Annotated in this window: 101 protein-coding genes, 5 tRNA genes and 1 pseudogene (1 of these 107 only partly in view); 63 read left to right on the top strand and 44 right to left on the bottom strand. The window is 72.4% G+C overall.

Translation table 11 applies throughout. The features are described 5' to 3' along the window. The first annotated feature begins 137 nt into the window (after nt 1–137). From ACFYZ4_RS27420 to ACFYZ4_RS27485, 14 genes and pseudogenes are all read left to right on the top strand, one after another. The gene (locus ACFYZ4_RS27420) at nt 138–305 is read left to right on the top strand and encodes a hypothetical protein (protein WP_351302428.1); all 168 of its coding nucleotides are present in this window, start codon (nt 138–140) and stop codon (nt 303–305) included. Between the two features lie 36 nt (nt 306–341). Continuing rightward, the gene (nadD, locus tag ACFYZ4_RS27425) at nt 342–959 is read left to right on the top strand and encodes a nicotinate-nucleotide adenylyltransferase (protein WP_351302431.1); all 618 of its coding nucleotides are present in this window, start codon (nt 342–344) and stop codon (nt 957–959) included. Nucleotides 960–983: 24 nt separating this feature from the next. Beyond that, nucleotides 984–2,675 carry an LCP family protein gene (locus tag ACFYZ4_RS27430; RefSeq protein WP_351302434.1) on the top strand — a complete coding sequence of 564 codons (1,692 nt, stop codon included), beginning with the start codon at nt 984–986 and terminating at the stop codon, nt 2,673–2,675. A gap of 141 nt (nt 2,676–2,816) precedes the next feature. Next, nucleotides 2,817–3,263, top strand: a complete 447-nt coding sequence (rsfS, locus tag ACFYZ4_RS27435) for a ribosome silencing factor (RefSeq protein WP_267718558.1) — start codon at nt 2,817–2,819, stop codon at nt 3,261–3,263. Continuing rightward, nucleotides 3,260–3,916: a histidine phosphatase family protein gene (locus ACFYZ4_RS27440; protein WP_351295593.1), complete on the top strand. Its 657-nt coding sequence runs from the start codon at nt 3,260–3,262 to the stop codon at nt 3,914–3,916. The genes rsfS and ACFYZ4_RS27440 overlap by 4 nt, the downstream gene beginning before the upstream one ends. A 133-nt stretch (nt 3,917–4,049) precedes the next feature. Further along, nucleotides 4,050–4,122: transfer RNA gene (locus ACFYZ4_RS27445), tRNA-Ala, on the top strand. A 143-nt stretch (nt 4,123–4,265) separates the two neighbouring features. Then, entirely contained in the window at nt 4,266–4,499 is a 234-nt protein-coding gene (locus ACFYZ4_RS27450) for a hypothetical protein (RefSeq protein ID WP_008738908.1), read from the top strand. A gap of 131 nt (nt 4,500–4,630) precedes the next feature. Continuing rightward, nucleotides 4,631–4,703 (top strand) — tRNA-Ala (locus ACFYZ4_RS27455). A gap of 245 nt (nt 4,704–4,948) precedes the next feature. Next, nucleotides 4,949–7,819 (top strand): leucine--tRNA ligase, encoded by a 2,871-nt coding sequence (gene leuS / locus ACFYZ4_RS27460; protein ID WP_351295587.1) that lies wholly within the window; start codon nt 4,949–4,951, stop codon nt 7,817–7,819. A 161-nt stretch (nt 7,820–7,980) separates the two neighbouring features. Continuing rightward, a complete protein-coding gene (locus ACFYZ4_RS27465; protein ID WP_351295584.1) occupies nt 7,981–8,712 on the top strand; it encodes a hypothetical protein in 732 nt (243 codons plus the stop codon). Between the two features lie 162 nt (nt 8,713–8,874). After that, nucleotides 8,875–9,720 carry a DegV family protein gene (locus ACFYZ4_RS27470; protein ID WP_351594282.1) on the top strand — a complete coding sequence of 282 codons (846 nt, stop codon included), beginning with the start codon at nt 8,875–8,877 and terminating at the stop codon, nt 9,718–9,720. 98 nt (nt 9,721–9,818) lie between these two features. Further along, nucleotides 9,819–10,892: a helix-hairpin-helix domain-containing protein gene (locus ACFYZ4_RS27475; RefSeq protein WP_390785092.1), complete on the top strand. Its 1,074-nt coding sequence runs from the start codon at nt 9,819–9,821 to the stop codon at nt 10,890–10,892. Then, nucleotides 10,889–13,276: pseudogene (locus tag ACFYZ4_RS27480) on the top strand (ComEC/Rec2 family competence protein); the annotation flags it as partial. The gene ACFYZ4_RS27475 and the pseudogene ACFYZ4_RS27480, both read left to right, overlap by 4 nt. Nucleotides 13,277–13,412: 136 nt before the next feature. Continuing rightward, nucleotides 13,413–14,294, top strand: coding sequence for a YceI family protein (locus tag ACFYZ4_RS27485; protein WP_390785093.1), 882 nt, complete (start codon nt 13,413–13,415; stop codon nt 14,292–14,294). 14 nt (nt 14,295–14,308) lie between these two features. Here the strand turns inward: ACFYZ4_RS27485 and ACFYZ4_RS27490 are convergent, their stop codons facing one another. Beyond that, nucleotides 14,309–14,551, bottom strand: a complete 243-nt coding sequence (locus tag ACFYZ4_RS27490) for a hypothetical protein (protein WP_351594288.1) — start codon at nt 14,549–14,551, stop codon at nt 14,309–14,311. A gap of 76 nt (nt 14,552–14,627) precedes the next feature. On the opposite strand from ACFYZ4_RS27490, the gene holA reads away from it, so the two are divergent. Together holA and ACFYZ4_RS27500 are read left to right on the top strand one after the other, a co-directional pair. After that, nucleotides 14,628–15,620: a DNA polymerase III subunit delta gene (gene holA, locus ACFYZ4_RS27495; RefSeq protein ID WP_351295572.1), complete on the top strand. Its 993-nt coding sequence runs from the start codon at nt 14,628–14,630 to the stop codon at nt 15,618–15,620. A 168-nt stretch (nt 15,621–15,788) separates the two neighbouring features. Continuing rightward, nucleotides 15,789–16,580 carry an N-acyl homoserine lactonase family protein gene (locus ACFYZ4_RS27500; protein WP_390785094.1) on the top strand — a complete coding sequence of 264 codons (792 nt, stop codon included), beginning with the start codon at nt 15,789–15,791 and terminating at the stop codon, nt 16,578–16,580. A gap of 29 nt (nt 16,581–16,609) precedes the next feature. Here the strand turns inward: ACFYZ4_RS27500 and ACFYZ4_RS27505 are convergent, their stop codons facing one another. Beyond that, nucleotides 16,610–17,989: an MFS transporter gene (locus ACFYZ4_RS27505; RefSeq protein ID WP_390785095.1), complete on the bottom strand. Its 1,380-nt coding sequence runs from the start codon at nt 17,987–17,989 to the stop codon at nt 16,610–16,612. Nucleotides 17,990–18,081: 92 nt separating this feature from the next. Between ACFYZ4_RS27505 and ACFYZ4_RS27510 the strand changes: the two genes are divergently transcribed. Further along, complete coding sequence (locus tag ACFYZ4_RS27510) at nt 18,082–18,645, top strand: TetR/AcrR family transcriptional regulator (RefSeq protein WP_390785096.1); 564 nt, start codon at nt 18,082–18,084, stop codon at nt 18,643–18,645. 189 nt (nt 18,646–18,834) lie between these two features. Here the strand turns inward: ACFYZ4_RS27510 and rpsT are convergent, their stop codons facing one another. Next, on the bottom strand, nt 18,835–19,101 hold the full coding sequence (gene rpsT, locus ACFYZ4_RS27515; protein ID WP_351295561.1) for a 30S ribosomal protein S20: 267 nt from the start codon (nt 19,099–19,101) through the stop codon (nt 18,835–18,837). A gap of 198 nt (nt 19,102–19,299) precedes the next feature. Between rpsT and lepA the strand changes: the two genes are divergently transcribed. The 4 genes from lepA (at nt 19,300) to ACFYZ4_RS27535 (ending at nt 25,445) form a co-directional block, all read left to right on the top strand. Next, entirely contained in the window at nt 19,300–21,165 is a 1,866-nt protein-coding gene (gene lepA, locus ACFYZ4_RS27520; RefSeq protein ID WP_351295558.1) for a translation elongation factor 4, read from the top strand. A 234-nt stretch (nt 21,166–21,399) separates the two neighbouring features. Further along, complete coding sequence (locus ACFYZ4_RS27525; RefSeq protein ID WP_351295555.1) at nt 21,400–23,289, top strand: AMP-binding protein; 1,890 nt, start codon at nt 21,400–21,402, stop codon at nt 23,287–23,289. Between the two features lie 268 nt (nt 23,290–23,557). Next, a complete protein-coding gene (hemW, locus tag ACFYZ4_RS27530) occupies nt 23,558–24,790 on the top strand; it encodes a radical SAM family heme chaperone HemW (protein ID WP_351295553.1) in 1,233 nt (410 codons plus the stop codon). A 100-nt stretch (nt 24,791–24,890) separates the two neighbouring features. Continuing rightward, nucleotides 24,891–25,445, top strand: a complete 555-nt coding sequence (locus ACFYZ4_RS27535; RefSeq protein ID WP_390785097.1) for a Uma2 family endonuclease — start codon at nt 24,891–24,893, stop codon at nt 25,443–25,445. A gap of 1 nt (nt 25,446) precedes the next feature. Here the strand turns inward: ACFYZ4_RS27535 and ACFYZ4_RS27540 are convergent, their stop codons facing one another. Continuing rightward, on the bottom strand, nt 25,447–26,250 hold the full coding sequence (locus ACFYZ4_RS27540) for a DUF3097 domain-containing protein (protein ID WP_390785098.1): 804 nt from the start codon (nt 26,248–26,250) through the stop codon (nt 25,447–25,449). Between the two features lie 28 nt (nt 26,251–26,278). Further along, nucleotides 26,279–27,004 (bottom strand): MBL fold metallo-hydrolase, encoded by a 726-nt coding sequence (locus ACFYZ4_RS27545; protein ID WP_351295544.1) that lies wholly within the window; start codon nt 27,002–27,004, stop codon nt 26,279–26,281. 146 nt (nt 27,005–27,150) lie between these two features. Here ACFYZ4_RS27545 and hrcA point away from each other — a divergent pair, with 146 nt between their 5' ends. The 12 genes from hrcA to ACFYZ4_RS27605 all read left to right on the top strand — a co-directional run bounded on the left by hrcA (nt 27,151) and on the right by ACFYZ4_RS27605 (nt 37,643). Beyond that, nucleotides 27,151–28,167 (top strand): heat-inducible transcriptional repressor HrcA, encoded by a 1,017-nt coding sequence (gene hrcA, locus ACFYZ4_RS27550; protein WP_351295541.1) that lies wholly within the window; start codon nt 27,151–27,153, stop codon nt 28,165–28,167. Further along, nucleotides 28,168–29,304: a molecular chaperone DnaJ gene (gene dnaJ / locus ACFYZ4_RS27555; protein ID WP_390785099.1), complete on the top strand. Its 1,137-nt coding sequence runs from the start codon at nt 28,168–28,170 to the stop codon at nt 29,302–29,304. It begins immediately after the preceding gene. A gap of 156 nt (nt 29,305–29,460) precedes the next feature. After that, entirely contained in the window at nt 29,461–30,552 is a 1,092-nt protein-coding gene (locus tag ACFYZ4_RS27560) for a nitronate monooxygenase (protein WP_384345594.1), read from the top strand. Further along, nucleotides 30,549–31,292, top strand: a complete 744-nt coding sequence (locus ACFYZ4_RS27565) for a 16S rRNA (uracil(1498)-N(3))-methyltransferase (RefSeq protein WP_351295535.1) — start codon at nt 30,549–30,551, stop codon at nt 31,290–31,292. The genes ACFYZ4_RS27560 and ACFYZ4_RS27565 overlap by 4 nt, the downstream gene beginning before the upstream one ends. A gap of 130 nt (nt 31,293–31,422) precedes the next feature. Continuing rightward, the gene (locus ACFYZ4_RS27570; protein ID WP_351295533.1) at nt 31,423–31,782 is read left to right on the top strand and encodes a histidine triad nucleotide-binding protein; all 360 of its coding nucleotides are present in this window, start codon (nt 31,423–31,425) and stop codon (nt 31,780–31,782) included. Nucleotides 31,783–31,785: 3 nt separating this feature from the next. Continuing rightward, entirely contained in the window at nt 31,786–32,691 is a 906-nt protein-coding gene (locus ACFYZ4_RS27575; RefSeq protein ID WP_390785100.1) for a ribonuclease Z, read from the top strand. Between the two features lie 94 nt (nt 32,692–32,785). Further along, the gene (locus ACFYZ4_RS27580; RefSeq protein ID WP_390785101.1) at nt 32,786–33,880 is read left to right on the top strand and encodes a carbohydrate kinase family protein; all 1,095 of its coding nucleotides are present in this window, start codon (nt 32,786–32,788) and stop codon (nt 33,878–33,880) included. 156 nt (nt 33,881–34,036) lie between these two features. Continuing rightward, complete coding sequence (locus ACFYZ4_RS27585; protein WP_351295525.1) at nt 34,037–35,080, top strand: PhoH family protein; 1,044 nt, start codon at nt 34,037–34,039, stop codon at nt 35,078–35,080. A gap of 13 nt (nt 35,081–35,093) precedes the next feature. Then, nucleotides 35,094–35,591, top strand: a complete 498-nt coding sequence (gene ybeY / locus ACFYZ4_RS27590) for an rRNA maturation RNase YbeY (protein WP_351295522.1) — start codon at nt 35,094–35,096, stop codon at nt 35,589–35,591. Further along, nucleotides 35,588–36,892: a hemolysin family protein gene (locus ACFYZ4_RS27595; RefSeq protein ID WP_351295519.1), complete on the top strand. Its 1,305-nt coding sequence runs from the start codon at nt 35,588–35,590 to the stop codon at nt 36,890–36,892. The genes ybeY and ACFYZ4_RS27595 overlap by 4 nt, the downstream gene beginning before the upstream one ends. Next, on the top strand, nt 36,889–37,242 hold the full coding sequence (locus ACFYZ4_RS27600; RefSeq protein WP_030710957.1) for an MmcQ/YjbR family DNA-binding protein: 354 nt from the start codon (nt 36,889–36,891) through the stop codon (nt 37,240–37,242). Before ACFYZ4_RS27595 ends, ACFYZ4_RS27600 begins: the two co-directional genes overlap by 4 nt. Nucleotides 37,243–37,286: 44 nt before the next feature. Further along, complete coding sequence (locus tag ACFYZ4_RS27605) at nt 37,287–37,643, top strand: cytidine deaminase (RefSeq protein WP_390785102.1); 357 nt, start codon at nt 37,287–37,289, stop codon at nt 37,641–37,643. Nucleotides 37,644–38,164: 521 nt separating this feature from the next. Here the strand turns inward: ACFYZ4_RS27605 and ACFYZ4_RS27610 are convergent. Continuing rightward, a complete protein-coding gene (locus ACFYZ4_RS27610; protein WP_351301693.1) occupies nt 38,165–39,478 on the bottom strand; it encodes an MFS transporter in 1,314 nt (437 codons plus the stop codon). A 71-nt stretch (nt 39,479–39,549) separates the two neighbouring features. Here ACFYZ4_RS27610 and ACFYZ4_RS27615 point away from each other — a divergent pair, with 71 nt between their 5' ends. From ACFYZ4_RS27615 to era, 3 genes are all read left to right on the top strand, one after another. Next, nucleotides 39,550–40,611 carry a GlxA family transcriptional regulator gene (locus tag ACFYZ4_RS27615; protein WP_390785103.1) on the top strand — a complete coding sequence of 354 codons (1,062 nt, stop codon included), beginning with the start codon at nt 39,550–39,552 and terminating at the stop codon, nt 40,609–40,611. A 117-nt stretch (nt 40,612–40,728) separates the two neighbouring features. Then, the gene (locus ACFYZ4_RS27620) at nt 40,729–42,021 is read left to right on the top strand and encodes a beta-xylosidase (RefSeq protein ID WP_390785104.1); all 1,293 of its coding nucleotides are present in this window, start codon (nt 40,729–40,731) and stop codon (nt 42,019–42,021) included. A 986-nt stretch (nt 42,022–43,007) separates the two neighbouring features. Continuing rightward, complete coding sequence (era, locus tag ACFYZ4_RS27625) at nt 43,008–43,958, top strand: GTPase Era (RefSeq protein WP_351301727.1); 951 nt, start codon at nt 43,008–43,010, stop codon at nt 43,956–43,958. A gap of 97 nt (nt 43,959–44,055) precedes the next feature. Here the strand turns inward: era and ACFYZ4_RS27630 are convergent, their stop codons facing one another. From ACFYZ4_RS27630 to ACFYZ4_RS27645, 4 genes are all read right to left on the bottom strand, one after another. Beyond that, nucleotides 44,056–44,733: an SAM-dependent methyltransferase gene (locus ACFYZ4_RS27630; protein WP_390785105.1), complete on the bottom strand. Its 678-nt coding sequence runs from the start codon at nt 44,731–44,733 to the stop codon at nt 44,056–44,058. A gap of 92 nt (nt 44,734–44,825) precedes the next feature. Next, nucleotides 44,826–45,647: a GNAT family N-acetyltransferase gene (locus tag ACFYZ4_RS27635; RefSeq protein ID WP_390785106.1), complete on the bottom strand. Its 822-nt coding sequence runs from the start codon at nt 45,645–45,647 to the stop codon at nt 44,826–44,828. Between the two features lie 27 nt (nt 45,648–45,674). Then, nucleotides 45,675–45,944, bottom strand: coding sequence for a protealysin inhibitor emfourin (locus ACFYZ4_RS27640; protein WP_390785107.1), 270 nt, complete (start codon nt 45,942–45,944; stop codon nt 45,675–45,677). A gap of 9 nt (nt 45,945–45,953) precedes the next feature. Further along, entirely contained in the window at nt 45,954–47,027 is a 1,074-nt protein-coding gene (locus ACFYZ4_RS27645; protein ID WP_390785108.1) for a M4 family metallopeptidase, read from the bottom strand. Between the two features lie 366 nt (nt 47,028–47,393). Between ACFYZ4_RS27645 and leuA the strand changes: the two genes are divergently transcribed. After that, entirely contained in the window at nt 47,394–49,157 is a 1,764-nt protein-coding gene (gene leuA / locus ACFYZ4_RS27650; RefSeq protein WP_390785109.1) for a 2-isopropylmalate synthase, read from the top strand. 83 nt (nt 49,158–49,240) lie between these two features. On the opposite strand, the gene ACFYZ4_RS27655 is transcribed toward leuA, so the two are convergent. After that, entirely contained in the window at nt 49,241–49,999 is a 759-nt protein-coding gene (locus tag ACFYZ4_RS27655) for an SDR family NAD(P)-dependent oxidoreductase (RefSeq protein WP_351597678.1), read from the bottom strand. A gap of 215 nt (nt 50,000–50,214) precedes the next feature. Between ACFYZ4_RS27655 and ACFYZ4_RS27660 the strand changes: the two genes are divergently transcribed. Further along, nucleotides 50,215–50,910, top strand: coding sequence for a TerB family tellurite resistance protein (locus ACFYZ4_RS27660; protein ID WP_390785110.1), 696 nt, complete (start codon nt 50,215–50,217; stop codon nt 50,908–50,910). On the opposite strand, the gene ACFYZ4_RS27665 is transcribed toward ACFYZ4_RS27660, so the two are convergent. Beyond that, nucleotides 50,907–51,764, bottom strand: coding sequence for an alpha/beta fold hydrolase (locus ACFYZ4_RS27665; protein ID WP_390785111.1), 858 nt, complete (start codon nt 51,762–51,764; stop codon nt 50,907–50,909). The genes ACFYZ4_RS27660 and ACFYZ4_RS27665 overlap by 4 nt on opposite strands. A gap of 55 nt (nt 51,765–51,819) precedes the next feature. Between ACFYZ4_RS27665 and ACFYZ4_RS27670 the strand changes: the two genes are divergently transcribed. The 5 genes from ACFYZ4_RS27670 (at nt 51,820) to ACFYZ4_RS27690 (ending at nt 56,830) form a co-directional block, all read left to right on the top strand. Further along, nucleotides 51,820–52,401, top strand: a complete 582-nt coding sequence (locus ACFYZ4_RS27670; protein ID WP_390785112.1) for a TetR/AcrR family transcriptional regulator — start codon at nt 51,820–51,822, stop codon at nt 52,399–52,401. A 568-nt stretch (nt 52,402–52,969) separates the two neighbouring features. Continuing rightward, nucleotides 52,970–54,571, top strand: a complete 1,602-nt coding sequence (locus ACFYZ4_RS27675; RefSeq protein ID WP_390785113.1) for a nucleobase:cation symporter-2 family protein — start codon at nt 52,970–52,972, stop codon at nt 54,569–54,571. Nucleotides 54,572–54,668: 97 nt separating this feature from the next. After that, complete coding sequence (recO, locus tag ACFYZ4_RS27680; protein ID WP_351304091.1) at nt 54,669–55,415, top strand: DNA repair protein RecO; 747 nt, start codon at nt 54,669–54,671, stop codon at nt 55,413–55,415. An 11-nt stretch (nt 55,416–55,426) separates the two neighbouring features. Continuing rightward, nucleotides 55,427–56,245 carry an isoprenyl transferase gene (locus ACFYZ4_RS27685; protein ID WP_351304094.1) on the top strand — a complete coding sequence of 273 codons (819 nt, stop codon included), beginning with the start codon at nt 55,427–55,429 and terminating at the stop codon, nt 56,243–56,245. Between the two features lie 48 nt (nt 56,246–56,293). Then, complete coding sequence (locus ACFYZ4_RS27690; protein ID WP_351304097.1) at nt 56,294–56,830, top strand: YcxB family protein; 537 nt, start codon at nt 56,294–56,296, stop codon at nt 56,828–56,830. A gap of 7 nt (nt 56,831–56,837) precedes the next feature. Here the strand turns inward: ACFYZ4_RS27690 and ACFYZ4_RS27695 are convergent, their stop codons facing one another. From ACFYZ4_RS27695 to ACFYZ4_RS27710, 4 genes are read right to left on the bottom strand one after another with little or no spacing between them, the layout of a single operon-like run. Continuing rightward, nucleotides 56,838–57,272, bottom strand: coding sequence for a transcriptional repressor (locus ACFYZ4_RS27695; protein WP_351304100.1), 435 nt, complete (start codon nt 57,270–57,272; stop codon nt 56,838–56,840). 51 nt (nt 57,273–57,323) lie between these two features. Beyond that, nucleotides 57,324–58,187 (bottom strand): metal ABC transporter permease, encoded by an 864-nt coding sequence (locus ACFYZ4_RS27700; protein WP_351304102.1) that lies wholly within the window; start codon nt 58,185–58,187, stop codon nt 57,324–57,326. Then, the gene (locus tag ACFYZ4_RS27705; RefSeq protein ID WP_390785114.1) at nt 58,187–58,978 is read right to left on the bottom strand and encodes a metal ABC transporter ATP-binding protein; all 792 of its coding nucleotides are present in this window, start codon (nt 58,976–58,978) and stop codon (nt 58,187–58,189) included. The genes ACFYZ4_RS27700 and ACFYZ4_RS27705 overlap by 1 nt, the downstream gene beginning before the upstream one ends. 26 nt (nt 58,979–59,004) lie before the next feature. Then, nucleotides 59,005–60,015, bottom strand: a complete 1,011-nt coding sequence (locus ACFYZ4_RS27710; RefSeq protein ID WP_390785115.1) for a metal ABC transporter substrate-binding protein — start codon at nt 60,013–60,015, stop codon at nt 59,005–59,007. A gap of 155 nt (nt 60,016–60,170) precedes the next feature. Between ACFYZ4_RS27710 and ACFYZ4_RS27715 the strand changes: the two genes are divergently transcribed. Next, a complete protein-coding gene (locus ACFYZ4_RS27715) occupies nt 60,171–61,553 on the top strand; it encodes a glycine--tRNA ligase (RefSeq protein WP_351304111.1) in 1,383 nt (460 codons plus the stop codon). An 89-nt stretch (nt 61,554–61,642) separates the two neighbouring features. On the opposite strand, the gene ACFYZ4_RS27720 is transcribed toward ACFYZ4_RS27715, so the two are convergent. The 4 genes from ACFYZ4_RS27720 to ACFYZ4_RS27735 all read right to left on the bottom strand — a co-directional run bounded on the left by ACFYZ4_RS27720 (nt 61,643) and on the right by ACFYZ4_RS27735 (nt 64,594). Next, a complete protein-coding gene (locus tag ACFYZ4_RS27720; protein WP_390785116.1) occupies nt 61,643–62,365 on the bottom strand; it encodes a VC0807 family protein in 723 nt (240 codons plus the stop codon). Nucleotides 62,366–62,506: 141 nt separating this feature from the next. After that, nucleotides 62,507–63,100, bottom strand: a complete 594-nt coding sequence (locus ACFYZ4_RS27725) for a TetR family transcriptional regulator (RefSeq protein ID WP_351300340.1) — start codon at nt 63,098–63,100, stop codon at nt 62,507–62,509. Nucleotides 63,101–63,121: 21 nt separating this feature from the next. Next, nucleotides 63,122–64,183, bottom strand: a complete 1,062-nt coding sequence (locus ACFYZ4_RS27730; RefSeq protein WP_390785117.1) for an aldo/keto reductase — start codon at nt 64,181–64,183, stop codon at nt 63,122–63,124. Between the two features lie 54 nt (nt 64,184–64,237). Then, on the bottom strand, nt 64,238–64,594 hold the full coding sequence (locus ACFYZ4_RS27735) for a DoxX family protein (protein WP_384350919.1): 357 nt from the start codon (nt 64,592–64,594) through the stop codon (nt 64,238–64,240). 79 nt (nt 64,595–64,673) lie between these two features. Between ACFYZ4_RS27735 and ACFYZ4_RS27740 the strand changes: the two genes are divergently transcribed. Next, entirely contained in the window at nt 64,674–65,129 is a 456-nt protein-coding gene (locus ACFYZ4_RS27740; protein ID WP_390785118.1) for a MarR family winged helix-turn-helix transcriptional regulator, read from the top strand. A gap of 72 nt (nt 65,130–65,201) precedes the next feature. On the opposite strand, the gene ACFYZ4_RS27745 is transcribed toward ACFYZ4_RS27740, so the two are convergent. Next, on the bottom strand, nt 65,202–66,650 hold the full coding sequence (locus ACFYZ4_RS27745) for an MFS transporter (RefSeq protein WP_351300351.1): 1,449 nt from the start codon (nt 66,648–66,650) through the stop codon (nt 65,202–65,204). A 34-nt stretch (nt 66,651–66,684) separates the two neighbouring features. Here ACFYZ4_RS27745 and dusB point away from each other — a divergent pair, with 34 nt between their 5' ends. The 3 genes from dusB (at nt 66,685) to ACFYZ4_RS27760 (ending at nt 72,304) form a co-directional block, all read left to right on the top strand. Beyond that, a complete protein-coding gene (gene dusB / locus ACFYZ4_RS27750; RefSeq protein ID WP_390785119.1) occupies nt 66,685–67,845 on the top strand; it encodes a tRNA dihydrouridine synthase DusB in 1,161 nt (386 codons plus the stop codon). 364 nt (nt 67,846–68,209) lie between these two features. Continuing rightward, complete coding sequence (gene ppdK, locus ACFYZ4_RS27755) at nt 68,210–70,918, top strand: pyruvate, phosphate dikinase (RefSeq protein ID WP_351300357.1); 2,709 nt, start codon at nt 68,210–68,212, stop codon at nt 70,916–70,918. A gap of 387 nt (nt 70,919–71,305) precedes the next feature. Continuing rightward, complete coding sequence (locus ACFYZ4_RS27760; protein WP_301371298.1) at nt 71,306–72,304, top strand: helix-turn-helix transcriptional regulator; 999 nt, start codon at nt 71,306–71,308, stop codon at nt 72,302–72,304. A gap of 176 nt (nt 72,305–72,480) precedes the next feature. On the opposite strand, the gene ACFYZ4_RS27765 is transcribed toward ACFYZ4_RS27760, so the two are convergent. After that, nucleotides 72,481–73,641 carry an alkaline phosphatase PhoX gene (locus ACFYZ4_RS27765; protein WP_351300360.1) on the bottom strand — a complete coding sequence of 387 codons (1,161 nt, stop codon included), beginning with the start codon at nt 73,639–73,641 and terminating at the stop codon, nt 72,481–72,483. A gap of 288 nt (nt 73,642–73,929) precedes the next feature. Between ACFYZ4_RS27765 and ACFYZ4_RS27770 the strand changes: the two genes are divergently transcribed. Continuing rightward, entirely contained in the window at nt 73,930–74,361 is a 432-nt protein-coding gene (locus ACFYZ4_RS27770) for a VOC family protein (protein WP_390785120.1), read from the top strand. 15 nt (nt 74,362–74,376) lie between these two features. Here ACFYZ4_RS27770 and nirD read toward each other — a convergent pair whose 3' ends face one another. The 3 genes from nirD to ACFYZ4_RS27785 are packed head-to-tail and all read right to left on the bottom strand — an operon-like array spanning nt 74,377 to nt 78,528. Then, on the bottom strand, nt 74,377–74,709 hold the full coding sequence (nirD, locus tag ACFYZ4_RS27775; protein ID WP_030711012.1) for a nitrite reductase small subunit NirD: 333 nt from the start codon (nt 74,707–74,709) through the stop codon (nt 74,377–74,379). Continuing rightward, nucleotides 74,706–77,231, bottom strand: a complete 2,526-nt coding sequence (nirB, locus tag ACFYZ4_RS27780; protein ID WP_390785121.1) for a nitrite reductase large subunit NirB — start codon at nt 77,229–77,231, stop codon at nt 74,706–74,708. Before nirB ends, nirD begins: the two co-directional genes overlap by 4 nt. Before the next feature lies 1 nt (nt 77,232). Continuing rightward, the gene (locus tag ACFYZ4_RS27785) at nt 77,233–78,528 is read right to left on the bottom strand and encodes an NAD(P)/FAD-dependent oxidoreductase (RefSeq protein WP_390785122.1); all 1,296 of its coding nucleotides are present in this window, start codon (nt 78,526–78,528) and stop codon (nt 77,233–77,235) included. 157 nt (nt 78,529–78,685) lie between these two features. Between ACFYZ4_RS27785 and ACFYZ4_RS27790 the strand changes: the two genes are divergently transcribed. From ACFYZ4_RS27790 to ACFYZ4_RS27800, 3 genes are all read left to right on the top strand, one after another. After that, entirely contained in the window at nt 78,686–79,981 is a 1,296-nt protein-coding gene (locus tag ACFYZ4_RS27790) for a ferric reductase-like transmembrane domain-containing protein (RefSeq protein WP_390785123.1), read from the top strand. An 81-nt stretch (nt 79,982–80,062) separates the two neighbouring features. Next, nucleotides 80,063–80,344, top strand: a complete 282-nt coding sequence (locus ACFYZ4_RS27795) for a hypothetical protein (protein ID WP_390785124.1) — start codon at nt 80,063–80,065, stop codon at nt 80,342–80,344. A 36-nt stretch (nt 80,345–80,380) separates the two neighbouring features. Beyond that, nucleotides 80,381–81,157, top strand: coding sequence for a sulfite exporter TauE/SafE family protein (locus ACFYZ4_RS27800; protein ID WP_384350940.1), 777 nt, complete (start codon nt 80,381–80,383; stop codon nt 81,155–81,157). Between the two features lie 15 nt (nt 81,158–81,172). Here ACFYZ4_RS27800 and ACFYZ4_RS27805 read toward each other — a convergent pair whose 3' ends face one another. From ACFYZ4_RS27805 to ACFYZ4_RS27815, 3 genes are all read right to left on the bottom strand, one after another. Beyond that, nucleotides 81,173–81,889 (bottom strand): class F sortase, encoded by a 717-nt coding sequence (locus ACFYZ4_RS27805; RefSeq protein ID WP_390785125.1) that lies wholly within the window; start codon nt 81,887–81,889, stop codon nt 81,173–81,175. A 129-nt stretch (nt 81,890–82,018) separates the two neighbouring features. After that, nucleotides 82,019–82,561, bottom strand: coding sequence for a hypothetical protein (locus ACFYZ4_RS27810; RefSeq protein WP_351298798.1), 543 nt, complete (start codon nt 82,559–82,561; stop codon nt 82,019–82,021). Continuing rightward, entirely contained in the window at nt 82,534–83,304 is a 771-nt protein-coding gene (locus ACFYZ4_RS27815) for a hypothetical protein (RefSeq protein WP_390785126.1), read from the bottom strand. The genes ACFYZ4_RS27810 and ACFYZ4_RS27815 overlap by 28 nt, the downstream gene beginning before the upstream one ends. Before the next feature lie 165 nt (nt 83,305–83,469). Here ACFYZ4_RS27815 and ACFYZ4_RS27820 point away from each other — a divergent pair, with 165 nt between their 5' ends. Next, nucleotides 83,470–83,949: a gamma-glutamylcyclotransferase family protein gene (locus tag ACFYZ4_RS27820; protein ID WP_351298795.1), complete on the top strand. Its 480-nt coding sequence runs from the start codon at nt 83,470–83,472 to the stop codon at nt 83,947–83,949. A gap of 6 nt (nt 83,950–83,955) precedes the next feature. On the opposite strand, the gene dnaG is transcribed toward ACFYZ4_RS27820, so the two are convergent. The 4 genes from dnaG to ACFYZ4_RS27840 all read right to left on the bottom strand — a co-directional run bounded on the left by dnaG (nt 83,956) and on the right by ACFYZ4_RS27840 (nt 89,537). After that, entirely contained in the window at nt 83,956–85,854 is a 1,899-nt protein-coding gene (gene dnaG / locus ACFYZ4_RS27825; protein ID WP_351298792.1) for a DNA primase, read from the bottom strand. Between the two features lie 34 nt (nt 85,855–85,888). After that, a complete protein-coding gene (locus ACFYZ4_RS27830) occupies nt 85,889–87,163 on the bottom strand; it encodes an FAD-dependent oxidoreductase (RefSeq protein WP_351298789.1) in 1,275 nt (424 codons plus the stop codon). A 93-nt stretch (nt 87,164–87,256) separates the two neighbouring features. Continuing rightward, a complete protein-coding gene (locus ACFYZ4_RS27835) occupies nt 87,257–88,582 on the bottom strand; it encodes a deoxyguanosinetriphosphate triphosphohydrolase (protein WP_351298787.1) in 1,326 nt (441 codons plus the stop codon). A gap of 37 nt (nt 88,583–88,619) precedes the next feature. Then, nucleotides 88,620–89,537, bottom strand: a complete 918-nt coding sequence (locus tag ACFYZ4_RS27840; protein WP_390785127.1) for a sirohydrochlorin chelatase — start codon at nt 89,535–89,537, stop codon at nt 88,620–88,622. A 115-nt stretch (nt 89,538–89,652) separates the two neighbouring features. Here ACFYZ4_RS27840 and ACFYZ4_RS27845 point away from each other — a divergent pair, with 115 nt between their 5' ends. The 3 genes from ACFYZ4_RS27845 to ACFYZ4_RS27855 all read left to right on the top strand — a co-directional run bounded on the left by ACFYZ4_RS27845 (nt 89,653) and on the right by ACFYZ4_RS27855 (nt 93,418). Further along, the gene (locus ACFYZ4_RS27845) at nt 89,653–90,360 is read left to right on the top strand and encodes an ElyC/SanA/YdcF family protein (RefSeq protein ID WP_351298783.1); all 708 of its coding nucleotides are present in this window, start codon (nt 89,653–89,655) and stop codon (nt 90,358–90,360) included. Nucleotides 90,361–90,437: 77 nt separating this feature from the next. After that, complete coding sequence (locus ACFYZ4_RS27850; protein WP_351298781.1) at nt 90,438–91,208, top strand: glucose 1-dehydrogenase; 771 nt, start codon at nt 90,438–90,440, stop codon at nt 91,206–91,208. A gap of 134 nt (nt 91,209–91,342) precedes the next feature. After that, entirely contained in the window at nt 91,343–93,418 is a 2,076-nt protein-coding gene (locus ACFYZ4_RS27855) for a molybdopterin oxidoreductase family protein (protein WP_384352009.1), read from the top strand. On the opposite strand, the gene ACFYZ4_RS27860 is transcribed toward ACFYZ4_RS27855, so the two are convergent. Both ACFYZ4_RS27860 and ACFYZ4_RS27865 read right to left on the bottom strand, forming a co-directional pair. Beyond that, complete coding sequence (locus ACFYZ4_RS27860; protein ID WP_390785128.1) at nt 93,415–94,374, bottom strand: nucleotidyl transferase AbiEii/AbiGii toxin family protein; 960 nt, start codon at nt 94,372–94,374, stop codon at nt 93,415–93,417. The genes ACFYZ4_RS27855 and ACFYZ4_RS27860 overlap by 4 nt on opposite strands. After that, nucleotides 94,371–94,958 carry a hypothetical protein gene (locus ACFYZ4_RS27865; protein ID WP_351298773.1) on the bottom strand — a complete coding sequence of 196 codons (588 nt, stop codon included), beginning with the start codon at nt 94,956–94,958 and terminating at the stop codon, nt 94,371–94,373. The genes ACFYZ4_RS27860 and ACFYZ4_RS27865 overlap by 4 nt, the downstream gene beginning before the upstream one ends. Nucleotides 94,959–95,116: 158 nt before the next feature. On the opposite strand from ACFYZ4_RS27865, the gene ACFYZ4_RS27870 reads away from it, so the two are divergent. After that, nucleotides 95,117–96,184 carry an RNA polymerase sigma factor gene (locus ACFYZ4_RS27870; RefSeq protein WP_384352018.1) on the top strand — a complete coding sequence of 356 codons (1,068 nt, stop codon included), beginning with the start codon at nt 95,117–95,119 and terminating at the stop codon, nt 96,182–96,184. A 90-nt stretch (nt 96,185–96,274) separates the two neighbouring features. Here ACFYZ4_RS27870 and ACFYZ4_RS27875 read toward each other — a convergent pair whose 3' ends face one another. From ACFYZ4_RS27875 to ACFYZ4_RS27895, 5 genes are all read right to left on the bottom strand, one after another. Beyond that, nucleotides 96,275–96,790, bottom strand: coding sequence for a GNAT family N-acetyltransferase (locus tag ACFYZ4_RS27875; protein WP_351298767.1), 516 nt, complete (start codon nt 96,788–96,790; stop codon nt 96,275–96,277). A 78-nt stretch (nt 96,791–96,868) separates the two neighbouring features. Next, entirely contained in the window at nt 96,869–98,791 is a 1,923-nt protein-coding gene (locus tag ACFYZ4_RS27880) for an ABC transporter ATP-binding protein (protein WP_351298764.1), read from the bottom strand. Further along, the gene (locus ACFYZ4_RS27885) at nt 98,788–100,521 is read right to left on the bottom strand and encodes an ABC transporter ATP-binding protein (protein ID WP_351298761.1); all 1,734 of its coding nucleotides are present in this window, start codon (nt 100,519–100,521) and stop codon (nt 98,788–98,790) included. The genes ACFYZ4_RS27880 and ACFYZ4_RS27885 overlap by 4 nt, the downstream gene beginning before the upstream one ends. 165 nt (nt 100,522–100,686) lie before the next feature. Beyond that, complete coding sequence (locus ACFYZ4_RS27890) at nt 100,687–102,144, bottom strand: FGGY family carbohydrate kinase (RefSeq protein WP_351298758.1); 1,458 nt, start codon at nt 102,142–102,144, stop codon at nt 100,687–100,689. A gap of 98 nt (nt 102,145–102,242) precedes the next feature. Beyond that, on the bottom strand, nt 102,243–102,542 hold the full coding sequence (locus tag ACFYZ4_RS27895) for a YtxH domain-containing protein (protein WP_351596772.1): 300 nt from the start codon (nt 102,540–102,542) through the stop codon (nt 102,243–102,245). A gap of 145 nt (nt 102,543–102,687) precedes the next feature. On the opposite strand from ACFYZ4_RS27895, the gene ACFYZ4_RS27900 reads away from it, so the two are divergent. The 3 genes from ACFYZ4_RS27900 (at nt 102,688) to ACFYZ4_RS27910 (ending at nt 103,102) form a co-directional block, all read left to right on the top strand. Continuing rightward, nucleotides 102,688–102,760 (top strand) — tRNA-Asn (locus ACFYZ4_RS27900). Between the two features lie 5 nt (nt 102,761–102,765). After that, nucleotides 102,766–102,838: transfer RNA gene (locus tag ACFYZ4_RS27905), tRNA-Asn, on the top strand. 190 nt (nt 102,839–103,028) lie between these two features. Continuing rightward, nucleotides 103,029–103,102 (top strand) — tRNA-Ile (locus ACFYZ4_RS27910). A 64-nt stretch (nt 103,103–103,166) separates the two neighbouring features. On the opposite strand, the gene ACFYZ4_RS27915 is transcribed toward ACFYZ4_RS27910, so the two are convergent. Continuing rightward, nucleotides 103,167–104,324, bottom strand: coding sequence for a glutamate--cysteine ligase (locus ACFYZ4_RS27915; protein WP_351298752.1), 1,158 nt, complete (start codon nt 104,322–104,324; stop codon nt 103,167–103,169). Between the two features lie 215 nt (nt 104,325–104,539). Between ACFYZ4_RS27915 and ACFYZ4_RS27920 the strand changes: the two genes are divergently transcribed. Together ACFYZ4_RS27920 and ACFYZ4_RS27925 are read left to right on the top strand one after the other, a co-directional pair. Next, nucleotides 104,540–105,802 (top strand): MFS transporter, encoded by a 1,263-nt coding sequence (locus ACFYZ4_RS27920; protein ID WP_390785129.1) that lies wholly within the window; start codon nt 104,540–104,542, stop codon nt 105,800–105,802. Between the two features lie 487 nt (nt 105,803–106,289). Then, nucleotides 106,290–107,360 carry an esterase-like activity of phytase family protein gene (locus ACFYZ4_RS27925; RefSeq protein WP_390785130.1) on the top strand — a complete coding sequence of 357 codons (1,071 nt, stop codon included), beginning with the start codon at nt 106,290–106,292 and terminating at the stop codon, nt 107,358–107,360. On the opposite strand, the gene ACFYZ4_RS27930 is transcribed toward ACFYZ4_RS27925, so the two are convergent. Both ACFYZ4_RS27930 and ACFYZ4_RS27935 read right to left on the bottom strand, forming a co-directional pair. Beyond that, on the bottom strand, nt 107,357–108,703 hold the full coding sequence (locus ACFYZ4_RS27930; protein WP_390785131.1) for a carboxyl transferase domain-containing protein: 1,347 nt from the start codon (nt 108,701–108,703) through the stop codon (nt 107,357–107,359). The two genes, ACFYZ4_RS27925 and ACFYZ4_RS27930, sit on opposite strands and share 4 nt — an antisense overlap. 69 nt (nt 108,704–108,772) lie before the next feature. Then, nucleotides 108,773–109,531 (bottom strand): LysE family transporter, encoded by a 759-nt coding sequence (locus ACFYZ4_RS27935; protein ID WP_390785132.1) that lies wholly within the window; start codon nt 109,529–109,531, stop codon nt 108,773–108,775. A 69-nt stretch (nt 109,532–109,600) separates the two neighbouring features. On the opposite strand from ACFYZ4_RS27935, the gene ACFYZ4_RS27940 reads away from it, so the two are divergent. Beyond that, the gene (locus ACFYZ4_RS27940; protein ID WP_351294733.1) at nt 109,601–110,035 is read left to right on the top strand and encodes an Lrp/AsnC family transcriptional regulator; all 435 of its coding nucleotides are present in this window, start codon (nt 109,601–109,603) and stop codon (nt 110,033–110,035) included. A 16-nt stretch (nt 110,036–110,051) separates the two neighbouring features. Here the strand turns inward: ACFYZ4_RS27940 and ACFYZ4_RS27945 are convergent, their stop codons facing one another. After that, nucleotides 110,052–110,741: a hypothetical protein gene (locus tag ACFYZ4_RS27945; RefSeq protein ID WP_390785133.1), complete on the bottom strand. Its 690-nt coding sequence runs from the start codon at nt 110,739–110,741 to the stop codon at nt 110,052–110,054. A 123-nt stretch (nt 110,742–110,864) separates the two neighbouring features. Then, nucleotides 110,865–112,459 carry the 3' portion of a GAF domain-containing protein gene (locus ACFYZ4_RS27950; RefSeq protein WP_390785134.1) on the bottom strand. The gene runs 7 nt beyond the window's last position, so only the last 1,595 of its 1,602 coding nucleotides appear in the window; its start codon lies beyond the right edge, outside the window; its stop codon occupies nt 110,865–110,867.

Consider the following 112,459-nt stretch of genomic DNA (forward strand, 5'->3'; position numbering starts at 1 on the left):
GCCCTCCCCTGGATGGACCTGCTCGGCCGTGCGTCTATCCTCTCCAACGCCTGAGTCGGCGTGAGCGTGCCCCAGGCCCCCGCATACGATGTGAGCGAAGTCTCCGCCCGCTCCCCGACTCGATAGGTACCTGCCTGATGAGCCTCGCCTCCACCGCCCACAACCTGGTCGTCCTCGCCTCGGAGGGGGCCGAACAGCACGGCGGCAACCACGACAGCCTGAACCCGTACCTGACCGGCGGCGGTGCCTTCGTCGTCCTGTTGCTCATGCTCTGGGTCACCACGCGCCTGAACCGCGACCGCTAGACCGACCGGCCCGCCGGGCCAGTAGGCTCTGCGCTCATGGGAGAGCAGGAGAGGCCTACCGGTCCGGTCAAGCGCCGGCTCGGCGTGATGGGCGGGACATTCGACCCGATCCACCACGGACACCTGGTGGCCGCCAGCGAGGTGGCCGCCCTTTTCCACCTCGACGAGGTGATGTTCGTGCCGACCGGTGAGCCGTGGCAGAAGTCGCAGCGGGCCGTGTCGCCCGCCGAGGACCGCTACCTGATGACGGTCATCGCCACGGCATCGAACCCCCAGTTCTCGGTGAGCCGCATCGACATCGACCGCGGCGGGCCGACGTACACGATCGACACCCTGCGGGACCTCAAGGCGCTGAACGACGACGCCGACCTGTTCTTCATCACGGGTGCCGACGCGCTCGCACAGATCCTGACCTGGCGGAACGCCGACGAGCTCTTCTCGCTCTCCCATTTCATCGGCGTCACCCGCCCGGGCCACGTGCTCACCGACGACGGGCTGCCCGAGGGCGGCGTCTCCCTCGTCGAGGTGCCCGCGCTGGCGATCTCGTCCACGGACTGCCGTGCGAGGGTGGCCCAGGGGGATCCCGTCTGGTACCTGGTGCCCGATGGTGTCGTGCGTTACATCGACAAGCGTGAGCTGTACCGGGGAGCCTGAGCTTCCGGAGAGAGGGGCCCCGCGGTGAACGACCGACAGGATCCGTACGACCCGTATGCCGCCCAGGAGCAGCAGCTCGTCGGCTACGACGCGTACGGGCGGCCGGTGTACGGCCAGGTGCCCGCCCAGCCCGTCCAGCCCGCGCCGCAGCAGTACGAGCAGCAGCAGTACGGCTACGACTACCAGGACTACGGCCAGCAGCCGCAGCAGCAGTACTACGCGCAGCAGCCGGCCGCCCAGGAGTACGGGCAGCAGGAGTACGTGCAGGCGCCCGGCTACGGGTACGACACGCAGCAGACCCAGCAGTGGATCCCGCAGCAGGCGGCCCCGCAGCCGGCCGCTCCGGAGCAGAGCGCCCCGCAGCCGGCCGCCCCCGAGGCGCCGGCCCCGGCCGAGCGCCGGTCCGCCCAGGTCCCCGAGCCGCGCCGGCCCGACGGCGAGCCCGAGGCGGGCCGGGACTACCGCACCGAGATGTTCGCCTTCATCGACCAGCCGGACGAGGACTCCGAGGACGTCATCGACTGGCTCAAGTTCACCGAGAGCCGGACCGAGCGCCGCGAGGAGGCCCGCCGCCGCGGCCGCAACCGGGTGGTGGCGCTGATCGTCGTCCTCGCCGTGTTCGTCGTCTGCGGTCTCGGCTACCTCTGGTACGCGGGCAAGCTGCCCTTCCTCGACGGCCCCGGCAAGGACAAGACCGGTGCGACCGCCGCCGGGCCGCAGAAGCGCGACATGATCGTCGTCCACCTGCACAACACCAAGAAGGGCGGCACCTCCTCGGCGCTGCTCGTCGACAACGTCACCACCAAGCAGGGCGCCACCGTCCTGCTGCCCAACACCCTCGCCCTCACCGGCCAGGACGGTTCCGCGACGGGCCTCGGCAAGACGGTCGAGGACGGCGGCATCGGCACCCGGGAGGCCCTCGACTCGGTGCTCGGCACCCACATCGGCGGCACCTGGCGGCTGGACACCCCCTTCCTGGAGAACCTGGTCGAGCTGGTCGGCGGCATCGAGGTCGACACCGACACCGCGGTCCCGGCCGACGACGCGGCCAAGACCCCGGCCGTGGCCCAGGGCCAGAAGCAGAGCCTCAGCGGCGCCATGGCCGTCGCGTACGCCACCCACCGCGGCCAGGGCGAACCGGAGGTCAAGCAGCTGGAGCGCGTGGGCAAGGTGCTCCAGGCGGTCCTGCGCAAGGTCCCGAGCGACCCGAAGGCGGCGGCCGTGACGGTCGAGAGCATCGGTCAGATCCTCGACCCGGCGCTGAACGCGCAGACCCTCGGCGCCCTGCTGGCCCGGCTCGGCGAGCACGCCAAGGTCGGCGCGTACCGCACCGACACCCTGGCCGTGAAGCCGGACGGCACGCTCACGGACGAGGCCAACAAGAAGGTCGTCAAGGAGGTGCTCGGCGGATCCGCCACCGAGGCGCAGCCCGGCGCCACCCCGCGCGTCGGCCTCAAAGACGCCACCGGCGACGAGAAGGCGCAGATCGCGGCGAAGGCGGCGCTGACGAACGGCGGCTACACCTTCGTGGACGGCGGCAAGGCCGACAAGACCGCGGCCGCCTCGCAGATCACGTACCAGGACGACGGACAGCGGGACCGGGCGATCGAGGTCGCCAAGACGCTGGGGCTGCCCGAGACGGTCGTGAAGAAGGCCGAGAACGCCGTGAACGCGGAGGTCGTGGTGATCCTGGGCAAGGACTACAAGGCGTCCTGAGGGGTCCTGAGAGTGTCCCGGACCGGGCTCCGGCCCGGTCCGGGGAGGCGCTTTCGCCCGCGCGGGCCGTTCCGCGCGGGCGGTGTCGGCGGTACATGAGACCCTTGTAAGGATCTGCCCGCCAACCCGAAAGCATGGCCAGTGACCGCCACGGACCGCTCCATCGAGCTCATCACCGCCGCCGCCCAGGCCGCGGCCGACCGGCTCGCGCACGACATCATCGCGTACGACGTCAGCGACGTGCTGTCGATCACCGACGCCTTCCTGCTCGCCTCGGCGCCCAACGACCGCCAGGTCAAGTCGATCGTCGACGAGATCGAGGAGCGCCTGCTCAAGGAGCTCGGCGCCAAGCCGGTGCGCCGCGAGGGCGACCGCGACGCCCGCTGGATCCTGCTCGACTACGTCGACATCGTCGTCCACGTCCAGCACAGCGAGGAGCGGGTCTTCTACGCGCTGGAGCGCCTGTGGAAGGACTGCCCCGAGATCGAGCTCCCCGAGGACGCCAAGCTCACCCTCGGCAAGGCCGAGGAGCACGCCAAGCTGCGCGAGGCGGCGGGCGACGACGAACTGGACGGTGATCTGTTCTGAGCGCGAGCACCTCGGGCAAGTCCGGACGCAAGATCGTCCTCTGGCGGCACGGCCAGACCGCGTGGAACCTGGAGCGGCGCTTCCAGGGCTCCACGGACATCGAGCTGACCGAGGCGGGTGTGGCGCAGGCGCGCCGCTCCGCGCGGCTGCTCGCCTCGCTGAAGCCGGCCGCCATCGTGGCGTCCGACCTGCAGCGCGCCTCCGCCACGGCGGCCGAACTGGCCTCCGTCACGGGGCTGCCCGTGGAACACGACGCCGCGCTGCGCGAGACGTACGCCGGTGAGTGGCAGGGCCTCACGCACGACGAGATCATCGAGAAGTACGGCGAGCAGTACGCGGCGTGGAAGCGCGGCGAACCGGTCCGCCGCGGCGGCGGTGAGCTGGAGACCGAGGTCGCCGACCGCGCCGCACCGGTGGTGCTGGCGCACGCCGACCGGCTGCCGCAGGGCGGCACCCTCGTCGTGGTCAGCCACGGCGGCACCATCCGTACGACGATCGGGCGCCTCCTGGGCCTGAACGCGTACGACTGGGAGGGCCTGGGCGGGCTCTCCAACTGCTGCTGGTCCGTCCTCGGCGAGGGCGCGCGCGGCTGGCGGCTGTTGGAGCACAACGCCGGCACCCTGCCGGAACCGGTGCTCGGCGACGACGACTGAGCTGCTTCCTGCCGCTCGTTGCCGCTCCCCGCGGGGGCTGCCACCCGGATTTCACTTTCCGGCTGGTCACAGGCTAGAGTTCTTCTTGTTCGCAGCGCGGAACACCGGAGACGGGGGGAGCGCGGCGGAGAACGGGGCTATAGCTCAGTTGGTAGAGCGCCTGCATGGCATGCAGGAGGTCAGGAGTTCAATTCTCCTTAGCTCCACAATCAGGATCCCGTCCCCAACAGGGGGCGGGATCCTTGTTTTTGTACCCTTTGCGTTTGCTGACCTGGCCCACACCGGCATGGCAGAATCGGACCGCCGGAGGGGGAGACGACGGCCCGACGCGGGAGGGAGTCGCTGACGGATGGGTGCACACCGGCGCCGGTGCGACTGGTGCAACAACGGCACGCCGATCGTGCGGGACATGGACCCGGTCAACCCCGACTACCAGTACTGGTGCGAGGAATGCGCGCGGGCGCTGATCATAAAAGGCGACCCGATCGAGACGTACCGTGAGCTGGAAGGGGAGCCGATCTACGGCCGGCTGCTCGACGAGCACTGCACGCTCAAGCGCTTCTATCAGTTCGCGAGAGCGTGACAAGTTGGATTAAATCGGACATGGCCCGGAGTCGGTGGAAATCGATTTTTGGACCAGGGCCATGACCGTGTAATGTTTGGGACGTCGCCAAGGGGAACCGGCAAGGGGAACCGAAGCGGCAAGCGGAACAAGGGGCTATAGCTCAGTTGGTAGAGCGCCTGCATGGCATGCAGGAGGTCAGGAGTTCAATTCTCCTTAGCTCCACAGTGAAGAAGCGGGTCACCCGGATCGGGTGGCCCGCTTCTCGTTGTGTGGTCGTCCGAGCGGGCGCCACGGGTGCTGCGGTACCCTGACGCCATGCGTGCCGTACGCCTTCTGCTTACCGAGCCGCGCTGATCAGCGCCGACCTCCGAGAGGTCGGCATCGGCGCGGCGTCCCCTCCTGTGCGAGGGGTTTTTTCGTTTGGGCAGGCAGAGACGGCGAAGACGATCGATGGAGCTTCAGAAATCATGAGCGAGACGAACACCCCGGCCCCCGAGGCGGCCGAGGCGCACCGCTACACGGCTGCCATGGCCGCCGACATCGAGGCACGCTGGCAGGACGTATGGGACGCGCAGGGCACCTACGAGGCCCCGAACCCGACCGGTGACCTGGCAGGGGATCCCGCGGTGGTCGCGCGGCCCAAGAAGTTCATCATGGACATGTTCCCGTACCCGTCCGGTGCGGGCCTGCACGTCGGTCACCCGCTCGGCTACATCGCCACCGACGTCTTCGCCCGCCACCAGCGGATGACCGGCCACAACGTCCTGCACACCCTGGGCTTCGACGCCTTCGGCCTGCCGGCCGAGCAGTACGCCGTGCAGACCGGCACGCACCCGCGGGTCTCGACCGAGGCGAACATCGAGAACATGAAGGTCCAGCTGCGCCGGCTGGGCCTGGGTCACGACAAGCGCCGGTCCTTCGCGACGATCGACCCGGACTACTACAAGTGGACCCAGTGGATCTTCCTGCAGATCTACAACTCCTGGTACGACGCCGACGCGGGCAAGGCCCGGCCGATCACCGAGCTGGTCGCCGCCTTCGAGAACGGCTCCCGTGAGGTTCCCGGGGGCCGTGCCTGGGCCGGGCTGACCGCGGGCGAGCGGGCCGACGTACTGAACGGGTACCGGCTGGCGTACTCCTCGGACGCGCCGGTGAACTGGTGCCCCGGGCTGGGCACCGTACTGGCCAACGAGGAGGTCACCGCGGACGGCCGGTCCGAGCGCGGCAACTTCCCCGTCTTCAAGTCCCGGCTGAGCCAGTGGAACATGCGGATCACCGCCTACGCCGACCGGCTGATCGACGACCTGGACGCGCTGGACTGGCCCGAGGCCATCAAGCTGCAGCAGCGCAACTGGATCGGCCGCAGCGAGGGCGCGCGCGTCGACTTCGCGCTGGGCGACGAGGCCATCACCGTCTTCACCACCCGCCCGGACACCCTGTTCGGCGCCACCTACATGGTGCTGGCGCCCGAGCACCCGCTGGTCGAGAAGTTCGTCCCGGCCGCCTGGCCCGAGGGCACGCACCAGGTGTGGACCGGCGGACACGCGACCCCGGCCGAGGCCGTCGCCTCGTACCGCAAGCAGGCCGCGGCCAAGTCGGACGTCGAGCGGCAGGCCGAGGCCAAGGACAAGACCGGTGTCTTCACCGGCGAGTACGCGGTCAACCCGGTCAGCGGCCAGAAGGTCCCGGTCTTCATCGCCGACTACGTGCTGATGGGCTACGGCACCGGCGCGATCATGGCGGTCCCGGCGCACGACGCCCGCGACTTCGAGTTCGCGCGCGCCTTCGAGCTGCCCGTCCGCTGCGTGGTCGAGCCGACCGACGGGCGCGACATCGACCCGGCCGAATGGGACGACGCCTTCGTCGCGTACGACGCGAAGCTGGTCAACTCGACGGGCGAGGGCATCTCGCTGGACGGCCTGGGCGTCGTCGAGGCCAAGGCCGCCATCACCGACTGGCTGACCGAGCGCGGCATCGGCGAGGGCACCGTCAACTTCCGCCTGCGCGACTGGCTGTTCAGCCGGCAGCGCTACTGGGGCGAGCCCTTCCCGATCGTCTACGACGAGGACGGCGTCGCGCACCCGCTGCCCGAGTCGATGCTGCCGCTGGAGCTGCCGGAGGTCGAGGACTACTCGCCGCGCACCTTCGAGCCGGACGACGCGACCTCGAAGCCGGAGACCCCGCTGTCGCGCAACGGGGAGTGGGTCAATGTCGAGCTGGACCTGGGCGACGGCCGCGGCGTGCGCTCCTTCCGCCGCGAGACCAACACCATGCCCAACTGGGCCGGTTCCTGCTGGTACGAGCTGCGCTACCTGGACCCGAACAACGCGTCGGCCCTGGTGGACCCCGAGATCGAGCAGTACTGGATGGGCCCGCGCGAGGGCGCGCCGCACGGCGGTGTCGACCTGTACGTCGGCGGCGCCGAGCACGCGGTGCTGCACCTGCTGTACGCGCGCTTCTGGTCCAAGGTGCTGTTCGACCTGGGTCACGTCTCCTCGGCGGAGCCGTTCCACAAGCTGTTCAACCAGGGCATGATCCAGGCGTACGCCTACACCGACGAGCGCGGTGTGTACGTCCCGGCGGCCGAGGTCGAGGAGCGCGACGGGGGCTGGTTCTACGAGGGCAAGCAGGTCAAGCGCGAGCACGGCAAGATGGGCAAGTCCCTGAAGAACGCCGTCACGCCCGACGAGATCTGCGAGGAGTACGGCGCGGACACCCTGCGCCTGTACGAGATGGCGATGGGCCCCCTGGACGTCTCGCGTCCGTGGGACACCCGTGCCGTGGTCGGCCAGTACCGCCTGCTGCAGCGCCTGTGGCGCAACATCGTCGACGAGGAGACCGGCCAGGTCACCGTCGTGGACGGGGAGCCGGGCGAGGACACCCTGCGCGCGCTGCACAAGGCGATCGACGGGGCCGGCGCGGACCTGACGGGGCTGCGCTTCAACACCGCCATCGCGAAGATCACCGAGCTGAACAACGCCCTGACGAAGGCGGGCCGGCCGCTGGAGCGCTCGGTCGCCGAGCGGCTGGTGCTGCTGATCGCCCCGCTGGCCCCGCACATCGCCGAGGAGCTGTGGAGCCGCCTGGGCCACGCCGAATCGGTGGTCCACCAGGACTTCCCGATCGCGGACCCGGCGTACGTCGTGGACGAGAGCGTGACGTGCGTGGTGCAGGTCAAGGGCAAGGTCAAGGCGCGGCTGGAGGTGTCGCCGACGATCTCGGACGCGGAGCTGGAGCAGCTGGCCGTGACCGATGAGGGTGTCGTGGCGGCGCTGGGCGGTGCCGAGATCCGCAAGGTGATCGTGCGCGCGCCGAAGCTGGTGAACATCGTCATCTGACGTCATCTGACGTCATCTGGCCTTGGTCGGATGAGGGACCCCCTACATGGGGGAGATCCCGTACGGGCAGGTTGGGGGTTCGAATGGAACCCCCAGCCTGCCTGTGGCGTTTACGGTTGAGGGGACGGCAGAAAACCGCGGGGACTGGGGAAGGGACACTCATGGAGGCAGCGTTGATCATCTTCGCGCTGATGGTGCTTTTCACCTTCCTTGGGCTGGGCGTGTACGCGACCGTCAAGGTGGTGCAGGCGACCAAGCGCGGAGTGGACCGGACGATCACCCAGGCCCGGCGGACGGTGGAGGACACCACCCTGCGGGCCAAGAGCTTCGGCCAGGTCGGGGTCCCGGGTGCGCTGGCGCAGCTGCGGCTGGACCTGCGGACGTCGATGCGCTCCACGCAGCAGGCACTGCACGAGGGGGTCCGGCTGGACGCCTCGCTGCGGGAGTCGATCGCCCTGTTCGAGCAGCTCAGCGCGCACGGGCACGAGCTGGACGGCGAGCTGAAGCGGCTGGAGCAGGATCCGGACCGCAAGCGGATCGCGGAGCGGCTGCCCGAGCTGCGGGAGCGGACGGCCAAGATCACGCAGGCCTCGGACTCGCTGCGCTGGGCCGCGCGGGACCGTGCCAGCCGCTTCGCGGAGGACGACCTGTCCGCCTTGTCGGCCCAGATCGAGATGGAGTCCGGCGCGCTGCGGGACTGGTCGCCGGAGTCGGTGGACCACCTGGCGGCGGCGGCTGCGGAGTGGGACGCGGCGCAGCAGACGCAGCAGGCGCAGCAGACACAGCGGCGTGAGCAGCCGCGTGAGCAGTCGCGGAAGGCGGCGCTGAACCCGGCCGCGCCGGCGCCCGAGTACCCCTGGCAGAAGACGCGCCGCCCGGAGAGCACGACCTGATCCCCTGCGGCCTCGCCTGAGGGTCCCCCGGACGGAGTCCGGGGGATTGGAGGCGCGGGTCGGGGGCGGAGCCCCGGTATCGGGGAGCCAGGCAGGGCCGATGCAGGTCCCCGCGAGGGGCCAGGCTGCCGTCATGCCCCCACTGGCGGTAACCTCCGCCTCATGTCCCGCCATGTCGCCATCGTCACCGATTCCACGGCCTACCTGCCCCAACCGGCGATGGCGCGGCACGGAATCACCTCCGTCCCGCTGACCGTGGTGCTCGGCGGCGAGGCGCTCGAGGAGGGCACCGAGATCTCGGCGCGCAGCCTGGCCGTGGCCTTGCAGAAGCGCCGCTCGGTGACCACCTCGCGCCCCAGCCCGGAGGAGTTCGTCCGCGCTTACCGGGCGGCGGCTGACGCCGGGGCGACCGGCATCGTCAGCCTGCACCTGTCCGCCGAGCTCTCCGGCACCTACGACGCCGCCGTGCTCGCCGCGAAGACCGCACCCGTGCCGGTGCGCGTCGTGGACACCGGCATGATCGCGATGGCGCTGGGCTTCTGCGCGCTGGCCGCTGCGGAGGTGGCCGAGGGCGGCGGTTCCGTGGACGAGGCCGTGGCGGCCGCCGAGAAGCGGGCGGCGGACATGACCGCGTACTTCTACGTCGACACCCTCGACTACCTGCGCCGCGGTGGCCGGATCGGGGCCGCGCAGGCCCTCCTCGGCTCGGCCCTGGCGGTCAAGCCCCTGCTGACGCTGGAGGGCGGGCGGATCGAGCCGCTGGAGAAGGTGCGTACGGCCTCCAAGGCCATCGCCCGCCTGGAGGAGCTGGCCGTCGAGCGCGCCGGGTCCGCGGCCGTCGACGTGGCGGTGCACCACCTGGCGGCTCCGGAGCGGGCGGAGAAGCTCGCCGAGCGGCTGCGCGAGCGCATCCCCGGACTGGTCGAGCTGCACGTCAGCGAGGTCGGTGCGGTGATCGGCGCGCACACCGGGCCGGGGCTGCTGGCGGCGGTCGTGTCCCCTCGCTGATCACCGGAACGAGTGGCCCGGTTGTCCACAACGGGCTTGTCGTCCACCGGAATTGAAGGCTCCGAACGGGGGTCGGGGCGGGCCCCTACCGTCGTGGCATGACTCTTCGAACGCGTACTTCGCATCCGTCGGGCGGCGCCACCAGTGGTCCGGGCCGCCCCCGTCCCTCCGACGGCCGTTCCGCGGACGGCCGTCTCTCCGACGGCCGCTTCTCTGACGGCCGGTTCTCCGACGGCCGGTTCGCGGGCAGTCGGCTCCGGCACCGCCGCGGCCGCCGCGGGCATCCGGTGCACCGGGTTCCCCCTCCCGAGCCGGGCGCGGTACGCCGACGGGCCGAAGCCCTGCTCGGCGGCAGCGGTCCGCCGCAGGCGTCGCCGTCGGCTGCCGAGGCGGACCCCGGGACCGCTCCCGGGACCCCGCCTGACGAGGGGGCCGGGCTCGGGGCGGCCGGGCTGAACTCCGGGGTCGCGCGGAGGCTGGCCGTGCGGGAGCGGCTGCCGGTGTGGCTGCAGGCCCGGTGCGGGGTGGAGCCGCGCACGGTGGCCGCCGTCGCGGTGGTGCTGGTCGCCGCCGTCGGCTTCGCCGGGCAGCAGTACTGGTCGGCCAGGCCGCGGGCGGTGACCGTCCCGGCAGTGGTCGCCCCGGGGGTGGTCCCGGCGGCGGCCACGGCGGCCCCGGCGGCCCCGGGGCCGACTGCCGCGCCGGCCGGGGGCGGTGGCGCCGGTGACGGCGCGCGGATCGTCGTGGACGTCAGCGGCAAGGTCAGGGATCCTGGGGTGCGCCGACTGCCCGCCGGTTCCCGGGTGGAGGACGCGCTGGCCGCCGCCGGGGGAGTGCGCCCCGGCACCGACACCACCGGGCTGAACCGGGCGCGGGTGCTGGTGGACGGCGAGCAGGTGCTGGTGGGCGCCCCGGCGCAGCCGCCGCCGGGCGGGACCGTCGCCGGCGCCGGTCCGGGTCCGGGTCCGGGTCCGGCGCCGGGGCCGCTCAGTCTGGGCTCGGCCACGGTCGCGCAGCTGGACGGTCTGCCGGGGGTCGGGCCGGTGCTGGCCCAGCACATCGTCGACTTCCGCACCGCCCGCGGCGGGTTCCGGTCCGTGGAGGAGCTGCGTCAGGTCGACGGCATCGGTGAGCGGCGCTTCGCCGACCTGCGCACGCGGGTGCGGCCGTGAACCGCCCCGAGGAGACGGGCCCGGTGGATCTGCGCCTCGCGGTGCCTGCCGTGGCCGCCTGGGCGGCGGCCGCCCTCGCCCTGGACGCGCCCGCGGGCCGGACCGCCCTCGGGGTGGGGCTGGGGGTGGTCGGAGCGGGCCTGCTGGTCCTGGCCGGGTACCGGCGCCCCGGATCGCTGTGGAGGGTCGCGCCGGCCTTGGCCGCCGCCCTGCTCTGCGCGGCCGCCGGGGCCGGGGTCGCGGGGCTCCAGCGGGCCGAGGCGCGGGCCGGACCGGTGGCAGGGCTCGCGCGGGAGCACGCCCGCGTCCTCGCCGAGCTCACCGTCGGCTCCGACCCGAGGAGCGCCCGCGGCGGGAACGGGCCGCCGGTGGTGGTGCTGGACGCGGTGGTGACCCGGGTGACCGGGCCCGACGGGACGGGCACCCGGGTCGAGACACCGGTACGGGTGCTGGCCGGGCATGCGGGGTGGGCCCGGCTGCAGCCGTCCACCCGGGTGGTGGTGGTCGCCCGGCTGGCTCCGGCGCGGGACGGGGAGCGGGCCGTGGCGCTGCTCCGGCCCGCCGCCGACACCCCGCCCCGGGTGACCGGCGGCCCGGACACCGCGCAGCGGATCGCGGGGCGGCTGCGGGCCGGGCTGCGCGAGGCCACCGAGGGGCTCGCGCCGGATGCCGGGGCCCTGCTGCCCGGGTTGGTCGTCGGGGACACGTCCCGGGTGCCGCCCGACCTGTACGAGGCCTTCCGGGCCACCGACCTGCTGCACCTGCTGGCCGTCTCCGGGTCCAACCTGACCGTGGTGCTGTTCCTGCTGATCGGGCCCCCGGCCCGCGCGCAGCAGGCCGAGCGGCGCGGGCTGGCGCCCCGTCTCGGGCTCTCGCTGCGGGTGACTGCCCTGTGCGGGGCGGCCCTGACGCTGGCGTTCGTGGTGGTGTGCCGGCCGGAGCCCAGCGTGCTGCGGGCCGCCGCCTGCGGGGCGGTCACCCTGCTGGCCATCGCCACCGGGCGGCGCAGGTCCCTGATCCCGGCCCTGGGCGCGGCCGTGCTGCTGCTGGTGCTCTACGACCCGTGGCTGGCCCGCAGCTACGGCTTCCTGCTCTCCGTGCTGGCCACGGGGGCGCTGCTCACCCTCGCTCCCCGGTGGAGCGAAGCCCTGCGGCGGCGCGGGACGGGGCCGCGGCTCGCCGAGGCGCTCGGGGCCGCTGCGGCCGCCCAGGCGGTGTGCGCGCCGGTGGTGGCCGTGCTCGCGGCCCGGGTCAGCCTGGTGGCGGTGCCGTGCAACCTGCTGGCCGAGCTCGCGGCGGGTCCGGCGACGGTCCTCGGCTTCGCCTCACTGGCCGCGGCCCCGCTGTGGATGCCCGCCGCGCAGGTGCTCGCCTGGTGCGCGGGGGTGCCGGCCGGGTGGATCGCGGCCGTGGCGCGGGCCGGGGCCCGGGTGCCGGGGGCGGAGCTGCCCTGGCCGGGCGGGCTCACCGGCGGCCTGCTGCTGGCCGCGGCCGTGGTGGCCACCGTGGCCGTCGTGACCGTGGTGGGACGGAGAGGGCGGCGGTGGTGGCGGTGGCTCTGCCCCGCGCTGGCGGTGCTGCTGCTCCTCGCCGTGCTGCGGCCGCCGCAGCTCACCCGTACGCTCACCGGCTGGCCGCCGCCCGACTGGAGCTACGTCCAGTGCGCCGTGGGGCAGGGGGACGCCGCCGTCCTCGCGGTCGGCCCGGGCGAGGCCCTGGTGGTGGACGCCGGACCGGAACCCGGCCCGGTGGACCGCTGCCTGCGCGCGCTGGGCGTGCACCGGGTGCCGATGCTGCTGCTGACGCACTTCCACGCCGACCACGTCGGAGGGCTGGCCGGGGTGCTGAAGGGCCGGTCCGTGGGTGTGATTGAGGCCACCACACTGGAAGAGCCCCCGGCGCAGGCCGAGTTCGTCCGCCGGACCGCGGCTGCCGCCGGTGTGCCCGTCGTACGGGCGGTCCAGGGGGAGCGGCGCCGGGCCGGCCCGCTGGAGTGGCAGGTGCTCTGGCCGCCCGCGGCCGGACCGCCGCCCGACGGGCCCAACGACGCCAGCGTCGCCCTGCTGGTGCGCGGCGCGGGTCTGACCCTGCTCCTGCTCGGCGACCTCGAACCGCCCGCACAGCAGGCACTCCTGAGGGAACATCCGCAGCTCGGTCCGGTGGACGTCCTCAAGGTCGCCCACCACGGCTCCGCGCACCAGGACCCCGAACTGACCGCCCGGGTCCGGCCGAGGCTCGCGATTGTTCCTGTCGGCACAAAAAACGGCTACGGGCACCCCGCGCCGGGTACGCTCGCACGCCTGCGGGCGGTGGGGGCGACGGTGCTGCGCACCGACACCGATGGCTCGATCGCCGTCAGCGGAAGCGGTGTTCGGATGCGTGCGTTTCCGGCCGGCCGGCGCCGGATCCGGCGTGGTCATACCGGGCGCGACCGCTCTGTTTGCCCACAACCCGACAGCATGATCGAATGCGTCTTCGCCAGAACGGTCCAAGTCCACACAGCACGGGGGTGCATCAGTCATGTTCGGTCGCCGACGGGGGATGGAGTCGGCCGGAAGTCCCAGCCCACAGACATCCGCGACACTCACACTGCCGCCGACGGCGGGTCTGCTCAGCTGCCGGGTCCTCGACACGGTCCACCAGCCGGTCCGGCAGGCCATGTTCGAGGTGACGGACCCGATCGGGCGCCGGATCGTCAGCGGGGAGACCGACCCGTACGGCGGTTTCACGGCGGCCGTTCCGGAGGGGGAGTACCGGCTGTCCGTCACCGCCGAGGGGTACGCGCCGTTCCACGGGGCGACGCTCGTGGGGGATCCGGCGCAGCCGGGCACCGGGGAGATCATCCTCGACGCGGTGGAGCCGCCGCTGCTGCCGCAGCCCGGTCACTGGGAGCTCGATCCGACGCACTCGTCGATCGCCTTCACCGCCCGGCACATCGGGATGGCCCGGATCCGCGGCCGGTTCAACACGCTCGCCGGAGCGGTACGGATAGCCGAGCGCATGGAGGACTCGTCCATGCACGTGATCATCGATGCGGCGAGCATCGACACCGGGTTGCGGCTGCGGGACGACCACCTGCGGTCGGGGGACTTCCTGGACGCGGTCCGGCACCCCACGGTGGAGTTCTACAGCGAGCGGTTCATCCACCGCAGCGGCAGCCGCTGGACCGTGGCCGGCGCCCTGACCCTGCACGGGGTCAGCCGGTCCGTGACCCTGGACACCCGGTACCTGGGTCTCGGCACGGGTCTGGAGGGCGAGCCGAGGGCCGCCTGCCGGGCCACCACCGAACTGCACCGCGAGGACTTCGCCCTGAACTGGCAGTCGGTGCTGGCGCAGGGGATCGCGGCGATCGGTCCGAGCGTGGACGTGACGCTGGACGTCCAGATCGTCCACAAGGCCTGATCCCGGACGCTCCCCTACGGGGCTTCCAGCCAGCCTTCGTACTCGGCGGCGAGTTCGTCCAGCGTGGTGGCGTCGAGCCGTTCCTGCGGATCCTCGAGGACCACCAGCCACTGGGCGTCCTCGGCGTCGTCCTCGCCGGCCAGCGCGTCGCGGACCAACTGCGGTTCCTCCGGGAGGCCGAAGCGGTCGACGGCCTCCTGCGCCACCTCCTCGGCGGCGTCGCGGTCGGGCAGGACGAGTACATGTCGCACGTTCACGCGACCATTCTCAAGGATCCGGTGAGAGGGGCCGCGGGGCGGGGGACTGTCAGTGCGGCGTGGGATGCTGGAGGCGATGGCCACCAGGAAGAACCCCACCGACGATCCGCTTGCCCCGCTCACCCTCGCGGTGGGGCAGGAGGAGCTGCTGCTCGACCGTGCCGTACGGGAGGTGGTGGCGGCCGCCCGTGCCGCCGACGCCGACACGGACGTCCGCGACCTCGCGTCCGAGCAGCTCCAGCCCGGCACGCTGGCCGAGCTGACGAGCCCCTCGCTCTTCTCCGAGCGCAAGGTGCTGGTCGTACGCAATGCGCAGGACCTGGCCGCGGACTCCGCCAAGGAGGTGAAGGCCTACCTCGACGCACCCTACGAGGAGATCATCCTGGTCCTCCTCCACGCGGGCGGGGCCAAGGGCAAGGGTCTGCTCGACGCGGCGCGGAAGGCCGGCGCGCGGGAGATCGCCTGCCCGAAGATGACGAAGGCCGCGGACCGGCTCTCCTTCGTACGGGGCGAATTCCGCGCGCTGGGCCGGGCGGCGACCCCGGAGGCCTGCACGAACCTGGTCGACGCGATCGGCAGCGACCTGCGGGAGCTGGCGAGCGCCGCGGCGCAGCTGTGCGCGGACGTCGAGGGCACCATCGACGAAGCCGTGGTCGGCCGCTACTACACGGGCCGGGCCGAGGCCTCCAGCTTCACGGTTGCCGACAAGGCGGTCGAGGGGCGTGCGGCCGAGGCCCTGGAGGCCCTGCGCTGGTCCCTGTCCACCGGGGTGGCGCCGGTCCTCATCACCAGCGCCCTGGCCCAGGCGGTCCGCGCCATCGGCAAGCTGGCCTCCGCCCCGCGCGGGGCCCGCCCCGGCGACCTCGCCCGGGACCTGGGCATGCCGCCGTGGAAGATCGACCGGGTCCGCCAGCAGATGCGGGGCTGGTCGGCGGACGGCGTCGCGGACGCGCTGCGCGCCGTGGCCGCCGCCGACGCGGGGGTCAAGGGCGGCGGCGACGACCCCGAGTACGCCCTGGAGAAGGCGGTCGTGGCAGTGGCGCGCGCGGCCCGCCCACAACGTCGCTAGGCCGTCTCCCTCCTCGGATCAGGTCGGGCGGGCCCGCGGATGCGGTCGGCCGGTCGTCGACGCGTGGGTCTGCCGGCTCAGGGTTAGCCTGGACACGGGGAATTCGCCGGCCAGGCCGCCTTCACCACCGGACGGCAAGGGCGTCCCGGTGGGCGAGAGGGAGGTTCCGTGGCCGGCAGAGTGCGCGTGACGACGGTGGACGCCGGGCCCTTCACCATGCCGATGAGCGGCATCCAGTACGGGGCCACCGGCATGATCACCGTGCCCTCGACCGTGGCCGTCATCGAGCACGCCACCCACGGGCTGATCCTCTTCGACACCGGGATCAACCACCGCGTGGCCGACCCCGAGGCCGCCGAGGCCCACTGGGGTCCGGGGCTGCGGGCGGAGTACGGGGTCGAGGGGTTCACCCGGGCCCACGCCGTCGACGCGCAACTGGAGCGGCTCGGCTACCGGCTCGACGAGGTCAGGTACGTCCTCTACTCCCACCTGCACCTCGACCACGCCGGAGGGATGACCTACTTCCCGCACGCCGTGCACGTGGCCCAGCACGAGGAGCTGCGCCACGCCTGGTGGCCGGACCGCTGGACCGCGCGGGGCTACGCCTTCAACGACTACGCGGGCAGCCGCGACTACGAGTTCCTCGAACTCCGGGGCGACACCGACCTGTTCCAGGACGGCACGCTCACCCTCCTGCACACCGCCGGCCACACCCCCGGCCACCAGGGCGTCGTCCTGGACCTCGGCCACCACGGACGGATCGGCCTGATGGGCGACGCCGCGCACCTGCAGCAGGGACTGGACCGGAACGCACCCATGCCCAGCGACTGGAACATCGAGGAGAAGCTGCTCACCTACGGGCGACTTCGCGCGCTGTCCCGGGCCGGCATCCCCGTGTTCCTCTCCCACGACCCCGACCACTTCGCCGACCTGCCGCACGACGGCGAGTTCTGGGACTAGCCCCTCGGAAAGTGCTCGACGGGCCGGGCTCAGTGGGCCATGGCGCGGGCCGCCGTCGGTGCGGGGCGGCCGTCCGGGAGGAGGGCGGCGGCGGCCAGGGCGAGGGCCAGGGCCGGGAACGGCAGCACGGTGAAACCGCCCGAGGCCAGGGCCGCGACGCCGATGGACGCGCCGAGCTCGTGCGAGGTGCCGACGAGGCCGGAGGCGAGCCCGGAGTGCTCCGGGGCCACCTCGGAGAGGGCCGCCGTCGTCGCGCACACGAACGCCGCGCCGAGACCGAACGCCAGCAGCGCGAAGCCGGGGACGAGGCCCGTCCACAGGCCGAAGTGCGGGGCGAGGGCGGCGCCGGCCGCGGCCAGGGCGAAGGCCGCGCCGCCGACCGGGCGCCAGCCGAACCGGACCACCGCCCGGCCGCCCGTGTGCGCGCCCGCGGTGACGGCCACCGCGACCGGGAGGAAGGCCAGCCCGGTGACCAGGGGGCCGCGCCCGAGCGTGTGCTGGATGTGCAGGGAGCTCAGGTAGAACCCCGAGACCAGCAGCCCCGCCGCCCCCAGCATCACCGCGCTTCCGCCCAGCAGGGCGCGCCGGCCCGGCAGGGCGGTCGGCAGGAGGGGATGCCGGGTCCGGCGCTGCGCCAGGACCAGCAGGATCCCCGCCGTCGCCGCCCCGGCGAGCCAGGGCCAGGAGCCCTCGGTCAGCCCGTGGACCAGGCAGGCCGAAGCCGCCGCCAGCAGCACGGCTCCCGGCACGTCCACGGGGGCCCGGCGGGCCGGCCGGCCGCCGGGTGCGCGCAGCGGGCGGCCGAGCAGCAGCGGGACGGCGACGAGGGCGAGCATCCCGGCGGGCAGGTTGACGTAGAAGATCCAACGCCAGCCGGGCCCATCGGCGAGGACGCCGCCGAGCAGCACCCCCACGGCCGCGCCCGCGCCGCCGACCGCCGCCCAGACGCCGAGGGCGCGGTGCCGCGCCGGGCCCAGGAACACCGCCATGACCAGTGACATCGCGGCCGGTGAGAGCAGCGCCGCGCCGATTCCCTGCGCCGAGCGCGCCGCGATCAGCGTGCCGCCGTCGCCCGCGAGGCCGGACGCCGCCGAGGCCGCGGTGAAGAGGGCCAGTCCGGTCAGGAACATCCGCCGCGCCCCGAACCGGTCGGCCAGCCGTCCGCCGACCAGCAGCAGGGCGCCGAAGAGCAGGGTGTACACGGTGACGACCCGGGTGAGGCCGGTGCCGGAGAGCGCCAGGTCCGCGCCGACGGCGGGCAGCGCCACGTTCACCACGGTGACGTCCGCGATGAGCATGAACTGGGCCAGGCAGAGGAGGGCCAGCAGGCGCCACCGGTGCGGATGCGGAGGCGAGTCCGGAGGCGCAGGTGCAGGTGCGTGGGCGTGGGAGTGGGCGTGAGAGGGCATGGCGAGGCCGCTCCTAAAGTTAACAGGGCTGTTAGGGATTGAGTATGCGGGCCCGCCCATGGAATGTGAACAGCAGTGTTAAGTTTGGGTCCATGGCAGCAACCGACGCCCCCACCCCCCGGCCCCGCCGCGCCGACGCGGAGCGCAACACCGCCGCGATCGTTGACGCCGGCCTGGACTGCTTCCTCGCCGACCCGCAGGCGAGCATGGCCGCCATCGCCCGCGCCGCCGGGGTCAGCCGGGTCACCCTCTACTCCCACTTCCCCACCCGCGAGGCGCTCCTCGACGCGGCCTTCGCCCGGGCCTCCGACGAGGCCGCCGTCGCACTCGCGGACGGGGTCGACCTCGCCTCGCTCGTTCGCACCTCCTGGCGGCTGCTCGACCGGCACTCCGCCGTCTTCGCCGCCGCCTCCGCCGCGTTCCCGCCCGAGGAGCTCCGCGAGCGCCACGACCGGATCCTGGCCCCCGTCCGCCGTCTGGTCGTGGCCGGTCAGGAGGCAGGTGACGTGCGTACGGACCTGTCCGCCGACTGGCTGGTCACCGTCGTCTACAGCCTGGTCCACGCGGCCGCCGCCGAGGTGCAGGCCGGCCGGATGGACCCGGCCGACGCCCCCGAGGTCCTGACCTCGACCGTCCTCGCCGCCGTCCGCGGGTAAGCCGCCGTCCGCGGGTAACACGAAGGCCCCGGCCGCCACCCTGGGGAAGGGTGGAGGCCGGGGCCTTCGGTCACTGCGTTGGTGCGCCGCACCCGCGTGGCGAACGCAGGCCGCGTGCGGCGCGGTGTGCCGGTGAAGGAGCGGAAGAGAGGGCCCGCTGGGTCCTTACCGGCGATTCACATCGAGAGCTCAGCCCTGGAGGGAGCCAACCTTGATGGCCAGCGCCGACTTCTTGTTGGCGGCGGCGTTCTTGTGGATGACACCCTTCGAGACAGCCTTGTCGAGCGCACGCGCGGCGGCGCGAGAAGCCACGGTGGCCTTCTCGACGTCACCGGCGACGACGGCCTCGCGGGCCTTGCGGATCGCGGTCTTGAGCGACGACTTGACGGCCTTGTTGCGCAGGCGCGCCTTCTCGTTGGTCTTGTTCCGCTTGATCTGGGACTTGATGTTCGCCACGAAAGAGCCTTTTCAGGTTCAGAGTTTTGTTCTTCGGATTGTGCCTCGACAGCTGAGAGGGCATACGAGACACAGCTGCCCAGGCTACCAGCCACGCTCCGGGCAGCCCAAACCGAGCGCACTTCCCCATCCATGGGAGCATGGGAGGACTCAGACTTCGTTCCGAGTTCCGACTGCGACCGAGAATCAGGACACTGCGTGCCCGCGATCCCCAGCCACGTGCCCGAGCCGAGCCGTACCGACTCGGCTCTGATCCGCAATTTCTGCATCATCGCGCACATCGACCACGGCAAGTCGACGCTTGCCGACCGGATGCTCCAGATCACCGGTGTGGTCGACCAGCGGCAGATGCGCGCCCAGTACCTCGACCGCATGGACATCGAGCGTGAACGCGGCATCACGATCAAGTCCCAGGCGGTCCGACTGCCCTGGGCGCCCACCACGGGCGAGGGCCAGGGCAACACCCACATCCTCAACATGATCGACACCCCCGGGCACGTCGACTTCACCTACGAGGTCTCGCGCTCCCTCGCCGCGTGCGAGGGCACCGTCCTCCTGGTGGACGCCGCCCAGGGCATCGAGGCCCAGACCCTCGCCAACCTGTACCTGGCGATGGAGAACGACCTCGCGATCGTCCCCGTCCTGAACAAGATCGACCTGCCGGCGGCCCAGCCGGAGAAGTTCGCCGAGGAGCTCGCGAACCTGATCGGCTGCCAGCCGGAGGACGTGCTGCGCGTCTCGGCGAAGACCGGTTTCGGCGTCGAGGCTCTGCTCGACAAGGTCGTCGCCACCGTCCCGGCCCCGGTCGGCGTCAAGGACGCCCCGGCCCGCGCGATGATCTTCGACTCGGTCTACGACTCGTACCGCGGTGTCGTCACCTACGTCCGTGTCGTCGACGGGCAGCTGAACAAGCGCGAGCGCATCCGGATGATGTCCACCGGAGCCACCCACGAGCTGCTGGAGATCGGTGTCTCCTCCCCGGAGATGACCCCCTCCGACGGCATCGGCGTCGGCGAGGTGGGCTACATCATCACCGGCGTGAAGGACGTCCGTCAGTCCAAGGTCGGTGACACCATCACCAGCCTGCACAACGGCGCGACCGTGGCCCTCGGCGGCTACAAGGACCCGCGGCCGATGGTCTTCTCCGGCCTGTACCCGCTCGACGGCTCGGACTACCCGGACCTGCGCGAGGCCCTCGACAAGCTGCAGCTCAACGACGCCGCGCTCGTCTACGAGCCGGAGACCTCGGCGGCGCTCGGCTTCGGCTTCCGCGTCGGCTTCCTGGGCCTGCTCCACCTGGACGTGGTCCGCGAGCGCCTGGAGCGCGAGTTCGGCCTCGACCTGATCGCCACCGCGCCCAACGTGGTCTACCGGGTGGTCCTGGAGGACGGCAAGGAAGTCACCGTCACCAACCCGAGCGAGTTCCCCGAGGGCAAGATCTCGGACGTGTTCGAGCCGGTCGTGCGCGCCACCGTGCTCGCGCCCACCGAGTTCATCGGCGCGATCATGGAGCTGTGCCAGCAGCGCCGCGGCACCCTCCTCGGCATGGACTACCTCTCCGAGGACCGCGTCGAGATCCGCTACACCCTCCCGCTCGCGGAGATCGTCTTCGACTTCTTCGACCAGCTGAAGTCCAAGACGCGCGGCTACGCCTCCCTCGACTACGAACCCACGGGCGAGCAGTCCGGCAGCCTGGTCAAGGTCGACATCCTGCTGCACGGCGACAAGGTCGACGCCTTCTCCGCCGTCACGCACAAGGACGCCGCCTACGCCTATGGCGTGCGCCTGGTCGCCAAGCTGCGCGAGCTCATCCCGCGGCAGGCCTTCGAGGTGCCGATCCAGGCCGCGATCGGCTCCCGCGTCATCGCCCGCGAGACCATCCGCGCCATCCGCAAGGACGTCCTCGCCAAGTGCTACGGCGGTGACATCTCCCGTAAGCGGAAGCTGCTGGAGAAGCAGAAGGAAGGCAAGAAGCGGATGAAGATGGTCGGCTCCGTGGAGGTCCCGCAGGAGGCCTTCATCGCCGTCCTGTCCAGCGACGAGTCCAGCGGCAAGAAGAAGTAGCGACGCCGCCGCCACCCGACGGAACCAGGCCCCCACGCTCCGGCGCGGGGGCCTGTTTCGTTATGAACCGGCCGCTCGCGGGCTCTTACGCAGGCGCCGGACGGGCTTTAGTCTGATCACTGCTCGATGGTTACTCGCCAGTCACTAGCTGGTACGTCTCAAACCCGCCCGTCCCCAGCGCCCCCAAGCGCCCCACGCCCACGCACTGCCGCGTGGATCGGTCCGGAGGATGTCGTGAGCGACACACAGACCTATCTCGAGAACCGCCCGCCCACCGTGGCGGTGCTCTTCCTTGAGCGCGTCGCAGCGACGCCGAACGCGGAGGCCTACCGGTTCCCGGTGCCCGCAGCCGACGGCCAGGGCGCCGACGACTGGAAGTCGCTCAGCTGGGGCCAGGCGGCCGAGAGGGTCTTCGCCATCGCCGCCGGGCTGATCGCCCTCGGCCTGCAGACCGAGGAGCGCGTCGCGCTCGCCTCCAACACCCGGGTCGAGTGGATCCTCTCCGACCTCGGCGTGATGTGCGCGGGCGGCGCGGTCACCACCGTCTACCCCAGCACCAACGCGGACGAGTCGGCCTTCATCCTCGCGGACTCCGAGAGCCGGGTGCTCATCGCCGAGGACGCCAAGCAGCTGGCGAAGGCGCGCGAGCGGCGCGCCGACCTGCCGAAGCTGGAGCACGTCGTGGTCCTCGACGCCGCGGACGCGGTCGCCGCCGACGGAGACCCCGAGGGCTGGGTGCTCTCGCTCGCCGAACTGGAGGCGCGCGGCAAGGAGTACCTCGCCAAGCACCCCGAGGCGGTCAAGGAGCGGGTCTCGGCCATCACCTCCGACCAGCTCGCCACGCTCATCTACACCTCCGGCACCACCGGCCGCCCCAAGGGCGTGCGGCTGCCGCACGACAACTGGTCGTACATGGCCAAGGCCATGGTCGCCACCGGCCTGATCGGCCGCGAGGACGTCCAGTACCTGTGGCTGCCGCTGGCGCACGTCTTCGGCAAGGTGCTGACCTCGGGCCAGATCGAGGCCGGGCACGTGACCGCCGTCGACGGCCGGATCGACAAGATCATCGAGAACCTGCCGATCGTGCAGCCCACCTACATGGCCGCCGTCCCGCGCATCTTCGAGAAGGTCTACAACGGCGTGGCCGCCAAGGCCCGTGCCGCCGGCGGCGCCAAGTACAAGATCTTCCAGTGGTCGGTCGGCGTCGCCCGCGAGTACGCCAAGGTCACGCAGGACAACTTCCGCCGCACCGGACAGGCGAGCGCCCCCTTCGGCCTCGCCACCAAGCACAAGATCGCCGACGCGCTCGTCTACTCCAAGCTCCGCGAGGCCTTCGGCGGCAACCTGCGCGCCGCCGTCTCCGGCGCCTCCGCGCTGGCGCCCGAGATCGGCTACTTCTTCTCCGGCGCGGGCATCCACATCCTGGAGGGCTACGGCCTGACGGAGTCCAGCGCGGCCTCCTTCGTCAACCCAGGCGAGGCCTACCGCACCGGCACCGTCGGCAAGCCGCTCCCCGGCACCGAGGTGCGCATCGCCGACGACGGCGAGGTCCTGCTGCGCGGCCCCGGCATCATGCAGGGCTACCACCAGCAGCCGGACAAGACCGCCGAGGTCCTGGAGTCCGACGGCTGGCTGCACACGGGAGACATCGGCGAGCTGTCGGCCGACGGCTACCTGCGCATCACCGACCGCAAGAAGGACCTGATCAAGACCTCGGGCGGCAAGTACGTCGCCCCGGCGGAGATCGAGGGCCAGTTCAAGGCGATCTGCCCGTACGTGTCGACCATCGTCGTGCACGGCGCCGACCGGAACTTCTGCTCGGCCCTGATCGCCCTCGACGAGCCGTCGATCCTCACCTGGGCGGCCGACAACGGGCTTGAGGGCAAGACGTACGGACAGGTCCTGGCCGCGCCGGAGACCAACCGCCTGATCGAGACGTACGTACAGACCCTGAACGAGGGCCTCCAGCGCTGGCAGACGGTCAAGAAGTTCCGGCTGCTGCCGCGTGACCTCGACGTCGAGCACGGGGACCTGACGCCCAGCCTGAAGCTGAAGCGGCCGGTGGTCGAGCGTGAGTTCAAGCACCTGATCGAGGAGATGTACGAGGGGTCGCGCGAGGCGTAGCGCCTGCCGCGGGCTTGGCTTGGCGGGGCGGCTGGGCCGCCCCGCGGACCCCTCCGCCCCTCCTGGGCGGGCCCGGGGTGGGGGCTGCCGCGCCGTACCCGCCTGCGGGTCCGCTCCCGGGGCTCCGCCCCGAACCCCGCGCCTCAAACGCCGGCGGGGCTGGAGTGGTGCGGGTCCGCTTCCGGACACGCCCGCGCCTCGAACGCCGGCGCGGCTGGGGTGGTGCCGGGCGGGGCTGACCATGAGCGGCGTGCGGGATGATGGGGGTATGCCTTCCGCACTGCCCGACGGTGAACCCATGCCCGAAGACGGCTCGCTGCCGTCGCATGCCCTGGTGGGCGCGGGGGAGCGGCCGCTCGGGTTCTACCTGCACGTCCCGTACTGCGCCACGCGCTGCGGGTACTGCGACTTCAACACCTACACGGCCACCGAGCTGCGGGGCACCGGAGGCGTGCTCGCCTCCCGGGAGAACTACGCCGACACCCTGATCGACGAGGTCCGCCTCGCGCGGAAGGTGCTCGGGGACGACCCGAGGGCCGTACGCACCGTGTTCGTGGGCGGCGGCACGCCCACACTGCTGCCGGCCGGGGACCTCGTACGGATGCTCGCGGCGATCCGCGAGGAATTCGGCCTGGCCGAGGACGCGGAGATCACCACCGAGGCCAACCCGGAGTCCGTGAACCCGGAGTACCTGGCCGAGCTGCGCGCCGGGGGCTTCAACCGGATCTCCTTCGGCATGCAGAGCGCGAAGCAGCACGTCCTGAAGGTCCTGGACCGCACCCACACCCCGGGCCGCCCGGAGGCCTGCGTCGCCGAGGCGCGGGCCGCGGGCTTCGAGCACGTCAACCTCGACCTGATCTACGGGACGCCCGGGGAGTCGGACGAGGACTGGCGGGCTTCGCTGGACGCGGCGCTCGGGGCGGGCCCGGACCACATCAGCGCCTACGCGCTGATCGTCGAGGAGGGCACGCAGCTGGCGCGCCGGATCCGCCGGGGCGAGGTCCCGATGACGGACGACGACGTGCACGCCGACCGCTACCTGATCGCGGACGAGGTCATGGCCGGGGCCGGGTACTCCTGGTACGAGGTGTCCAACTGGGCCACCTCGGAGGCCGGGCGCTGCCTGCACAACGAGCTGTACTGGCGCGGCGCCGACTGGTGGGGCGCCGGGCCGGGCGCGCACTCGCACGTCGGCGGGGTCCGCTGGTGGAACGTGAAGCACCCGGGAGCGTACGCCGCCGCGCTGGCCGAGGGCCGGTCTCCGGGCGCGGGGCGCGAGCTCCTCTCCGAGGAGGACCGGCGCGTCGAGCGGATCCTGCTGGAGCTGCGCCTCGTGGACGGGGTCCCGCTGTCCCTGCTCGCCCCGGCCGGCCTCGCCGCCTCCCGCAAGGCCCTCGCGGACGGTCTGCTGGACCCCGCGCCGTACGAGGCCGGGCGGGCCGTCCTGACCCTGCGCGGCCGGCTGCTGGCCGACGCGGTGGTCCGGGACCTGGTCGACTGATCACTCGCCGGAGTGAATCGCTGCGAATGAGGGCAGGCGCGGCCTAGCCTGTTCGTAGCCTTCTGTCGCATACCCGGCGGCAGAAGTGGAGGGCACGGAGATGACCGCTGTGGACGATCGCCGGATGACCGAGTACTTCGAGAGCTTCGAGGCTCCCGAGGGGGTCAAGGTTGAGCTCCTCAGGGGGGAAATCGTGATGATGGCGGGGCCCGACGTGGTCCACAACCTGTTCGTCCTGTTCGTCCAGCGGCAGATCCCCGTGGGGCGCTTGTACCCGCTCCAGACGCAGGACGTGGACATTCCGGCGGAGTCGTCCGAGCCGCAGCCGGACCTCGTGGTCCTGCCCAGCGAGGCAGCGCCCGAGTCGGGCCGGTTGGTGCCCGCTCAGGCTCTGGCGATGGTGGTCGAGGTCGTCTCCAAGACCAGCAAGCTGCGCGACTATGTGACGAAGCGCTCCATCTACGCGGCGGGCGGCATCCCCACCTATTTGATCATCGACCCCTTCCAGGCCAAGTGCGTGGTGCTCACCGAACCCTTCGGCGCCGGAGAAGAAGCCGACTACCGGACCGAGCGGACCAGCAAGTTCGGTGAACCGGTCCCGCTCGACGTCCTCGGTGTCACGCTCGACACCACGGAGTTCGGCACCCTGCCGTAGCTCAAACCGGTGCCGTGACGAAGTCGATCAGCTCCTCCACGCGGCCCAGCAGCGTCGGCTCCAGGTCCTTGTAGGACGTCACCCGGGACAGGACGTGCTGCCAGGCGGCGCCCGTGTTCTCCGGCCAGCCCAGGGCCCGGCAGATGCCCGTCTTCCAGTCCTGGCCGCGCGGGACCACCGGCCACGCGGGAATGCCCAGCGCCGACGGCTTCACGGCCTGCCACACGTCCACGTACGGGTGGCCCACGATCAGGACGTCCGGCGAGGTCACCGAGGCCGCGATGCGGGACTCCTTCGAGCCGGGCACCAGATGGTCCACCAGGACGCCCAGGCGGGCGTCCGGGCCCGGGGCGAAGTCGGCGACGATGGCCTGCAGGTCGTCGATGCCCTCCAGGTACTCCACCACCACGCCCTCGATGCGCAGGTCGTCGCCCCAGACCTTCTCGACCAGTTCCGCGTCGTGGCGGCCCTCGACGTAGATGCGGCCGGCCCGCGCCACCCGGGCCCGGGCGCCCGGAACCGCGAGCGAGCCCGAGGCCGTACGGGCCGGCGCCGACGGGCCCCGGGGCGGGCGGACCAGGGTGACGACCGCGCCCTCCAGCAGGAAGCCCCGCGGTTCCATCGGGAACACCCGACGCTTGCCGAAGCGGTCCTCCAGGGTCACCGTGCCCGCCTCGCAGGCCACCACCGCGCCGCAGAAGTCCGTACCCGCCACCTCGACCACCAGATCGGGCTCGGCCGCCACCTCGGGCACCGCCCGGGGGCGCTTCCACTGCGGGGTCAGGTCGGGGGAGTACTCGCGCATCCGGCCGACAGTAGGAGAGCGGCCCGCGTCATGTCTCCGACACGCCGAAACGGATTGCCAGTGTGGCGCGTTGCGCACGGACGAAGTCCGCCGAGACCACCGCTCCGTGACCCGGCACGTACAGCGCGTCGTCGCCGCCGAGCGCCAGCAGCCGGTCCAGGGCGGCGGGCCACTGCCGGGGCGTCGCGTCCGGACCCGCCAAGGGCTCGCCCGACTCCTCGACCAGGTCCCCGCAGAACACCGTCTCGCGCTCGCCCGGCACGAAGACGGCCAGGTCGTGCCGGGTGTGCCCGGGCCCCACATTGGCCAGCAGCACCTGCAGCCCGCCCAGTTCCAGCGTCCACTCGCCCGACACCAGGTGCTTCGGCACCACCAGCAGGTCCACCGCCTCGGCCGCCTCCGGCTCCGCCAGGCCGTGCCGCACCGCGTCGCCGCGCAGCTCCTCACGGCCCGTCGACAGCAGCGCGTCCAGCCCGACCGCACCGAACACCTCGGCCCCGGAGAAGGCGGCCCCGCCCAGGACGTGATCGAAATGGCCGTGCGTGAATGCGATATGGGTCACGTGCCGACCCGTCAGCCGCTCCGCCTCCGCGCGCACCTGTGCGCCCTCCCGGAGACAGGAACCGGGGTCGATCAGGAGGACCGACTCGTTGCCCACCACCAGTCCCACGGTGCAGTCCCACACCGGCAGCCGCCGCCGGCCGGCCCGCCCGGTCAGCCGTTCCCAGCCTTCCTCTTCCCAACGCACGTCCATGCCGCGACGCTACCCTGGCGGGCCTCCCTTGCCAGGGTCTTACTACCCGGCCGTACACTGAGCGGGGGATCTCTGGCACTCGAACGGACAGAGTGCCAACGAACACGGCAGAACACGGCAACGGACCACAGCTGGAGGTGTGCGCGATGCTCAGCGAACGCAGACTCGAAGTGCTGCGCGCCATCGTCCAGGACTACGTCGGGACGGAGGAGCCGGTCGGCTCCAAGGCGCTCACCGAGCGGCACCGGCTCGGCGTCTCGCCCGCGACCGTGCGCAACGACATGGCCGTGCTGGAGGACGAGGGCTACATCGCCCAGCCCCACACCAGCGCCGGCCGGATCCCCACCGACAAGGGCTACCGGCTCTTCGTCGACAAGCTGGCGGGGGTCAAACCGCTGTCGACGCCCGAGCGCCGGGCCATCCAGAACTTCCTCGACGGCGCCGTCGACCTCGACGACGTCGTCGGCCGCACGGTGCGGCTGCTCGCGCAGCTCACCCGGCAGGTCGCGGTCGTGCAGTACCCGAGCCTGACCCGGTCGACCGTCCGGCACGTGGAGCTGCTCTCGCTCGCTCCCGCGCGCCTGATGCTCGTACTGATCACGGACACCGGACGGGTCGAGCAGCGGCTCATCGACTGCCCGAGCCCCTTCGGCGAGGCCTCGCTCGCCGACCTGCGGGCCCGGCTCAACAGCCGGGTCGTCGGACGGCGCTTCACCGATGTGCCCCCGCTCGTCCAGGACCTCCCCGAATCCTTCGAGGCCGAGGACCGCGGCACGGTCTCCACCGTGCTCACGACACTCCTCGAAACCCTGGTCGAGGAAGCCGAGGAACGGCTGATGATCGGCGGCACCGCCAATCTCACCCGCTTCGGACACGATTTTCCCCTGACGATCAGGCCGGTGCTCGAGGCGCTGGAGGAGCAGGTCGTGCTCCTCAAGCTGCTCGGCGAGGCCAACGAGTCGGGAATGGCCGTACGGATCGGGCATGAGAATGCCTACGAGGGACTGAACTCCACGTCCGTCGTCTCCGTCGGTTACGGTTCGGGCGGCGAAGCAGTCGCCAAACTCGGCGTGGTCGGACCGACCCGCATGGACTACCCCGGAACGATGGGAGCGGTACGCGCAGTGGCACGTTACGTCGGACAGATCCTGGCGGAGTCGTAAGTGGCCACGGACTACTACGCCGTTCTCGGCGTGCGCCGCGACGCATCGCAGGACGAGATCAAGAAGGCCTTCCGGCGGCTCGCGCGCGAGCTGCACCCGGACGTGAACCCCGATCCCAAGACGCAAGAGCGTTTCAAGGAGATCAACGCCGCCTACGAGGTCCTCTCGGACCCGCAGAAGAAGCAGGTCTACGACCTCGGCGGCGACCCGCTGTCCTCCTCGGGCGGCGGCGGAGCGAGCGGCTTCGGGGCCGGCGGCTTCGGCAACTTCTCCGACATCATGGACGCCTTCTTCGGGCAGAGTCAGCAGCGCGGCCCGCGCTCGCGGACCCGGCGCGGCCAGGACGCCATGATCCGGCTGGACCTGGAGCTGGACGAGGCGGCCTTCGGGACGACCAAGGACATCCAGGTCGACACGGCCGTCGTCTGCACCACCTGCTCCGGCGAGGGCGCCGCACCCGGCACCTCCGCGCAGACGTGTGACATGTGCCGCGGCCGCGGTGAGGTCTCGCAGGTCACCCGGTCCTTCCTGGGCCAGGTCATGACCTCGCGCCCCTGCCCGCAGTGCCAGGGCTTCGGCACCGTGGTCCCGACCCCGTGCCCCGAGTGCGCGGGCGACGGACGGGTCCGCTCCCGCCGCAGCCTCACGGTCAAGATCCCGGCCGGTGTCGAGAACGGCACCCGGATCCAGCTCGCGGGCGAGGGCGAGGTCGGCCCCGGCGGCGGCCCCGCCGGCGACCTGTACGTGGAGATCCACGAGCTGGCGCACCCGACCTTCCAGCGGCGCGGGGACGACCTGCACTGCACGGTGACGCTCCCGATGACGGCGGCCGCACTGGGCACGAAATGCCCGCTGGAGACGCTGGACGGCCTGGAGGAGATCGACATCCGGCCCGGCACCGGCTCCGGGCAGGCGATCCCGCTGCACGGGCGGGGCGTCACCCACCTGCGCGGCGGCGGGCGCGGCGACCTGATCGTCCACGTCGAGGTCACCACCCCGGGCAAGCTGGACGCCCAGCAGGAGGAACTGCTGCGCCAGCTGGCGAAGCTGCGCGGCGAGGAGCGGCCGATGGGCCAGTTCGCGCCAGGTCAGCAGGGGCTGTTCAGCCGCCTGAAGGACGCGTTCAACGGTCGCTGAGCGGCCGGCGGACACCGCCGAGAGCCCGGCCAGGGGATTCCCTGCCGGGCTCTTCGCATGGGCCCGGCGGCGGCCCCTGACCGGGGCCGGAAGCGGACTATGCCAGGCGAATGCCATGATTCGGCCCCATGAGCGGGACATGGCACGATGCAGTCCATGTCCTCCGCACCGTACGGTCTCTCTCCTTACCCGATCGTGCAGGCTCCCATGGCGGGCGGCGTCTCCTGTCCGCCGCTCGCCGCCGCCGTGTGCGAGGCGGGCGGGCTGGGCTTCCTGGCGGGCGGCTACAAGACCGCCGACGGGATGTACCAGGAGATCAAGCAGGTGCGCGCCCTGACCCGGCGCCGTTTCGGCGTCAGCCTCTTCATGCCGCAGACCGGGTACGTGGATCCGGCCGCCGTGGAGGCGTACCGCGGGCAGCTGGCCGGTGAGGCGAGCTGGTACGGGATCTCGCTCGCCGAGGAGGACCTCATCGGCACGAGCGACGACGGCTACGACGCCAAGCTGGCCATCCTCCTCGAAGACCCGGTCCCGGTCGTCTCGTTCGTCTTCGGCTGTCCCTCCTCCGCGGCCCTCGCCGCCCTGCGCAAGGCCGGTACGTACACGGTCGTCACGGCGACCTCCGTCGAGGAGGCCCGTACGGCCCAGCAGGCGGGCGCCGACGCCGTGTGCGTCCAGGGCGTCGAGGCGGGCGGCCACCAGGGCACGCACCGCGACGACCCGCAGGCCGACGGCACGGCGGCCGTGGGGCTGCTCGCGCTGGTGGCCCAGGTCCGGGAGGCCGTGGCCCTGCCGATCATCGCGGCGGGCGGCCTCATGCGGGGCTCGCAGATCGCGGCGCTGCTCGCGGCGGGCGCCGAGGCGGCGCAGCTCGGGACGGCCTTCCTGGCCTGCCCGGAGTCGGGGGCGGACCCCGTGCACAAGAAGGCGCTGACCGACCCGCTGTTCGTCCGGACCGAGCTGACCCGGGCGTTCTCCGGGCGGCCGGCGCGGGGGCTGGTGAACCGCTTCATGCGCGAGCACGGCCCGTACGCCCCGGCCGCCTACCCCCAGGTCCACCACCTGACCTCGGGGCTGCGCAAGGCGGCCGCCGCGGCCGGGGACGCGCAGGGCATGGCCCTGTGGGCGGGCCAGGGGCACCGGCTGGCGCGGGCGCTGCCGGCGGCGGAACTGGTGGAGGTGCTGGCGGCCGAACTGGCCGAGGCACAGAGCACGTTGAAGGCAATGCAGATGAGGAGTGCGTCATGACCGCCCCGGTGTTCGTGGTCGAAGAGGTCCCCGCGGGACCGGAGTTCGTCCTGGACGGCCCGGAGGGCCGGCACGCGGTGTCCGTGAAACGGCTGAACCCGGGCGAGGCACTGGTCCTGACCGACGGCCGGGGCGGCTGGGCGGAAGCGGTCGTGAAGGCGGCGGAGGGCAAGGACCGGCTGGTCGTGGCCGTGTCCTCGGCCGGACTGGAACCGGAACCGGCCGTCCGCATCACCGTGGTCCAGGCCCTGCCCAAGGGCGACCGCGGCGAGCTGGCCGTCGAGACCATGACCGAGACCGGCGTCGACGCGATCGTGCCCTGGCAGGCCTCGCGCTGCATCACGCAGTGGCGCGGGGACCGGGGGGCCAAGTCCCTGGCCAAGTGGCGCGCCACCGCCCGCGAGGCGGGCAAGCAGTCCCGCCGGGTCCGCTTCCCGGAGGTGGCCGAGGCCATGTCCACCAAGCAGGTGGCGGCGCTGCTCGCCGAGGCCGACCTGGGCATGGTCCTGCACGAGGACCGCGACACCCCCTCCGACGCCCTGGCCACGGCCGCGCTGCCCTCCTCGGGTTCCGTCGTCCTGGTCGTCGGCCCGGAGGGCGGGGTCTCCCCGGAGGAACTGGCGGCGTTCGCCGGGGCGGGGGCCCACCCCTACCGGCTGGGCCGCTCCGTCCTGCGGACCTCCACGGCCGGCACCGCGGCCACGGCGGTCCTGCTGGCCCGCACCGGCCGCTGGGCCTGACGGGCCGCTGGGTTTGACGGACAACTGGGTTTGACGGACCACTGGGTTTGACGGACCGAAATGCCCGCCCGCGGCGGGCGCCCGGCTGGATACGATGCCCGGACCGATCACCATCACGGGAGGCTTGGCAATGGCCGGGGAACCGCAGGCGGACTGCCTGTTCTGCAAGATCGTCGAGGGGCACATCCCCGCGACCGTGGTCCGCGAGACCGAGACCACGGTCGCCTTCCGGGACATCAACCCGCAGGCGCCCACGCACGTGCTCGTCATCCCCAAGGTGCACTACCCGGACGCGGCCTCCCTCGCCGCCGCCGAGCCGGCCGTCGCCGCCGACATACTGCGCGAGGCCGGCCAGGTCGCCCTCGACGAGAAGATCGTCGACCACGGCTACCGCGTGGTCTTCAACACCGGCTCCGGCGCCGGGCAGACCGTCTTCCACGCGCACGCGCACGTCATCGGCGGCCGCGGCCTCCAGTGGCCCCCCGGATAGCACGTGTCCGTACGAGAATTCGTCGTGCTGGGCACCGCCAGCCAGGTGCCCACCCGGCACCGCAACCACAACGGATACCTGCTGCGCTGGGACGGCGAGGGCATCCTCTTCGACCCGGGCGAGGGCACGCAGCGGCAGATGCTGCGGGCCGGGGTCGCCGCGCACGACATCAACCGGATCTGTATCACCCACTTCCACGGTGACCACAGCCTCGGCCTGGCCGGCGTGATCCAGCGGATCAACCTCGACCAGGTCCCGCACCCCGTCACCGCCCACTACCCGGCCTCCGGGCAGAAGTTCTTCGACCGGCTGCGGTACGCCACGGCCTACCGCGAGACCGTCCCGCTGCGCGAGGAACCGGTGGCCGCGGACGGGACGCTGGCGCAGGGGCCCCCGTACGTCCTGGAGGCCCGGCGGCTCTCGCACCCGGTGGAGTCCTTCGGCTATCGGATCACCGAACCCGACGGGCGCCGCATGGTGCCGGAGCTGCTCGCGCGGCACGGCATCAAGGGGCCGGACGTCGGCCGGATCCAGCGCGACGGGCGGCTCGGCGAGGTCACCCTGGACGAGGTCAGCGAGCACAGGCCCGGACAGCGGTTCGCCTTCGTCATGGACACCCGGCTCTGCCCCGGCGTGGACGCGCTCGCCGAGGGCTGCGACATGCTGGTGATCGAGTCGACTTTCCTCGACGAGGACGAACGGCTGGCCACCGACCACGGGCACCTCACCGCGGGCCAGGCAGCGCGGGTCGCACGGGACGCGGGCGTACGGCACCTCGTGCTGACGCACTTCTCCCAGCGGTACACGGACCCGTCCGAATTCGAACGGCAGGCGCGGGCCGCGGGCTTCGACGGCGAGCTGACGGTGGCGGAGGACCTGGTGCGCGTGCCGCTCCCCAAGCGGAGCTGAACGGGCGGGTGATCTGCGCCACACTGGGGTTTGGCCCTGCCCCGGGCGGGCAGGGCTGGCAGCTTTCCGCCGGAAACTCATCGGGGAGTACACCGTGACCAGTAGGGACTTCGACAGCCGCGCAGCCGCAGTGGACCCGCTCGGTCCGGTGCGCGATCCGCAGGAACCGGGCTGCGACGTCTTCCTGACCGGGACGGTCTTCCTCGACATCATCTTCACCGGCCTCGACTCGGCACCGGTCCGCGGTACGGAGTCCTGGGCGCGCGGCATGGGCTCCAGCCCCGGCGGCGTCGCCAACATGGCCACCGCCCTGGCCCGGCTGGGCCTGCGCACCTCGCTGGCCGCGGCCTTCGGGGACGACCACTACGGCGAGTACTGCTGGGACGCCCTGGAGCAGGGCGAGGGCATCGACCTGTCCATGTCGCGCACGATCCCCGGCTGGCACAGCCCCGTCACCGTCTCGATGGCCTACGAGGGCGAGCGGACGATGGTCTCGCACGGCCACGAGGCCCCGCCGCCCGCCGACGCCGGCCCCTTCCCGCACTGCCCGCCGCGGGCCCGCGCGGCCGTGGCCGCGCTCGGCGCCGGCCGGGGCGAGGAATGGATCGGCGAGGCCGCCCGGCACGGCTCGCGGATCTTCGCCGACGTGGGATGGGACGAGAGCGGGCGGTGGGACCTGGGGGCCCTGGCCGACCTGGAGCACTGCGAGGCCTTCCTGCCGAACGCGGGCGAGGCCATGCGGTACACCCGCACCGACTGCCCGCGCGCCGCCGCCAGGGCGCTCGCGGAGAAGGTGCCGATCGCCGTGGTCACGATGGGTGCGGAGGGCTCGTACGCGGTGGACGGGCGCACCGGCGAGACGGCGCAGGTCCCCGGGATCACGGTGGACGAGCTGGACCCGACGGGTGCGGGGGACGTGTACGTGGCGGGCTTCGTCACCGGCACCCTGGCGGGCTGGCCCCTCGCCGACCGCCTCGCCTTCGCCGGGCTGACCGCGGCCCTGTCCGTCCAGGAGTTCGGCGGCTCCCTGTCGGCCCCCGGCTGGCCGGAGGTGGCCCACTGGTGGCGGAGCGCCCCGCACGCGCTGCGCGGCCGCTACGGCTTCCTCGACGACCTGATCCCGCCCGGCTCCGGCCCGGCGGCCCGGCGCAGAGCCGTGCCCACGATCGGCTTCCGGCACTCCGCGTGACCGGACGGCCGCAGGGCCGTGGGGCCCCGGGGGCGCGCGGAGACGGCGTAAAACCCCTCGGGGAAGCAGCGGCGGCGACGTACGCTTGGTAGTCCGGAGGTCGTCGATCGGCGCGGCCCCTCAGCGGGAGGTATGTGCAGGCCACAGTGCCGGCCCATGACTCAGACACCCACAGCCCACATTCCGGTGCCGGGGCAGGCGCGAGCCCACTTCACCGTCCCGGCCAGGCACCCGATGGTGACGGTGCTCGGATCCGGTGACGCCCTGTTGCGCGTGATCGAGAAGGCCTTCCCGAAGGCCGACATCCATGTTCGGGGCAACCAGGTCAGCGCGATCGGCGAAGCGGCGGAAGTCGCTCTGATCCAGCGCCTGTTCGACGAGATGATGCTGGTGCTCCGCACCGGGCAGCCGATGACGGAGGACGCAGTGGAACGCTCGATCGCCATGCTCAAGGCGAGCGGCAACGGCAACGGGAACGGGCCCGAGGAAACGCCCGCCGAGGTGCTCACCCAGAACATCCTCTCCAGCCGCGGCCGCACCATCCGACCCAAGACCCTCAACCAGAAGCGGTACGTCGACGCGATCGACAAGAACACGATCGTCTTCGGCATCGGCCCCGCCGGTACCGGCAAGACCTACCTGGCCATGGCCAAGGCGGTCCAGGCCCTGCAGTCCAAGCAGGTCAGCCGGATCATCCTGACCCGGCCCGCCGTCGAGGCGGGGGAGCGGCTCGGCTTCCTGCCGGGCACCCTCTTCGACAAGATCGACCCGTACCTGCGCCCGCTCTACGACGCGCTGCACGACATGCTCGACCCCGACTCGATCCCGCGGCTCATGGCCGCCGGGACCATCGAGGTCGCGCCCCTGGCGTACATGCGCGGACGCACGCTCAACGACGCCTTCGTCGTCCTCGACGAGGCGCAGAACACCACCGCCGAGCAGATGAAGATGTTCCTGACCCGGCTCGGCTTCGACTCGAAGATCGTCGTCACCGGCGACATCACGCAGATCGACCTGCCGGGCGGCGCCAAGAGCGGTCTGCGCGAGGTCCAGAAGATCCTGGACGGGGTGCCGGACATCCACTTCGCGCGGCTCACGTCCGAGGATGTCGTCCGCCACAAGCTGGTCGGCCGTATCGTCGACGCGTACGAGAAGTACGACGACGGCCAGCAGGCCGCGAACGGCCACCAGCGGAAGTAGAACCCAGCGCACCATGTCGATCGACGTCAACAACGAGTCCGGAACCGAGGTCGACGAGCAGGCGATCCTCGACATCGCCCGCTACGCGCTCACCCGGATGCGGATCCACCCGCTCTCCGAGCTCTCCGTCATCGTCATCGACGAGGACGCGATGGAGCAGCTCCACATCCAGTGGATGGACCTGCCCGGCCCGACCGACGTCATGTCCTTCCCGATGGACGAGCTCCGTCCGCCGGCGAAGGACGACGAGGAGCCCCCGCAGGGGCTCCTCGGCGACATCGTGCTCTGCCCCGAGGTCGCGAAGAAGCAGGGTGAGGAAGCCCCGACGCAGCACTCCATGGACGAGGAGCTCCAGCTCCTGACCGTCCACGGAGTGCTGCACCTGCTCGGCTACGACCACGAGGAACCGGACGAGAAGGCCGAGATGTTCGGCCTGCAGGCGGCCATCGTCGACGGCTGGCGCGGTGAGCGCGGCATGACCGGTCCGTCCCCGGCGCCCACCGTCTCGTGAACGCCGCACAGCTGATCACCGGCGCGGTACTGCTGGTGGTGGTGGCCTGGTTCGCGGCGTGCGCCGAGTCCGGGATCGCCCGCATTTCGATCTTCCGCGCCGAGCAGGCCGTACGGGAGGGCCGGCGCGGCAGCGAGAAGCTCGCCCAGGTCGCCGGCGACCCCACCCGCTACCTCAACGTGGCGCTGCTGGTCCGCGTCACCTGCGAGATGGCGGCCGGGGTGCTCGTCACCTACGTCTGCCTCGACGAGTTCGGCGAGAACTGGACCGCGCTGCTCGTGGCCATCGCCGTGATGGTGCTCGTCTCCTTCGTCGCCGTCGGCGTATCCCCGCGCACCATCGGCCGCCAGCACCCGCTGAACACCTCGACGGCGGCCGCGTACGTCCTCGTCCCCCTCGCCCGGGTGATGGGGCCGATCCCGCAGCTGCTGATCCTCATCGGCAACGCGCTCACGCCCGGAAAGGGCTTCCGCAAGGGGCCGTTCGCCTCCGAGGCGGAGCTGCGCGCGATGGTGGACCTCGCGGAGCGGGAATCGCTGATCGAGGACGACGAGCGCCGGATGGTGCACCAGGTCTTCGAGCTCGGCGACACCCTGGTGCGCGAGGTGATGGTGCCCCGCACCGACCTGGTCTGCATCGAGCGGTACAAGACGGTCCGTCAGGCGACCACGCTGGCGCTGCGGTCCGGCTTCTCGCGCATCCCGGTGACCGGGGAGAACGAGGACGACATCGTCGGGATCGTCTACCTGAAGGACCTGGTCCGCAAGACCCACATCAGCCGCGAGGCGGAGTCCGACCTGGTCTCCACGGCGATGCGGGCGGCCGTCTTCGTGCCCGACACCAAGAACGCGGGCGACCTGCTGCGCGAGATGCAGCAGGTGCGCAACCACGTCGCCGTCGTCATCGACGAGTACGGCGGCACGGCCGGCATCGTCACCATCGAGGACATCCTCGAGGAGATCGTCGGCGAGATCACGGACGAGTACGACCGGGAGCTCCCGCCGGTCGAGAACCTGGGCGAGGACCGCTACCGGGTCACGGCGCGCCTCGACATCACCGACCTCGGTGAGCTGTTCAAGGTCGAGGCCTTCGACGACGAGGACGTGGAGACGGTCGGCGGCCTGCTGGCCAAGGCCCTGGGCCGGGTGCCGATCGCGGGCGCCTCGGCGGTGGTGGAACTGCCCGACGGGCGTCCGCTGCGGATGACGGCCGAGTCCCCGGCGGGGCGGCGGAACAAGATCGTGACGGTGCTGGTGGAACCGGTGGGCGCGGCGGAGACCGCGGGGGAGGAGGGGGAATGACCCCGGCGGAGCTGCGGGAATTCTGTCTGGGCTTCAACGCGTCGGTGGAGGAGTTCCCCTTCACCCCGGAGACCTCGGTGTTCAAGGTGCTGGGCAAGGTGTTCGCGCTGTCCGCGCTGGACGCGGAGCCGCTGAAGGTCAACCTCAAGTGCGAACCGGAGCTGGCGGTGCGGCTGCGCGAGGAGCACGAGGCGATCGTGCCGGGCTATCACATGAACAAGCGGCACTGGAACACGGTGACCGTCGGCGGGATCCCCGACGCGATGCTGCGCGAGCTCGTCGAGGACTCGTACGACCTGGTGGTCGCCGGGCTGCCGCGGGCGGAGCGGCTGAGGCTCGACAGGCCGTGAGCCCGGCCGTGTGCCGGGCCGGGGCGCTCCCTATGCTTTCGACCATGACCGACAGCACCGGGATCGACCCCGAGGACAGCAAGATCATCACGCTGGCGCGCAGCGCCCGGGCCCGCAACGGGGTGCCCGAGGGGGCGGCGGTGCGCGACGAGACGGGCCGCACGTACGTCGCCGGGACGGTGGAGCTCGACTCCCTGAAGCTGAGCGCGCTGCAGACCGCGGTCGCGATGGCCGTGGCGAGCGGGGCGCGCTCTCTGGAGGCCGCGGCCGTCGTCAGCGCGGCCGACGCCCCCGCCGAGGCCGACCGCGCGGCCGTACGGGACCTGGGCGGCCCGGACACCCCGGTGCTGCTGGCCGACCCGGACGGCAGCCTGAAGTCGACGACGCCCGCCGGCCCCTAGCCTCCCGGCGGGGTAGCAGCCCATCTCTGCGCGCCCGCGCCTTGCCGGTCCACCGGGGCCGGACATTTCCAGCTTCGCCCGGGCCAATCCAGCCCGGCCCGGACCGGCCCAATCCAACCTCGCCGGGCAAGATCCAGCCTGGCCCGGGCAATTTCAGCCCCTCCGGCGTTTGAGGAGCGGGGTCTGGGGCGGAGCCCCTGGGGGCACCTCCCAGCGGTAGCTGGGGGAGAAACCCGGCTCCGCCGGGCACCGGGCTCCGCCCGGACCCGCGCCTCAAACGCCGGCGGGGCTGAAATTGCCCGGGCGAGCCTCAAGCGTCGGCGAGGCTGGATGTGCCCGGGCGAGCCTGAAGGCGCCGGCGGGGGTGGGTTTGGCACCGGCGAGGCCGAAGGTGGCGGCCAAGCCGGATCGTGCCGGCGGCGAGGCCGGACTTGGCCCAGGGCGGGCCCGAAGGCGGCAGCCAAGCCGGATCGTGCCGACGGCGAGGGAGGGTTTGGCTGCGGCGGGCCCGGAGGTGGCGGTCAAGCCAGATCGTGAATTGGCGCGGGTCCGCCGGGAGGCTGCCGGCGGCGGATGATCATCGCCATCAGCGCAGCCACCGCGCACAGCGCGCCCGACGCGTACCAGACGACGTCGTACGAGCCGAAGGCGTCACGGGCCAGGCCGCCCAGGAAGGCCACCACCGCCGCGCCCACCTGGTGCGAGGCCAGGACCCAGCCGAAGACGATCGCGCTGTCCTCCCCGTAGTGCTCACGGCAGAGCGCGATGGTCGGCGGGACGGTCGCGACCCAGTCCAGCCCGTAGAAGACGATGAAGAAGACCATCGGCGGGTGCACGGACGGCGCCAGCAGCATCGGCAGGAACAGCAGCGAGATCCCGCGCAGCGCGTAGTACACCGCCAGCAGGCGGCGCGCCTCGAAGCGGTCGGTGAACCAGCCGGAGGCGATGGTGCCGACGACGTCGAACACCCCGATCACCGCGAGCAGTCCCGCGGCCGCCGTCACCGGCATGCCGTGGTCGTGGGCCGCCGGGACGAAGTGGGTCTTGACCAGCCCGTTGGTCGAGGCCCCACAGATCGCGAAGGTCCCCGCCAGCAGCCAGAAGGGGCCGGTCCGGGCCGCCTTGAACAGCACCGTCACCGTCCGCCGCGCCGCGCCCGTCACCGGGGCGGGCTTGTCCGCGTAGGTGCCGCCGTACGGCGCGAGGCCCACGTCCGCCGGGTGGTCGCGCAGCAGCAGCCACACGAACGGGACGACGGCCAGGGCCGCCAGCGACACCGTCACCGCCGCCGGACGCCAGCCGTGGTGCTCCACCAGCCACGACAGCAGCGGCAGGAAGATCAGCTGGCCGGAGGCCCCGGCCGCGGTCAGGATGCCGGTGACCAGCCCGCGCCGGGCGGTGAACCAGCGGTTGGTCACCGTCGCCGCGAAGGCCAGCGCCATGGAGCCGCTGCCCAGGCCCACCAGCACTCCCCAGAACAGCACCAGCTGCCAGGACGCCGTCATCCACACGGTGGCCGCGGTGCCGCCGGATATGACCAGCAGGGCCAGAGCCACCACCCTGCGGATGCCGAAGCGGTCCATCAGCGCCGCGGCGAAGGGGGCGGTGAGCCCGTACAGCGCGAGGTTCACCGAGACGGCGAAGCCGATCGTGCCGCGCGACCAGTCGAACTCCTCGTGCAGCGGCTCGATGAGCAGTCCGGGCAGCGAGGCGAAGGCCGCCGCGCCGATGATCGTCACGAAGGCGACGGCCGCGACGAACCAGGCGCGGTGGACGCGTCCCGGGGCGGCCGGAGGTGTGGTCGTGGGGGCGGGGATGGGGGCTGTCTGCGTCACCCGGACAGCTTCCGGCTGGGAGGGCCCCCTACGACAGTGGCCTGACCGACACCCTTCGATATGATCGGGCCATGGCCCCTCACCGTGTCGTCGTCCTCGCGCTCACCGGGCTGCTGCCCTTCGAGCTGGGCATCCCGCACCGGATCTTCGGCCGCGCCAAGGACTCCGCCGGCGAGCCGCTGTACGAGATCCTCACCTGCGCCCTGGCCGCCGGGCCGGTGCGCACCGACGCCGATTTCGCGGTCCAGGTCGAGCACGGCCCCGAGCTGCTGGCCACGGCCGACACCGTGGTGGTGCCCGCCTCGTACGAGCTGGGGCCGGTGTACGAGGAGGGCCGGCTGAGCGGTGAGCTCGCCGCGGCGCTCGCGCACATCCGGCCCGGGACGCGGCTCGTCTCCATCTGCACGGGCGGGTACGTGCTGGCCGCCGCCGGTTTCCTGGACGGCCGCCCGGCCACCACCCACTGGTTCCACGCCGAGCACTTCCAGCGGCTCTTCCCGGCCGTGCGGGTGGACGCCGGCGTGCTCTACACCGACGACGGGGACGTGCTGACCTCGGCCGGGGTGGCCGCCGGCATCGACCTGTGCCTGCACATCGTGCGCCGCGACCACGGGGCGGCTGTCGCCAACGACGTGGCCCGGCGGACCGTCGTACCGCCCCACCGGGACGGCGGGCAGGCCCAGTTCATCGAACGCCCGGTGCCACAGCCGCAGCTGGCCAGCACGGCGGCGGCCCGCGCCTGGGTGCTGGACCGGCTGCACGAGCCGGTTCGGCTGGTCGACCTGGCCCGCCAGGAGGCCATGTCGGTACGGACGTTCACGCGCAGGTTCCGGGAGGAGGCCGGGATCAGCCCCGGCGAGTGGATCGTCGGACAGCGGGTGGAACGGGCCCGGCGGCTGCTGGAGCGGACGGACCTGCCGATGGAACAGGTGGCGCGGGAGACGGGCTTCGGTACGGCCCAGTCGCTGCGCAAGCACGTGCAGGCGGCGCTGGGCGTGAGCCCGACGGCCTACCGGCGCACGTTCCGCGCGTCGGGCGGGGACGCGGGCGAAGAGGAGCCGGGGAGCGGGGCGGGGAGCGGGAACCTGCCATCTCCTGATGGGCCATCAGTTGACGCCGGATCCGTGCATTGACTTCTTCCGCCACCCGCTCGTGAATGGCCCCCTGCGCAGGGGCTCGGCGCGAGGGAACCCAGGGGGCGGGCAGTGCGAACAGGGGCGCGGAAGCGGAGATGGTCGGCCGCCGTCGGCATGGCGGTGCTCGCCGCCACGGCCGGGGGCGCCCTGGGCGCACCGGCCGCGGCCGAGGGGGAGACGCCGCCCGGCCAGGTGGAGTTCCCGACGCACTGCCTGCCGCCGCAGGAGGCCGGACTCCCGCCCGCCGACGGGCCCACCACCGCCCGGATCACCGTCGACAACCCGGCCCCGCAGGTCGGCGACACCGTCACCGTGACCTACCAGGTGGTCCGGACCCCCGCCGCCAACCCGGCCGGCGGCGAACTCCCCGCCGACGTGCTGACCCCCACCGGCCGGATCCTGCTGGCGGGAGCCCAGAGCGGCGAGGTCACCGTCGTCGGGGCCAAGCGCAACGACCCCATCCGGGCCGGCGAACCCCTGCCCGCCGTCACCATGACCGGCACCTTCACCGTCACCGCGCCCGGCGAGACCACCCTCGTCCCCGGCGACTACACCCTGCACACCAGCCACCCGCTGGACCTCGACACCACCTGCACCGCCGCGGCGCCGACCGCCGCCCCCGTCTCCGCCCGCCTGACCGCGACCGCCCTGCCCACGGCCAACCTGCGCAGCGTCTTCCTCGCCGCGGCCTCCGGAAAACCGGGCGCCAAGGTCAAGGTCACCGCCGCCGGATTCCCCCCGGGCACGGCCGTGACCGTGGCCGGACGGGCCGGCGCGGCCGAAACCGCGGACCGGGTGACCGCCACCGCCGACGAGCTGGGCACGGCCGCGGTGGAGCTGCCGGTCACGGACAAGGCCACCACCGCGGTGATCGCCTACGAGGGCCCGGCCTGGTCGGCGCACCGGGGCTCCGGCCCGGCCGCGTACACCGTCATCGACACCGCCCCGGTGACGGCGGACTCCCGCAAGGTCACGGCCACCGTCGAGCCGGGCGCCCTCGGCATGACCCAGGCCGGCGAGGACATCACCCTCGGCGCGGTCCCGTACGGCGATGGCGGCGCCGCCCCCGGCCGGATCGGCACCGTGACCGTCACCGACGCCCGCGGCGGCCCGGCCGGCTGGTCCCTGACCGGCAAGGTCACCGACTTCACGGGACCGGGCGGGGTGCGCATCCCGGGCGCGTCCCTGTCCTGGACCCCGACCTGTGTGGCGGCCGCCGGCAGCCCGAGCGCGTGTACGCCGGGCAGCGCGGGCGTGGTCGGCCCGGAGGGCGCCCTCCTGGCCTCCACCGCGAACGCCCCGCTGGTCGGCGGGACCTTCACCATCGACGCCACGGTGACGCTGCGAGTCCCGCCGTACACCCCGCCGGGGGCGTACACGGCGGTCCTGACCCTGACCCTGTCGTGACGCCCCGGCTGAAGATTCAGCCCCGCCCGGGGGTACCCCCGGACGGAGTCTGGGGGAGTTCGAGGCGCGGGGTCCGGGGCGGAGCCCCAGGACGGCTCCGCGCAGCGGGGGCCCTGCTCGTCGCAGCCGGGGTCCTCCTCCTGCCCGCCGGAACGGCCGAGGCGTCGGACAACGGCCAGTGGTCCGTGCTGCCCGCCGCGACAGGCGCCGGCCGGCGGCCCTACCTCTACCTCGCCGCCGCCCCCGGCCAGGCCGTCACCGACGCCGTCACCGTGACCAACCGCACCGACCGCCCCCGCACCTTCCGGCTCTACGCCGCCGACGCCTACAACACCGCCCGCGACGGCGGCTTCGCCCTGCGCGGCCCCGACGAGCCGCGCCGGGCCACCGCCGCCTGGGCCAGGCTCGACCAGGAGCGGGTGACCGTACCGGCCCGGGGCGAGGTCCGCGTCGGCTTCACGCTCGCCGTGCCCGACCGGGCGGAGCCCGGGGACCACCCCGGCGCCATCGTCGCCCTGGAGGACCGGCCCGCCACCACCACGGACCGGGGGATCGGCGTCCAGCAGGCCGTCGCCGCCCGCGTGTACCTGCGGGTGACCGGCCCGACCGCCGCCGCCCTCGCCGTCGAGGGGGTCTCCGTACACCGCCGCGGCGCGGGCGCGGAGATCTCGTACACGCTCCACAACACCGGCAACGTCACCCTCCGCCCGCGCGCGGCCCTCACCGCCTCCGGCGCCCTCGGCCGCACCCTGCTGCGGCGCGAGCTCACCGGCCTGCCCGCCGAACTGCTGCCGGGTCAGCAAGTGCGCCTCGGCACCCGCTGGGAGGGTCCGCCCGTCGCGGAATGGGCCGAGCTGACGGTGCGCGCCCGGGCCGACGGAACCACAGCTCAGGGCCGTGCCGCCGATGCCGCGCACCCCTTGCTCACGCCCGCGCTCGCCCTCACCGCGGTGATCTGGTCGGCGCTGGGAGCGGCATCGGGGAGAATGGCCCGTATGAGCGATCGTTCCCCCGAGTCCACCAGCCCGCACCGCGCGGGCTTCGCCTGCTTCGTCGGCCGCCCCAACGCGGGGAAGTCGACCCTCACCAACGCACTCGTGGGCACCAAGGTCGCGATCACCTCCAACCGGCCGCAGACCACCCGCCACACCGTCCGCGGCATCGTGCACCGCCCCGACGCGCAGCTCGTCCTCGTCGACACGCCCGGCCTGCACAAGCCGCGCACGCTCCTCGGCGAGCGCCTCAACGACGTCGTACGGACCACCTGGGCCGAGGTCGACGTCATCGGCTTCTGCCTGCCGGCCGACCAGAAGCTCGGCCCCGGCGACAAGTTCATCGCCAAGGAGCTCGCGGGGATCAAGAAGACCCCCAAGATCGCCATCATCACCAAGACCGACCTGGTCGAGTCGAAGGTGGTGGGCGAGCAGCTCATCGCCGTCCACCAGCTCGCCGAGGAGCTGGGCTTCGAGTGGACCGAGATCGTCCCCGTCTCGGCGGTCGGTGACACCCAGGTCCAGCTGCTGGCCGACCTGATCGCGCCGCTGCTGCCGGAGAGCCCGCCGCTGTACCCGGAGGGCGACCTCACCGACGAGCCCGAGATGGTGATGGTCGCGGAGCTGATCCGCGAGGCCGCGCTCGAAGGCGTACGGGACGAGCTCCCGCACTCCATCGCCGTGGTCGTCGAGGAGATGATCCCGCGCGAGAACCGCCCGGCCGACCGCCCGCTGCTCGACATCCACGCCAACGTCTACATCGAGCGGCCGAGCCAGAAGGGCATCATCATCGGCCCGAAGGGCTCCCGCCTGAAGGAGGTCGGGATGAAGTCGCGCAAGCACATCGAGGCGCTGCTCGGGACCCCGGTCTTCCTCGACCTCCACGTGAAGGTCGCCAAGGACTGGCAGCGGGACCCCAAGCAGCTCCGCAAGCTCGGTTTCTGAGGCGCGCACCGCGCGACACGACGGCGCACGACACGACGGCGCACGGACGCGATCCCCGATCGGGGACCGCGTCCGTGCGTCGTCGTCGTTCCCGCGGCTACGCGGGCCGGCGCACCCGCACCACGTTGTCCGTACGGGTCCCCGGCGTACCGTCGGGCTGCGCCTGGATCCGCTCGGTCTCCTCGGCCCGCAGCACCTCCCAGCCCGCCGTGACCGGCTCCAGCTGCGCGAGGACCTCCTCGGGCGTGGGGAAGTGGGCCTCCTCGCGCTCCTCCTGCCACGGCGCCCAGCCCGCGTGGCCGACCACCAGCAGGGTGCCGCCGGGGGCCACCGCCGTGGCGGCCGTGCGCAGGATGGCATCGCGGGGGAAGTCCCCGTAGTTGTGCAGGAAGCAGGCCGATACGAGGTCGAACTTCCCCTGGGGGAAGGACTCCGTCAGATCGTGGCGCGCGAAGGAGATCCGGTCCGCGACCCCGGCGTCCGCAGCGTGCTCGGCGGCCCGGCCGAGGGCGACCCCGGAGATGTCGGTCCCGGTGACGGTCCACCCGCGGCGGGCCAGCCAGACGGCGTCGCCGCCCTCCCCGCAGCCGAGGTCCAGGGCCCGCCCCGGGGCGAGGTCGGACACCTCGCGCACCAGCATGGCGTTGGCCTCGCCGCTCCAGATCCGGTCGCTCTCCCCGTAGCGGCCGTCCCAGAACTCCTCGCCCGCCGGGGGACCGGTCACGGGGTAGTGGTGGGAGTGCGCGTGGGTGTCCGTGTGCGCGTGCTCGGTCATGGGTCCCTCTTCCAGTACGGGTGCCGGTACGGCCGATGCTGCGCCCGACCCGCCCGTACGGCAAACCTTGTTGCCGTTTCGGCAAACGCGCGTCAGCCCTGCGGTTCCGCGATCAGGGCCGTCGCCACCCGGCGGTAGCCGGCGCGGCCGTAGATCCGGGCCACGTCCTCGTCGCCGGCCGAGAGGAAGACCGTACGGGCCCCGCGCGACAGGGCCTCCGCGACCAGCGCGGCCGTGACCCCGAGGGCCAGGCCCTGGCGGCGGGCCGACGGCAGGGTGCCGACGCCCACCACCTCGGCGACGTCCCCGACCGGGTTGTACATGCCGGAGCAGAGCACGACGCCGTCCCGTACCGCCGCCGCCATGGCCGAGGTGCCCGCCGCCAGCTTTCCGGCGGCCCGGGCGCGGCCCTCCTCGGCCGAGGGCTCCGCCGTCGCCGCCGCCAGTTCCGCGGGTCCGGCTTCGCCCACCGTCGTGCCCGGGGCCGCGAAGGCCAGGGCCGGGACCGTCACCGCGGCGGTCAGCAGCGGGTCGTCCGCGCCGAGCAGACGGACCTCCGGATGCGGGGGAAGGGGCTCGGCCGACGGGTCCAGCACCATCAGCGGGTGGGCGTGGACGGTCAGTCCCGCCTCCTCCACCGCGGCCCGCAGCGAGGGGCTGGTTTCGGCCACCCACTCGAAGGCCTGGGGGACCCCGAGCTCCTGTTGACGGGACAGCACGCGCCGGACGTCGGCCGCGGTCGCCTCGCCGGAGCCGCCGAGGGCGGGCCGCGCGTAGTACGGCCAGCCCGCGCCCTCCTGGACGAACAGGGTCAGCGGGCCGAAGTCCTCGGCCCGTGCCCCGCCCACCCGCGGCACCGTGTCGTAGTACCGCTCCAGCTCGGACAGCGTCGAATCGATCATGTGGTCGGTCATCCGGACATCCAAGCAAAGCGGTCCTGCTCAGGCACCTTCTTTCAGGACCCGCGAGATCAGCGTCCGCTGCGCCTCCGACAGGCCCGGTTCGGCGCAGGAGACCGTCCGGCCGTCGATCGTGATCCGGTACGAGAACCCGTCCCGCACCCGGTCCGCCGGATCGCCCGGCGGAGCGGGCCGCAGCGCCAGCCGGGCCAGGGCCCGCCACTCGTCCTCGTCCGGCCGGCCCGAGGTGTCCACCTCGGCCCGGCGCTCGATGCCCGCGAAGCCGCCCGTCCGAACCACCTGAATGCGCATGGCAGCGGTCTACCCCGCGAGCGGGACGCCCACCGCGGACCAGGCCTTCTGCAGGGCCTGGTGCTCGGCGCCGCCGTCGCCGTACCGGGTCACGGCCGCCGCCGTCGAGAGCCGGGCGAAGTCCTCGAAGTCGGCGTTCGAGGCGAGCTCCCCGCCGGTCAGGGCGTCGTACCAGATCTGCCCGGCCCGCTCCCAGGCCTTGCCGCCCAGCTCGGTCGCCACGATGTAGAAGGCGTGGTTGGGGATGCCGGAGTTGATGTGGACCCCGCCGTTGTCGCTGTGGGTGGTGACGTAGTCGTCCATCGTGGCCGGCTGCGGGTCCTTGCCGAGCTCGTCGTCGTCGTACGCGGTCCCCGGCGCCTTCATCGAGCGCAGCGCGACCCCGGTCACGTTGGGGCCGAGCAGGCCGGCCCCGATGAGCCAGTCGGCCTGGTCGGCCGTCTGCTCCAGCGAGTACTGCTTGATCAGCGAGCCGAAGACGTCGGACATCGACTCGTTCAGGGCGCCCGACTGCCCGCGGTACCTGAGGTTCGCCGTGTACTGGGTGACCCCGTGGGTCAGCTCGTGCCCGATGACGTCCACCGACACGGTGAAGTCGAGGAAGAGGTCCCCGTCGCCGTCCCCGAAGACCATCTGCTGCCCGTCCCAGAAGGCGTTGTTGTAGTCCTCGTCGTAGTGGACGGTCGCGTCCAGCGGGAGCCCGGCATCGTCGATCGAGCGCCGCCCGAAGCCCTTCAGGAACAGCTCGTACGTCGCCCCGAGCCCCGCGTAGGCGCGGTTCACGGTGGCGTCCTTGCTCAGCGGGTCGCCCTCCCCACGGACCTTCTTCCCGGGCAGTTGCGTGCGGTGCTGGGCGTCGTAGAGCGTCCGGTTCGGTTCGTCGGAAGCCGGCGCACCGAGCGTCGGCACGATCCCGCGGACGGCTGTGACCCGGCGCCGGGTACGCAGCAGGGAGTCGCGTTCGAGGGTGCGCTGGGCGAGATCGGCGCGCCGGGAGTCCCCGGACAGGGCGGCCTTGTCGAGGAGGTGGGGCGGCACCACGGTGCAGAAGACGGGGTGGCGGTGAGCGTGGGAGGCATCCATGCCCGGCAATGTGGCAGTGGGTCATGGCGGTGTCACTACCTGCGACCATGATTCATTCGCTTGTCTGAAAGCTGCGGCGCCGGATTGACGGATCGCCCTGAGCTCGGTGCTTTGAAAGAGGCTTAGCTCACATTTGGTGCAAATCGGACGGTGGGGTCTTGCATACTGAAACAGGTCCTCGCGTCACCGCGCGGCTCGGCTAGGCTCGGTCCATCATGCGTTTCGGGCTGCTTCTCCTTAGCTGCCGCGGCGAGGGTCTGTAGTCGTAGGCCGACCCCCTCCCCGCGGAGTTTGGTGTTGCGGTTTTTACGACCGCCGTCGGCCGTCCCAGCGAACTACACGCGGACACGCGAGGAGCCCAACGCCATGAGCCAGCAGCCTTTTGTCGGTCGCCCCACGCCCATCACCAACGCGACCCACACCCAGCAGTCCTCCGGGATGCCGATCCACAAGTACGGCTCCTACGAGCAGGTGGAGATCCCGGACCGCACCTGGCCGGACGTCCGTGTCACCAAGGCTCCCCGCTGGCTGTCCACCGACCTGCGCGACGGCAACCAGTCGCTGATCGACCCGATGACCCCCGCCCGCAAGCGCGAGATGTTCGACCTGCTGGTGCGCATGGGCTACAAGGAGATCGAGGTCGGCTTCCCGTCCTCCGGCGAGACCGACTTCGCCTTCGTGCGCTCCATCATCGAAGAGGGCGCGATCCCGGACGACGTGACGATCTCCGTACTGACCCAGGCCCGCGAGGACCTGATCGAGCGGACCGTGGAGTCCCTGGTCGGCGCCAGGCGCGCCACCGTCCACCTGTACAACGCGACCGCCCCCACCTTCCGCCGCGTGGTCTTCCGCGGCTCGAAGGAGCAGATCAAGCAGATCGCCGTCGACGGCACCCGCCTGGTCATGGAGTACGCGGACAAGCTGCTGGGCCCTGAGACCACCTTCGGCTACCAGTACAGCCCGGAGATCTTCACCGACACCGAGCTGGACTTCGCCCTGGAGGTCTGCGAGGCCGTCTGCGACGTCTGGCAGCCGGCCGAGGGCCGCGAGATCATCCTGAACCTGCCCGCGACCGTGGAGCGCTCCACGCCCTCCACCCACGCGGACCGCTTCGAGTGGATGGCCCGCAACCTGACCCGCCGCGCGCACATCTGCATCTCCGTGCACCCGCACAACGACCGCGGCACCGCCGTCGCCGCCGCCGAGCTGGCCCTGATGGCCGGCGCCGACCGCATCGAGGGCTGCCTGTTCGGGCAGGGCGAGCGCACCGGCAACGTCGACCTGATCACGCTGGGCATGAACCTGTTCTCCCAGGGCATCGACCCGCAGATCGACTTCTCGCAGATCGACGAGATCCGTCGCACCAGCGAGTACTGCAACCAGATGGAGGTCCACCCGCGCCACCCCTACGCGGGCGACCTGGTCTACACCGCCTTCTCCGGCTCCCACCAGGACGCCATCAAGAAGGGTTTCGACGCCATGGAGGCCGACGCGGCCGCCCAGGGCAAGACCGTCGATGATCTGGAGTGGGCGGTCCCGTACCTGCCCATCGACCCGAAGGACGTCGGCCGCTCCTACGAGGCCGTCATCCGGGTCAACTCGCAGTCCGGCAAGGGCGGCATCGCGTACGTCCTGAAGAACGACCACAAGCTGGACCTGCCGCGCCGCATGCAGATCGAGTTCTCCCGGATCATCCAGGCCAAGACCGACACCGAGGGCGGCGAGGTCACGCCCAAGGCGATCTGGTCGGTCTTCGAGGACGAGTACCTGCCCAACCCCGAGAACCCGTGGGGCCGCATCCAGCTGCGCTCCGGCTCGACGGCCACCGACAAGGACGGCACGGACACGCTGACCGTCGAGGCGGTCGTGGACGGTGTGGAGACCGTACTGGACGGCACCGGCAACGGTCCGATCTCGGCCTTCTTCGACGCACTGGCCGGCATCGGCATCGACGCCCGCCTGCTGGACTACACCGAGCACACCATGAGCGAGGGCGCCTCCGCCGTGGCCGCCTCGTACATCGAGTGCGTGATCGACGGCCGCGTCCTGTGGGGCATCGGCATCGACGCCAACACCACCCGCGCCTCCCTGAAGGCGGTCATCTCCGCCGTCAACCGCGCGGGCCGCTGATCCCCCGGGCGCCCATCGCCCGTACGTGTGCACGTGCGCCCCGTCCCTCCTCGCGGAGGGGCGGGGCCGCGCCGTTCCCGGCCTCAGCGGGCCAGGTAGCCGCCGTCCACCGGCAGCACCACGCCCGTCACGAACGAGGCCGCGTCGGAGGCCAGGAAGGCGATGACCCGGGCCACCTCCTCCGGCTCGCCGAGCCGGCCCATCGGGTGCGCCCCCGCGATCTCCTCCAGGTACTCCGGCCCGCCCGGCTCGTCCTTCAGCGCGATCACCCGCTCCGTACGGATGGTGCCCGGTGCCACCGCGTTGACCCGGATCCCGCGCGCGGCCCACTCCACCGCGAGGTGCTTGGTCAGCCCCGACGCGACGAACTTCGCCGGTCCGTACGCCGCCTGGCGCGCCTGCCCGGCCACGCCCGAGATCGAGGACACGCAGACCAGCGCCCCGCCGGGCCGCGGCTGCGCCGTCATCGCCTCGATGGCGTACTTGCAGGTCAGGAACATCCCCCGGCCGTCGACGGCCATGACGTGGTCCCAGTCCTCCGGGCTGGTCTCCCGTACGTCCGAAAGAGGGAGCACCCCGGCGTTCGCCACGGCCACGTCGAGGCGTCCGTACGCCCCGACGGCGGCGGCGACCATCGCGCGGTTGGCCTCCGGATCGGCGACGTCACCGGTGACCGCGGTGACCTCGTACCCCTCGGCGGCCAGTTCCGTACGCAGGGACTCCACCCCGGGACCGTTGATATCGGCCGCGGTGACCCGGGCTCCCGAGCGGGCCAGCAGCAGTGCGGTGGCCCGGCCGATCCCGCTCGCGGCGCCGGTCACCAGACAGGACTTCTCTTCCATGCGGCCGACCTTAGGGGGAGCGCGGAGGGGGTGCGGGGAGAGCAGGGGCGGGCGTGGGGGCGCAGATCGGCCAAGTGCGCGCCCCGGGACATGTTGTCTTGTCACACGACTGACGCATCCTCACCGATGTGGCTAACATCACGCCAACCCGGCGATGCTGCCGTGGTGGTCCCTTCCGTGCCCGCAGGGCGACGGGGGAGTTACGGAGGTGCGACGTGCTGCCAGTTCGGGGTGGGGACGGCCGGAAGCTGACGGTCTGGGGCATCCGTACCACCTGGAGCACCGTGGGCGACGGGGAGTTCTTCTGCCCCGCCTGCGGTGGAGACCGCAACTACCGCAGGCGCACCGGGCGACGCCGGTTCACCGTCGTCGGGGTGCCCGTGCTGCCGCGCGGCAAGGAGGGGCCCATCGTCGAGTGCCAGGGCTGCCGCGCCCGCTTCGGCACCGACGTCCTGGACCACCTCACCACCACCCGCTTCACGGCGCTGCTGCGCGACGCCGTGCACACCGTCGCGCTGGCCGTGCTGACCGCGGGCGGGACGGCCTCGCGCAGCGCGCTGGAGGCCGCGGTGGGCGCCGTACGGGCCGCGGGCTTCCCGGACTGCACCGAGGAACAGCTGGAGTCCCTCGTGGAAGCGCTCTCCACCGACGAGGGGCGGCTCGGGCTGTACGACGTCCCGGAGTGCTGCGGGGCCGCGCTGTCGATAGAGCTCCACGAGGCCCTGGAGCCGCTGGCCCCGCACCTGGCGGGCCCGGGCCGCGAGTCGATCCTGCTGCAGGGCGCCCGTATCGCGCTCGCGGACGGCCCGTACATCCCGGCGGAGCGCGAGGTGCTCGCCACCGTCGGCGCGGCGCTGCGCATCGACGCGGACGAGGTGGCGCGCCTGCTGTCGGCGGTACGCGCCCCCTAAGCCCTGTCCGGGGGCGTCTGCGCGATGAAACGGCGCAGGGCCGCGCAGAGGCCCGCCGGGTTGTCGAGCGGGATCAGCGTGCGGGCGTCGGGGATCTCCTCGTACCGGCCGTGCGGCAGCAGCCCGGCGAGCCGGCGGCCGGTCTCGGGCGGCATCATGCGGTCCTCCGCGCCCCAGGCGACGAGGGCCGGACGGTCGAAGGCGCGCAGCCGCTCGGCGGCCCGCAGGTACGTGTCCTTGCGGGTGCTGCGCAGGAACGCGGTGAAGTCGCGGCGGACGGCGGGGTCGGTCAGCAGCGGGCGGTACCAGCGGCGGACGAGCTCGTACGGGATCGGCCGCTTGGCCATGCCGCCCAGTGAGCTCTGCAGGCCGGCGAGGAAGGGCGACCGGAAGGACTGCAGGAGCAGGAAGATCCCGCCCGGGACGCGTGAGGCGGCCTGGAGGGTGCGGCCCTGGAGGCCCGGCGGGTAGTTGTCGAGGGCCTCGCAGGAGGTGAGGACCAGGCGGCCGATGCGCTCGTCGTGGTCGCCGACGAGGAGCTGCGCGGTGCCGGCGTCGTTCTGGACGAGAGTGACCGCCCGCAGGTCGAGGCGGTCCATGAACTCGGCGAGCAGGGCGGCGATCCCGTGGGCGGACAGGTCGGCGCCGGGGCGCATGGCGCGGCGGTGGCTGCCGAGGGGCAGGACGGGCACGACGACGCGGAAGTCCGCGCGCAGGTCCGCCACGACGGGCTCCCAGAGGGACTCGTCGAAGCCGAGCCCGTGGACGAGGACGACGGTCTGGCGTGCCGGGTCCGGGTCCGGGCCGGCGTCGGTGTAGTCGATGACGCCCGAGGTGAGTTCGATGACAGGCATGCGTCCCCCACTGGACAGGTAGTAGATAGACCGATCTAGTGAGAGGCTAGTCGCGATGACGACGACAGGCGATACCAGAGCCCGCATCCTGACCGCGGCGACCGAGCTGTTCCGGCGCCAGGGCTACGCGGCCACCGGCATGAAGCAGATCGTGGCGACGGCCGAGGCCCCGTACGGATCCGCGTACCACTTCTTCCCGGGCGGCAAGGCCCAGTTGGGGGAGGAGGTCGTCCGCACCTCGGGGGCGGCCTACCTGGCCCTGATCGGGGAGCTGTTCGACGGGGGCGCGGGCGCCGATCCCGTCGAGGCCACCCGCGAGGCCTTCCTGGGCGCGGCCGCGACCCTGGAGTCGCTGGACTTCGCGGACCCGTGCCCCATCGCCACGGTCGCGCTGGAGGTGGCCAGTACGCACGAGGGGCTGCGGCGGGCCACGGCGGAGGTGTTCGCCTCCTGGATCGACGCCCTGGCCGGGTCCTACGCCTCCCGGGGCATCGGCCCCGCGCGGGCCACGGCCACCTCGGTGATCGCCCTCCTGGAAGGGGCCTTCATGCTCGGCCGCGCGAACCGGTCCCCGGAACCGGTGCTCACGGCGGCCTCGGCGGCGGCCGCGATCGTGTCGGCGGCGCTCCGGAATTGACCCCTTCCCCTCTCGCGAGGGGCACACGTCCCGGAAAACGTACAAGTCATACCGGAATGCGTACGAACTACGGCGAATTCAGGTAACGATCCGGCCTCGCGCACGTGAACCGCGGTCCGCCGGCGCTCGTGCCATCGGTGGAGTCGTACCCTCCGCGCTCGGTGCATCACCCCATCCGGTGGCCGGAATCATGCGCTCAGGTTTGCGCCACGCAAGGGTGTGAACCTTGTGCCGGCTGGTCGCCGCGGGTGGGATTCGCAGTCGCGCAGCAGGAACGGACATCTCAGTGGAATCTGGCCTTACTCCGCCGAGGGGCTGTGCGCCATGGGAGAACCCTCCAAAGTGAAGATCGCCAAGCCTCAACACTTTGTAGAAGTCGCCGATATCTGTGAGCGGCCCCACAGGCGTTCAATTCCGGTCACACGGGGAGACGCGGCCGGTAACACAGGCGGGCTTCGATTCACGTGAACGTACTGACAACCCTGGCGGAAAACGGGATAGCGACCCACTCCGGCCAGGGATAACCAGATTCCTCTCAGTTACCTACCTTTTGAAGGGCAAGGCAGAGATGGCACGTGTCGCCGCCCGGCTTTCCGAAGACGGAAAGCAGAACACGCACCCGGTCGACGAGGTGCTCCCCCTCCCCAAGCTCGCGCTGTACGGCTTCCAGCACGTACTCGCCTTCTACGCCGGTGCGGTGATCGTCCCGATCATCGTCGGCAACGCGCTGAAGCTGAGCCCTGAACAGCTGGTCTACCTGATCAACGCGGACCTCTTCACCTGCGGCATCGCGTCGATCATCCAGGCCTGGGGCATCGGCCGGATCGGCGCCCGACTGCCGCTGATCCAGGGCGTGACCTTCACCGCCGTGTCCCCGATGATCGCCATCGGCCTCGGCGCGGGCGGCGGAACCGCCGCCCTGCTGGTCATCTACGGCGCGGTCATCACCGCCGGCATCGCGACCTTCGCCTTCGCCTGGCTGCCGGCCAAGGCGTTCCGGGCGGTCATGCGGCTGTTCCCGCCGGTCGTCACCGGCACGGTGATCACGGTGCTGGGCATCGTCCTGATCCCGGTCGGCCTCAACGACGCGGCCGGCGGCCTCGGCAGCCCCGACTTCGGCGACCCGAAGAACTTCGCCTACGCCGGCGGCACGATGCTCTTCATCCTCGTGCTGATGAAGATCGGCAAGCCGTTCCTCTCCAGCATCTCGATCCTCCTGGGCCTGGTCGTCGGCACCACCGTCGCCTTCCTCCTCGGGGACGCGAAGTTCGGCGACGTGAGCAACTCCGACTGGGTCGGTGTCAGCACCCCGTTCCACTTCGGCGTCCCGAAGTTCGAGTGGTTCCCAATCGTCCTGATGCTCATCGTCATGCTGATCACCATGGTCGAGACGACCGGCGACACCTACGCCGTCGGCGACATCGTGGGCAAGGAGGTCGACAGCGAGACCGTGGCCCGCGCCCTGCGTGCCGACGGCGCCGCGACCGCCCTCGGCGGCGTCCTCAACTCCTTCCCGTACGTCGCCTTCGCCGAGAACGTCGGCCTGGTGCGGATGACGAAGGTGAAGAGCCGGTTCGTGGTCGTCGCCGCCGGTGTGTTCATGATCATCCTGGGTCTGCTGCCCAAGGCCGCCGCGATCGTCGCCGCCGTCCCGCACGGAGTCCTCGGCGGCGCCGCGACCGTCATGTTCGCCATGGTCGCCCTGGCCGGCATCCAGACCCTGGCCAAGGTGGACCTCAAGGAGGAGAAGAACGCGCTGATCGTCGGCGTCTCCCTCGCCTTCGCCCTGCTCCCCGCGACCGTCCCGGTCTTCTTCACCAAGCACATGGACGCGGACCTGTCCTCGCTCCTCAACAGCGGTGTCACCCTCGGTGCCACGTCCGCCATCGTCCTCAACCTGATCTTCAACGGCCTGGCCAAGGACGGCGCCCACGACACCCCCGGCACCCCCGCCCCCGCAGCCCCGGCCCCCGACGCCCCCGCCCCCGACGCCGCCAAGGCCGAGCTGCCCGCCCAGCCGGTGGCCGCCCCGGCCGGCGCCGAGAAGGCGGCCGGCACCGAGAAGGCGGCCGGCGCCGAGAAGGCGGCCGGCGCCGAGAAGGCGGCCGGCGCCGAGAAGGCGGCCGGCGCCGAGAAGGCGGAAGACAGCGAGACGTCCTCCGCCGGCTGATCCTCCCAAGGGGTGGTGGCCCCTCGTCCGGACCCGGGTCCGGACGAGGGGCCACCGCTGTCCCCGAGCGGCCGCCCGCACAGGCGACAATGGGCGCATGAGTCTGTTCCGCGACGACGGCATCGTGCTGCGCACCCAGAAGCTGGGTGAGGCGGACCGCATCATCACGCTGCTGACCCGGGGCCACGGCCGCGTGCGGGCCGTCGCCCGCGGGGTCCGGCGTACGAAGTCCAAGTTCGGCGCCGGGCTGGAACCTTTCTCCCACGCCGACGTGCAGTTCTTCGCCCGCGGCAGCGAACTGATCGGCCGCAGCCTGCCGCTCTGCACCCAGACCCAGATCATCGCCCCGTACGGCAACGGCATCGTCACCGACTACGCCCGCTACACCGCCGGCACCGCCATGCTGGAGACCGCCGAGCGGTTCACCGAGAACGAGGGCGAGCCCTCCGTACAGCAGTACCTGCTGCTCGTCGGCGCCCTGCGCACGCTCTCGCGCGGCGAACACGAACCGAACCTCATCCTCGACGCCTTCCTGCTGCGCTCCCTCGCCGTCAACGGCTACGCGCCCAGCTTCGGCGACTGCGCGAAGTGCGGGATCCACGGCCCCAACCGGCACTTCTCCGTCGCCGCGGGCGGAGTGATATGCGGGGACTGCCGGGTGCCCGGCAGCGTCGTACCCTCGTCTGAGGCCATCGCCCTGCTCAGCGCCCTGCTGACGGGCGACTGGGGGCATGCCGACGCGTGCGAGGCGCGTCACGTGCGGGAGGGCAGCGGGCTGGTCTCCGCCTATTTGCACTGGCATCTGGAGCGCGGGCTACGCTCCCTGCGATACGTCGAGAAATAGGAGCTGGGCACATGGCACGACGCGGGATTCTGGGGCGCTCTCGCCGCGAGTACAAGGTTCCCGAGCCGCACCCGTCCGGCGCGGTCCCGCCGAAGATCCCCGGCGAGCTGGTCCCCAACCACGTCGCGGTCGTCATGGACGGCAACGGCCGCTGGGCCAAGGAGCGCGGCCTGCCGCGCACCGAGGGCCACAAGGTCGGCGAGGGCGTCGTGCTCGACGTGCTCAAGGGCTGCCTGGAGATGGGCGTCAAGAACCTCTCCCTGTACGCCTTCTCGACGGAGAACTGGAAGCGCTCGCCCGACGAGGTCCGCTTCCTGATGAACTTCAACCGTGACGTCATCCGGCGCCGCCGCGACGAGATGAACGAGCTGGGCATCCGCATCCGCTGGGTCGGCCGCATGCCGAAGATGTGGAAGTCGGTCGTCCAGGAGCTCCAGATCGCCCAGGAGCAGACCGTCGACAACGACGCGATGACCCTGTACTTCTGCGTGAACTACGGCGGCCGCGCCGAGATCGCCGACGCGGCGCAGGCGATCGCCCGCGATGTCGCGGCCGGCAGGCTCGACCCGTCGAAGGTCAACGAGAAGACCTTCGCGAAGTACATGTACTACCCGGACATGCCGGACGTGGACCTGTTCCTGCGCCCGAGCGGGGAGCAGCGCACCTCCAACTACCTGCTCTGGCAGAGCGCGTACGCCGAGATGGTCTTCCAGGACGTCCTGTGGCCGGACTTCGACCGCCGCAACCTGTGGGCGGCCTGCCTGGAGTACGCGCAGCGCGACCGCCGCTTCGGCGGCGCCGTCCCGAACCAGCCCGAGGGCTCCGCCTGACGGGGCGCGTGATCGCCGGGCTCCGCGCCGCCGGTAGGGTCCGCTGTCATGAACACGGGTGAGGATCATGCACAGCGAACCGAGCAGGCCGCCTTCGTCTACCGGCTGACGCTCGCCGACCTTCAGGGCGTGGTCCGGGCGCGTGCCCGGCGGACGGGGGCGGGGCGTGCGGAGACGCTGCTGACCCCGCTGGTGACCACTGCCCTCGTGGCGGGGTTCGGGCTGGTCCGCGGGCTGCTGCCGGCCGTCGTCGTGGTCAGCGCGGTGCTGGGACTCGGTGCCGGACTCCTCGGAGTCGCACGGAGCCGACGCGGCATGGCGCGTCGGCTTCACGCGGTGTGGGAGCCGTACGGGCAGTGCCGCACGGTGGTCGACGACCAGGGCGCCGCGACCACGGGCGAGACCATGTCGTACACGGTCGACTGGAAGCTCTTCACGGACTACGCCGAGACGCCGGACCTCTTCGTCCTGGTCGGCGGCCCGCGCGCGAGCTGCCTCGCGGCGGTGCCGAAGCGGGGCGCCGAGGAGCCCGCCGACGTCGACCGCCTGCGCGCGATCCTGGACCGGAACCTGCGCAGGCTCTAGCGCCGGGTCAGGGCTGGAGGGCGGCGGCGCAGTCGGCGCAGGTGCCGAAGATCTCCACGGTGTGGGCCACGTTCACGTAGCCGTGCTCGGCCGCGATGGACTCCGCCCACTTCTCCACGGCCGGGCCCTCCACCTCGACCGCCTTGCCGCACTTGCGGCAGACCAGGTGGTGATGGTGATCGCCGGTGGAGCAGCGGCGGTAGACGGACTCGCCGTCGCTGGTGCGCAGGACGTCGACCTCACCGGCGTCCGCGAGCGACTGGAGGGTGCGGTAGACGGTGGTCAGGCCCACGGAATCGCCACGGTGCTTGAGCATGTCGTGGAGTTCCTGGGCGCTGCGGAACTCGTCCACCTCGTCCAGCGCAGCCGCCACGGCCGCCCGCTGCCGGGTGGATCGCCCTCGTACTGGCGCGGTATTCATCTCGCCAGGCGCAGTCGCCACCGGTTCCTCCTCGTATCGGCCTGCCGCCATTGTGCCAGGCGGCCGAGGACTCTAGACCTTTACGTCGTCCCGCGTGCACACCTCTTCGGCGGCGCGGGCCGCCTTCGCCCGGCGCCGGGCCAGGGGGGCGGACAGGGCCGTCAGCACCATGAAGACGCCGATGGCCAGCAGGACGATCGTCGCGCCCGAGGGCACGTCCATGTAGTAGGTGGCCGCCGTGCCGGTCAGGGACACGGTCACGCTGATGGCCATGGCCAGGCCCAGCGTGGTGGCGAAGCTGCGGGTGAGCCGCTGGGCGGCCGCGACCGGGATCACCAGCATCGCGCTGACCAGCAGCAGGCCGACGATGCGCATGGCGACGGTGACGGTGACCGCCGCGGTGACCGCGATCAGCAGGTTCAGCGCGCGCACGGGCAGACCCGTGACGCGGGCGAACTCCTCGTCCTGGCAGACGGCGAAGAGCTGGCGGCGCAGGCCGATGGCGACGGCGAGGACGAACGCGGCGAGGATCGCCATCGCGGTCACGTCCTCGGCGGCGACCGTGGTGATCGAGCCGAACATGGAGCCCAGGAGACTGGCCGTCTGGCCACCGCCGAGGTTGATGATCATGACGCCGCCGGCGAGGCCGCCGTAGAAGAGCATGGCGAGGGCGACGTCCCCGCTGGTCCTGCCGCGGGCGCGGATCAGCTCCATGCCGACGGCGCCGAGGACGGAGACGAGGGTGGCCATCCAGACCGGGCTGGTGTGGAGCACCAGGCCGAGGGCGACGCCGGTCATGGCGACGTGGCCGAGGCCGTCGCCCATGAGCGCCTGGCGGCGCTGGACGAGGTACGTGCCGATGGCGGGGGCCGTGATGCCGACCAGGGCGGCCGCGATCAGCGCTCGCTGCATGAAGGCGTAATCGAGGATGTCCATCAGCTCAGCAGTCCCGTCCGCAGGGGCTCGGCGTCGTGCGCCGCGTGGGGGTGTACGTGGTCGTGGCCGGGCAGGGCGTGCTGGCCCACGGCCTCCGGGGGCGGCCCGTCGTGGACGACGCAGCCGTCGCGCAGGACGACGGCGCGGTCGATCAGGGGCTCCAGCGGGCCCAGCTCGTGCAGGACGAGCAGGACGGTGGAGCCGGCGGCGACCTGCGTGCGCAGGGCGCTCGCCAGGACCTCCTGGTTGGCGAGGTCCACGCCCGCCATCGGCTCGTCCATGATCAGCAGTTCGGGTTCGACGGCGAGTGCCCGGGCTATGAGGACGCGCTGGTGCTGGCCGCCGGAGAGGGCGTCCACCGAGACGTCGGCGTGCCCGTCCATGCCGACCAGGGCCAGGGCGTGCGCTATGGCGGCCCGGTCGGCCTTGCGCAGGAGTCCGAAGCAGGAGCGGGCGAGCCGGCCGGAGGAGACGACCTCGCGGACGGTGGCCGGGACGCCGCCGGCGGCGGTGGTGCGCTGCGGGACGTACCCGATGCGCGACCAGTCGCGGAAGCGCTTGAAGTCCGTGCCGAAGAGGCTGAGGGAGCCGTCGGTCAGCGGGACCTGGCCGACCACGGCGCGGACGGCCGTGGACTTGCCGGAGCCGTTGGCGCCGAGCAGGGCGACGACCTCCCCGCGGTGGACGGTGAGGTCGATCCCGCGCAGCACGGGGCGCGAGCCGAGCGAGGCCGTGGCCCCGCGCAGGGATATGACGGGCTGGTCGTCCGCCGGGCGGGGCGTGGACTGCATGGCTCGCGCCTCCGTTGCTGCTGCCATTACTTGCTACCGAGTGCCTTCTGGAGGTTCTTCAGGTTGGACCGCATGACCTCGAAGTAGTCAGCGCCCTGGGACTTGTCGCTGATTCCCTCGAGCGGGTCGAGGACGTCGGTCTTCAGACCGGTGTCCGCCGCGAGGACCTTGGCGGTCTTGTCGCTGGCCAGGGTCTCGAAGAACACGGTGGAGACATTGTCCTTCTTCGCGACCTCCTGGAGCTCCTTCATCCGGGCCGGGCTCGGCTCGGACTCGGGGTCGACGCCGGAGATGCCCTCCTGGTCCAGGCCGTAGCGCTCGGCGAGGTAGCCGAAGGCGGAGTGGGTGGTGATGAAGGTCCTGGAGGCCGTGTTCTTCAGGCCGTCCTTGAACTCCGTGTCCAGCGCGGTCAGTTTGCCGACCAGCTCGTCGGTGTTCTTCCGGTAGTCCGCCGCGTGGTCGGGGTCGGCCTTCTCCAGGGCGGCGCCGACGCCCTTGGCGATCTCCGCGTACTTGGCGGGGTCGAGCCAGACGTGGGGGTCCGTGCCGCCCTCGCCGTGGCTGTGGCCCTCGGCCTCGCCGGCGTGCTCGTCGCCGTCCTGGTGGGCGTGGCCCTCCTCGCCGTGGCCCGGCTCACTGCCGTGGTCGTGGTCGGAGGAGGCGTGGGACTCCAGCTTGGTGAGGGTCGCGGCGTCGACGACGTTCTTCACGCCGGACTGGGCGACGGCCTTGTCGACGGCGGGCTGCAGGCTCTTGAGGTAGAGGATCACGTCGGCCTCGCCGAGCTGCGCGGTCTGCCGCGGGGTGATCTCCAGGTCGTGCGGTTCGACGCCCGGCTTGGTCAGGCCGTCGACCTTCACGTGGTCCTTGCCGATCTGCTCGGCGAGGAACTGCATCGGGTAGAACGACGCCGTCACGCCGAGCTTGCCGTCCTTGCTGCCGGTGGCGGCGGCTCCGGAGCAGGCGGTGAGGGCCGTGGCGCCGAGGGCGACGGCTCCGGCGAGGGCGGCGGTGGGTATGAGGCGTCGTACGTTCATGACATCCATTTTCATCAAAAATGGAAACGATTGTCAAAAACCCTGGTGGGGAGGCCGGGCGGGCAGGCGTGGAGGGGGATCCGATTTGAAAGGGGGGGTGCGGGCGCCGGTAACCTAAAGGCTTCGCCGTTCGTCCTCGTAATGAAGAGAGCACCGTGGCCGCCGACAAGATCGACACCATCGTCAGCCTGAGCAAGCGCCGTGGCTTCGTTTTCCCGTGCAGTGAGATCTACGGCGGCTCCAAGGCCGCCTGGGATTACGGCCCGCTGGGTGTCGAGCTCAAGGAGAACATCAAGCGCCAGTGGTGGAAGGCGATGGTCACCGGGCGTGAGGACATCGTCGGCATCGACTCGTCCGTGATCCTGGCCCCCGAGGTCTGGGTGGCCTCCGGCCACGTTGCGACCTTCTCGGACCCGCTGACCGAGTGCACCGCCTGTCACAAGCGCCACCGCGCGGACCACCTTGAAGAGGCGTACGAGGCCAAGCACGGCCGCCTGCCCGCCAACGGCCTCGCCGACATCAACTGCCCCCATTGCGGTGTGAAGGGCCAGTTCACCGAGCCCAAGCAGTTCTCCGGCATGCTGGAGACGCACCTCGGCCCGACCCAGGACACCGGCTCCAAGGCGTACCTGCGCCCCGAGACCGCCCAGGGCATCTTCACCAACTTCGCCACCGTGCAGACCACCTCGCGCAAGAAGCCCCCGTTCGGCATCGCGCAGATGGGCAAGTCCTTCCGCAACGAGATCACCCCCGGCAACTTCATCTTCCGCACGCGCGAGTTCGAGCAGATGGAGATGGAGTTCTTCGTCAAGCCGGGCGAGGACGAGCAGTGGCAGGAGTACTGGATGCAGGAGCGGTGGAACTGGTACCGCGACCTCGGCATCCGCGAGGAGAACATCCGCTGGTACGACCACCCGAAGGAGAAGCTGTCCCACTACTCGAAGCGCACCGCTGACATCGAGTACCGCTTCAACTTCGGTGGCAACGAGTTCTCCGAGCTCGAAGGCGTCGCCAACCGCACCGACTTCGACCTCAAGGCCCACTCCGCCGCCTCCGGCCAGGACCTCGTGTACTTCGACCAGGAGACGAAGGAGAAGTACACCCCGTACGTCATCGAGCCGGCGGCCGGTGTCAACCGCGCCATGCTCGCCTTCATGCTCGACGCGTACGTCGAGGACGAGGCCCCGAACGCCAAGGGCGTCATGGAGAAGCGCACCGTGATGCGCCTCGACCCGCGCCTGGCCCCGATCAAGGTCGCCGTCCTGCCGCTGTCCCGCAACGCGCAGCTGTCGCCGAAGGCCAAGGGCCTCGCCGCGGACCTGCGCAAGTTCTGGAACATCGAGTTCGACGACGCGGGCGCCATCGGCCGCCGCTACCGCCGCCAGGACGAGATCGGTACGCCGTTCTGCGTCACCGTCGACTTCGACACCCTGGACGACAACGCGGTGACCGTGCGCGAGCGCGACACCATGAAGCAGGAGCGCGTCTCCCTGGACCAGATCCAGACCTACCTCGGCAGCCGCCTGCTCGGCTGCTAGGCCCTGTCCGGCCAGGACGCACGAAGACCGGTGGCCCCGGTGCGCGAGGAGCGCACCGGGGCCACCGGTCTTTCGTCTTGCGCGGTAGGTCAGGCCGCGGAGCCCCCGGCCGCCCCGGCCGCCTCGGCTTCGGCCGCCTCGGCGGCGCGGCGCTCGCCCTCCGCCTGGGAGCGCTTGCCGTACAGGGCGGTCCACACGCCCAGGGCGCCGAGCACCGCGTAGATCATGATCGGGCTGAGGGTCACCATGGTCTTGGTGCTCAGCGTGTACGCCAGGATGATGCGGACGACGGCCTCGATGACGTAGGCGACGCCCCAGACCAGGGTCATCCGGGTCATCGTGGTCCGGAAGCCCTCGTACTGCCACAGGCCGTTCCACCAGGCCGTGCTCTCGGGCGTGCCGTCGGTGGCGAACTTGCGGCCAAAGTAGAACATCAACGGGCGCTTCGCCAGCAGGGTGGACAGGCAGAGCAGCCCGAACAGCCCGGTCACGGCGGAGTCCTTGACCAGCAGGGCCCGCGCCGAGGGGTCACCGACGAGCGAGACCCCGGCGGTGATCACGATGAACACGATGGTGACCAGGGCGAATTCGTCGAGCTTGCGGTGCCAGGCCACGCTGATGGCGCTGTCGAGCAGGGGCCAGGCGCTGCTGAGGAGCAGCGCCGAGAACTCGCTCCAGCCGTGGTCGTCCACGAGCGTGTTGTAGGTGATGATCGGCGCGACCACGTTGAGGCCGATGGTCAGGATCCAGCCGATGGCGGTCGCGGCCCCCGAGCGGGCGGGAGGTGCGGGTCGGGCGACGTGGGTGGACAAGGTTCCCCCTGGAACGAGCCTGATGGAGTGCGGTAGGGGGACCGTAGGGACGGGGGAATGGCAGGGACAAGACAAGGGCGCCCAAAATGATCATCAAGTTCTCCGGACCGACAGATTCCGGACAGGCCCCGCCGGCCCGGGTCAGGCGCGCAGACCCCGGATGACCAGCGTGGTGACCGCCTCGAACTCCGTGAAGATCGTGGGCGAGAGCCAGTCGGCCGCGTACTGCGGGTCGTGGAAGCGGCCGGTGGCGTCGAAGACCGCCCGGGCGGCGGCCGGCACGTCCTCGGCGGCGAGCGTCCCGGCGGCGACGCCCTCCGCGATGATCCGGGCCAGCTGGTCGATCAGCTCGACCAGATGCGCGTCCACCACGCCGCTGTTCTCGGCGAGCAGCACCGTGTAGGTCGCGAACAGCTCCGGATCCGCGCCCGCCTTGTGCCGCTTGGCCTCGAAGAGGGCCCCGAGCCACGCCTCCAGCTTGGTGGGGGCGCTCCCGGTGGGTGCCGAGGTGATCTCCTCCAGCATGACCACGCTCTTGGCGAGCCAGCGGTCCGTGACGGCCTCGCGCAGCGCCGCCTTCGACGGGAAGTGCCGGTACACGCTGCCGTGGCTGACACCGAGGGCGCGCGCCACGTCCACCACGGTCGCCTTGGTGGGGCCGAAGCGGCGCAGCACCTCCTCGGTGGTCTCGAGGATGCGCTCGGGGGTCAGGGGCTCGGCGGCAGCGGGGGACATGGGTACGACCGTACCGTCAGCTCAGTGCTCACTGTCGAGGTGGGCCATCTGGGCCTCCGGGTACCTCTCGCCGGCCGCCGCACCGGCGGGCACGGCCTCCTCGATGGCGGCGAGGTCCGCGGCGCTGAACGTGATGTCCATGGCACCCAGTGCCTCGGCGAGCCGGTCCCGGCGCCGGGCGCCCACCAGCGGTACGAGGTCCACGCCCTGCCGGGGGCCCTGGGCGAGCACCCAGGCGATCGCGGTCTGGGCGACGCTGACCCCCTTGTCCTCGGCGACCTTGCGCAGGGCCTCGACCAGGTCGAGGTTCCGGTCGAGGTTGTCGCCCTGGAACCGGGGGCTCATGCCGCGGAAGTCGCCCGGGGCCAGCGAGCGGTCGCGGGTGAAGTGGCCGCTGATCAGGCCGCGGGACAGCACTCCGTACGCCGTGATCCCGATCCCGAGCTCGCGGGCGGTCGGCAGGATCTCCTGCTCGATGCCGCGGGAGATCAGCGAGTACTCGATCTGGAGGTCGGAGATCGGGGCCACGGCGGCGGCCCGGCGCATGGTGTCCGCGCCGACCTCGGACAGGCCGATGTGGCGCACGTGCCCGGCCTGGACCGCCTCGGCGATGGCCCCGACCGTCTCCTCGATCGGCACGTCCGGGTCCACGCGGGCGATCCGGTAGATGTCGATGTGGTCCCGGCCGAGCCGCTGGAGCGAGTAGGCCAGGAAGTTCCTGACGGCCGCGGGCCGCCCGTCATAGCCGGTGAAGCCGCCCTCGACCGTGCGCAGCGCGCCGAACTTGACGCTGGTCAGCGCCTGCTCGCGGGCCGCGGCGGGCGCCGTGCGCAGGGCTTCGTTGATCAGCAGCTCGTTGTGGCCCATGCCGTAGAAGTCGCCGGTGTCGAGCAGCGTGATGCCCGCGTCCAGGGCGGCGTGGATGGTCGCGAGGGACTCGGCGCGGTCGGCCTCGCCGTAGAGGGCGGACATCCCCATGCAGCCCAGCCCCAGCGGGAAGACGGAGGGGCCGGTGCTGCCGAGGGTGGTGGTCGTCCGGGTGGTCGTTCGGGCGGTCGTCTGAACGTTCTCGTTCTTCGTCATGGAACGAGAATGACATGACGGATGACAGATTTCAACATCTGTCACTCGTCAGTGTCAGGCGAGGATCCGCAGGGCCAGGGCCGCCGCCGCGACCACGGCGAGGACGGCCGCCGGTGCGAGGTCGTAGTCCTTGACGCGCAGGTGGCTGATGACCGCGCCGATGAAGTAGAGGGTCACGCCGATCGCGGCGGCCACGCCGAGCGGTGTCACCCACAGGCCGGCGACCAGGCCGATCGCCCCGGCGGCCTTGAGGGTGGCCAGCCGTGGCAGCCACGCGTCCGGGACCCGGACCTTCTGCATGCTCGCCACGATCTGGTCGTTGCGCTGCAGGGTGAAGGTGGCGGAGGCGGTGAGGACGAGGGCGAGCAGGCCGCCGACGACGGCGTAGGCGATGAACATAAAGGTCTCCAACAGTCGATGGTGTTGAATCATTGAATAGCATCAACGATATGTCCAATGCAATCATTTCTCGATTGCTACGATGTGGACCATGACGGCAGATCAGGACGGATCGCACCCCCCGCAGCGGCTGGGCCTGCTGCTCGCCTGGCACGGATCGGTCACCCAGACCCGGATGAAGCGGGCGCTCAGCGCCGCCGGGCTCACCCCGCGGCACGCGATGACGCTGATGCACCTGGAGGGCGGCCCCATCAGCCAGCGGGCGCTCGCCGAGCGGCTGGAGGTGGACCCGAGCGTGCTCGTCGGGATCCTGAACGACCTGGAGGGCGACGGCCTGGCCGAACGTCGCCGGGACCCGGCCGACCGGCGCCGTCACAACGTGGCCATCACCGCCGCCGGGGAGGCCGCCCTGCACAAGACGAACGCCGCCCTCGACGAGGTCGAAGGCGGCATGTTCGCAGGACTGTCGGAGCAGGAGTGCGCCCTCCTGCGCGGCCTCCTCGACCGGGTCAACACCTCGGCCGGGGACTTCGAGTGCGGCGAGTAGCCGCCGCCCCGGCCGGGCGCGCGGCCGGGCGGGTGCTCAGGCGCCCGGCCGCGCCGGCGGTCAGGCGCGCAGTCAGGCGCGCGGCGAACCCGCCGTCGCGGACGGACTGACGGGCTCCGCCAGGGTGCGGGCCGTCCGCTCCGCCGTCGCCCGCGCCCAGCTGCCGCTCGTCACCGCGCCCACGACCAGCACCGCCAGTCCGCACAGCGTGATGATCCACCAGGCCGGCTGGGCCGCCCCGGAGAAGTCGGAGCCGCCGGCCAGCCCGGCCGCCAGGACCGAGCCGATGACCGCGACGCCCAGCGTGCCGCCGGTCTGGCGGCTGGTGGAGGCGATGGCGGCCGCGACGCCCGCCTGGGAACGCGGCATCCCGGACACCGCCGTATTGGTGATCGGCGCGTTCACCATGCCGAAGCCGAGCCCGAACAGCACGTACCCGGTGAACAGGAGCGGGTTGGAGGTCTCGGCCTCGAACAGGGCGAACAGCAGCCCGCTCGACGCCATCGCCACACCCGCGATCAGCAGGCAGATCCGTGGCCCCCGGCTGCCCACCAGCCGCCCCGCGAGCGGCGCGAAGAGGACGGTCAGGGCCGCCATCGGCAGCATGTAGAGCCCGGCGTGCAGGGCGCTGAGCCCCCGTACGTCCTGGAGGTACAGCGTGTTCAGGAAGAGGAAGCCGGCCAGACCGGCGAAGGCGCTGATCGCGATCACGGTCGACCCGCTGAAGGGCGCGCTCCGGAAGAACCGGAGGTCGATCAGCGGCTCCTCGCGCCGGGGCTCGTAGACCAGCAGCCCCACGAGCGAGGCCACGGCCACCACCGCGCACCCCATGATCAGCGGCGAGCGCCAGCCGGCGGCCGGGGCCTCGATGATCCCGTACGTCAGACTGCCGAGCAGGGCGATGACCAGCACCTGGCCCACCGGGTCCGGGCGCCGCGGCCGGGCCGCCCGGGACTCGGGGATGTGGCGCAGGGTCAGCACGAGCGCCGCCAGACCGATCGGCAGGTTGATCAGGAAGATCGAGCGCCAGCCCACGGAGTCCACCAGCACTCCGCCGATCAGGGGCCCCGCGGCCATGGAGATGCCACCGACCGCGCCCCACACGCCGATGGCCCGGGCCCGCTCGGCCGGATCGGTGAAGGTGTTGGTGATGATCGACATCGCCACCGGGTTGAGCATCGCGCCGCCGATCGCCTGCACCATCCGGAAGACGATGAGCCAGCCGAGGCTGGGGGCGAGCGAGCACAGCAGGGAGCCCAGGCCGAAGGCCAGCAGGCCGGCGACGAACACCTTGCGGCGGCCGATCCGGTCGGCCGTGGAGCCCGCGAGCATCAGCAGCGAGGCCAGGACCAGGGTGTACGCGTCGATGGTCCACTGCAGCCCCGCGACCGAGGCGTCGAGTTCTCGGCGCATCGACGGCAGCGCGACGTTGAGCACGGTGTTGTCGAGGCTGACGATCAGCAGGCTCATGCAGCAGATCGCCAGGACGAGCATGCGCTGCCGGGGACTCGGCTCGATCATGCCGCCGATGCTACGTCCGCCACACCCCCTCGGCATGCGGGACAATGGGCGGATGACCACGCTCCCTCCGCCTCTCGCGATCGGCCCGCACACCGTGCAGCCCCCGGTGGTGCTCGCGCCCATGGCCGGCATCACGAATGCCCCGTTCCGTACCCTCTGCCGCGAGTTCTCGGGCGGCAAGGGGCTGTTCGTGAGCGAGATGATCACGACCCGCGCCCTGGTCGAGCGCAACGAGAAGACCATGCAGCTGATCCACTTCGACGAGACCGAGAAGCCCCGTTCGATTCAGCTGTACGGGGTCGATCCGGCGACGGTCGGCAAGGCCGTCCGGATGATCGTCGAAGAGGACCGCGCCGACCACATCGACCTCAACTTCGGCTGCCCGGTCCCCAAGGTCACCCGCAAGGGTGGCGGCTCGGCGCTCCCGTACAAGCGCAACCTGCTCCGCGCGATCCTCCGCGAGGCCGTCGCCGGCGCCGGCGACCTGCCGGTCACCATGAAGATGCGCAAGGGCATCAACGACGACCACCTCACCTACCTCGACGCCGGCCGCATCGCCGTCGAGGAAGGGGTCACCGCGATAGCCCTGCACGGTCGGACCACGGCCCAGCACTACGGCGGCACCGCCGACTGGGACGCCATCGCGCGGCTCAAGGAGCACGTGCCGGAGATCCCCGTGCTCGGCAACGGCGACATCTGGTGCGCCGAGGACGCCCTGCGCATGTTCCGCGAGACCGGCTGTGACGGCGTGGTCGTGGGCCGCGGCTGCCTGGGGCGGCCGTGGCTGTTCAACGACCTGGTGGCGGCCTTCGAGGGCCGCCCCGAGGACTTCCACAAGCCGGTGCTGCGCGAGGTCGCGGCCACCATGCACCGGCACGCGCAGCTGCTGGGGGAGTGGATCGGGGACGAGGCGCGCGGGGTGATCGACTTCCGTAAGCACGTGGCCTGGTACCTGAAGGGCTTCTCGGTCGGGTCCGAGATGCGCCAGAAGCTCGCGGTCACCTCTTCCCTGGCCGAGCTGGACGCTCATCTGAGCGAGCTGGACCTGGACCAGGCATGGCCCGAGAGTGCGGACGGCCCGCGCGGTCGGACGTCCGGAAACAACCGAGTTGTCCTGCCCGACGGCTGGCTGAAGGACCCGTACGACTGCGCGGGTGTGAGCGAGGACGCTGAACTGGACACCTCCGGAGGCTGACAAATCGCCCTCCGTGGCGCGTGATATACGCCACGCATGGGAAGGGTTTCGCTCAGATGAGCAATAAAGTCACGGGTAAGACTTTCAAAGGGTGGCACTGGGTGCCACCCTTTGTGCGTTCAACTCTTGAAGGCAAATGGATCGATGATCGCTCATCCGAGCGTGATTACGCCCCAGAAGCCCCCTCCTCCTTCGAGAGGTGAACGCTGTTCGTACTTTCTGATTACCCATGAGTTACTTTCGATCTGCTGGCGCACGGGTGGTTACAGCCGCATGACGACCAAGTGGACGTACCCAGAAGCCTTCGATCTGGGTATGTTCCTGGCCGTCAGGGCAGCCACCGAGCCTCGAGGAGTCGAGACCCGTGTCGGAAAACAAAGATCAGAAGTTCGTCTACGACTTCACCGAGGGCAACCGCGACCTCAAGGACCTTCTCGGCGGCAAGGGAGCCAACCTCGCCGAGATGACCAACCTGGGTCTGCCGGTCCCTCCCGGCTTCACCATCACCACCGAGGCCTGCAAGGTCTACCTCGACAGCGGCACGGCCCCGGCCGCGCTGCGCGAAGAGGTCAGCGCCCACCTTGCGGCCCTCGAGGCGAAGATGGGCAAGAAGCTCGGACAGTCGGACGACCCGCTGCTGGTCTCCGTCCGCTCCGGCGCCAAGTTCTCGATGCCCGGCATGATGGACACCGTCCTGAACATCGGTCTCTCCGACGAGTCCGTGACCGGCCTTGCCTCCCAGGCCGGTGACGAGCGCTTCGCGTGGGACTCGTACCGCCGCCTCATCCAGATGTTCGGCAAGACCGTCCTCGGCGTCGAGGGCGAGCTCTTCGAGGACGCCCTCGACGAGGCCAAGGCCGCCAAGAAGGTCACCGTCGACACCGACCTCGACGCCGCCGACCTGAAGAAGCTGGTCAAGCACTTCAAGAAGATCGTGGCGAAGGAAGCCGGCCGCGAGTTCCCGCAGGACGCCCGCGAGCAGATGGACCTCGCCGTCGAGGCCGTCTTCAACTCGTGGAACACCGACCGCGCCAAGCTCTACCGCCGCCAGGAGCGCATCCCGAGCGACCTGGGCACCGCGGTCAACATCTGCTCCATGGTCTTCGGCAACCTGGGCCCCGACTCCGGCACCGGCGTCGCCTTCACCCGCGACCCCGCCAGCGGCCACGCGGGCGTCTACGGCGACTACCTCCAGAACGCCCAGGGCGAGGACGTCGTCGCGGGCATCCGCAACACCGTGCCGCTCGCGGACCTGGAGGCCATCGACAAGGCCTCGTACGACCAGCTCATGACGATCATGACGACGCTGGAGAACCACTACAAGGATCTCTGCGACATCGAGTTCACCATCGAGCGCGGCCAGCTGTGGATGCTCCAGACGCGTGTCGGCAAGCGCACCGCCGGCGCCGCCTTCCGCATCGCCACCCAGCTCGTGGACCAGGGCCTGATCGACGAGGCCGAGGCCCTCCAGCGCGTCACCGGTCACCAGCTGGCGCAGCTGATGTTCCCGCGCTTCGACGAGGGTGCGAAGACGACCCTGCTCGGCCGCGGCATCGCCGCCTCCCCGGGCGCGGCCGTCGGCAAGGCCGTCTTCGACTCCTACACGGCCGTCAAGTGGTCCCGCTCGGGCGAGAAGGTCATCCTGATCCGCCGCGAGACCAACCCGGACGACCTGGACGGCATGATCGCCTCCGAGGGCATCCTGACCTCGCGCGGCGGCAAGACCTCGCACGCCGCCGTCGTCGCCCGCGGCATGGGCAAGACCTGTGTCTGCGGCGCCGAGGAGCTCGACGTCGACACCAAGCGCCGCCGCATGACGGTCGGCGAGACGGTCATCGAAGAGGGCGACGTCGTCTCCATCGACGGCTCCACCGGCAAGGTGTACCTGGGTGAGGTACCCGTCGTACCGTCCCCGGTCGTCGAGTACTTCGAGGGCCGCATGCACGCCGGCGCCGACGACGCCGACGAGCTCGTCGCCGCCGTGCACCGGATCATGGCCTACGCGGACCGCGTCCGCCGCCTGCGGGTGCGCGCCAACGCCGACAACGCCGAGGACGCGCTGCGCGCCCGCCGCTTCGGCGCCCAGGGCATCGGCCTGTGCCGCACCGAGCACATGTTCCTCGGCGAGCGCCGCGAACTGGTGGAGCGACTGATCCTCGCGGACACCGACGGCGAGCGCGAGGAGGCACTCAGTGCCCTCCTGCCGCTGCAGAAGAAGGACTTCGTCGAGCTGTTCGAGGCGATGGACGGCCTGCCCGTCACCGTCCGCCTGCTCGACCCGCCGCTGCACGAGTTCCTGCCCGACATCACCGAGCTGTCGGTGCGCGTCGCCCTCGCCGAGTCCCGCCAGGACGCCAACGAGAACGACCTGCGCCTGCTCCAGGCCGTGCACAAGCTGCACGAGCAGAACCCGATGCTGGGTCTGCGCGGCGTCCGCCTCGGCCTGGTCATCCCCGGCCTGTTCAAGATGCAGGTCCGGGCGATCGCCGAGGCCGCGGCCGAGCGCAAGAACGCCAAGGGCGACCCGCGCGCCGAGATCATGGTCCCGCTCGTGGGCACGGTCCAGGAGCTGGAGATCGTCCGCGAGGAGGCCGACCAGGTCATCGCCGAGGTCGAGGCCGCCACCGGCACCAGCCTCAAGCTGTCCATCGGCACCATGATCGAGCTGCCGCGCGCCGCGCTGACCGCCGCCCAGATCGCCGAGGCCGCGCAGTTCTTCTCCTTCGGCACGAACGACCTGACCCAGACGGTGTGGGGCTTCTCCCGCGACGACGTCGAGGCCAGCTTCTTCACCGCGTACCTGGAGAAGGGCATCTTCGGGGTCTCGCCCTTCGAGACCATCGACAAGGACGGCGTCGGCGCGCTGGTCCGCAGCGCGGTCGAGCAGGGCCGGGCCACCCGCCCCGACCTCAAGCTCGGCGTCTGCGGTGAGCACGGCGGCGACCCCGAGTCCGTCCACTTCTTCCACGAGGTCGGCCTCGACTACGTCTCCTGCTCGCCCTTCCGGATTCCGGTGGCGCGCCTGGAGGCCGGTCGTGCGGCCGCCGAGGCGAAGGGCAGCGACAGCCGCTGACCCACCGGCCCTGCCAAGGGCTCCCATAGACCGCGCCTGCCCCCGGGTTCCCTGACTGCCCGGTGGCGGGCGCGCCTATTTCCGTTGTTCAACAAATCTTTACGCCAGCAGGCGGTGGACGGATCCCCACCCGTCCACCGCCGCTGTCATTCTGCCGGGCACGTCGGCGCTTCCCGGTGCGACCGACCGCCAGGCCCCGCAAAGCCCCCCACGGCCTTCGCGGAGCGTTTCGGTCGCATCGGAGTGTGCCCGGCGGAGTACAGGATTTCGGTTGTCACGCCCCTGCCGAAAGGGGTTTCAACTGTGGCCGAAAGGGCGTGGTGACAACGTGTGACGGCATGCATACTCATGGGGCGGGGGGATTGCGGTTGCACAGGTGGGGGTTCGGTGCTGCGTATCCATTTCACTGGAGTGGACCTGGCACGCGTACGGATGGCAGGGCGTCCCGATGCGTTGTGGGAAACGATTCTCAGCTTTCACCGCTTAAGAGACCGGCGCGATGCCCGGTTGTTCGGTGAATGGCGTACGGAAACCCGGAGCAGGTTGAATAGTGAAACACGCACGCTCGGTATGCTCATACCGAGCCGTGGTTATTTTCCCGATTTCCTGACCCCTGTGGAGGGGCAGTACGGGTGGGACGTGGGCCTCGACGCGCTGCGCGGGATCCGTCCCGAGCGCATGCGGCGCGAGCTCCAGCTGCTGGCCGCCGGGGCGCCGATGACGCCCCGGCTACGGGAGTTCATGGACGGCGGTGACAAGCAGCTGCCGCGGCTCATGGGCGAGCTCCGCGCGTACCACCGGGCCGCCGTGGAGCCGTACTGGACGCACATCCAGGCCCAGATCGAGGCCGAGCGGGCCGCGCGCGGCCGGGCCCTGCTGGACGGGGGCGCGGACGAGCTGCTGGACTCGCTGCCGCCGATGCTGCGCTGGCGGGCGCCGGTGCTGGAGTGCGACTACCCGGTGGACCGGGACGTACGGCTGCGGGGGCGCGGGCTGCTGCTCCAGCCGTCCTTCTTCTGCCGGCGCACCGCGGTGACCCTGCACGATCCGGAGCTGCCGCCGGTGCTGGTCTATCCGGCGGCGGCGCAGTTGGCCTCGGCGCCGGCGGGGGGTGAGGCGGCGCGGCCCGTGGAGGAGCAGCGCCAGCGCACCCTGGGCAAGCTGGTGGGGCACACGCGGTCGGTGGTGCTGCGGGCCATAGGGGACGGGGCGACCACCAGTGAGCTGGCCCGCCGGGCCGGGGTCTCGCTGGCGTCGGCGAGTCAGCACGCGTGTGTGATGCGGGAGGCGGGGCTGGTGACCACGTTGCGGCGGGGGAACGCGGTGCTGCATACCGTGACGCCGCTCGGGGCCGCCCTGTTGAAGGGCGGGGCCGTGGCTTCGTGACGGTGGCCGCCGCCGCACCCCTGCGGGGTTGCCCGTGGGGGTGCGGCCGGTTGTGCGGGTGCCGGTCCGTTGCGGGGGCGCTGCCCCCGAGCCCCCGCGCCTCAAACGCCGGCGAGGCTGGAGTGGTGCGGCGGGGCTGGAGGGGGCGGGGTCCGGGGCTGAATGGTGCGGCGAGGCTAGAGGCGGAAGGGGCCTGTGACCTCGTAGGTGATGCCGGCGGAGGAGCTGCCGGTGGTGCCGCGCTGGCTGGAGAAGTAGAGGCGGTTGCCGGCCGGGGAGAAGGCCGGGCCGGTGATCTCCGAGGAGGACTGGCCCGTGATCCGCAGGAAGGGGGCCACCACGTCGTCCGGGGTGATCACGCAGATCTCCATGTTGCCGCCGTCCTCGGCGACGTACAGGTCGCCGAACGAGGACCCGGTGACGTTGTCGACGCCCGTCAGCGGGGCCGCGCCGCCGGGGACGAGGGAGTCGTCGTAGGCCAGCTCGTACGTGTTGTTGGTGAGGTTGAGCTGCCAGACGCGGTTGTCGCCCTTGGTGGTGAACCAGACCGTGTTGTTGGCGTAGTGGCAGCCCTCGCCGCCGTTGAACTTCTTCGAGCCGGACACCTGGCTGCGGGTCGCGGTCGGGGAGCCGTCCGGGTCGGGGACGTTGGCCCAGGTGAAGGAGCCCGAGGTGGCGGTGCCGGCCTTGAGGACCTGGAGGGTGCCGGAGGAGAGGTTGCCCCAGGTGGTCGGGATGAACCGGTAGAAGCAGCCGCTCGTCTCGTCCTCGGTCAGGTAGATCACCTGGCGCACCGGGTCGGCGGCGGCCGCCTCGTGCTTGAAGCGGCCCATGGCGGGACGCTGCACGGACGCGTTCACGCCGTACGGGTCGGTCTCGTAGACGAAGCCGCGGTCGACCTCCTCGCAGGACAGCCAGGTGTTCCACGGGGTCTTGCCGCCCGCGCAGTTCTGCCGGGTGTTGGAGAGGATCCGGTAGGCGCCGGTGACGGTGCCGGCGGAGTTGAACTTCACCGCGCTCGCCCCGCCGGAGGGGTTGATCTCCGAGTTGGACACGTAGATCCAGCCCGAGCCGTCGGCGAAACACGCGCCGCCGTCCGGGGCGCTGTGCCAGGTGTACGAGGTGCCGCCGACGGTCTGGCCGGAGCGGGCGATCACCCGGCTGGTGAAGCCGCTGGGGAGCATGATGCCGTTGGCGTCCGCCGCGCCGAGCGCCCCGTAGGGTCCGGCCCCGGGCTGGGCGGGCGCCGCGTAGGCGGCCCCGTGCATCAACGTGCCGCCGAAGGCGGCGGCCGACGAGCCGATGACGGCGCCGCGCAGGAAGGTACGACGTTCCACGGTCACTCCTGTGGGAGGAAGGCCCCGCACCCGGTCGAGCGCGGGGTCGCACGCGTCGAGGAACCTAGGAGGCGCCCGTTGCCGGGGCGCCAACTCCTCATGACGCACGAGCGACCGCTCGACGTTCAATCCCCCGGACGTGCCATGGCGTGCCGTGCCCGTGCCGTGGTGGGCGTACGAAAAAAAACTTCGCGGGGAGCGATGAGTTTCTCCGGGCCCCGCGGTCTACCTCCCGAAAGCACCGAGCAGCACGCACCGCGCGCCGCACCCGAGAGAAGAGGGACCCCGATGTCCGCCACCATGATCTTCGTCAACCTGCCGGTCAAGGACCTGGAGGCCAGCAAGACCTTCTGGGGCAAGCTGGGCTACACCTTCAACGCCCAGTTCACCGACGAGAACTGCGCCTCGATGGTCATCAGCGACACCATCGTCGCGATGCTCCTGACCGAGGACCGCTACAAGGACTTCACCCACAAGGAGATCGCGGACGCGACGAAGACCTCCGAGGTGCTGCTCTGTCTGAGCGCCCCCAGCCGCACCGCCGTCGACGAGCTGGTGGACGGGGCCCTGGCGGCCGGCGCCACCGAACCCCGCCCCGCCCAGGACCACGGCGTCATGTACGGCCGCGCCTTCGACGACCTCGACGGCCACACCTGGGAGATCATGTGGATGGACCCGGCCATCATCCAGGGCCAGGACCAGGGCCAGGACCAGGGCTGACCGTCCGCCTGGTGATCACGAGGTCGCGGCGGTCCGCACCGGGTAGGTCCGGACCGCCACCTCCTCGTCGTCCAGGCAGCGCCCCGACTCCAGGTCGAAGCGCTGCTTCAGCAGGGGCGAGGCCACGAAGGGCCGGCCCGCCACGGCCCCCACCAGCCCGCGCGAGAGCACGTGCGCCCCGGTGAAGGGGTCCTGGTTGCCGATCGCGTACGGGCGCCCCGCACGGTCGACGAACACGGCGGCCTGGCTCCCGTCGGGCAGCAGGGCCGCGACCCCGCGCCCGGGGACCAGCGAGGACAGTTCGCACACCGTCAGCCAGCCCTGCGCCACTTGCAGTTCCACGGTCATCGGACGGCACCTCCTATGGTCAGGACGGCCAGGTCGGGCTTGACCTGGTCGCGCTCGGGGACGAACCTCACGGTCGGGTCGGGGGCGCCGGGCGCGTTCACGAAGGACACGAACCGGCGCAGCCGCTCCGGGTCCTGGAGCGTCTCGGCCCACTCGTCCCGGTAGTGCGCCACGTGGTCGGCCATCAGGGACTCCAGCTCCGCGCACAGCCCGAGCGAGTCGTGCACGATGACGTCCCGCAGGTGCGCCAGGCCCCCCTCCAGCCGCTCCAGCCAGGTGGAGGTGCGCTCCAGCCGGTCGGCGGTGCGGATGTAGAACATCAGGAACCGGTCGATCAGCCGGACCAGTTCCGCGTCAGACAGGTCCTGGGCCAGGAGGTCGGCGTGGCGCGGGGTGGCCCCGCCGTTGCCGCCGACGTACAGGTTCCACCCACTCGCCGTCGCGATGACCCCGAAGTCCTTGCTCTGTGCCTCCGCGCACTCGCGGGCGCAGCCGGACACCGCCGACTTCAGCTTGTGCGGGGCGCGCAGCCCGCGGTAGCGCAGCTCCAGGTCGATGGCCATCCTGACGCTGTCCTGGACCCCGTAGCGGCACCAGGTCTGCCCCACGCAGGACTTCACCGTCCGCAGCGCCTTCCCGTACGCGTGCCCGGACTCGAAGCCGGCGTCGACGAGCCGGGCCCAGATCCGCGGGAGCTGGTCCACGCTCGCGCCGAAGAGGTCGATCCGCTGCCCGCCGGTGATCTTCGTGTAGAGGCCGAAGTCGCGGGCCACCTCGCCGATCACGATCAGCTTGTCGGGGGTGATCTCACCGCCCGGGATGCGCGGGACGACCGAGTACGAGCCGTTGCGCTGCATGTTCGCCAGGAAGTGGTCGTTGGTGTCCTGGAGGGCGGCCTGCTCCCCGTCCAGGACGTAGCCGCTGGCGCCGAGGGCCGGGGCGAGCGAGGCGATGATCGAGCCGACGGTGGGCTTGCAGACCTCGCAGCCGTCGCCGCCGCGGGCCTCCGGGCGGCCGTGGCCGTCGAGGAGCTGCTCGTACGAGGCCAGCCGCCGGGTGCGGACGATCTCGTACAGCTCGGAGCGGGTGTACGGGAAGCAGCCGCACAGCCCCTTGTCGGCGGCGGCCGGCAGCAGCTGGCCGATCACCTTGACGCAACTGCCGCAGCCGGTGCCCGCCTTGGTGCACTTCTTGACCTCGGCGAGGGTGGCGCAGGCGGCGATGGCCTTCTTCGTGACGTTGTGGCAGGAGCAGATCACGGCGTGGTCGGGCAGCGAGGACGGGCCGAGCGCGACCGGCGCGCCCACCCCGGCGGGCAGCACCAGCTGCTCGGGGGCGACGGGCGGGACGCTGCCGGTGAGCGGGCGCAGCAGGCCGTACGCGTCGGCGTCACCGACCAGGACACCGCCGAGCAGGACCCCGTCGGGGGAGACGACCAGCTTCTTGTAGACGCCGGAACGGGAGTCCGACCAGATGACGTCGAGGCTGCCGGGGGCGGTGCCGTGGGCGTCGCCGAAGGAGGCCACGTCCACGCCCAGCAGTTTGAGCTTGGTGGAGAGGTCGGCCCCGGTGAACTCCTTCTCGCGGCCCAGCAGGTCCTCGGCGGCCGTCTCGGCCATCTCGTAGCCGGGGGCGATCAGCCCGTAGACCCGGCCGTCCACGGCGAGGGCGCACTCGCCGATGGCGTAGACGTGCGGATCGGAGGTGCGGCAGCGGGCGTCGACCGCGATGCCCCCGCGCTCGCCGACGTCCAGCCCGGCATCGCGGGCCAGCTGGTCGCGGGGGCGGACGCCCGCGGAGAAGACGACGAGGTCGGCGTCGACGGTGGAGCCGTCGGACAGCCGCATCCCGCTGACGTGGCCGTCCTCGCCGGTCACCACCTCCTGGGTGCCGACGCCGGTGTGGACGGTCAGACCCATCGACTCGATGGTGCGCAGCAGGGCCGCGCCGCCGCCGTCGTCGACCTGGACGGGCATCAGGCGTGGGGCGAACTCGACGATGCGGGTGGTGAGGCCGAGCCCCTGGAGGGCGCCGGCCGCCTCCAGCCCGAGCAGCCCGCCGCCGACGACCGCGCCACTGGTCCGGCTCTTGGCGTACTCCTCGATCGCGAGGAGGTCCTCGATCGTGCGGTAGACGAAGCAGCCGGGGGCGTCCTTGCCGGGGACGGGCGGCACGAAGGGATAGCTGCCGGTGGCCAGGACCAGCACGTCGTACGGGAACACCCGCCCCGAGCGGGAGGTGACGGTGCGGGCGGCCCGGTCGATGTGTTCGGCGGGGTCGCCGAGGTGGAGGGCGATGCCGTGCTCGTCCATGAACCCGGCGGGGGTCATGGACAGGTCCTCGGCGGTGCTGCCGGAGAAGTACGAGGTCAGGTGCACGCGGTCGTAGGCGGGTCGGGGCTCCTCGCAGAGCACGGTGATCCGGTGCGTGGCGGTGACCCCGCGCTCGGCGAGCGCTTCGAGGTAGCGCTGGCCGACCATGCCGTGCCCGATGAGCACGATCGTGGGCAGGGGCTCGGTCATCTCAGTGGCCTCCGTCGTCGGTGAGCAGGTGGAACAGGTCGTGCGGGGACTCGCCGCCCTCCCAGGTGCGGGCGAGGGCGCCCACGGTGGAGAGCTCGCCGAGCAGGACCCCGCCGACGAGCCGGTCGTCGCGGACGACGACCTTGCGGTAGGTCCGGCGGGTGGCGTCGGCGAGGCGGACCACGTCGTCGCCTGGGCGGGGGGTGGTCTCGCCGAAGGCGGCGAGGTCCAGGGAGCCGGTCTCGGCTCCGCCGAGGGTGAGGCGGGTGAGGGCGCGGGTGCCGGTGTAGCGCGCGGGGGTTCCGGTGAGGACCGCGGCGAGGGCGTCGGCCTGCTCCAGGGCGGGGCCGGCCAGGCCGTACACCTGGCCGGCGTGCTCGGCGCAGTCGCCGATGGCGTGGATGCGGCGGTCGCTGGTGCGGAGGTGGTCGTCGACCACGATCCCCCGGCGGGTCTCCAGGCCGGCGGCCTTGGCGAGGCCCGTGCGGGGGCGGACGCCGCAGGCGAGCACGACGAGATCGGCCTCCAGGCGGTAGCCGTCGGCGAGTTCGACCCCGGTGACCCGCCGCTGCCCGGGCGCGGCGCCGTTGCCGGGGCTCCGCCCCGGACCCCGCTCCTCAAACGCCGGAGGGGCTGGATCGCGCGGCGGAGCCGCAGATGTGACCAGGCCGCGGACGCGGCATTCCGTGTGGATCTCCACGCCGAGTGAGGTCAGGTGCGCGGCCAGCAGGGCCGAGGCCTCGGTGTCCAGCTGGCGTTCCATCAGGCGCTCGCCCTGCTGGGCCAGGACCACCACCGCCCCCCGCGCGGCGAGCGCACGGGCCGCGGAGACGCCCAGCAGGCCGCCGCCGATCACCACCGCCCGCACCCCGGGGCGTACGGCCGCCGAGAGGGCCAGGCAGTCGTCCATCGTGCGGAACGCGTGGACCCCGTCCGGGAGGTCCCGCCCCTCGGGCTCGAACAGCCCGCGCAGCGGCGGGAGCACCGCGTTCGAGCCCGTGGCCAGCACCAGCGTGTCGTACTCCGCCACCGTGCCGTCGTCGCACCGTACGGTCCGGTCCGCGCGGTCGATCCGTACCGCGCGCACGCCCCGGCGCAGCGCCGGGCCGGGTGCCGGGAGGGCGGTGACCTCCGGTGCGTACCGGCCGGCCAGGACCTCCGCGAGCAGGACCCGGTTGTAGGGGACGTGCGGTTCCTCGCCGAGGACGGTCACCGTCGCCCCACCGGTCAGCCGCGCGGCCAGTCGCAGGCCCGCGAGGCCGCCGCCGATCACCACCACACGCTGGTTCGAGGTCATGGCACGAGCGTGCGCGGCCGCTGTTTCCCCGCCGCATCGCCCCTGTTACCCGGACGGAACGCCGACCTCAGCGCCCGGGTTAAGGGTCGGTGAGGCCTTCCTCAAGGCCGACTTAAGGATCATCAGGGCGGCCGTCCGGGCCCTTAGCGTGCTCCGTATGCGAGATGCGGTGGTGCTGGTCAGGGGCGGGATGCTGGGCGGGGCGGGGGTGGTGACCCTGCTCTGGGCGGCGCAGGTGCGGCCCTCCGCGCGGCCCGACGCGCTGTTCGCCACCGCCGCGCACCTGACCGGCCTGCTCGCCGGCTACGGGGTGCTCGTGCTGCTGTTCCTGATGGCCCGGGTGCCCGCCGTCGAGCACGGGGTCGGCGCGGACCGGCTCGCCCGCTGGCACGCCTTCGGCGGCCGGTACGTGCTCCTCCTCTGCTTCGGGCACGGGCTCTTCGCCCTGCTCGGATACGCCGTGCACGAGGGCGTCGACGTGGTCTCCGCCGTCCGGGAGCTGCTCGGCTACCCCGCGCTCGCCGCCGCCGCGGCCGGGACCGTCCTCCTGGCCGCGGTCGGCGTGACCTCCGCCCGGGCGGTACGCCGCCGGGTGCCCCACGAAACCTGGCGCGGGGTGCACCTGCTGGTCTACCTCGCCGCCGCCCTCGCCTTCGGCCACCAGCTCGCCGGGCCCGATCTCGCCGCGGCCGCCTGGTTCTGGGCGCTCGCCCACACCGTGGTCGCCGTCCTGCTGGTCTGGTACCGCGCGGTGGTTCCCGTACGGCAGGCCCTGCGGCACGCGCTGCGGGTCGCGGACGTGCGGGTGGAGGGGCCCGGGGTGGTCTCCGTCGTCATGTACGGGGAGCACCTCGCGGAACTGCGCGCGGAGCCGGGCCAGTTCCTGCGCTGGCGGTTCCTCCAGCGGCGGCTGTGGCACACCGCCCTGCCGTTCTCGCTGTCCGCGCCGGTCCGCGGGAACGCCCTGCGGATCACCGTCAAGGGGCTCGGCGGCCACTCCCGCCGGATCCGCCGGCTGCGCCCCGGCACGCGGGTGCTGGCCACCGGGCCGTTCGGGGCGCTCACCGCCGCCCGGCGGACCCGGCCCAAGGTGCTGCTGATCGCGGGCGGGGTCGGGATCACCCCGATGCGGGCCCTGTTCGAGACGCTGCCCGGCGGTCCCGGGGACATCACCCTGCTCTACCGGGCCGGGGCCGAGGAGCACCTCGTCCTGCGCGGCGAGCTGGAGAGGATCGCGGCCGAACGGCAGGCGGGGCTGCACTACCTGCTGGGGCCTTCGGGCGCCGCGTACGATCCGCTGGCGCCGCAGGCGCTGGCCGGGCTGGTGCCGGACCTGACCGAGCACGACGTGTACCTGTGCGGGCCGCCGGGGATGGCCGAGGCGACCCGGGCGGCGCTGTTGCGGGCCGGGGTGCCGGCCGGACGCATCCATTCCGAGTGCTTCAGCTTCTGATCCGGTTCCGATCCGCTTCCGATCCGCTTCCGATCCGGGGTTTCCCCTTCCGTCCGGCGTTCCCCGAGGAGTCACCACCCCATGCGTCACCCGCTGCACGTCGCCCTGTCCGTACCCGTCGGGTCCAAGGCCGCTCCGGCCGCGGCCCGGCACCGCAAGCCGCGCGGGCCCTCGGTGGTGCGGGCCGGGCTGGCCGCGCTGGCCTCCGTACCGCCCGCGCGGCGCCTGGCGGCGGGGCTGGGGGCGGCCAGTGTGCTGGCCGCGAGCGTGCTCACGGCGGTGGTGGACCCGGCGGCCCCGGTGGCTCCGGACCGGGCGGCGGCCCGGCAAAGCTCAACCTTTGCGCAAGTTTCCGGGGATTGATGGTCCCTGCACCTGACAGCTCCATAAGGTCATGTCGTGCCTGACATATCAACGACCATGATCATCGTCCTGTGCGTGGCAGCGGCGGCGGCCGGCTGGATCGACGCCGTGGTGGGCGGCGGCGGCCTGCTGCTCCTGCCCGCACTCCTGCTGGGCCTGCCCCAAGCCCACCCGGCCACCGTCCTCGGCACCAACAAGGCCGTGGCCATCGTCGGAACGGCGGGCGCCGCGGTCACCTACGTCCGCAAGGCCCCGGTGGACGTGAAGCTCGCCGTCCGCATCGGCCTGGCCGCGCTCGTCGGCTCGATGGGCGGCGCCGCGCTCGCCGGCGGCATCAGCAAGGACGCGCTGCGGCCGCTGATCATGGGCGTGCTCGTGATCGTGGCGGGCGTCGTGATCTTCAAGCCGGGCTTCGGCACCGCCCCCTCGACCGCGCCCGTCAGCCGGCAGCGGGTGCTCCTCGCCATCGCGCTCGCCGGCCTCGGCATCGGCTTCTACGACGGCCTCATCGGGCCCGGCACCGGCACCTTCCTGGTGCTCGCGCTCACGGCGCTGCTCCACCTCGACCTGGTGACCGCCTCCGCCACCGCCAAGATCGTCAACTGCTGCACCAACGCGGGGGCGCTCGCGATGTTCGCCTACCAGGGCATGGTGCTGTGGCAGCTCGCCGCGCTCATGGCGGTCTTCAACCTGGCCGGCGGCATGATCGGCGCCCGCATGGCGCTCAAGAAGGGCAGCGGCTTCGTCCGCGGCGTCCTGCTCACGGTGGTGGGCGCGCTCGTGGTCAAGCTCGGCTTCGAACAGTGGGGATGACCGGATGACCGGTGCTCAGTACGTCCCGGTGAGGTGCGCGAAGACGACCACGTTGCCGCGGTAGCCGGTGCGCGGCGAGAAGCCGCCGCCGCAGGTGATCACCCGCAGCTCGGCCCGCGCCGAAGGGCCGTACACGCGGGTGTCCGGGAAGGCCTTGGCGTCGTAGACCTCGACCGCGTGGACCGTGAACACCGCCGTACGGCCGTCCGCGCGCGGGATCTCGATCGCGGCCCCCCGGCGCAGCGCGCCCAGGTGGTAGAAGACCCCCGGTCCGGCGGCGTCGTCCACGTGCCCGGCGACGACGGCCGTGCCGGTGGCGCCCGGGGTGGTGCCCTCGCGGTACCAGCCGGCCAGGTCGCGCCGGTCCGGCGGGGGCACTTCGAGGCTCCCGTCCCGCTCCAGACCCAGTCCGGTCAGCGGGGCGTCGACATGGATGGCGGGGATCCGGATCCTGCCCGGCGGGGACCCGGGGAGCGGGGCGATGCCCGGGCCCAGGACGCCGGCCGCGGATAGGGCCTCGGCGGGGGAGGGCAGCGGCGGTCCGACCGGCTCCCGGGAACCGCTGGTGACGAGCCAGATGCCGATGCAGGCGGCGAGCGCGACGAGTCCCCCGTGCCGGGCGGTCGGGCGGATGCCCCGGGCCGGGAGGCGCGCGGCAGATCCGGGGCGGTCGCCGGGCGGGGGCCAGGGCTGCCGGTCGGAGCCCCGGACCCCAGCGAATTCGCCACCCATGCGTACCCCCTCGGCTTTCGTTTCGGGGTGACTGGCCGTCGCCCGGCCCCGCGAACGGGGGGACCTCGCGGGGGCGGGCGACGGGGACGGTACCGGTCGGACCGCGGCCGGAGCCGCGGTGGGCGTCCGTCAGCTCCGCGTGCCGCTCGCCCGGCGACGCAGGAGCCAGGTACCGCCGACGGCGGCAGCGGCCAGTACGGCAGCTCCCACCGCGATCTTGGCGGGGTCGGTGGTGGTGGTCGTGCCACCGCCCACCCCGGTGTTGACGTGGCCCTGCGGGCCACGTTCGGTGACGACCAGGTCGCCGGTGGCGAACTTGCCGTTCGCGCAGGTCGCGCCGATGCCGTAGGTGCCGGGCCGGGTGCCGTGGGCCACCTGGAACTGCCCCACGACCACCTCCTTGTGGGTGCCCGGGACCAGCTTGAACCGGCCGCCGCCGACCGTGGTGGCATCGCCCTCGGCGTGGCTGCCGGACCCGCAGGCGGTGGTGTTCACGGTCACGGTGGCGGCGGGGGCGGCGGACTTGGGCCACACCTCCAGCCGGGCGAAGTCCCCGGGCGCGAAGCCCACCATGCCGAGGTCCGCGGCGGCGACCGCACCGGCGACCGGCCCGGTGAACGCGGCGGCGGTCAGCGCGGTCGCGGTCAGCACGTGTGCGGTACGTCGGCGCATGGGGACTCTCCTGAAGACACGGGGTCGTGCTTCCGAGATAACCGGCCCCGCCCGCCGCGCGCCTGCTGATGTCCCGTCAGATGTGCCCGTACGCGGCCCACGCGCGAGCCGTATCCGCAGGTCAAGGCCGCTCGTGCCGCCATCCGGGCCGTCCGTGCGGTCCGCGCCGTCCGGGTGACTCCCGATGCCGAAGGCCGCCCCGCGCGGGCGCCGGTCAGGCCGGCGGGAGCGCCACCGTCGCCGAGGCACCCGAGGGCGGCGGGTTCGCGGGCCGTCTCCGCCGCCGTCCGCAGGTCCCGGCTCAGCCGGCTGGCCGGCAGCGCCCCGCCCATCGCCGCGAGCGCCACGACCGAGACCCCGTACGCCACCGGCTGCCGGTCCGGTTCGGCGAGCTCGGCGCGGTCGTCGGCCGGCGACAGGCGTACGGACAGCACGTGCTCGCCGCCGGCCGGCCGGGCGGCCCAGACCACCGGGTCGGGGCCGGACAGGTCGAGGTAGGTGCTGCGCTGCCCGGCGAGGGCCTCCGCGCGCAGCGGGGCCGGCAGTTGCCGGCAGTCGACCCGGCCCGTCAGCTCGTACACCCTCCGTACGCCGATCAGCCGGGCGGTGGCGCTCGCGCGGGCCGCGTCGCCGATCTGGCGGACGCGGGCCCCGCGGATCAGGATCCCGATCGTGACGGCGACGAGCGAGCAGCCGACGGCGCACAGGAGGGCGGCGAGCAGGCGGCGGGACGAAGGTGTCATGGACGCAGAACCGTGAGGGGGAGGGGAGGAGACCGACGCTGGACGGCAGGGGTCACGGGCACCGGGAGGTGGTGCAACAGCGGTGCGTACGGTGGTGGGGCGCAGGGAAGTCGGGACTTTCGGCCCGGCCGGCGGACGCTGCGCCTTACCCCGAGGGAGGGCCCCGTGACATCGGTCGAACGGCCACAAGACCCGACCGCCCCGCTCCCGTTCTTCGTCTACGGGACCCTGCGTCCCGGCGAGGTCAACCACGGCCTGTTCCTGCGCGGCCGCACCGCCTCGGAGGAGCCCGCCACCCTCCCCGACGCGGTGCTCTACGACGGCCCCGGCTACCCGTACGCGGTGCACCGGCCCGGCTCGGCCGTCGTCGGCGAGCTGATCACGGCGGCGCCGGGCGCGTACGGGGAGCTGCTGGCCGCGCTGGACGTGCTGGAGGAGTACGGGGGCCCGGACCGGCCGGGGAACGTCTACGACCGGATCGCCCGCCGGGCCCTGCGCCCCGACGGCAGCCCGGTCCGCGCCTGGGTCTACCTGGCGGCCCCGCTGCTCGCCCGCGACCTGCGGGAATCGGGAACCGAGATACCGGGCGGCGACTGGTTCAGGCGCCGCGGCCCGGCCGCGAAAGAGACGGCCGAGACGGCCTAGCGGAGGTCAGAGGCCTTCGGCGCCGCGGTTGCGCAGGCGCTGGCCGTACTGCTGGAGCACCCACAGCTCCTCCTGGACCGCCGCGTGCTGTTCCGGCGGGGCCTGGGGGCTCAGGCGGGTCATGGCGCCCTGGATCTCCAGGACCCGGCGGTCGACGGCGCGCAGGCGGACCTGGACCAGCTGGACCCCGGCGTAGATCTCGTCCACCGTCTTGGCGTGGATGGCCTCCACCGCCAGCTCCGTGACCATCGCGCGGACGGTGTCGTTCGGGGCGGCTTCGCGGACGCGCGCCAGGTAGTCGTCGGCGGCCTGCGAGGCGCCGCCCGCGTCCTGGATGGCCTGGCGGACCGCGGCGTACGGCGGGGCGGTGAACTCGTCGATCCCGTACGCGTCGAACGCGGGGGAGACCAGCGCGGGCCGCTGGAGCGCCAGCTTGAGCAGTTCCCGCTCGGTGCGGTGGGCGGGGCTGCGCAGGTTCAGGGCGGGTCCGCCGCCGACCGGCGAGGGCGCGGCGGGGGCCGGCTCCTGGGAGCGGCCCCGGCCCTGCTGCTGCGGCTGGTTGCCGCGCTCGCGCGCCCACCGCGCCAGCTGCGCGACCCGCTTGACGACGAACGGCTCGTCGAGGATGCCCAGCATCCCCGCCAGCTGGACCGCCGACTCGTGCTGGATCGAGAGGTCCTTGATGCTCGCGACGACCGGCGCGGCCTCGGCCAGCGCGGCGGCGCGGCCCGCCGGGTTCTCCAGGTTGTGCCGGGAGACGATGTGCCGCAGCGCGAACTCGAACAGCGGGGTGCGGGACTCGACCAGCCCCGAGACGGCCGCGTCGCCCTGGGCGAGCCGCAGGTCACAGGGGTCCATCCCGCCCGGGGCGATGGTGATGGAGGTCTCGGCGGCGAACTTCTGGTCGTCCTCGAAGGCGCGCAGCGCCGCCTTCTGGCCCGCCGCGTCGCCGTCGAAGGTGAAGATCACCTCGGCGGTCGCGTTGTCCATGAGCAGCCGGCGCAGGATCTTGATGTGGTCCCCGCCGAAGGCGGTGCCGCAGGTGGCGATGGCGGTGGTGACGCCGGCGAGGTGGCAGGCCATCACGTCGGTGTAGCCCTCGACGACGACCGCGCGGGAGGTCTTCGCGATCTCCTTCTTGGCCAGGTCGATGCCGTAGAGCACCTGGGACTTCTTGTAGATCGCCGTCTCGGGGGTGTTCAGGTACTTGGGGCCGTTGTCGTCGTCGCGCAGCTTGCGCGCGCCGAAGCCGACGACCTCGCCGCTGATGTCGCGGATCGGCCACATCAGCCGGCCGCGGAAGCGGTCGATGGGCTTGCCGCTGCGGCTGTCCTGGGAGAGCCCGGAGGTGATCAGTTCCTTGTCGGTGAAGCCCTTGCCGCGAAGGAAGCGGGTCAGGTGGTCCCAGCCGGCCGGGCTGTAGCCCACGCTGAAGTGGGTGGCCGCGGCCTGGTCGAAGCCGCGCTCCGCCAGGAACTTGCGGCCGATCTCCGCCTCGGGGCTGCCGAGCTGGTCGACGTAGAACTGGGCGGCGGCCTTGTGCGCCTCGACCAGCCGGATGCGGTCACCGCGGCCGCTGGTGCCGGAGGTGTAGCCGCCCTCCTCGTACCGCAGGGTGATGCCGGCCAGGCCGGCCAGGCGCTCGACCGCCTCCGAGAAGGAGAGGTGGTCGATCTTCATGACGAAGTCGAGGGTGTCCCCGCCCGCCTGGCAGCCGAAGCAGTGGTACAGGCCCTTGCTGGGACTGACCTGGAAGGACGGGGACTTCTCGTCGTGGAAGGGGCACAGGCCCTTGAGGTTGCCGCCGCCCGCGTTGCGCAGCTGGAGGTATTCGGAGACGACGGCGTCGATCGGGACCGCGTCCCGTACCGCCTTCACGTCGTCGTCATTGATCCGTCCAGCCACCCGTGAAGTCTACGGCCGGGCGCGGGCAAACCTGTCAGGCACCCTCCGCCGTGACCAGCGACTCAAGCGGAACAGACGGATCCGCGAGGGCCTCGCGGTCCACCGGCGCCTTCGACCTGATCAGGGCCTGGATCTGGTCGGTGACGTCCCACACGTTCACGTTCATCCCGGCCAGCACCCGCCCCTCGGAGAGCCAGAAGGCGATGAACTCCCGCTTGCCCGCGTCCCCGCGGATCAGCACCTGGTCGTAGCCCCCGGGCGGCGCGTAGCCGGAGTACTCCAGCCCCACGTCGTACTGGTCGGAGAAGAAGTACGGCACCCGGTCGTAGCTGACGTCCCGGCCCAGCATCGCCCGCGCGGCGGCCGGACCGCCGTTCAGCGCGTTGGCCCAGTGCTCGACGCGCAGCCGGGTCCCGAGCACCGGGTGGTGGGCGGCGGCCACGTCCCCGACCGCGTAGACGTCCGGGTCGGAGGTGCGCAGGGACTCGTCCACGGCGATGCCGCCGCCGTGCTCCCGGTCGACCAGGGCCAGCCCGGAGGTCTCGGCGAGCGCCGTCCGCGGCGCGGCCCCGATCGCGGCGAGCACCGCGTGCGCCGGGTGCTCCTCCCCGTCGTCCGTACGGGCGGCCAGCACCATGCCGTCGTGACCCACGATCTCCGTCAGCCGCGCCCCGAAGTGGAACCGCACCCCGTGATCGCTGTGCAGGTCGCCGAAGAGCCGGCCGATCTCCGGGCCGAGCACCGAGTGCAGCGGCGTGGCCTCCGGCTCGACGACGGTGACCTCCGCGCCGTACCCGCGGGCCGCGGCGGCGACCTCCAGGCCGATCCATCCGGCGCCCGCGATGAGCAGGTGGCCGTTGTCCCGGCCGAGTCCGGCGAGGACCCCCTTCAGCCGCTCGGCGTGCGCGAGGCGCCGCAGGTGGTGCACCCCGGCGAGACCCGTGCCGGGGATGTCCAGGCGGCGCGGTTCGGCGCCGGTGGCCAGCAGCAGCTTGTCGTAGTGCAGGGCCGTGCCGTCGCCGAGGACCACCTTCTTGGCTTCCCGGTCGAGCTGGACCGCCGGCTGGCCGAGGTGCAGCTCGATGTCGGAGGCCGCGTACCAGGACGGCTCGTGGACGAAGACGCTCTCGCGGTCCTCCTTGCCCATCAGGTAGCCCTTGGACAGCGGGGGCCGCTCGTACGGATGGTCGCGCTCGTCGCCGATCAGGATCACCCGCCCCGTGAACCCCTCGGACCTCAGCGCTTCGGCCGCCTTTGCCCCGGCGAGCCCTGCGCCGACGATGACGAATGTCCGGTGTGCGTCGACCACCTGATGCCTCCTCATAACCTCTCCGCCACATGCGACCACATGCGAGCGTCCCGCACTGAGCCTGCCGCGTGAAGGGGGAGTGGCGCGATCGGCTCACCCATCGGCGCGTCGGGTGCGCCGCGTGAGACGTGTGTGCAGGGAACGGGCGGCTGCGTCGGTCAGACACGCGATCTGGTCGATGACCGCCCGTTTCCTGGCCCTGTCGTCGGGGGCGGCGTCGAAGATCGCCCGGAACTGCGGGTCCAGCCCCTCGGGGGCCCGGGCGCTGAGCGCCTCCGCGAGTTCGGCCAGGACGATGCGCTGGTCGGCGCGGATCCGCTCCTGCTCGTCGCGCTGCATGACGTACAGGTCGGCGACCGCCTTGAGCACCGCGCACTCGTTGCGCGCCTCGCGCGGGACCACCAGCTCGGCGCCGTACCGGGTGAGGCGGCCGGAACCGTACGCCTCCCGCGTGGCGCCCTCGGCGGCCAGGCAGAACCGGCCGATCAGCTGGCTCGTCGCGTCCTTCAGCCGGGCCTGGGCGACGGCCGAACCGTCGTACCCGTGCGGCCACCACTCCTCCTCCATCAGGCGGTCCAGGGCGGCCCGCAGCTCCTCCGGCTCGGTGTCGGCGGGCACGTAACGGCCGATGGCCACCCGCCAGATCGCGGTGCGCTCGGGCTCGGCGAAGAGGAGGTTGGGATCGAGGTGGCCGGCGTGCAGGCCGTCCTCGAAGTCGTGGACGGAGTACGCGACGTCGTCGGCCCAGTCCATGACCTGCGCCTCGAAGCACTTGCGGTCCGCGGGTGCGCCGCGGCGCAGCCACTCGAAGACCGGCAGGTCGTCCTCGTACGCCCCGAACTTCACCGAGCCGGGGTCGGTGGGGTGGTCCCCGCGGGCCCACGGGTACTTGGTGGCGGCGTCCAGGCAGGCCCGGGTGAGGTTGAGGCCGACGCTGACGAGCTCGCCGCTCGCCGGGTCGGGCACGAACCGCTTGGGCTCCAGCCGGGTCAGCAGGCGCAGCGACTGGGCGTTGCCCTCGAAGCCCCCGCAGTCCTTGGCGAACTCGTTGAGCGCCTCCTCGCCGTTGTGGCCGAAGGGCGGGTGGCCCATGTCGTGCGAGAGGCACGCGGCCTCGACCAGGTCGGGGTCACAGCCGAGCGCGAGCCCGAGCTCCCGCCCGACCTGGGCGCACTCCAGGGAGTGGGTGAGGCGGGTACGGGGACTCGCGTCCCAGTCGTACGAGCGCGTGCCCGGCGTGACGACCTGGGTCTTCCCGGCGAGGCGGCGCAGCGCGGCGGAGTGCAGCACACGGGCGCGGTCGCGCTGGAAGGCGGTCCGGCCGGGCCGTTTGTCGGGCTCGGCGGCCCAGCGCTCGGTGTCGGACGCGTCGTAGGGGTCGTCGTGGTGGTCTGCGGGGGCGTGCGCGGTGCCTTCCATGGAAGAGACGGTAACCGGAATGACTGACAAACCGGGATCAGGCGGAGACGAGTTCCGGCCGCACGGGCCGGGCGGGGCGCGCGCGGGCCTCGTCGTAGCGGTGCAGCAACAGGCGGGCCAGCGCCGGATGGTCGCCCAGCGGGGCGGCGGCGAGCGCGGGGGCCGCCGCGGCGGTCTGCGCGGAGAACCGGCCGGGAGCGGCGAAGTACGAGGCCACGGCGATCCGGTGGTGGCCGCGGGCGGCCAGCGCACGGACCGCCTCGGGGGCGTTCGGCGCGGCGGCGGAGGCGTAGGCCGGGACCACCGGGACGCCGCCGAGGCGTTCGGCGAGCAGGTCCGCGGTGCGGCGGGTGTCGGCCGCCGAATCGGGGTCGCGGGAACCGGCGGCGGCGAGCACGACGGCGGTGCCGGCGCTCCAGCCGGCCTCCACGAGGCGCTCGTACAGGGCCTCGACGAGCAGCGGATGCGGGCCCAGCGGGGCGGCGACGCGGGTGCGCAGGTGCGCGGCCCGGGCGGCGGCCGCGGGGAGGTCGCGCTTGACGTGGTACCCCCGGCCGAGCAGCAGCGGGACGAGCACCGCCGCACCGCGCAGCTCCCCGAGGACGGAGCCGAGCAGCGGTTCGTTCAGCTCGATGTGGCCGAGCCGGACGTCGAGCCGGGGGCGGAGCTCGCGGACCCGTTCGAGGAGGGCGAGGGCGGTGTGCAGGGCGCGCGGGTCGCGACTGCCGTGGGCCACGGCGACGAGGGTGGGCTGCATGGGCGGACTCCGGGTCGGCGCAGGCCGCTGAGCTGCGTGCCCAGCTGGAGGGTGATGCGGCCGAGGAGCTCGGCCGCACTGTCGAAGGGGAGGGCGGGAAACTCGGGAGGGTGCACCGGCTCCGTCATGAACCGATCCTGCGCGCCGGACATTGCCGGTGCGTTGCGCAGGGGTGACGGGTCTTTGCCGGGTCCTCACAGGACCGTCCGCGCGACTGTCGGGTGTGCCCGCGCCGGGGCGGGCCGGCGAACCAAGCGGCCCCCGGCGACGTCCTGACCAGGGGACCCGTAGTCGAGACACCAGGGGATGGATGATGCGCGGACCGCGCCTGCCGAGAGTCACGTGGAGCCGGACGGCGGCCGCGCTGCGCACCGTACGGGTCCGGAGGCGTGCGGTGCAGACCGTCATGGCGGGCTGCGTGCTGGCCCTGCTGCCCTCGGCGTGGATGCACGCGGTGGCCGCGGACCGGCTGCACACCACGGCCGACGCGCCGGCCTCCGAGGTGGCCGTGGTGTTCGGGGCGGGCCTGCTGGGCAGCCGGCCCACCCCCTACCTGGCCGACCGGCTCGACGCCGCCGCCGAGCTGTACCGCACCGGCAAGGTCAAGGTCGTACTGGTCACCGGGGACAACAGCCGCACCGAGTACGACGAGCCGAACGCGATGCGCACGTACCTCACGGGGAAGGGGGTGCCGGACACGCAGATCGTCAGCGACTACGCCGGCTTCGACACCTGGGACTCCTGCGTGCGGGCCAAGAAGATCTTCGGGGTCGAGCGGGCCGTGCTGGTCACCCAGGGCTTCCACATCCGCCGGGCCGTCGCCCTCTGCCAGGCGGCGGGCCTGGACTCGTACGGCGTCGGGGTCGCCGACGTGCACGACGCCACCTGGTACTACGGCGAGACCCGCGAGGTCTTCGCGGCCGGCAAGGCGGCGCTGGACGCGGCCCTCAAGCCGGCCCCGCGGTTCCTCGGACCGAAGGAGGAGGGGGTGTCGCGGGCCCTGGCCGCTCTGGCAGACTGACGCGCACCGGCTATTTCGAATAGTCATATACGGGAGCCGGTCCGGTCCGTCCGTTCGAGCATCAGGGGTGTGGAACCGTGGCTGTTGTGGATCTCAGCGACAAGGTCGTCGTCATCACCGGCGGAGCCCGCGGCCTGGGCGCCGCGGCCGCGCAAACCGTCGTGGACGGCGGCGGCAAGGTGCTGATCACCGATGTCCTGGAGACGGAGGGCGCCGAGACGGCCGCGAAGCTCGGCGACGCCGCCCGCTTCCTGCGGCACGACGTGACCAGCGAGGCCGACTGGCAGGCGGCGCTGGAGTACGCGGTCGCCGAGTTCGGCCGCATCGACGGCCTGGTGAACAACGCGGGCATAGCCACCGGCCAGTTCCTGGAACACGAGAGCGTCGAGCACTTCCGCCAGGTCGTCGAGATCAACCTGGTCGGCGTGTTCATCGGCATCAAGACCGCCATCCCGCTGCTGCGCGCGAACGGCGGCGGCTCCATCGTCAACATCTCCTCCGCCGCCGGCCTGACCGGCCTCGCCCTCACCGCCGGCTACGGGGCCTCCAAGTGGGGCGTGCGCGGCCTGTCGAAGATCGGCGCGGTCGAGCTCGCCGAGGCGGGCATCCGCGTGAACTCCGTCCACCCCGGCATGACGCTGACCCCGATGACCGCACCCGTCGGCATCCGGGCGGGCGAGGGCAACTACCCCGGCGCCCCGCTGGGCCGCGTCGGCGTCCCCGAGGAGATCGCCGCCGCCGTCGCCTTCCTCCTCTCGGACGCCGCCGGCTACATGACGGGCGCCGAGCTGGCGGTGGACGGCGGCTGGACCGCGGGCCTGACGGTGAAGTACCTGACGGGCCAGTAGCCCCGCCCGCCGGGCCAGGCGCCGTGCCGGCCGCAGCCTCCTCACCGGCGCCGCCGGGCCGCGCTGAGGCAGAGCATCCCGGCCCGTAACGCGGGGCTGCGGTCCGCGTAACACCGGCGGCGCAGCCTGGTCGCATGCACACCTCGGAGCCGGCCACCGCCACGCACTGCCCCTACTGCGCCCTGCAGTGCGGGATGAACCTGCGCCCCGGGCAGGGCGGCGCGGGCGTGACGGTGGAGGAACGGGCCGACTTCCCCGTGAACCGGGGCGCACTGTGCGGCAAGGGCCGCACCGCCCCCGCCGTGCTCTCCTCCCGGGTGCGCCTGACCGGCCCGCTCGTCCGCACCCACGCCGGGCGGCTGGAGCCGGCCACCTGGGAGGAGGCCCTCGACGCCGTCGCCGAGGGCCTCGCCCGCACGGGCCGCGCGTACGGTCCGGACGCGGTCGGCGTCTTCGGCGGCGGCGGGCTCACCAACGAGAAGGCGTACGCGCTCGGCAAGTTCGCCCGCGTCGCCCTGCGCACCTCGCAGATCGACTACAACGGCCGGTTCTGCATGTCCTCGGCCGCCGCCGCGCACCAGCGGGCCTTCGGGCTCGACCGCGGGCTGCCCTTCCCGCTGGAGGACATCCCGCGCACCGGCTGCGTGATCCTCGTCGGCTCGAACCTGGCCGAGACCATGCCGCCCGCCCTGCGCTACCTCACGGAACTCAAGGCCAACGGCGGCACCCTGATCGTCATCGACCCGCGCCGCACCCGCACCGCCGACCAGGCCGACCTGCACCTCGCGCCCCGCCCGGGCACCGACCTCGCGCTCGCCCTCGGTCTGCTGCACCTGGTCGTCGCGCAAGGGCGGACGGACGAGGAGTTCATCGCCGCCCGCACCACCGGCTGGGAGGAGGCCCGGGCGGCCGCCATGGCCCACTGGCCCGAGCTGGTGGAACGCATCACCGGCGTCCCCGTGCCCAAGCTCCGCGAGGCCGTCGCCCTGTTCTGCGCCCCCGAATCCGCCATGGTCCTCACCGCCCGCGGCCCCGAGCAGCAGTCCAAGGGCACCGACACCGTCGGCGCGTGGATCAACCTCTGCCTGGCCACCGGCCGCGCCGGCCGGCCGCTCTCCGGCTACGGCTGCCTCACCGGGCAGGGCAACGGCCAGGGCGGCCGCGAGCACGGCCAGAAGGCCGACCAGCTCCCCGGCTACCGCAAGCTCACCGACCCCGCGGCCCGCGCACACGTCGCCGAGGTCTGGGGCGTCGACCCCGACGACCTCCCCGGCCCCGGCCGCAGCGCCTACGAACTCCTCGACGCCCTCGGCACGGACGTCCGGGCCCTGCTCCTGATGGGCTCCAACCCGGTGGTCTCGGCCCCCCGCGCCTCCCACATCGAGGACCGCATCCGCTCCCTGGACTTCCTCGCGGTCGCCGACGTCGTCCTCTCCGAGACGGCGGCCCTCGCCGACGTGGTCCTCCCGGTCACCCAGTGGGCCGAGGAGACCGGCACCACCACCAACCTCGAAGGCCGCGTCCTGCTCCGCCGCCGCGCCCTGACCCCGCCCCCGGGCGTCCGCTCCGACCTCGACGTCCTGCACGGACTCGCCGCCCGCCTGGGCATCGAGAAGGGCTTCCCGACCGCGCCGGAGGAGGTCTTCGAGGAACTGCGCCGCGCCTCCGCCGGCGGCCCGGCGGACTACTCGGGCATCACCTACGCCCGCATCGAGGCCGAACAGGGCGTCTTCTGGCCCTGCCCCGAGGGCTCCGCGGGCACCGAGCGCCTCTTCCTGGACCGCTTCGCCACCGACGACGGCCGGGCCCGCTTCGTCGCCGTCTCCCACCGCGACGCCGACGAGGTCCCCGACGCCGAGTACCCGGTGCTGCTCACCACCGGGCGCGTGGTCGCCCAGTACCAGTCCGGCGCCCAGACCCGCCGGGTGGAGGAGCTCAACGCGGCCGCCCCCGGCCCCTTCGTGGAACTCCACCCGCGCCTCGCCGCCCGCATCGGTGCGGTCGACGGCAGCCCCCTCGCCGTGACCTCCCGCCGCGGCCGCGCGGTGGCCCCGGCCCGGATCACCGACACCATCCGCGCGGACACCGTCTTCATGCCCTTCCACTGGCCGGGCGAGGGCCGCGCCAACACCCTGACCAACCCGGCCCTCGACCCGGTCTCCCGGATGCCGGAGTTCAAGGTCTGCGCGGTCCGCGTCGAGCCGGCCTAGCGGCCCGTGAAGGTGGGAGCCAGGGCGGCCAGCAGCCGTTCGGCGTAGGACTCGGCGGAGCCGGGGATCCCCGGGTAGTCGGCCCGGAAGGTGTCCCAGTCGGCCCACTTGACCTCGGCGAAGGCCTCCAGGGTCAGCGGGGTGTCCGCGGGCGCCTGCGGCGGGAAGTACTCGCCCGACTCCCGGAAGACCGTGTGGACCAGCTCGTACGGCGCGGTGCAGTGCTCGGCGAGCAGCACCGCGTCGTAGAGGTCCTTGCCCTGCGGGTACATGTCCGTGGCCAGCCAGATCAGCTTCCACGCCAGCGACAGCTGCGCAGTGGCCGCCCGCAGCCGCACCCCCGCCACATCGGCCGGCTCCGGCGCCGCCGGGAGCCGCTCGTTGAAGACGAAGTCCAGCTGGACCTGGCCACCGGGCAGCCCCGGCGCCGACCAGGGCAGCACCAGACGGCGCCCGGGGACCCGCTCGTACGTCCAGATGTCCTCGGACACCGCCGCGCCCGCGGCGATCACCAGCCCGCCCTGCTCGTCGGCGGCCCGCTCGGCCGCCTCCGCCACGGCCGCCAGCAGCTTCCCGGTGCGCGGCTCCTCGATCGCCCAGTCCTGGGGGACCACCACGAAGTCCAGGTCGTGCGGCTCCCGCGCCGCCGCCCCGAACCATCCGGACATGAGCATGCTGCCGCGCAGTACCAGCGAATCCGCCCAGCCCGACCGGGCGACGCCCCGCGCCACCACGTCGAGCGCGGTCCGGCGGGCGGCCCGCCAGGCGGGGCGCAGCGCGTCGTCCACGGCCGCGTCCGTGATCCGGTAGCCGTCCGCGAAGTGCTTCAGCGCCGGGTCGAAGACCCGTGCCTCGGGCCCCGCCGCGTCCAGTCCGGCCGTGGAGGTACGCGGCAGGTCCACCTGGCGCCGCCTCCAGTCGGCCCTGGCCGCGTCCTGCGCGCTCGTCCCGGTCATGCCGTCACCCCTTCGTCGATCCACCCGTCGTCCACCGACAGGTCGCTGTCGTACAGCACGAACTCCCGCTCCCCCGTGTCCGTTTCGTACCCGGCCGAGTCGAGCTCCCGGATCAGCGCGTCGAAGGCCGCACCCGCACCGGCCGCCCCCGCGGCGCCGCGCCACCGCTGCGTCACGAACCGCACGTGCCAGCCCCCGCCCCCCACCCGGCGCGCGTTCCACGACAGGTGCGCCCCGTGCGGGACCACCAGGGCCTCCAGCGCCGGGCGGTCGAAGTCCGCGGGCAGCAGCACCGGGAGGTGGTGCTCGAAGTAGCCGCCGCCCGGGCCGGGGGAGTCCGTGGTCCAGGGGACCGTCTCCACCTTGACCCGCACCGGGTCGAAGCCGTCCGCCCGCAGCTGCGGCACCAGCCGCTCGTGACTCGTGCGGTCCGGCACGGTCAGCATGGGCTGGGACACCATCCGCCCCCGTGCCAGCCGGATGTGGGTCACCTTCAACTCCCGCGCGGCGGCCCAGGCGTCGAGCCGCGCCAGCTCGGCCGCGTCCGCGCAGCGCACCGTCACGTGGGTTTCGTACTCATGCATGGAGTCGATCATCTCGGACATGCGTCCGATCCGCATCGGGGTTCTCGCCGGGGGGTAACCATCCGGTCACGCACCGGACTCAGAAAGTGCTCGCACGCCCCTCGTGGCCGCGATGTGTCGTACCCCACACTGAAGGCGGTGCCCCCGTCCTCGGAGCCCTGGAGGTCGCCCCCGTGCAGACCCGGACCCTGACCGTGAACGTGAGCGAGTCCTCGGAGGCCAAGGCCGTGGACGAAGAGCCCGAGGTACTGGAGCTGATCGATCCGGTGCCCGCGCCGCGCAGGCGCAGCAACAGCGACGGCGGGGGCGGAGCGGGTCCCTCCGCCGATCTGTTCCGGCAGTACCTCCGCGAGATAGGCAGGATCCCCCTGCTGACCGCCGCCGAGGAGGTGGACCTCGCGCGGCGCGTCGAAGCCGGACTGTTCGCCGAGGAGAAGCTCGGCAACACCCCCGATCTCGACTCCCGGCTCGCCCTGGACCTCGACAAGCTCGTCGTCATGGGGCGGATGGCCAAACGCCGGCTCATCGAGTCGAACCTGCGGCTCGTCGTCTCCGTCGCGAAGCGCTACGTGGGCCGCGGGCTCACCATGCTCGACCTCGTGCAGGAGGGGAACCTCGGGCTCATCCGCGCCGTCGAGAAGTTCGACTACGCCCGCGGGTACAAGTTCTCCACGTACGCCACCTGGTGGATCCGGCAGGCGATGTCCCGGGCCCTCGCCGACCAGGCCCGCACCATCCGCGTGCCCGTCCACGTCGTCGAGCTGATCAACCGCGTCGTGCGCGTCCAGCGCCGCATGCTCCAGGAGCGCGGGTACGAGCCCACCGCCGAAGAGGTCGCCGTCCACCTGGAGTTGACCCCCGAGCGGGTCATGGAAGTGCTCCGCCTCGCCCAGGAACCGGTCTCCCTGCACGCGCCGGTCGGCGAGGAGGACGACGTCGCCCTCGGCGACCTCATCGAGGACGGGGACGCCGCCTCCCCCGTGGAGTCGGCCGCGTTCTTCCTGCTGCGCGAGCACCTGGAAGCGGTCCTGTCGACCCTCGGCGAACGCGAACGCAAGGTCGTGCAGCTGCGCTACGGGCTCGCCGACGGGCGGCCGCGCACCCTCGAGGAGATCGGCCGGATCTTCGGCGTGACCCGCGAGCGGATCCGCCAGATCGAGTCCAAGACCCTCAACAAGCTCCGTGACCACGCCTTCGCCGATCAGCTCAGGGGCTACCTGGACTGACGGACCAACGGACCAACGGAAAGGGGGGACGCCCCGCCAGGCGCCCCCGCCCCGTTGCCCGTACGGCTACGGCTACGGCTACGACTGCGGCTACGGCTGCGCGGGCTCGTGGGAGTCGGACAGGCTCCGGCTCATCCAGACGTCGTCGACATAGGCCCCGTCCAGCAGGAACTCCTCGGGCAGGACGCCGACCACCGCGAAGCCGCACCGCCGGTAGAGCTGCTGCGCCGGCTCGTTGTGGCCGAGCACGCGCAGGGTCATCCGGCGGGCACCACCGGCCCGGGCGGCGGCGCAGGCGGCCTCGACGAGGGCCCGCCCGATTCCGCCGCCGCGGGCGGATTCGAGGACCGCCAGTCCCTGGACGTGACGGACGTGCCGATTGGACTCCATGGGGCTGGCCGGGGACTGCGCGATGTACCCGACGATCCTCCGGCCGTCTTCCGCGACGAGGAAGTTCTCCACGGGGTGCCGCTCGTCGAAGACGGCCGCGTCGGCCGGGCGCTTGGGGCCGGGTTCGCTCAGGCGCGACCATGCCGAGCGGTGCAGCTCCAGGATCTCGTGCTCGTCCGCCGCCCGGGCCGGGCGTATCACCACGTCCAATGCCATGCCGTCATGCTAACGACGGCGTCGCGCCGCGGACCCCCGGGGTCCGTCGGGGGCCCGCGAAGATCGCCCGGACAGGGCCTAGTCGACCTCGGCGACCGCCTGCGCGAACTGCGCCGCGTACAGCCGCGCGTACGCGCCGTCCGAGGCCAGCAGCTCCTCGTGCGTGCCCTGCTCCACGATCGAGCCGCTCTCCATCACCAGGATCACGTCCGCGTCGCGGATCGTGGAGAGCCGGTGCGCGATCACGAAGGACGTACGGCCGTGCGCGAGCCGCGCCATCGCCTTCTGGATCAGCACCTCGGTACGGGTGTCCACCGAGCTCGTCGCCTCGTCGAGCACCAGGATCACCGGGTCCGACAGGAACGCCCGGGCGATGGTGATCAGCTGCTTCTCGCCCGCGCTGACGCCCGCGCCCTCGTCGTCCAGGACGGTGTCGTAGCCGTCCGGCAGGGTGCGGATGAACCGGTCCGCGTGCGCGGCCCGTGCCGCCTCCTCGATCTCCGCGCGCGTGACCTCGCGCGAGGCGCCGTACGCGATGTTCTCCGCGATGGTGCCGCCGAACAGCCAGGTGTCCTGGAGCACCATGCCGATGCCGCCGCGCAGTTCCTCGCGCGTCATCTTCGCGATGTCCACCCCGTCCAGGGCGATTTCCCCGCCCGTGACCTCGTAGAACCGCATCAGCAGGTTCACGAGCGTCGTCTTGCCGGCGCCCGTCGGGCCGACGATCGCGACCGTCTGGCCCGGCTCGACCGATAGCGAAAGGTGGTCGATCAGGGGCTTGTCCGGCTCGTAGCGGAAGGCCACCTTGTCGAAGGTGACCTGGCCGCGCAGCTCCTCCGGACGCTCCGGAACCTCGGCGTCCGCCTCCTGCTCCGACGCGTCCAGCAGCTCGTAGACCCGCTCCGCCGAGGCGACACCGGACTGCACGAGGTTCGCCATCGAGGCGACCTGCGTCAGCGGCATCGAGAACTGCCGCGAGTACTGGATGAAGGCCTGCACGTCACCGATCGACAGGGTGCCGGAGGCGACCCGCAGCCCGCCGACGACCGCTATCAGCACGTAGTTGATGTTCGAGACGAAGAACATCACCGGCTGCATGATGCCGCTGACCAGCTGCGCCTTGAAGGAGGCCCGGTACAGCGCCTCGTTCTGCTCGGCGAAGACGGCCGCGGACTCCTTCTGCCGGCCGAAGACCTTCACCAGGCTGTGCCCCGAGTACATCTCCTCGATGTGGGCGTTGAGCGCCCCGGTCGACTTCCACTGCGCCACGAACTGCGGCTGCGACTTCTTGCCGATCTTCGCCGCGACGTAGATCGACAGCGGTACGGTCGCCAGCGCGACCAGTGCCAGCAGCGGCGAGATCCAGAACATCATCACGAGCACGCCGACGATGGTCAGCAGCGAGTTCAGCAGCTGACCCATCGTCTGCTGGAGCGTCTGGCCGATGTTGTCGATGTCGTTGGTGGCCCGGCTCAGCACCTCGCCGCGCTTCTGCTGGTCGAAGTACGACAGCGGCAGCCGCGACAGCTTCGCCTGGAGCTCCTCGCGCATCCGGTAGACGGTGCCGTTCATGACGTGGTTCGACAGCCGGGTCGCGACCAGCATCAGCAGGCCCGCCAGGGTGAACACCACCAGCGCCCAGATCGCCACGACCCCGACGGCGCCGAAGTCGATGCCCTGCCCCGGAGTGAAGTCGGTGCCGGAGAGCATGTCCGCCATGCCGTCCTGGCCCCGCGCGCGCAGCCCGTCCAGGGCCTGCTGCTTCGTGAGCCCGGCCGGCATCTCCCGGCCCACGATCCCGGCGAAGACCAGGTCGGTGGCCTCGCCCAGGATCTTCGGGCCGACCACCGCGCAGCCGACGCTGCCGACCACGGCCGCGACCATGCCCCAGATCTTGGCGCGGTCGTGCGCGATCTGGCCCAGCAGACGCTTGCCCGAGCCCTTGAAGTCCATGGACCGAGCGGCCGGCCCCGTCATCATCCGTCCTCCGGGCCCGCTCATGCGGCCTCCGCCTCCGTCAGCTGGGAGAGCACGATCTCCCGGTAGGTCTCGTTGTCGGCCATCAGTTCGTGGTGGCGCCCCTCGCCCACGACCTGTCCCTCGTCCAGGACGATGATCCGGTCGGCGTCGCGGATCGTGGAGACCCGCTGGGCGACGATGACCACGGTCGCGTCCTCGGTCTCGCGGCCGAGCGCCGCGCGCAGCGCCGCGTCCGTCGCGTAGTCCAGGGCCGAGAAGGAGTCGTCGAACAGGTAGATCTCCGGGCGCTGCACGAGGGTGCGGGCGATGGCCAGACGCTGGCGCTGGCCGCCGGAGACATTGGTTCCGCCCTGGGCGACGGGGGCCTCCAGGCCACCCTCCAGCGCGGACACGAACTCCTTGGCCTGCGCCACCTCCAGCGCCTCCCACAGCTCTTCGTCACTCGCGTCCGGGCGCCCGTAGCGCAGGTTGGAGGCGATGGTTCCGGAGAACAGGTACGGCCGCTGCGGAACCATGCCGACCGTCTTGGCCAGCAGCTCCGGGTCGAGCCGGCGTACGTCCTCCCCGTCGACCAGCACCTCGCCGCCCGTCGCGTCGAACAGCCGCGGGACCAGGCCCAGCAGCGTGGACTTGCCGCTTCCGGTGGAGCCGATCACCGCCGTGGTCTCGCCGGGGCGGGCCACCAGGTCCACCCCGCGCAGCACCGGGGCCTCGGCGCCCGGGTATCCGAAGTCGGCGCCGCGCAGCTCCAGCACGCCCCTGCGCAGCAGCTTGCGCACCGGGTCGGCGGGCGGGACCACGCTCGACTCCGTGTCCAGGACCTCCTGGATGCGCTCGGCGCAGACCTCGGCGCGCGGCACCATCATGAACATGAAGGTGGCCATCATCACGGACATGACGATCTGCATCAGATAGGCGAGGAAGGCCGTCAGCTGGCCGATCTCCATGCCGCCGCTGTCGACGCGCATCGCGCCGAACCAGATGACGGCGACGCTGGAGATGTTCACGACCACGATGACCGTGGGGAACATGTACGCCAGGAGCTTGCCGGAGGCCAGCGAGACGCCGGTCAGGTCGGCGTTGGCCTCGCGGAAACGGTCCTTCTCGTAGTCGTCGCGGACGAAGGCCCGGATCACCCGGTTGCCCGTGATCTGCTCGCGCAGCACCCGGTTCACCGTGTCCAGGCGGTCCTGCATCTGGCGGAACAGCGGCCGCGTCCTGAAGACGATGGCGCCGACCGAGATCCCGAGCACCGGGACCACGGCGAGCAGGACGCCCGACAGCCGCACGTCCAGCGAGAGCGCCATGGCGATGCCGCCGACGCACATGATCGGGGCCGAGACCATCAGGGTGAAGGTCATCAGCACCAGCATCTGGACCTGCTGGACGTCGTTCGTCGTACGGGTGATCAGGGACGGGGCGCCGAACTGGCCGAGCTCCCGTGCGGAGAAGCTCTGCACGCGGTCGAAGACGGCCGCGCGGACGTCCCGCCCGAAGGCCGCCGCCGTCCGGGCGCCGTAGTAGACGGCCCCGACGTTGCAGACGAGCTGGACGAGGGAGACGCCGAGCATCAGGGCGCCGAAGCGGAGGATGTAGCCGGTGTCGCCGTTGACCACACCCGTGTCGATGATGTCGGCGTTGAGGGTGGGCAGGTAGAGGCTGGCGCTGGTCTGCAGCAGCTGCAGCAGGACCAGCACCGCGATGGGTTTCCGGTACGGACGCAGATGGGTCCGCAGAAGTCGTATGAGCACGCGTAGGCTCCGGTCGGCATGATCGAGGGGGTTCACCCCATCTTGGGCCAACCGGCCCATCGATCCCCAGCGGATTTCGCAAAGGCCGGTCAAAAGGAGTAGGCCATCGGGCGCGGCCCTAGGCCCCCTGGACCTCCAAGACGAGCCGGACCCGGCCGAGCCCCCTCACGCCCCCTGGAACGCCCCCGGGTGGATCTGCTCACGCGTCGCGATGTACTGCTGGCGCACCGCCTGCCACGCCGGGAACTCCTCACCCGGCTCGAAGACCTGGGCCGCGGGGGCCGGCCAGACCGGCGGGGTGTGCGGGGACAGCGTTCCCTGCGCCACGCCCAGCGCCCAGGCCGCCTGCCGCGCCGCGCCCAGCGCCGCGTAGTCCGCCGGCGCCGGTACGACGACCTGCGTCCCGAACAGCCCCGGAGCCGCGGCCTGTACGGCGGGCAGCTCGGCCGCCGCGCCCAGCAGGAACACCCGGCGGATCTCGACCCCGCGCGAGCGCAGCACGTCGAGCGCGTCCACCAGCCCGCAGAGCATGCCCTCGAAGGCGGCCCGGGCCAGGTGCTCCGGCTTCATCGAGTCCCGGCGCAGCCCGGACAGGGTCCCGGCGGTGAGCGGCAGGTTCGGCGTCCGCTCACCCTCCAGGTACGGCAGGAGCACGAGGCCGTGCGCGCCCGGCGTCGACTTCAGCGCGAGCTCGGACAGCCCCTCCAGATCGGTGCCGAGCAGCTCGGCGGTGCCGCGCAGGGCCCGTACGGCATTGGAGGTGTTCACCACGGGCAGGTGCATGCCGGTCGCGTCGGCCAGGGAGGTGATCAGCCCGCCCGGCTCCGACAGCGCCTCGTGGTGCACCGCCATCACCGAACCCGAGGCGCCGAGCGAGACCACCGCGTCGCCGGGGCCCAGCCCCAGCCCGAGCGCGGCGGCCATCGTCTCGCCGGTGCCGGCGGATATGAGCAGCCCCTCGGGCGTGGTCCCGGCGGTGTCGGCCGGGCCGAGCACCTCGGGCAGCAGCGCCCGGTGCCCGAGCGCCAGCTCCACCAGGTCGGGCCGCCAGGACCCGGAGGCCGCCGACCAGTACCCGGTGCCCGAGGCGCCGCCCCGGTCGGTGGTCCGGCGGGCCGGCCGGCCCAGCAGCTGCCACACCAGCCAGTCGTGCGGGGACATCAGCACGGCCACCCGGCGGGCCGCCTCGGGTTCGTTGCGGGCCAGCCAGGCGAGCTTCGCGACCGGCTGCGCGGCGTGCGGGACCGAGCCCACGGCCTCGGTCCAGGCCTGCCGGCCGCCGAGCGCTTCGGTGAGGTCGACGGCGGCGACCTGAGGACGCTTGTCGTTGCCGACGAGGGCGGGGCGGACCAGGCCGCCCTGCGGGTCCAGCGGCAGCAGGCCGTGCTGCTGCGCGGAGACCCCTATGGCCTGGACCCCTTCGAGGAGCCCGCCGCCGGCGGCCTCGCCGAGGGAGAGCAGCCAGGCCTGTGGATCGGTCTCGTGGGGGCTGGCGCCGTCGGGTTCGCCCGTGGGCTGCGGATGGGGTGCGTACCCCTGGCGCAGCACGGCGCCGGTCTCGGCGTCACAGACGACGATGCGTGTGAAGGCGGAAGAGCTGTCCAGCCCGGCGACTATCCCCATGTGGAGGATTCTGCCGCACGCGGGGCCGGTCTCGACCGTCGCGGAGCCCCCGGAACCTCACCGGTCCCGGGAACCCCGCGCGGCGGACGCCGGACGCCTCAGGTGTTGCTCGTGCCCCAGTCGTCCTCGCCGCCGCCGGAGCGGTCGCGCAGTCCCCGTACCCGCCCGGCCAGCGAGGCCGGCACGGCGTCGCCGACCTTCCCGCTCACCGCGGCGAAGGCCTTGCCGGCGTACTCGCGCCCGGTGTGGCCCGCGGTCTCGGCGGCGTTGCGCACCGCCGGGTTCTGCGCGATCTCGCGTGCGGACTTCTTCATCTGCTCGTAGCGCTCGCGCCCGGCCCGGGTTCCGAGCACGTACCCGAGGGCGAGTCCGACCACGAACGTGACCTTGTACCGCATGCCTGCCACCCTTCGTCGTGTGGTGCCCGGCCCGCTGGCGATACCGATTGGCGGAGCACCCCCCTGCTTGCGCTAATCTATGACTCGCAACGGGCACTCGCCCCCCGGCAAGGCCGGAGGTGGGCTGTTCGATGCACCGCAGCAATCCCCTGTAGCTCAATTGGCAGAGCAGCCGGCTGTTAACCGGCAGGTTACTGGTTCGAGTCCAGTCGGGGGAGCGCGGTCCCCTGTAGCTCAATTGGCAGAGCATTCGGCTGTTAACCGGAGGGTTGCTGGTTCGAGTCCAGCCGGGGGAGCAAGGAAGAAGAAGAGGGCCCCACGGGGTCCTCTTCTTTTCTTTGTCGCCCCGTCCTGGAACCGGGCAGCCCTCGGCGCGGTCTCTCTGAACAGGCGAAGCCGATCATGCGAGGCATCCGAGGCAGGAGATCGTATGAGCGGCTATGCTGCGGCAGACGGCGCGCACACGTGTACGCGCCACGCCGTGAAGGGGCGGTAGCTCAGCCGGTTAGAGCAGCGGACTCATAATCCGTCGGCCGTGGGTTCGAGTCCCACCCGCCCCACTGCGAGCCGCAGGTGCAGAAACGATCGCACCTGCGGCTTCGGCGTGTTGTGGGTCACTGCGGGCTAGAAGTCCTCCGTTTCGTCCGCGAGGTGGCGCAGTACGTCCGTCAGGTCCTGGCGGCGGGCGAAGGCCACGCGTTGGCGGTGGGCGCCCGAGCCGTCGCGCAGGAGGCCCGCCAGGGTCTTGGCCGCGTGGTCGAGGTCGCCGGCGGCGGCCAGGTCCGGTGCGACCAGGTCCAGCAGGGCCTCCGCGAGGTCGGCCGCGGGGAGTTCCGTGCCCGTGTACGGGTCGAGCCCGAAGCCCTCCAGTCCGTCGTGGGCGGCCCGCCAGCGGGCGAGGCGCAGTACGTCGTCCCGTACGGCCGGCTCGGGGCGTCGCTCCTCGATCTCGCGCAACGCGGTGGAGACCAGCGCGCGGGCCAGTTCGGCCTGGAGGATCGCCGAGTCGATGTTCGGGGACATGTCGGGCGCCCGGATCTCCAGCGTCGGCCAGTGCCCGGACGGGCGGAGGTCCCAATAGACCATCTTGATGTCCAGGGCCGCCCCGGAGCCGAGCAGCGTCTGCACCGAACGCCGGAAGTGGGCGGTCGACGTGAAGTGCGGCGGCAGCCCCGCCGACGGCCAGCCCGACCAGGCCATCGCCCGCCAGCTGGCATGCCCCGTGTCACGGCCGCCCCAGAACGGCGAGTTGGCCGCCAGGGCGATCAGCGTGGGCAGCCACGGTCTGATCCGGTTGGACACCGCCACGGCGGTGTCCACGTCGAGCGTGCCGATGTGGATGTGCCGGCCGCAGCTGACCAGGGTGTCGGTGAGCGCGCCGAAGCGGCGGTGCTGCTCGCGCTGGCGCGGCTCGTCGTCGGTCAGGTGCAGCGGCCCCTCCACGGCGACCACCGGCGAGGGCGCGGCCAGCAGCCGGCAGCCGTGGGCGCGGGCCGCCCGGCCGAGGGTGCGCCGCAGGGCGGCGAGTTCGGTGCGCAGCGCGGCCGCGGAATGGGCTATCGGAGTGGAGATCTCCACCTGGTAGCGGGTGCCCTCGGGGTGCAGCTCGCCCGGCAGCCCGCCGGCCGTCGCAAGGACCAGCGGGGCGGCGGGGACCACCCGGAAGGTGCGGGCGTCGACGAGCAGGAACTCCTCCTCGACGCCGACGGTGAGGGGGACGGTGGGGCGCCCCGTTTTCCGCGTCGTGCCGGTGCTCGTGGTGCTGTTGCCAGGTTCGATCACTACGCCTCCCTGGACATACGAGTCTTTTCATCATGAGCTGAACACGAGGTGAGGAGCGCACGTCGATTCAGTCAAATGTCCGGTGATAGTGGCGAGTTACCGGCAAGGGGCCATCCGCGGCGGGACCGCGGGGCCGGATGGGGCGACTGTTGCCGGAGTGTGAAGCCACCCGATAACCCCTCGGGGCTCCGAACGGCCGACGGTTAGGATCCCCTGTGCCCCCGATCACCGCTCCCACCCGCCCCCGGCGGCGAATATTCGCCGACCTCACCCCGCTGCGCACGTCCGCGGACTACCGGCGGCTGTGGGTCGGCGGCACCATCTCCTGGGTCGGCCAGGCCATGACGGCCCTCGCGATCTCGCTCCAGGTCTACGACATCACCCGGTCCAGCTTCTCCGTCGGGCTCGTCGGGCTGTTCTCGCTCGTCCCGCTCGTCGTCTTCGGGCTCTACGGCGGCGCCATCGCCGACACCGTGGACCGGCGCAAGCTCGGCCTCTACAGCTCCCTCGGCGCCGCCGCCCTCTCGGTCGCCCTCGCCGGGGCCGCGCTGCTCGACTACCACCGGGTCTGGTTCCTGTACGGGGTCGTCGCCCTCCAGGCGGTGTGCGGGGCGCTCACCGGACCGGCGCGGTCCGCGATGATCCCGAGGCTGCTGCCGGCCGAGCAGCTGCCCGCCGCCAATGCCCTGAACTCCGTGACCATGACCTTCGGGACGATGGTCGGGCCCGCGCTGGGCGGGCTGATCGTCTCCGTCGGCGGCTACCAGACGGCGTACCTGATCGACGCGGTGACCTTCACCGCCGCGCTCTACGCGATGTGGCGGCTGCCGTCGATGAAGCCCGACCGCGCCGAGGAGGCGCGGGGCCGGGCCTCCGTGGTCGACGGACTGCGCTTCCTCGGGACCCGGCCCAACATCCGGATGACCTTCTTCACCGACCTGTCCGCCATGGTGCTGGCGCAGCCGAAGGCGCTGTTCCCGGCCGCCGCCGTGCTCTGGTACGGCGGCGACGCGAAGACGGTCGGCCTGATGGTGGCCGCGATCGCCGCCGGGGCGCTGATGGGCGGGCTGTTCTCGGGCTGGCAGGGCCGCGTCCGGCGGCACGGGCTGGCGATCCTGCTCTCCGTCGCCGGCTGGGGCCTGGCCATCGCCGCGTTCGGACTCACCCGGAACCTGTGGCTCGGGTTGTTCTTCCTGGCCCTCGCCGGGGCCGCGGACACCGTCTCGATGGTGTTCCGCAGCACGATGCTCCAGGCCGCCACGCCCGACGAGATGCGGGGCCGCCTCCAGGGCGTGTTCATCGTGGTCGTCGCGGGCGGGCCCCGGCTCGGGGACTTCATCGCCGGCAGCACCGCCGACCTGACCTCCCCGGGGCTCGCCGTGACGGGTGGGGGGCTGGCGTGCGTACTCGTACTGGGGCTGCTCGCGCTGCGGTGGCGGAACTTCGCGCGGTACGACGCGGGGTCGCCGCAGGCCTAGCCGCCGGGCCGCTGGGACCGCTGGGCCGTATGGTCCGGCTGCGCCGCTCAGGCCGGGCTTTGGGGGTGGCCGGTTGGGCCGGGGCCGGGCGCCGCTCGGCTGCGCCGCTTGGCCGGGCTTCGGGGGGCCGGCTGCGCCGAGGCCGGGCAACGGTTGGCTGCGCCGCTCGGGCGGGGTCGGGGTGGGGGCCGGTTGTGCCGGGGCCGGGCGCGCGCCGGGACGTCTCCTCGGGCGCCGAACGTGTCGAGGGGTCGGAGTGCGGAGCCTTGTTGTGTTCGGCGCCCTGCGGGGATCGCTCCGGCACACACCCGACCCCGCCCCAACCGGCCCGGCTGCTACCCGGCGCGGTTCGCCCGATCCGGCCGGATGTGAAGGGGAGTTGGCCGGTTCGTTGCCATCGCGTTGCACGGCCTTCCTCTTTCTTTCGATTCGGCATATGACAGTTCGGAAGTCGAATCGTGTCCGTCGAACCAGGAGGAAGGCCTTCATGCGCCTTCGTACGCTCGCCACCACCGCGGCCGCCGCCGCCGCGCTCTCCGGCATGCTCGTGCCGCCCGCCGTCGCGGCCCCGAAGGAGAACCGGGCCTGCTCGCCGTACCTCTCCGTCGCGGGCTATTCCGACGCGCTCGACAAGACGACGCTCGACGGGGGCCTCGTCGGCGGCATCTCGGGTCTCGCCGTCGACAAGGACGGCACGGTCGCGGCCGTGTCCGACCGGTCGGCGCTGTACTCGCTGAAGGTGCGGCGCGGGGACACCCCGACCGCCGCGGCCACGGCGCGGCTCCCGCTCACGGACGGGGCGGGGAAGGCCGTCGACTCGGAGGGCGTCGTCGTCGACCGGGACGGGTCCTACCTGGTCACGGACGAGTTCGCCCCCGCGATCCGCCGCTACGGGCGGGACGGCAGGGTGCTGGGCACGCTGCCGGTCCCGGACGCGTTCCGGCTCGCGCCGCAGGGGAGGGCCACCGCGAACCAGACCTTCGAGTCGCTGACGCTGCTGCCCGGCGGGCACACCCTGGTCGCGGGCGTCGAGGGGCCGCTGGCCGGCGACGGCAAGGACGCGCAGGGACGCACCCTCCAGCGGATCCAGACCTGGGAGCGGGATCGCCATGGCGACTTCCGGCTGGGGCGCCAGTACGCCTACCCGGTCGACGCCGGGCACGGCCTCGTCGAGCTCGCGCCGACCCGCGACGGCCGGCTGATCGTCCTGGAGCGGGGCTTCACCCAGCAGTTCAAGATCACCGCACGGCTGTACCTCGCCGACCCGCTGGGCGCGACGGACACCTCGAAGGTGGACGCGCTGACCGAGGGGCCGCGGCTGCGGGTCGCCCGCAAGACCGCGCTCGGCGACTTCGACAACTGCCCGACGCTCGGGGCGCCGTCGAAGCTCCCGCAGAACCATCCGCTGGTGGACAACATCGAGGGCATGGTGGTGACGGACCACGAAGGCTCCGGGCGGGTACGGCTCCTGCTGGTCAGCGACGACAACGAGCTGGCGCAGCAGGTGACGCGGCTCTACCGGATGGACGTCCGGCTTCCGGATCGCCGCAACCGCTAGGGCCGCGTGCCGACGATGCCGCGGGCGACCCCCAGGGCCACCAGGTCCTGGGGGCGGATGCGGAGCTGGTCCGCGGTGGCCGGGGCGGCCGACGGGGGGCGCTTGAGGATGGCCGCCGCCAGTTCCGGGGCGATGACCGAGAAGTAGCTGTCCGGGGTGACCCAGGTGTTGCCCGGCGCGGCCAGGGCGAGGGCGCCGCCCGAGCCGCCCTCGCCGATCAGCAGGGTGGTGACCGGGACCGAGGCGCCCGCCACCGCGGCGAAGGTGTCGGCGATGGCCGCGCCCGCGCCCGCGTGTTCGGCGGCGGCGTCGTTGGCCGCGCCCGGGGTGTCCACCAGGGTGAGCACGGGGATGCCGAGCCGGTCCGCGAGGCGGATGACACGGGCCGCCGTACGGTAGCCCGCCGGGCGGGTGGCGGTGCCGCACTGGGCGGCGTAGGCCACGGCCCGGCCCTCCCGCAGCCCGAATCCGCACAGCATGCCGGGGTCGGTACCGCCCGCCCGGTCCCCGGAGAGGGGCAGGCGGAGTTCGAAGTACGCGTCCAGGTACGCCGGCGCGTGCGGGCGGTCCGGGTGACGGGCCTGGCGGACGGCGTCCCAGCCGGTGGCCGGCGGCGCCGTGGCGGCCAGTGCGGCCGGCGGCTCGACGGGCCCGGCGGGGCGGGGCGCCGCCAGTACGCGCAGCCAGTCGGCGAGGGCGCCGGGCAACTCGGCGGCGGGCACCACGGCGTCCACGTGGCCGGCGGCGTACTGGCCCTCGGCGGAGTAGGCCGCCGGATCCGCGTCCGCCGGGCGCACCCGGGAGCCGGCGAAGCCGACCTGCGCACCGGGGAGCGCGAGGACCACGTCGGCCCCGGCCCCGAGCGTGGCCCAGCCGCCGCCGGTGGTCGGATCGCGCAGGACGGCCAGTTGGGGGAGGCCCGCCGCCCGGGTCAGGACGCTCTGGCGGGCCACGCGCTGGAGCTGGGTCAGCGCGAGCATGCCCTCCTGCATGCGGGAGCCGCCGGTGGCGATGAGCGAGACGAGGGGGAGGCGGTGCTCGCGGGCGTGGGCGTACGCGGCTTCGAGCCGGTCTCCGGTGCGTTCGCCGAGGGATCCGCCGAGGAAGCCGAACTCGAAGGAGACGACGGTGGCTTCGCGGCCGCCGATCAGGGCGGTGCCGACGACGACGGACTCGTCCTCGCCGGTACGGCCGGTGGCGCGGGCGCGGGAGTCGTCGTAGCCGGTCCAGGCCAGGGGACCGTCGGCGGGGGACTCCCTTCGGGGGGCGGGGAGTTCGGCGAAGCTGCCGGGGTCGGTCACGGAGGCGATGGCCGCGCGGGCCGAGAGGCGGGTCGTCGTCACGGGGTCACCCTAGGGGGTGGCTCCGCGAGGGGCCCGGGGGGATGAGCGCCGCGGCGCTCCCGGACCGCCTCACCCGAGGGAGGGGAGGGGGAAGGCGATCTTCAGGGCGTAGGCGGCGACCAGGCCGTAGCCGAGGCGGAAGGTCCAGACGCGGGCGGTGGCGGAGATGCGGGTGCCGGCGAGCGAGCCGAGCACGACGAGGGTCTGCTGCCAGAGGAGCGAGGCGGCGCCGACGCCGAGGAGGAAGGCGGCTCCGGCCGGGCCGGTGTCGAGGGTGGCGCCCTGGGCGGTGGTGAGGGCGGCGAAGTAGAGGGCGGTGGTGGGGTTGAGGGCGGTGAGGCCGATGTAGCGGGCGAAGGCCGTTGCCGCGGGGCGCGTGCCGGTGCGGGTTTCCGGGCCGGGTGCCGCGCCGTTGCCGGGGCTCCGCCCCGGACCCCGCGCCTCAAACGCCGGCGGGGCTGGAAGATCGGGGCTCTGCCCCGGACCCCGCGCCTCAAACGCCGGCGGGGCTGGAGTTGCCCCCGGCGGGGCTGGAGTTGTGCCTGCGCGGGTGAGGCCGTGGGTGGCGATGGTCAGGAGGATGGCGGCGGAGGTGAGGCGGACCCAGGCTTCGATCGGGGAGACGTGGGAGGCCACCCAGGGGCCGACGGCGGTGGCCAGGGCCGCGTAGCCGAGGTCGACCAGGGCGATGCCCGCGGCCGCGGCCATCGCCGTACGGCGGTGCCGCATGGCCTCCTGGAGCAGCAGGACGCTCATCGCCCCCATCGGCATCGCCACGCCCAGGCCCGCGACCGCGCCCGCCAGGGCCGGTGTCATCAGTTCGTTCATACGGCGAGGGTCGGCCCCGGCACCCGACGGATGCGCGCGAATACCGGGCCCGGCTGCGAGAATCGCGGTATGGACCGCCTAGACAGGGAAATCCTCGGCATCCTCCAGGAGGATGCGCGGATCTCGTACCGGGACCTCGGTGTCCGCGTCGGCCTCAGCGCCAACGCCACCGCGGACCGGGTGCGGAGGATGCGCCGGGAGGGGGTGATCCGCGGGTTCACCGTCGTGGTGGATCCGGCCGCCGACACCGCCGGCGGGCTCGTCGTCTTCATCGACGTCACCCTGCGCCAGGACACCACCAACGAGGAGTTCGAGCGGAAGGTCGCCAAGCTCCCGGGGATCACCGAGGCCGTGCACGTGACCGGCGAGCACGACTACCTCGTACGCGCCCGGGCCGCCGACCCCGCCGCCCTCGACGGGCTGCTCCGCCGGCTGAAACGGGAGGCGGGCGTGGCCCAGTCCAACACCCGGCTCGCCCTCCGCGCCGCCAACCGCCCGGCCTGAGCCCCCGGCTCCCCTCCTACGCCTTGTGCGCGACGCGGTGCCGCTCGATCTCCAGGGCGAGGTCACCGCGCTCCCGGCGGGCCGTGTCGGCCTCCTCGCGCACCGTGTCGAGACGCTCCTCCAACTGGCAGACCCGCTCGCGGCAGCGTTCGAGCTCGGCGCGGACGAACTCGGCGTCGGCCACCTGCTGCGCCATTTCCCGGCGGATCCTCTCCGTCTCCTCCTCGAAGCCCTGCCTGGCCTCGTCCAGCTCGGCGATCGCCGTCTCCGCGGCCTCTTCCGCCAGCGCGGTGCGCTGTTCGGCGGCCAGGGTCCGCTGGGCCGCGGCCTTGGTGACGGTCTCGATGCGCGTCTCGGCGGCGGCCGAGTCCGTGATGACGGCCAGCTCTTCGACGTAGACCGGCAGGTCCGTGGCCAGCCGGGACATGAGGGCGATGAGCTGGTCGCGGGCCTCGCCCCCGTCCCGTACGGCCTCCATCGCCTTCTCGGCCGGGTCGGGCCCTGCCTTGGCCGCCTTCTTCGCCTCGGACGCCAGCCGCTTCTCCTCCTTGCGCTGCTGCCGTGCGGCACGGAACTTGCGGAAGGCACCCAGCGCGTTGTGCTCGGGGTGGGCGCAGTAGTGGGGCTCCGGGTTGGCGGGCGTGGGCGCTTCGACCGGGTGCGTGCAATCCGGGTAGGAGCAGACGGCAAGCGTCTCAACAGTCATTTCTCTGCCTGTCCAGTGGTGTTCGGGGTCACCGATCACGCTAGGCGCGGACGGGGCCGTACGGACGTCCCGGAGGGGGACGTCAGGAATTGGTAAGATCCGGCAGCCGCCCCGCCGGGCCTCCTACAGCGCCGACTCCCACGTCGCCGACGTGCCCCGCGTGCCCGACTCCGTGCTGCCGTCGTCCGCCACCGTCAGCCGGACGCGGGACGGGGTCGCGTCGACCCTCACCTCGATGGAGGTGACCCCGCTGCGCCGGTGCGCCGCGGCCAGGGCGGTGCGCAGGGCGGCCAGGAGGTCGCCCGCGACCGGATCCGGCAGCAGGGCGTCCACCGCGCCCGCGAAGTGCACCGACGGCTGGAAGCCGAGCAGGACGGCCGCCCCGCCCGTCTCGCGCAGGATCCGCCCACGGAAGGTCGTCGGGGCGTCGGTCGGCGGCTGCTGGAGGGCGAAGATGGCCGTGCGGACCTCCTGGATGGTGGAGTCCAGTTCGTCGACGGCGCGGCTGAGTTCGTCGCCCACCGTGTCTCCGGAGGGGGCGTTCGCGGCGCGCCGCCGGGTGCTCTCCAGCATCATCTCGGTGGCGAAGAGCCGCTGGACCACGAGGTCGTGCAGGTCCCGCGCGATCCGGTCGCGGTCCTCGTACACGGCGAGCTGCTCCCGGTCGTGCTGGGCGTCCGCGAGGACGAGGGCCAGCGCGGCCTGGGAGGCGAACTGCGAGGCGAGCAGCCGGTCCACCGCGTCGTACGGGGGGCCGCCCCGGGCGCGCGGCAGGGCCAGGGTGCCGATCAGCTGGCCGCCGCTCTGGAGGGGCAGCATCATGCTCGGGCCGAATCGTTCCCGCACGTGCGTGGTCATCCGGGGGTCCGTCGCCGAGTCCTCTATGAAGACCGGCTCGCCGCCGAGGAGTTGCGTGAGGACCGGGCTGCCGGGGGCGATCGCGGTGCCGACCAGGTCGCCGGGGTCCCCGTGGGTGGAGGCGGCGACGATCTCCATGCCGCCCTCGGGGGTCGGCTGGAGCACCACGCCGGCCGCGGCGTCCGCGAGCAGCCGGGCCCGTTCCGCCACGCACATCAGGGCGTCGGCCGCCGGGCGGCCGGCCAGCAGGGTCGTGGTCACGGCGGCGGCGCCGTCGATCCAGCGCTCCCGGCGGCGCGCGGTCTCGTACAGCCGGGCGTTGCCGATCGCTATGCCCGCCTGCGAGGCCAGTACGCGCACCAGGGCGAGGTCCTCGTCGGTGAACGGGCCGCCGCCGCGCTTCTCGGTGAGGTAGAGGTTGCCGAAGACCTCCGTGTGCACCCGGATCGGGACGCCCAGGAAGCTGCGCATGTGCGGGTGGCCGGGCGGGAATCCGGCGGCCCGTGGGTCCTGGGTGAGGTCGTCCAGCAGGAGCGGGCGCGGGTCGCCGACGAGGACGCCGAGCAGCCCGGAGTGCCCGTCCGGGAGGCGGGGGATCGCGGCCCGCTCCGCCTCGGTCAGCCCCGCCGTGAACAGTCCGGTCAGCCGGGCGCGCTCGGGGTCCACGACCCCGAGCGCGCCGTACCGCGCCGAGCACAGCTCGGCGGCCGAGTCCACGATGTGCTGGAGGGTGGCGTGCAGTTCCAGCTCGGAGCCGACGCTGAGGACGGCCTCCAGCAGTACCGGGAGGCTCGCCCCCTCCTCGTCGGGTCCCTTGTCCGGCTGTCCGCCGGGGCCTTTCTCGGGCTCCTGCCCGGAGC

It is taken from the genome of Streptomyces sp. NPDC001513 (assembly GCF_042894695.1).
Taxonomy (GTDB): Bacteria; Actinomycetota; Actinomycetes; order Streptomycetales; family Streptomycetaceae; genus Streptomyces.

Bases quoted from the DNA above. Each gene is read 5' to 3' on its own strand.
- ACFYZ4_RS27420 (WP_351302428.1), top strand. From the start codon at position 138: ATGAGCCTCGCCTCCACCGCCCACAACCTGGTCGTCCTCGCCTCGGAG.
- nadD (WP_351302431.1), top strand. From the start codon at position 342: ATGGGAGAGCAGGAGAGGCCTACCGGTCCGGTCAAGCGCCGGCTCGGC.
- ACFYZ4_RS27450 (WP_008738908.1), top strand. From the start codon at position 4,266: ATGGGTGCACACCGGCGCCGGTGCGACTGGTGCAACAACGGCACGCCG.
- leuS (WP_351295587.1), top strand. From the start codon at position 4,949: ATGAGCGAGACGAACACCCCGGCCCCCGAGGCGGCCGAGGCGCACCGC.
- ACFYZ4_RS27465 (WP_351295584.1), top strand. From the start codon at position 7,981: ATGGAGGCAGCGTTGATCATCTTCGCGCTGATGGTGCTTTTCACCTTC.
- ACFYZ4_RS27470 (WP_351594282.1), top strand. From the start codon at position 8,875: ATGTCCCGCCATGTCGCCATCGTCACCGATTCCACGGCCTACCTGCCC.
- ACFYZ4_RS27475 (WP_390785092.1), top strand. From the start codon at position 9,819: ATGACTCTTCGAACGCGTACTTCGCATCCGTCGGGCGGCGCCACCAGT.
- ACFYZ4_RS27485 (WP_390785093.1), top strand. From the start codon at position 13,413: ATGTTCGGTCGCCGACGGGGGATGGAGTCGGCCGGAAGTCCCAGCCCA.
- holA (WP_351295572.1), top strand. From the start codon at position 14,628: ATGGCCACCAGGAAGAACCCCACCGACGATCCGCTTGCCCCGCTCACC.
- ACFYZ4_RS27505 (WP_390785095.1), bottom strand. From the start codon at position 17,989: ATGCCCTCTCACGCCCACTCCCACGCCCACGCACCTGCACCTGCGCCT.
- ACFYZ4_RS27510 (WP_390785096.1), top strand. From the start codon at position 18,082: ATGGCAGCAACCGACGCCCCCACCCCCCGGCCCCGCCGCGCCGACGCG.
- hemW (WP_351295553.1), top strand. From the start codon at position 23,558: ATGCCTTCCGCACTGCCCGACGGTGAACCCATGCCCGAAGACGGCTCG.
- ACFYZ4_RS27535 (WP_390785097.1), top strand. From the start codon at position 24,891: ATGACCGCTGTGGACGATCGCCGGATGACCGAGTACTTCGAGAGCTTC.
- ACFYZ4_RS27540 (WP_390785098.1), bottom strand. From the start codon at position 26,250: ATGCGCGAGTACTCCCCCGACCTGACCCCGCAGTGGAAGCGCCCCCGG.
- ACFYZ4_RS27545 (WP_351295544.1), bottom strand. From the start codon at position 27,004: ATGGACGTGCGTTGGGAAGAGGAAGGCTGGGAACGGCTGACCGGGCGG.
- hrcA (WP_351295541.1), top strand. From the start codon at position 27,151: ATGCTCAGCGAACGCAGACTCGAAGTGCTGCGCGCCATCGTCCAGGAC.
- ACFYZ4_RS27560 (WP_384345594.1), top strand. From the start codon at position 29,461: ATGTCCTCCGCACCGTACGGTCTCTCTCCTTACCCGATCGTGCAGGCT.
- ACFYZ4_RS27565 (WP_351295535.1), top strand. From the start codon at position 30,549: ATGACCGCCCCGGTGTTCGTGGTCGAAGAGGTCCCCGCGGGACCGGAG.
- ACFYZ4_RS27570 (WP_351295533.1), top strand. From the start codon at position 31,423: ATGGCCGGGGAACCGCAGGCGGACTGCCTGTTCTGCAAGATCGTCGAG.
- ACFYZ4_RS27585 (WP_351295525.1), top strand. From the start codon at position 34,037: ATGACTCAGACACCCACAGCCCACATTCCGGTGCCGGGGCAGGCGCGA.
- ybeY (WP_351295522.1), top strand. From the start codon at position 35,094: ATGTCGATCGACGTCAACAACGAGTCCGGAACCGAGGTCGACGAGCAG.
- ACFYZ4_RS27600 (WP_030710957.1), top strand. From the start codon at position 36,889: ATGACCCCGGCGGAGCTGCGGGAATTCTGTCTGGGCTTCAACGCGTCG.
- ACFYZ4_RS27605 (WP_390785102.1), top strand. From the start codon at position 37,287: ATGACCGACAGCACCGGGATCGACCCCGAGGACAGCAAGATCATCACG.
- ACFYZ4_RS27615 (WP_390785103.1), top strand. From the start codon at position 39,550: ATGGCCCCTCACCGTGTCGTCGTCCTCGCGCTCACCGGGCTGCTGCCC.
- ACFYZ4_RS27620 (WP_390785104.1), top strand. From the start codon at position 40,729: ATGGCGGTGCTCGCCGCCACGGCCGGGGGCGCCCTGGGCGCACCGGCC.
- era (WP_351301727.1), top strand. From the start codon at position 43,008: ATGGCCCGTATGAGCGATCGTTCCCCCGAGTCCACCAGCCCGCACCGC.
- ACFYZ4_RS27630 (WP_390785105.1), bottom strand. From the start codon at position 44,733: ATGACCGAGCACGCGCACACGGACACCCACGCGCACTCCCACCACTAC.
- ACFYZ4_RS27635 (WP_390785106.1), bottom strand. From the start codon at position 45,647: ATGACCGACCACATGATCGATTCGACGCTGTCCGAGCTGGAGCGGTAC.
- ACFYZ4_RS27640 (WP_390785107.1), bottom strand. From the start codon at position 45,944: ATGCGCATTCAGGTGGTTCGGACGGGCGGCTTCGCGGGCATCGAGCGC.
- ACFYZ4_RS27645 (WP_390785108.1), bottom strand. From the start codon at position 47,027: ATGGATGCCTCCCACGCTCACCGCCACCCCGTCTTCTGCACCGTGGTG.
- leuA (WP_390785109.1), top strand. From the start codon at position 47,394: ATGAGCCAGCAGCCTTTTGTCGGTCGCCCCACGCCCATCACCAACGCG.
- ACFYZ4_RS27655 (WP_351597678.1), bottom strand. From the start codon at position 49,999: ATGGAAGAGAAGTCCTGTCTGGTGACCGGCGCCGCGAGCGGGATCGGC.
- ACFYZ4_RS27665 (WP_390785111.1), bottom strand. From the start codon at position 51,764: ATGCCTGTCATCGAACTCACCTCGGGCGTCATCGACTACACCGACGCC.
- ACFYZ4_RS27670 (WP_390785112.1), top strand. From the start codon at position 51,820: ATGACGACGACAGGCGATACCAGAGCCCGCATCCTGACCGCGGCGACC.
- ACFYZ4_RS27675 (WP_390785113.1), top strand. From the start codon at position 52,970: ATGGCACGTGTCGCCGCCCGGCTTTCCGAAGACGGAAAGCAGAACACG.
- recO (WP_351304091.1), top strand. From the start codon at position 54,669: ATGAGTCTGTTCCGCGACGACGGCATCGTGCTGCGCACCCAGAAGCTG.
- ACFYZ4_RS27685 (WP_351304094.1), top strand. From the start codon at position 55,427: ATGGCACGACGCGGGATTCTGGGGCGCTCTCGCCGCGAGTACAAGGTT.
- ACFYZ4_RS27690 (WP_351304097.1), top strand. From the start codon at position 56,294: ATGAACACGGGTGAGGATCATGCACAGCGAACCGAGCAGGCCGCCTTC.
- ACFYZ4_RS27700 (WP_351304102.1), bottom strand. From the start codon at position 58,187: ATGGACATCCTCGATTACGCCTTCATGCAGCGAGCGCTGATCGCGGCC.
- ACFYZ4_RS27705 (WP_390785114.1), bottom strand. From the start codon at position 58,978: ATGCAGTCCACGCCCCGCCCGGCGGACGACCAGCCCGTCATATCCCTG.
- ACFYZ4_RS27710 (WP_390785115.1), bottom strand. From the start codon at position 60,015: ATGAACGTACGACGCCTCATACCCACCGCCGCCCTCGCCGGAGCCGTC.
- ACFYZ4_RS27725 (WP_351300340.1), bottom strand. From the start codon at position 63,100: ATGTCCCCCGCTGCCGCCGAGCCCCTGACCCCCGAGCGCATCCTCGAG.
- ACFYZ4_RS27730 (WP_390785117.1), bottom strand. From the start codon at position 64,183: ATGACGAAGAACGAGAACGTTCAGACGACCGCCCGAACGACCACCCGG.
- ACFYZ4_RS27740 (WP_390785118.1), top strand. From the start codon at position 64,674: ATGACGGCAGATCAGGACGGATCGCACCCCCCGCAGCGGCTGGGCCTG.
- ACFYZ4_RS27745 (WP_351300351.1), bottom strand. From the start codon at position 66,650: ATGATCGAGCCGAGTCCCCGGCAGCGCATGCTCGTCCTGGCGATCTGC.
- dusB (WP_390785119.1), top strand. From the start codon at position 66,685: ATGCGGGACAATGGGCGGATGACCACGCTCCCTCCGCCTCTCGCGATC.
- ACFYZ4_RS27770 (WP_390785120.1), top strand. From the start codon at position 73,930: ATGTCCGCCACCATGATCTTCGTCAACCTGCCGGTCAAGGACCTGGAG.
- nirD (WP_030711012.1), bottom strand. From the start codon at position 74,709: ATGACCGTGGAACTGCAAGTGGCGCAGGGCTGGCTGACGGTGTGCGAA.
- nirB (WP_390785121.1), bottom strand. From the start codon at position 77,231: ATGACCGAGCCCCTGCCCACGATCGTGCTCATCGGGCACGGCATGGTC.
- ACFYZ4_RS27785 (WP_390785122.1), bottom strand. From the start codon at position 78,528: ATGACCTCGAACCAGCGTGTGGTGGTGATCGGCGGCGGCCTCGCGGGC.
- ACFYZ4_RS27790 (WP_390785123.1), top strand. From the start codon at position 78,686: ATGCGAGATGCGGTGGTGCTGGTCAGGGGCGGGATGCTGGGCGGGGCG.
- ACFYZ4_RS27795 (WP_390785124.1), top strand. From the start codon at position 80,063: ATGCGTCACCCGCTGCACGTCGCCCTGTCCGTACCCGTCGGGTCCAAG.
- ACFYZ4_RS27805 (WP_390785125.1), bottom strand. From the start codon at position 81,889: ATGGGTGGCGAATTCGCTGGGGTCCGGGGCTCCGACCGGCAGCCCTGG.
- ACFYZ4_RS27810 (WP_351298798.1), bottom strand. From the start codon at position 82,561: ATGCGCCGACGTACCGCACACGTGCTGACCGCGACCGCGCTGACCGCC.
- ACFYZ4_RS27815 (WP_390785126.1), bottom strand. From the start codon at position 83,304: ATGACACCTTCGTCCCGCCGCCTGCTCGCCGCCCTCCTGTGCGCCGTC.
- ACFYZ4_RS27835 (WP_351298787.1), bottom strand. From the start codon at position 88,582: ATGGAAGGCACCGCGCACGCCCCCGCAGACCACCACGACGACCCCTAC.
- ACFYZ4_RS27845 (WP_351298783.1), top strand. From the start codon at position 89,653: ATGCGCGGACCGCGCCTGCCGAGAGTCACGTGGAGCCGGACGGCGGCC.
- ACFYZ4_RS27855 (WP_384352009.1), top strand. From the start codon at position 91,343: ATGCACACCTCGGAGCCGGCCACCGCCACGCACTGCCCCTACTGCGCC.
- ACFYZ4_RS27860 (WP_390785128.1), bottom strand. From the start codon at position 94,374: ATGACCGGGACGAGCGCGCAGGACGCGGCCAGGGCCGACTGGAGGCGG.
- ACFYZ4_RS27865 (WP_351298773.1), bottom strand. From the start codon at position 94,958: ATGCATGAGTACGAAACCCACGTGACGGTGCGCTGCGCGGACGCGGCC.
- ACFYZ4_RS27875 (WP_351298767.1), bottom strand. From the start codon at position 96,790: ATGGCATTGGACGTGGTGATACGCCCGGCCCGGGCGGCGGACGAGCAC.
- ACFYZ4_RS27880 (WP_351298764.1), bottom strand. From the start codon at position 98,791: ATGAGCGGGCCCGGAGGACGGATGATGACGGGGCCGGCCGCTCGGTCC.
- ACFYZ4_RS27890 (WP_351298758.1), bottom strand. From the start codon at position 102,144: ATGGGGATAGTCGCCGGGCTGGACAGCTCTTCCGCCTTCACACGCATC.
- ACFYZ4_RS27895 (WP_351596772.1), bottom strand. From the start codon at position 102,542: ATGCGGTACAAGGTCACGTTCGTGGTCGGACTCGCCCTCGGGTACGTG.
- ACFYZ4_RS27925 (WP_390785130.1), top strand. From the start codon at position 106,290: ATGCGCCTTCGTACGCTCGCCACCACCGCGGCCGCCGCCGCCGCGCTC.
- ACFYZ4_RS27935 (WP_390785132.1), bottom strand. From the start codon at position 109,531: ATGAACGAACTGATGACACCGGCCCTGGCGGGCGCGGTCGCGGGCCTG.
- ACFYZ4_RS27940 (WP_351294733.1), top strand. From the start codon at position 109,601: ATGGACCGCCTAGACAGGGAAATCCTCGGCATCCTCCAGGAGGATGCG.
- ACFYZ4_RS27945 (WP_390785133.1), bottom strand. From the start codon at position 110,741: ATGACTGTTGAGACGCTTGCCGTCTGCTCCTACCCGGATTGCACGCAC.